At 41.2% G+C, this 97,560-nt stretch carries 63 protein-coding genes and 1 tRNA gene; 31 read left to right on the top strand and 33 right to left on the bottom strand.

Going from position 1 to position 97,560, the window contains the following annotated elements:
* Positions 1-637: 637 nt before the first annotated feature.
* From psbV2 to tnpA, 4 genes are all read right to left on the bottom strand, one after another.
* The gene (gene psbV2, locus M595_RS09795; RefSeq protein WP_023066069.1) at positions 638-1,165 is read right to left on the bottom strand and encodes a photosystem II cytochrome PsbV2; all 528 of its coding nucleotides are present in this window, start codon (positions 1,163-1,165) and stop codon (positions 638-640) included.
* A 164-nt stretch (positions 1,166-1,329) separates the two neighbouring features.
* The gene (gene psbV / locus M595_RS09800; protein ID WP_023066089.1) at positions 1,330-1,821 is read right to left on the bottom strand and encodes a photosystem II cytochrome c-550; all 492 of its coding nucleotides are present in this window, start codon (positions 1,819-1,821) and stop codon (positions 1,330-1,332) included.
* A gap of 261 nt (positions 1,822-2,082) precedes the next feature.
* A complete protein-coding gene (locus tag M595_RS09805) occupies positions 2,083-2,280 on the bottom strand; it encodes a hypothetical protein (RefSeq protein WP_023066045.1) in 198 nt (65 codons plus the stop codon).
* 255 nt (positions 2,281-2,535) lie between these two features.
* The gene (gene tnpA, locus M595_RS09810; RefSeq protein WP_040483881.1) at positions 2,536-2,928 is read right to left on the bottom strand and encodes an IS200/IS605 family transposase; all 393 of its coding nucleotides are present in this window, start codon (positions 2,926-2,928) and stop codon (positions 2,536-2,538) included.
* Between the two features lie 49 nt (positions 2,929-2,977).
* Here tnpA and M595_RS09815 point away from each other — a divergent pair, with 49 nt between their 5' ends.
* Positions 2,978-4,294, top strand: a complete 1,317-nt coding sequence (locus M595_RS09815) for an RNA-guided endonuclease InsQ/TnpB family protein (RefSeq protein WP_023066068.1) — start codon at positions 2,978-2,980, stop codon at positions 4,292-4,294.
* A gap of 74 nt (positions 4,295-4,368) precedes the next feature.
* On the opposite strand, the gene accD is transcribed toward M595_RS09815, so the two are convergent.
* The 4 genes from accD to M595_RS09835 all read right to left on the bottom strand — a co-directional run bounded on the left by accD (position 4,369) and on the right by M595_RS09835 (position 6,982).
* Complete coding sequence (accD, locus tag M595_RS09820) at positions 4,369-5,319, bottom strand: acetyl-CoA carboxylase, carboxyltransferase subunit beta (RefSeq protein ID WP_023066087.1); 951 nt, start codon at positions 5,317-5,319, stop codon at positions 4,369-4,371.
* A gap of 134 nt (positions 5,320-5,453) precedes the next feature.
* The gene (locus M595_RS09825) at positions 5,454-5,675 is read right to left on the bottom strand and encodes a putative signal transducing protein (RefSeq protein WP_023066075.1); all 222 of its coding nucleotides are present in this window, start codon (positions 5,673-5,675) and stop codon (positions 5,454-5,456) included.
* Positions 5,676-5,886: 211 nt separating this feature from the next.
* Positions 5,887-6,708 carry a prepilin peptidase gene (locus tag M595_RS09830; RefSeq protein WP_023066091.1) on the bottom strand — a complete coding sequence of 274 codons (822 nt, stop codon included), beginning with the start codon at positions 6,706-6,708 and terminating at the stop codon, positions 5,887-5,889.
* Positions 6,709-6,724: 16 nt separating this feature from the next.
* Positions 6,725-6,982 carry a hypothetical protein gene (locus tag M595_RS09835; RefSeq protein WP_023066080.1) on the bottom strand — a complete coding sequence of 86 codons (258 nt, stop codon included), beginning with the start codon at positions 6,980-6,982 and terminating at the stop codon, positions 6,725-6,727.
* Between the two features lie 173 nt (positions 6,983-7,155).
* Here M595_RS09835 and M595_RS09840 point away from each other — a divergent pair, with 173 nt between their 5' ends.
* A complete protein-coding gene (locus tag M595_RS09840) occupies positions 7,156-7,734 on the top strand; it encodes a DUF3611 family protein (RefSeq protein WP_040483882.1) in 579 nt (192 codons plus the stop codon).
* Between the two features lie 267 nt (positions 7,735-8,001).
* A complete protein-coding gene (locus M595_RS09845) occupies positions 8,002-9,234 on the top strand; it encodes a helix-turn-helix domain-containing protein (protein ID WP_052001737.1) in 1,233 nt (410 codons plus the stop codon).
* A 382-nt stretch (positions 9,235-9,616) separates the two neighbouring features.
* Here the strand turns inward: M595_RS09845 and M595_RS09850 are convergent, their stop codons facing one another.
* The 3 genes from M595_RS09850 to M595_RS09865 all read right to left on the bottom strand — a co-directional run bounded on the left by M595_RS09850 (position 9,617) and on the right by M595_RS09865 (position 14,393).
* Positions 9,617-11,278: a glycine/sarcosine N-methyltransferase gene (locus tag M595_RS09850; RefSeq protein ID WP_023066062.1), complete on the bottom strand. Its 1,662-nt coding sequence runs from the start codon at positions 11,276-11,278 to the stop codon at positions 9,617-9,619.
* A gap of 981 nt (positions 11,279-12,259) precedes the next feature.
* The gene (locus tag M595_RS09860; protein WP_040483884.1) at positions 12,260-12,952 is read right to left on the bottom strand and encodes a DUF533 domain-containing protein; all 693 of its coding nucleotides are present in this window, start codon (positions 12,950-12,952) and stop codon (positions 12,260-12,262) included.
* A 142-nt stretch (positions 12,953-13,094) separates the two neighbouring features.
* Positions 13,095-14,393, bottom strand: a complete 1,299-nt coding sequence (locus M595_RS09865) for a M16 family metallopeptidase (protein ID WP_040483885.1) — start codon at positions 14,391-14,393, stop codon at positions 13,095-13,097.
* On the opposite strand from M595_RS09865, the gene M595_RS09870 reads away from it, so the two are divergent.
* Positions 14,393-14,785 carry a hypothetical protein gene (locus M595_RS09870; protein ID WP_152983554.1) on the top strand — a complete coding sequence of 131 codons (393 nt, stop codon included), beginning with the start codon at positions 14,393-14,395 and terminating at the stop codon, positions 14,783-14,785. The two genes, M595_RS09865 and M595_RS09870, sit on opposite strands and share 1 nt — an antisense overlap.
* 27 nt (positions 14,786-14,812) lie before the next feature.
* Here the strand turns inward: M595_RS09870 and M595_RS09875 are convergent, their stop codons facing one another.
* Positions 14,813-15,538: a Uma2 family endonuclease gene (locus M595_RS09875; RefSeq protein ID WP_023066039.1), complete on the bottom strand. Its 726-nt coding sequence runs from the start codon at positions 15,536-15,538 to the stop codon at positions 14,813-14,815.
* Positions 15,539-15,668: 130 nt separating this feature from the next.
* Between M595_RS09875 and crtD the strand changes: the two genes are divergently transcribed.
* The 4 genes from crtD to M595_RS09895 all read left to right on the top strand — a co-directional run bounded on the left by crtD (position 15,669) and on the right by M595_RS09895 (position 24,500).
* Entirely contained in the window at positions 15,669-17,216 is a 1,548-nt protein-coding gene (gene crtD, locus M595_RS09880) for a C-3',4' desaturase CrtD (protein WP_023066058.1), read from the top strand.
* Positions 17,217-17,931: 715 nt separating this feature from the next.
* On the top strand, positions 17,932-22,245 hold the full coding sequence (locus tag M595_RS09885) for a cadherin domain-containing protein (protein WP_023066054.1): 4,314 nt from the start codon (positions 17,932-17,934) through the stop codon (positions 22,243-22,245).
* 140 nt (positions 22,246-22,385) lie between these two features.
* Complete coding sequence (gene dapF, locus M595_RS09890) at positions 22,386-23,240, top strand: diaminopimelate epimerase (RefSeq protein ID WP_023066047.1); 855 nt, start codon at positions 22,386-22,388, stop codon at positions 23,238-23,240.
* A 117-nt stretch (positions 23,241-23,357) separates the two neighbouring features.
* On the top strand, positions 23,358-24,500 hold the full coding sequence (locus M595_RS09895) for a hypothetical protein (RefSeq protein WP_023066095.1): 1,143 nt from the start codon (positions 23,358-23,360) through the stop codon (positions 24,498-24,500).
* A 100-nt stretch (positions 24,501-24,600) separates the two neighbouring features.
* Here M595_RS09895 and M595_RS09900 read toward each other — a convergent pair whose 3' ends face one another.
* Positions 24,601-25,866, bottom strand: a complete 1,266-nt coding sequence (locus M595_RS09900; RefSeq protein WP_023066050.1) for an HhoA/HhoB/HtrA family serine endopeptidase — start codon at positions 25,864-25,866, stop codon at positions 24,601-24,603.
* 420 nt (positions 25,867-26,286) lie between these two features.
* On the opposite strand from M595_RS09900, the gene M595_RS09905 reads away from it, so the two are divergent.
* Together M595_RS09905 and M595_RS09910 are read left to right on the top strand one after the other, a co-directional pair.
* Positions 26,287-28,677 carry an ATP-binding cassette domain-containing protein gene (locus M595_RS09905; protein ID WP_023066092.1) on the top strand — a complete coding sequence of 797 codons (2,391 nt, stop codon included), beginning with the start codon at positions 26,287-26,289 and terminating at the stop codon, positions 28,675-28,677.
* 34 nt (positions 28,678-28,711) lie between these two features.
* The gene (locus M595_RS09910; RefSeq protein ID WP_023066035.1) at positions 28,712-29,173 is read left to right on the top strand and encodes an EVE domain-containing protein; all 462 of its coding nucleotides are present in this window, start codon (positions 28,712-28,714) and stop codon (positions 29,171-29,173) included.
* A gap of 57 nt (positions 29,174-29,230) precedes the next feature.
* On the opposite strand, the gene M595_RS09915 is transcribed toward M595_RS09910, so the two are convergent.
* On the bottom strand, positions 29,231-29,488 hold the full coding sequence (locus tag M595_RS09915; RefSeq protein ID WP_040483886.1) for a hypothetical protein: 258 nt from the start codon (positions 29,486-29,488) through the stop codon (positions 29,231-29,233).
* Positions 29,489-29,743: 255 nt separating this feature from the next.
* Between M595_RS09915 and M595_RS09920 the strand changes: the two genes are divergently transcribed.
* Positions 29,744-32,386: an endonuclease MutS2 gene (locus M595_RS09920; RefSeq protein ID WP_023066041.1), complete on the top strand. Its 2,643-nt coding sequence runs from the start codon at positions 29,744-29,746 to the stop codon at positions 32,384-32,386.
* Between the two features lie 78 nt (positions 32,387-32,464).
* Here M595_RS09920 and M595_RS09925 read toward each other — a convergent pair whose 3' ends face one another.
* From M595_RS09925 to M595_RS09960, 8 genes are all read right to left on the bottom strand, one after another.
* A complete protein-coding gene (locus tag M595_RS09925) occupies positions 32,465-32,806 on the bottom strand; it encodes a hypothetical protein (protein ID WP_152983555.1) in 342 nt (113 codons plus the stop codon).
* Between the two features lie 340 nt (positions 32,807-33,146).
* Complete coding sequence (locus M595_RS09930) at positions 33,147-33,704, bottom strand: hypothetical protein (RefSeq protein ID WP_023066090.1); 558 nt, start codon at positions 33,702-33,704, stop codon at positions 33,147-33,149.
* A gap of 92 nt (positions 33,705-33,796) precedes the next feature.
* Positions 33,797-36,679: a hybrid sensor histidine kinase/response regulator gene (locus M595_RS09935; RefSeq protein ID WP_023066036.1), complete on the bottom strand. Its 2,883-nt coding sequence runs from the start codon at positions 36,677-36,679 to the stop codon at positions 33,797-33,799.
* A gap of 106 nt (positions 36,680-36,785) precedes the next feature.
* The gene (locus M595_RS09940) at positions 36,786-40,721 is read right to left on the bottom strand and encodes a GAF domain-containing protein (protein WP_023066044.1); all 3,936 of its coding nucleotides are present in this window, start codon (positions 40,719-40,721) and stop codon (positions 36,786-36,788) included.
* Positions 40,722-40,803: 82 nt separating this feature from the next.
* The gene (locus M595_RS09945; RefSeq protein ID WP_023066055.1) at positions 40,804-41,334 is read right to left on the bottom strand and encodes a chemotaxis protein CheW; all 531 of its coding nucleotides are present in this window, start codon (positions 41,332-41,334) and stop codon (positions 40,804-40,806) included.
* A gap of 197 nt (positions 41,335-41,531) precedes the next feature.
* Complete coding sequence (locus tag M595_RS09950; protein WP_052001738.1) at positions 41,532-42,773, bottom strand: response regulator; 1,242 nt, start codon at positions 42,771-42,773, stop codon at positions 41,532-41,534.
* A gap of 507 nt (positions 42,774-43,280) precedes the next feature.
* The gene (locus M595_RS09955) at positions 43,281-43,667 is read right to left on the bottom strand and encodes a response regulator transcription factor (RefSeq protein WP_023066037.1); all 387 of its coding nucleotides are present in this window, start codon (positions 43,665-43,667) and stop codon (positions 43,281-43,283) included.
* An 86-nt stretch (positions 43,668-43,753) separates the two neighbouring features.
* Positions 43,754-44,917: a response regulator gene (locus M595_RS09960; RefSeq protein WP_023066094.1), complete on the bottom strand. Its 1,164-nt coding sequence runs from the start codon at positions 44,915-44,917 to the stop codon at positions 43,754-43,756.
* A 644-nt stretch (positions 44,918-45,561) separates the two neighbouring features.
* Here M595_RS09960 and M595_RS09965 point away from each other — a divergent pair.
* From M595_RS09965 to M595_RS10000, 8 genes are all read left to right on the top strand, one after another.
* Entirely contained in the window at positions 45,562-47,367 is a 1,806-nt protein-coding gene (locus M595_RS09965) for a two-component system response regulator (protein WP_023066065.1), read from the top strand.
* 58 nt (positions 47,368-47,425) lie between these two features.
* A complete protein-coding gene (locus M595_RS09970) occupies positions 47,426-48,748 on the top strand; it encodes a hybrid sensor histidine kinase/response regulator (protein ID WP_152983556.1) in 1,323 nt (440 codons plus the stop codon).
* A gap of 53 nt (positions 48,749-48,801) precedes the next feature.
* Positions 48,802-49,680 carry a YihY/virulence factor BrkB family protein gene (locus tag M595_RS09975; protein ID WP_023066033.1) on the top strand — a complete coding sequence of 293 codons (879 nt, stop codon included), beginning with the start codon at positions 48,802-48,804 and terminating at the stop codon, positions 49,678-49,680.
* Between the two features lie 136 nt (positions 49,681-49,816).
* Entirely contained in the window at positions 49,817-50,293 is a 477-nt protein-coding gene (locus M595_RS09980; protein WP_023066048.1) for a DUF4079 domain-containing protein, read from the top strand.
* 25 nt (positions 50,294-50,318) lie between these two features.
* Entirely contained in the window at positions 50,319-52,817 is a 2,499-nt protein-coding gene (locus M595_RS09985) for a ComEC/Rec2 family competence protein (RefSeq protein ID WP_023066042.1), read from the top strand.
* A 46-nt stretch (positions 52,818-52,863) separates the two neighbouring features.
* Positions 52,864-52,954 (top strand) — tRNA-Ser (locus M595_RS09990).
* 484 nt (positions 52,955-53,438) lie between these two features.
* Entirely contained in the window at positions 53,439-53,684 is a 246-nt protein-coding gene (locus M595_RS09995) for a ChaB family protein (protein ID WP_023066043.1), read from the top strand.
* Between the two features lie 491 nt (positions 53,685-54,175).
* The gene (locus tag M595_RS10000) at positions 54,176-56,575 is read left to right on the top strand and encodes a GH116 family glycosyl hydrolase (RefSeq protein WP_023066034.1); all 2,400 of its coding nucleotides are present in this window, start codon (positions 54,176-54,178) and stop codon (positions 56,573-56,575) included.
* Positions 56,576-56,614: 39 nt separating this feature from the next.
* On the opposite strand, the gene M595_RS10005 is transcribed toward M595_RS10000, so the two are convergent.
* Both M595_RS10005 and M595_RS10010 read right to left on the bottom strand, forming a co-directional pair.
* Complete coding sequence (locus M595_RS10005) at positions 56,615-60,031, bottom strand: CHAT domain-containing protein (protein WP_023066038.1); 3,417 nt, start codon at positions 60,029-60,031, stop codon at positions 56,615-56,617.
* Positions 60,032-60,101: 70 nt separating this feature from the next.
* Positions 60,102-60,989 (bottom strand): hypothetical protein, encoded by an 888-nt coding sequence (locus tag M595_RS10010; RefSeq protein WP_023066066.1) that lies wholly within the window; start codon positions 60,987-60,989, stop codon positions 60,102-60,104.
* A 319-nt stretch (positions 60,990-61,308) separates the two neighbouring features.
* On the opposite strand from M595_RS10010, the gene M595_RS10015 reads away from it, so the two are divergent.
* The 4 genes from M595_RS10015 to M595_RS10030 all read left to right on the top strand — a co-directional run bounded on the left by M595_RS10015 (position 61,309) and on the right by M595_RS10030 (position 69,412).
* The gene (locus M595_RS10015) at positions 61,309-61,878 is read left to right on the top strand and encodes a hypothetical protein (RefSeq protein ID WP_023066088.1); all 570 of its coding nucleotides are present in this window, start codon (positions 61,309-61,311) and stop codon (positions 61,876-61,878) included.
* A 163-nt stretch (positions 61,879-62,041) separates the two neighbouring features.
* Positions 62,042-63,208: a hypothetical protein gene (locus M595_RS10020; RefSeq protein WP_023066067.1), complete on the top strand. Its 1,167-nt coding sequence runs from the start codon at positions 62,042-62,044 to the stop codon at positions 63,206-63,208.
* A 290-nt stretch (positions 63,209-63,498) separates the two neighbouring features.
* Positions 63,499-64,449: a hypothetical protein gene (locus M595_RS10025; RefSeq protein WP_023066081.1), complete on the top strand. Its 951-nt coding sequence runs from the start codon at positions 63,499-63,501 to the stop codon at positions 64,447-64,449.
* Between the two features lie 73 nt (positions 64,450-64,522).
* Entirely contained in the window at positions 64,523-69,412 is a 4,890-nt protein-coding gene (locus M595_RS10030; protein WP_023066093.1) for a tetratricopeptide repeat protein, read from the top strand.
* Positions 69,413-69,501: 89 nt separating this feature from the next.
* Here the strand turns inward: M595_RS10030 and M595_RS10035 are convergent, their stop codons facing one another.
* Positions 69,502-70,743, bottom strand: a complete 1,242-nt coding sequence (locus M595_RS10035; protein ID WP_023066031.1) for a methionine gamma-lyase family protein — start codon at positions 70,741-70,743, stop codon at positions 69,502-69,504.
* A 79-nt stretch (positions 70,744-70,822) separates the two neighbouring features.
* Here M595_RS10035 and M595_RS10040 point away from each other — a divergent pair, with 79 nt between their 5' ends.
* Complete coding sequence (locus tag M595_RS10040) at positions 70,823-71,641, top strand: acyl-CoA desaturase (RefSeq protein ID WP_023066084.1); 819 nt, start codon at positions 70,823-70,825, stop codon at positions 71,639-71,641.
* Positions 71,642-71,768: 127 nt separating this feature from the next.
* On the opposite strand, the gene M595_RS10045 is transcribed toward M595_RS10040, so the two are convergent.
* Both M595_RS10045 and M595_RS10050 read right to left on the bottom strand, forming a co-directional pair.
* Complete coding sequence (locus tag M595_RS10045; RefSeq protein ID WP_023066076.1) at positions 71,769-73,034, bottom strand: glutamate-5-semialdehyde dehydrogenase; 1,266 nt, start codon at positions 73,032-73,034, stop codon at positions 71,769-71,771.
* 6 nt (positions 73,035-73,040) lie between these two features.
* Positions 73,041-73,445 carry a hypothetical protein gene (locus tag M595_RS10050; protein ID WP_023066051.1) on the bottom strand — a complete coding sequence of 135 codons (405 nt, stop codon included), beginning with the start codon at positions 73,443-73,445 and terminating at the stop codon, positions 73,041-73,043.
* A gap of 1,285 nt (positions 73,446-74,730) precedes the next feature.
* Between M595_RS10050 and ccsB the strand changes: the two genes are divergently transcribed.
* The 3 genes from ccsB (at position 74,731) to leuD (ending at position 76,955) form a co-directional block, all read left to right on the top strand.
* Positions 74,731-75,783 (top strand): c-type cytochrome biogenesis protein CcsB, encoded by a 1,053-nt coding sequence (gene ccsB / locus M595_RS10055; protein WP_023066079.1) that lies wholly within the window; start codon positions 74,731-74,733, stop codon positions 75,781-75,783.
* Between the two features lie 86 nt (positions 75,784-75,869).
* Positions 75,870-76,244: a KGK domain protein gene (locus tag M595_RS29190; RefSeq protein WP_023066072.1), complete on the top strand. Its 375-nt coding sequence runs from the start codon at positions 75,870-75,872 to the stop codon at positions 76,242-76,244.
* Positions 76,245-76,346: 102 nt separating this feature from the next.
* A complete protein-coding gene (gene leuD, locus M595_RS10065; RefSeq protein WP_023066074.1) occupies positions 76,347-76,955 on the top strand; it encodes a 3-isopropylmalate dehydratase small subunit in 609 nt (202 codons plus the stop codon).
* A gap of 129 nt (positions 76,956-77,084) precedes the next feature.
* Here the strand turns inward: leuD and M595_RS10070 are convergent, their stop codons facing one another.
* Positions 77,085-78,683 (bottom strand): helix-turn-helix domain-containing protein, encoded by a 1,599-nt coding sequence (locus M595_RS10070; protein ID WP_023066078.1) that lies wholly within the window; start codon positions 78,681-78,683, stop codon positions 77,085-77,087.
* Positions 78,684-79,611: 928 nt separating this feature from the next.
* On the opposite strand from M595_RS10070, the gene M595_RS10075 reads away from it, so the two are divergent.
* Genes M595_RS10075 through M595_RS10085 form a run of 3 tightly spaced genes read left to right on the top strand, consistent with a single transcriptional unit; the run spans position 79,612 to position 84,051 of the window.
* The gene (locus M595_RS10075; RefSeq protein WP_023066083.1) at positions 79,612-81,135 is read left to right on the top strand and encodes a hybrid sensor histidine kinase/response regulator; all 1,524 of its coding nucleotides are present in this window, start codon (positions 79,612-79,614) and stop codon (positions 81,133-81,135) included.
* A gap of 21 nt (positions 81,136-81,156) precedes the next feature.
* On the top strand, positions 81,157-81,546 hold the full coding sequence (locus M595_RS10080; protein WP_023066061.1) for a response regulator: 390 nt from the start codon (positions 81,157-81,159) through the stop codon (positions 81,544-81,546).
* Between the two features lie 3 nt (positions 81,547-81,549).
* Positions 81,550-84,051, top strand: coding sequence for an adenylate/guanylate cyclase domain-containing protein (locus tag M595_RS10085; RefSeq protein ID WP_023066032.1), 2,502 nt, complete (start codon positions 81,550-81,552; stop codon positions 84,049-84,051).
* A 33-nt stretch (positions 84,052-84,084) separates the two neighbouring features.
* On the opposite strand, the gene M595_RS10090 is transcribed toward M595_RS10085, so the two are convergent.
* The gene (locus M595_RS10090) at positions 84,085-84,867 is read right to left on the bottom strand and encodes an ABC transporter permease (RefSeq protein ID WP_023066085.1); all 783 of its coding nucleotides are present in this window, start codon (positions 84,865-84,867) and stop codon (positions 84,085-84,087) included.
* 18 nt (positions 84,868-84,885) lie between these two features.
* Positions 84,886-86,595, bottom strand: coding sequence for a flavin monoamine oxidase family protein (locus tag M595_RS10095; RefSeq protein WP_023066053.1), 1,710 nt, complete (start codon positions 86,593-86,595; stop codon positions 84,886-84,888).
* Positions 86,596-86,787: 192 nt separating this feature from the next.
* Here M595_RS10095 and M595_RS10100 point away from each other — a divergent pair, with 192 nt between their 5' ends.
* Positions 86,788-87,687, top strand: coding sequence for a PPC domain-containing protein (locus M595_RS10100; RefSeq protein WP_023066064.1), 900 nt, complete (start codon positions 86,788-86,790; stop codon positions 87,685-87,687).
* Here the strand turns inward: M595_RS10100 and M595_RS10105 are convergent.
* Genes M595_RS10105 through M595_RS10115 form a run of 3 tightly spaced genes read right to left on the bottom strand, consistent with a single transcriptional unit; the run spans position 87,671 to position 96,699 of the window.
* Entirely contained in the window at positions 87,671-89,764 is a 2,094-nt protein-coding gene (locus M595_RS10105; protein WP_023066060.1) for a diguanylate cyclase, read from the bottom strand. The two genes, M595_RS10100 and M595_RS10105, sit on opposite strands and share 17 nt — an antisense overlap.
* Before the next feature lie 10 nt (positions 89,765-89,774).
* Positions 89,775-91,700 carry an EAL domain-containing protein gene (locus tag M595_RS10110; protein WP_023066077.1) on the bottom strand — a complete coding sequence of 642 codons (1,926 nt, stop codon included), beginning with the start codon at positions 91,698-91,700 and terminating at the stop codon, positions 89,775-89,777.
* Positions 91,693-96,699 (bottom strand): PAS domain S-box protein, encoded by a 5,007-nt coding sequence (locus M595_RS10115; protein WP_023066071.1) that lies wholly within the window; start codon positions 96,697-96,699, stop codon positions 91,693-91,695. The genes M595_RS10110 and M595_RS10115 overlap by 8 nt, the downstream gene beginning before the upstream one ends.
* Positions 96,700-97,560: the final 861 nt, after the last annotated feature.

A 97,560-nucleotide genomic window follows, 5' to 3' on the forward strand; every position in this document is an offset into this window, starting at 1 on the left:
CTAGGAGGGATTCCAGTTTAGGCTACCAGTTACCTCCATTTAACCCATGCACAGCAGGATATAGGTTGTCATGCTATGTCCTGTGGGTTATGCTGTCCTCTGAAGCCTTCAGAGGGAGAGAATTGGATTAATCCTCACTCTCACGAATTACTGAGTTGTCAAGGTTCAGTGTTGAGAAGATTAAGGCACTTCTCCTGATTCCTTGCCTCTAATCCACCATGAAATCCTGGTTTCTAGAGAACGAATCGCACTCGGTATGCCCTACCGTACTTGAGAAAAAAATGCTTGATTCTCTGTACTTGGTGCTTTAAGGTTTTATATGGCCAAAGCATTCCTGGCAAGAACCCCGTACCTTAAGTTTTCAAGGTTCATTGCATCGATTAGATGCTGGGTTTTTAAACTGGTTGAATACCCTGCCAGTAGAGTTATTATAGCATTAGAAAGAGCCTTATATCCCCATACCTGAAGGTAGGGGCTTTACGGCAATTTTTGGTAAAATGCTTAAGATCGTTAACATTCACTGACACATTTTTACTGGTGTAGGTGCGTAATTTGTCTGTTTTCTAAGGTTTTTGGGGATCATTTCAGGTCAAGACGAGAATCAGCCACCCAGAGATTAAAACTCTATCGTCTAAATCTACATTCTAAATTCAGGCGGGAGTTCGTTAGCCTCTTGTGTTTGTCCCCAACCCGGTGCCGCTTGCGCCGAACGAATAATATAAGCGGCTAAGTTCTCAGCTTGCACTTGAGACATCCAATTTTCTGAAATTTGACGACACCAATAGTTGGTATCACTGCCATCAAAGCTGAGTGGATATCGAAAATAACTCACGAGATTTTTAATATTATCACGAGCCGGAGTCGCGGCTTTCAGGTCTTCGAGAGATAAAGAGACAGTCGGGTAAGGAATGTTAACGCCTCCGGCGTGACAGTTGAGACAACTCGCCTCAAACAGCATTTTACCTGTATTAATATCTTCCGGCGAAAATTGCTGAGTATGACCTTGATTATCGGCAGGTATTTCGACAGGTTGACTCGCTAAATAGCGACGGACATAGGGATCAACGCCATCAGCTAAAACCGGGGAATGAACAGCAAAAACCCCGAGTCCAATCCATAAAAAAACGACTAAGAAGTTGAAAAAATTTTGAATTATCAATCGCATTGAGTGTTAATTAAATTTAGTTTTCCCTAAAAAATCAGGTCGTTCAGACTTCAGACTTCAGACCTTAGATCAGCCAACCTTTCCCCAAAATCATGCAATCCTCTGTAGAAAAGCAAGCTACCTCTAAAACCCAAAATCCGAAGTCCAAAACCCGGTTATGTTATTTAACGCAGGTATTTACCACCGCCCCACTGTTCCCCACGAATTTTGGGTTCAAGCAGAATATAACCCGCAATCGAGTACAGATCATCCTCCGTGAGATTTCTCATCTTCGGATAAAGATCTGAACTCTTGGTACTCGGATGTAGTTCTGAAATTTCGTAAAACCCATCATAGGTCGTGGGATTTTGCATATAGTCTATCAAAGCCCCAATATTATTACGAGAAGGAACAGCACCTCCCAGGGATTGGGGACTTAAGTTGACATCAGGATTCGTTTTAGTTACACCTAACGCATGACATTGAGCGCAAGCATAGTTAAACAGTTGTTTACCCTGTTTAATCTCTTTTAAACTTAGAACAGTTGGTTCCCCTTGTTCGTTGAGGGGAAATGTCCGTAGGTCTTCTGTTAGTTCGATAGCGTTGGCACTATTGACAAACATTTGAAACGTGAAAAATACAGTGGCTACAGCCAGCCAAATGTATCTTTTGAGCATAATTCTCCTTAACCTTGTGCTAGTTATGGAACCTTGTAATACAAATCGACTCATCTGAAAGTGTTGGTGTCCTCTCAATCGTTTGATCAGAGACACCCAACAATCGAATGTCATGGATCAATCATCCTCTAGGATGTCTCTTTGGTCAAAAGTTTGCTCACAGTTCGTTTATTGGCTCTAGGATGGCCTGTTGATCCGATTTTCTCCCCCCAAGTTACCATCGCTGGCTTTCTCCCCAAAATTTGTGAGTTTAGCTGCGTGTTAATCTGGCGTTGTCGAATCTTCTTGTTGACGAGAGGCGATAATTTTTGACATGATCGCCTTAGCATCCTCCAAAGCCAAACGGGTCTGAGGATGTTTATAAGCAATTCCCAACTGATCACAAAGATTGAGTACCGCTTCTACCGGGAGATTGTAATCCTCGGCAATTTCTGTGATGGACAGGTCTGCAAAACCCATGAGATTTGCTTCCAACAGATTTTAATCAAACTAATTATAGGAAGTCTTGGTAACTCTGAAAACCTACTCGGCTGCTTAAACTGAGACTTTACTCCTTTGAGCGTTCAATTTCAGCGGTCATTTCCTAGATATATTTACTCAATACCTAGTCCAAATTCTCGGATCAATTCCTCTTTTTGACCAGAAAGCGCGGCAAGCCCCTGCCTTCAGGCATGGGGAAGGATAGCGATGCGACCGACCAACAGGAGGAAGCAACTATACCAATTGTTGGTCTTTAATGTATTGCTTGATCACTGCCAACGGCGCACCTCCCACCGTCGCCACAAAGTATGAATTTGTCCAAAGGGTAGGGATTCGAGATTTTAGCGCGGGGAATTCATCGCGTAATAGCTTGGAACTCCGACCTTTCATCCTTTTTACTACTCTGTGAATACCAAACTGTGGGTCGCAACTAATCAATAAGTGAACGTGGTCTTTGTCTGTCTCCATCTCATCAAGCTCACACCTCACATCAACGACTACTTGAGCCAAGATTTCTTTCAGTCTAGCCTCGACGTCTCCTATCAGGACTTTGCGACGGTATTTAACGCACCAAACAACGTGGTACTGGCAGTTGTAAATAATATTTTTGTTTGATTTTAATTCCATATTGAGTTAGACAACTGTAAGCTGTATAGTATCACAAGGAGGTAAAATAATGTTTGGATGTCAGCAAATCCTAATCAATGCAGACCCATCACTACGGGGAATTCTTGAATTCCTCTGCGGTGAATCAAATAAATTGCATAACTGCGGCACCTATCTTTCTCGCCAGTTGTATTTCAAGACTGGCAAGATTCCTAGCAAGTTTGATTTGCATCGGGAATTGAAGGATAACTCGCATTTTCAGGCGATGTATTCTCATGTGTCGCAGCAATGCCTAACCACTGTAGCGGAATCGTTTAAGTCCTATTTGGGGCTTTTAAAGGGTATCAAAAAAGGCACTGTCAATCAGCGACCAAAGTTGCCAAACTATCGCAAGCCAGGATTGAACTTGGTCACATTTCCTAGTGCCGATGTGAAACTGAAGCCGAATGGGTTGCGATTTCCACTTGGGAGACAGGTTAAAGCATGGTTTGGTTTGGATGCTTTCTATTTACCAATGCCGTCAAACCTAGAATTCAAGACAATTCGTGAGTATCGAATCCTGCCTCGAAACGGCGCGTTTTACCTTGAATTGATCTACAAGGTTGAATCTGTGCAAACTGATGTTGATGCCGCTAATGTTTTAGGAATCGATCCAGGATTGAATAATTGGATCACCTGCGTGAGTAACGTTGGAACATCATTTATAGTTGATGGATTGCATCTCAAATCCTTGAATCAGTGGTACAACAAGCGATTATCTGTACTAAAAGAAAGCCAGCCTCAAGGGTTTTGGTCAAAGCAGCTATCCGGGATAACGGAGAAGCGAAATAGGCAGGTGCGAGATGCCGTTAACAAAGCGGCTAGGATTGTACTGAATCACTGCATTGAAAATAGAATCGGAACTGTAGTATTTGGTTGGAACAAAGAGCAACGGCAAGAAATCAATCTTGGTAGTAAAACAAATCAAAAGTTTGTTCAGATCCCGACTGGTAGGCTGAAAGATCGTATCGCTCAACTCTGTGAACGGTACAACATTCAGTTCGTTGAAACCGAAGAATCCTATACCTCTAAAGCTAGTTTTCTAGACCTTGATGAACTACCTACATTTGGTGAAAAACTCGGTGCTGGTACTCGGACGCAGGTTCCGAGTAAGGAAGCACCGACCCGAAGGGCTGAAGGGTGGAAAGAGTCTGGGAAACGTGTTAAGCGTGGGCTATATAGGTCTAAGGATGGCTTCAAAATTAATGCCGACTGCAATGGTGCGGCGAATATTTTGAGAAAAGTAGCGGCGAAATTGGGTTTCAATCTCAATGGAGTCAGTAGGGGTGCTTTGATCGCGCCTTTGAAAGTCCGAATTTGGGCTGTTCAAGAATCCCCGTCCCTTTAGGGCTGGGGAGTATCAAGACAATCTAATTCTGAGTCAATCAACCTCAATCGACTGTCACGGCTGAACAGAGAGACTTAAGCATCGGTACTGATAGAATTGACTTCACGATGGCGGGAACTTACAGGTGTCGTTTCTACATGACTCGCTACAAAATGAGAGGATTTTTGAGGAAGACGGTGAAGACGAATTAATTGAGCTAGCGTTTTTTTCAGCTGAGGACGAGGAACAATCTGATCAACAAAGCCATGAGCAAGCAGATACTCAGAGGTTTGAAAATTATCAGGAAGCTTTTCTCTGAGGGTTTGTTCGATCACCCGTCGTCCCGCAAAACCAATCGTCGCCTTGGGTTCAGCGAGAATAATATCCCCGAGCATCGCAAAACTCGCCGTGACTCCTCCGGTTGTCGGATGAGTTAAAACAGGAATATAGAGTTGTTTGGCTAATCGGTGATGCTCTAAGGCTCCCGAAATTTTTGCCATCTGCATCAAACTCAACATCCCCTCTTGCATTCTTGCTCCTCCCGAAGCACAAATAATAACCACGGGATATCGCTCTTGGGTGGCGTGTTCGATCAAACGGGTGAGTTTTTCTCCCACCACTGACCCCATACTTCCCCCCATAAACTGGAAGTCCATCACCCCTAAAGCTACAGGTTCACCTTCAATTAAACCCATCCCCGTTTGTACCGCATCGGTTTGGCCCGTTTTTTCACGATAATCTCGCAGGCGATCGCTATAAGATTTGCGATCATAGAATTTTAGGGCATCAATCGCGTACAATCGAGCATTGAGCGGCACCCAAGTCTGAGGATCAACGATCTGTTGAATACGTTCGCTGCTGTTAACGGGCATATGATGACCGCATTCTAAGCAAACCTGTAGATTTACTTGTAGATCTTTGGTATAGGTCAATGCACCACAGTGAGAACATTTTACCCAAAGTCCATCCGCTATTTCCCGCTCTTGTCGATCTGGGCTAATCGGAACAGACTTTTGTCGATTTGCAAACCAATCAAATAGAGACATTAATTAAAAGAGTATTTTCGGTTAGATGTTTGATCTCAAGCCTGAGGCTTTCTGAATTTGTCAGTTTACCTCATTATTCTGTCTAAAATATCATTTATAATATAACGATCTGTTTCATTAAAATGTTTCTTGATTCAATCTGCTGATTCTAATTCCTCCTCAATTGGACTGAGCAGCAAACGAGCCGCCCACTGATGCGCCGACTGAACTTGCAGTGCTGCCGGACTCCCCATACCCATATAAGAAGTCAAGCCCAAGTCTACAATCCGAGCCGGAATGCCGTGAGCGGCTAACACTTGTTCCATCAACTCAGCTTCCCATCGCATTGCTGTTGTTCTCAGGGTAATCCAAGACATAAAAAAGTTTACTCCCTTACAAGACCCAGGGCGGTTTCAGAAGTCGTGAGGTCAGAAGTTAGAACTGTTTCCCGATCTCCCCCAACACCGATAGCCACTCCCGATCTCCCCCAACACCGATAGCCACTCCCGATCTCCCCACCTCCCGATCTCCCCACCTCCGGATCTCCTCACTCATCAAATTTTAGAGCGAGAATGAAATAGCTCTCCCTTACAAGACTGGGAAAAACAGGTTTAGGTAGGCTGATAGTATTGTCTCACCCCAAAGGGCGGTTAGACCAGCAGCGATCGCCAAAAAAGGGCCAAATGGCATCGGTTGTCGTCGATCTAACCAACCCAGTGCGATCGCCCCACCGCCAACAAACGCACCAAGCGCACAAGCAATAAATCCCGCCAGTAGCAAATATTTCCAACCGAGCCAAGCTCCCATCAAAGCGGCTAATTTACTATCTCCAGCCCCCATCGCCGTTTGTCCTAAAGCCAGCGATCCCAATAAAGCAATGATATCTAATAACCATAACCCCAAAACCGCTCCGACTATCCCACCCATCAGAGAACGACTCACCGCCGCCGAGTTCCATCCTTGTCCCCAAGCTTGAGCGATCTGAAAACCGAGTCCAACCACTAAGCCTGATTGGGTTAGACCATTGGGTAAGGTCAGAGTATCGAGATCGATCAACGCCAAAGCCACTAACCAACTCAATAATGCCCAGTATCCGACCATTTCCACAGGTGTTGAAGCATTCCACAAGACCCCTAAGAACAGTAAGCCTGTGGCGGCTTCTACAAGGGGATAGCGCATAGAAATCGGAGCATGACAATGTTTACAGCGCCCTCGTAGCCATAACCAACCCGAAAGCGGAACATTTTCAAACGGACCCAGGCGTGTCAAACAATGCGGACAGCGCGAAGGGGGATAAAGCAGGGACAAACCCGCCGGAATTCGATAAATCACAACATTGAGGAAGCTGCCAATCGAAGCTCCCAAAACAAATACAATTAAGTTAATCAGCCCCGTCAGTAGAATATCCATGTTCGATCAATGCGTTCTAAGACAGTTCAGAGTCGATGTTCTCAACCGGAATAAACTGTTCTCCGGGTAACAAAATCGGTCGGGAGGAGAAAATTAACCAACTCTGATGAGTCAGGGAGTTAACAATCACGCCCGCAGGTCGTCGCATTTGTCTGGCGTGAACCCGAAGATAAACCCGGTAAACTTGTCGAGCAGCCTGTAATACATCAGGATTTAGCCAGTTTTGATCAGATTGAGGCGTCTCCTGACGCTCAGGTTCTCGCTCTCGAAGCATAGACCACAGAATACTATTCCCAGTGTTAATCTGTTAGACAAGAGTTACAAGTTTTATAATTAGCAATTATCATAGGACTATTTTCAATTATCCTGATCAAGAGTGTTTGACTGCATTGGGATCTTTATTTTTCCCCAGAGTTCAATTCGTTTATATTCCATTTTTCTAAGCCAATGTCCAATCAATCTGACTCTTCACCGCAACCCCCAGCCGTGCGCCGAGTCGCCTTTTCACTACGTCGAGCGGGTTGGATTAGTTTTTGGATTCAATTAGTGCTAGCTGTTGTTTCTGGCATCATTCTGTTATTTGCAATTTTAGTCGCGAATCAAAGTCCGACTCAAGGTGGAAGTTCAGGAGTAGAAGGAGGATTACTTTTTGCTTTTGCAGGTCTGGGGGTATTAGGATTTAGTACCTATCGCGCTTTTTATCATACCCGCTTGAGTCAACAACTGCGTGGCCCTCATCCGGGGCGGCCAAGTCGCGGCGAAACCATGAAGCAAATGCGGGTGAGTTTAATTGCCAATATGGTGGGAATGCTCCTGACTTTATTAGGAGCCGAAGCAATTAATGGGATTTTGTTGGCAAAAGCAGTGTCTCAACCCCGGGGGATTTTAGAAGCTTCTGTAAATGTGCGGGATTTTGTTCAACCCCTGGATATTTTTATTGTTCTGGCCAATACCCATACGATTGTGGCTCATTTTGTCGGAATTCTCTGTGCAATCTGGTTAATTGAACAAATCTACAAAGACTGATGGAGTGTTCATCAACCCCGGTTCTATTAGGCTGATTAATCCACAGGGACGATTGAGCAGCCTAAACTTGCTCAGGCTCACAAACATCAAAGAAGTCTCAAGTCAACGTGAAAAATCCTGATCCAACCGTCCCTATTTTTTTTAGTTCTCTGTCTCCGGGACTCTCGATTTCTTCTATAATGGTGGTGTCCTCATCCGGAATTAAGAGCAAGTAATAGAAGATGTGACTCAGATGGTATTGTACTGAGTAACAACAAACTATTCAATATGGAACTAAACTCCTTAGTTGGCGTCGGCCTCGTAGAGCCGAACATTGTTGAAGTATCACCAGAACGTTTGAGATCACTTTTAGGTCAAATCGAGACTGAACTGCACCACAGTCAAGTCTACCAGATTGCCCTTGCTAATCTGCAAAAGGTTCTAGGAGATGCAGCCCCAAAGGGCGAGATCCTGATCAAGGCTGTCGGTCGGGAAGCGATTCAACTGGCTCTTAAGCAAATATTAATTCACCAGTCTCAAACTATAGTACAAACTGTTCCAAAAGACAACTCTAGTTCCAATGGTTCTAGTTCCAATGGTTCTAGTTCCAATGGTTCTAGTTCCAATGGTTCTAGTTCCAATGGTTCTCATGAAGTCAATTCTTCCTCGGACACTGAGGAACAAGCCTCCTCAATGCTAGAAGTTGCGACTGTCTCTCCGGGCGAAGCGGTTAATGATGCGGCTTCTCCAGAAGTACAATTATTGTCTGTAACTACTCAATTGGATGAAACTTCATCTGAGGCGCAAACCTTTGACTCAGACTCAGTAGAGGATTCATCAACTCAGAAGCCGAAAAAACGCAAAAAAAGACTCACAAAAGCAGAGTTAGTCGCCCAATCCATCCAAAAACGGGAAGCCAGTCTGCGTCAGGTGGGTCAAGAGTTGCGACAAGCCCGTGAAGCTCTTTCGGTGTCTTTAACTCAGCTTCACCGTCAAACCCTGGTTCCTCTGTCTCATCTGCGGGCGTTGGAAACGGGTGAAATTGACCAACTCCCAGAAGATGTTTACCTGCGGGGATTTATTTGTCGTTTAGGGAATGCTCTGGGACTCAATGGAACGGCAATGGCAGCCTCAATTCCTACCCCTGATCCCTTACAACATCTGGTTCCTACTTGGTCAAAGGCTGAACTTGATTCTAATTTTTATCTCAATTCGGTTCATCTTTATCTGGGTTATGCCGCAATTTTAGCGGGGTCATTGGGAGGAATTGCTTGGCTGTCTCAACAGTCTGCACCGGAAACGAGTATTCCCCCAGAAATGCAAAAACTGCTGCAAGAAAATGGGCCTCAGTCTCGTCAACACCAGTCGGAAACTGATGCGGCATCGACACCCGGTTTAGAGTCTAGTGAGATGGGTGTGGTTTTGGGAGCCGATATTGCACCTCCAGAAGCGATGGATACGGACTGGGTACCCCAGGAAATGACCAGTATAGGGTTTGGGAGTTATCAACCTGAAGGATAAGGGGGAGTATGGGGAAGTTTCTTCTCCCCCTATTTTTTGAGACTATTTAAGCAATTAATTCAAGTGTTATATTCTCAAAACTAAAACGATAAATTATTGTCATTAACCAGAACGTAGAGTTTATAAACTAAACCGTTTTTGAGCGGTTTTATCGGATTCAACTTAACTGAATTTATTCGAGTGCAAATAACCAATTACAAAAAGGAGGGAGAGTCACAGATTACTCCGCCCTCCGGGTATCTCCTGCGGAGACGCTTCGCGAAAGTCACGTGACTGCTGTGACCGTTGGTCAATACCTAAATAGATAAAAACTGTAGGAGAAAGTTCTCCCACAGAAGTCTAATCTAATATTCAGTTCAACACCGAGTGAAATTGTGAAAGACTATTTTTTGCTAAAATGCAAAATTCCCCAACTGAGATAGCCTTTCTTTCCAGATTCAATCCAATGATTCAAACCCAGTTTCATACGTTCAATATAATCTTCACCACAGCTTTCTAAGGCTTCTTGATAATTTTCATCAACCGCTTTGAGAACTCGACTGTAATGATTGACTAATTGTTCAGAAAGATCGATCACTTCGATTTCCTCAAGCCCTGTGGATTTTGCGACTTGCCGATAGAATTCAATTGAACCCAAAGAATCTAAATGAATCCGATCATAAACCGGTTGCAGTACACCTTCAGGACAGTCATCACTTTGCATCGGATCAGTGAAAATAAACTCTCCACCGGATTTGAGAACTCGATAAACTTCTTTAAAAACTAAAGACCGATTTCCACTGTGTAGAATGGCATCTTGTGACCAGACAACATCAAAGCTAATATCATCTAAGGGAAGATCTTCAAAACTCGCATCAACAACATCAATTTTTGAACTCACATTCTGTTCCTGGTTTAACAGACGATTGCGTTCGTTTTGAACTTCACTTAGATTCACACAAGTCACATGACAGCCAAACTTTTCGACGAGATAACGAGCGGCACCGCCATAACCTGCGCCAATATCTAAAACTCGGCTATTTTCATTAAGTTTGAGATGAGAAGCAATCTCTTCTACCGTGCGGCGACTGGCATCAAAGACAGGTTCATCTTCGCTTTTGTAAATCCCAACATGGATATCTTCTCCCCCCCAAATGCTGGCATAAAAAGCATCTGCACTGTCACTGTTGTAGTAGTTGCGAGCCGTGTCAACTGTGTTTGAATAGGTTGTTTTTCGGGTTCCTTGTTCTTCAGTTTCGTATTGCTTCTCAGCAACATGAATAAAGAAGTCTGGATCATCTTGGTGATGGGTTTCTTGGAAGTCACCATAGGTTTTGATGCGTTGAAAACCGACATCCTGCATCAGCTTACGGGTGTAATCTTTCCGCAAGGGATACATATTCAGGTGAAACACAGATTTGTCGGGAAACTCATAACGAAAACGAGCTAAACCGTCATCCATGTGTTCGGGTTCTGCTTTAACATTTTCTCCGCAGTAGTAATAAATATGCTTAGAAGAAAAGCCGCTATCGAGGATTCCATCATAGTTGCGTTGATCCAAAATCAGCAGACCATCATGGCGTAACGCCGCATAAAATTCTGCTAGGGCTTTACGGCGATCGCGTTCAGAAAACAGATGAGTAAAAGAGTTTCCTAAACAAATAACTGCATCAAATTTACCATGAATATCACGGTTGAGCCAACGCCAGTCCGCTTGAACGGTGCGTAAAATTAGTCCATGATCGCGACCATTTTCAAAAGCCCTTGACAGCATTTCAGGACTGCCATCTGCGCTGACGACTTCAAAGCCAGCTTCCCGTAAACGAATGGAATGAAATCCGGTTCCGGTGGCGACATCTAGGATTTTACGAGCGCCATGTTCTTTGAGAATATCAATAAAGAAGTTTCCTTCACTTTTGGCTCGGGCTTCCCAACTGATTAGTTGATCCCATTTGCCAACAAAATCCTGAATATATTCACGCTGATAGTTAGCAGTGTCCCGAACCGCAATGGGGTCAGAACCGTAGTCTTGTTGTTGAGAAGGCGTTTTGTATTCAGTTTGCATTGCTATTTCTGTAATTATACTTTCTTTCTTTCACGGAAGAAGCCTCACTCGTCCAAATTCTTACTTAATGAAGAATATTTAAGGTTCTAGTTGTATGCTACTGCCATCTGGTTAATGGTGTTGGTCTGAGCTTGGCTTCACTCCAGGTTTTTAGAAGTGAGTTGACAGCAGCAAACCCGAAGACATCTTTCATTCAACCACAGAACTTGAAAACAATCAAAATATACATTTTTGATCGCCTTGCTAATCTTAAACTGTTTGATGACCAATCTAACACTAGAACCAAAAAATGTTGAATCCCTCTCCCCATATAGGGTAAAGGTCTTTTCGGCTTTGCTGTTGATCTCAGAAAAGTTAGCGATTATTAACTTTGTACTATTTAAAATTTTAATAAAAAATTAAGATTTGCTGATCTAAACTTGAAATTCATATAAATAAACTATAATTTAATAAAAAATGTTTTAAATATTTAATCATTTAAGTGTGGATTTTGAGTTACAAAGGCTTGACAAATCAAGGCGAGTTCAGAAAATCAACCCTGAAAGATTAAGCCGAGTGATGTGAGTCTTAAAAAAAATTAATCTTTCTAGGCGACTGATATTGGTTATAATATAAGTTGTGGCTTAATTAAATATTTCGTTAAATCCAAAAATTATGCGACTCATCTTTAAACTCTAAATGGGTTAAGACTGATTAAAGATTAGATAAAAATCAAGTGTAAAATGTCCCAAAAGTTACTTATTTTGAAGTGATAATTGTGGGACTAAGGCTGTAGGCTTTATTTTTTTTAAGAAGAATAAAAAACAATAATTAGCCCAGAAAATTGAGGCATTGATCTCAACGCTCTTGAAATCCCCTACCGACAAAAAATCAAATTCTCTGATCGCTTGAGTAGATCTCGATTGAGAAAACGCCTCAAAATTCCTAAAATTCCAGGTTGTTAACATTCTCGGACATCAATACAGAAGCTTAATTTTGCTTCTAAATATACTTCGAGACATCTTCCTCGCAATCATCGGCCAAATAGGAAAGCGCCCGAAAACGCAAACCGACAAGCTGTTCATAGAGAGGGTTAACTTTGCACATGGGCGGAATATGAACAATCTTGCGACCAAACAAAGTCACATCCCGTTCAAAGGGACATTGAGGAGGAATCATCTTGCAGATAAAACGAGCCACCTTGGGATCGTGAACCTTCCAGTCATCCAACCAATGTTTAACCGGATGCAAAACATCAAGCTGATGTGCTTCTCCCCCTGGTTTGAGAGTTCCACCCTGAGCGCTTTGAGCTTGTTTAGCCTCAAGATCTTCTAAAGTATGCCGTAGAGACGTCAAAACCTGATCATCGAGATCTAGAGCCTGACAAAACTGGTGCATGAGGTCATCCTCACACACGGAATAAATCCCATCGGCTAAAGCAACCATTACGGCAGTTCTTAGGAAGTTTTCTGCCATCTCAGTTCCTTTTCCTAAGTGAGTGGCTAACTCCTGGGGTGAAATGGGTTCGAGAGTAGATACATCTGTATCTGTCCCCAACTGTTCATGGGTGAGAGAAACAATCAGCTCTTGTTCTTCTGCATCAAATTGTCCATCTGCCAAAGCCAGAGTCAATAATCCACGTAACCATGCAGTGGTTTGTTCGTTGGTGTAGGGTGATTGAGCTGTCCTAGTCATGAGTTGCGATCTCTTATCGGGAGATTAATTTAGGATCTGGAGAAAAACTGTTCTCCAGTTTTTACAATAACTGGGCTACGATGTCTCGATCAACTTTAATTGTCTCGACAACGGGAGTCAATTTTGACTCCAATTTCTAAAATTAGGCTGTGAGCGGTTTAAGATGGGTGACACCATAAGCTTTTGTTGATAGGTATTTTTGAGCAGCAGAGCGTAGATCTTCAGCATTGATCGCTTGAATACGAGCCGGATAGTTAAAGGCGACCGTCAAATCTCCGACTACAGATTGATAATAACCATATAATCCAGCGCGATCGCTAGGTGTCTCATTCCCAAAGATATAACGATTTGCGACTTGAGTGCGAATGCGGGCAATTTCCGCCTCTGAGATTAACTCAGTTTGTACCCGTTCCATGTGTTGAACAATAGCAGCTTCTACCTCAGCTAAATTTTCCACTGGAAGCCGAGCGGAAATATAAAAGACTCCCTGTAGGCGTTGAGTCATGTTACTGATGGAAATCGAGGAAACCAAACCTCGGTTTTCCCGCAAATCTTGAACTAAACGAGCAGTTCGTCCTTGACCTAAAATGGTGGCGAGGATATCCAGCGCATAGGTTTCATCGAGTTGATTCAATCCAGGAGTTCGCCAAATCATCACCAGCCTTGCTTGTTGTAAGCTTTCATCAACCATCTCCTGTCGGACAATGGTATCAAAACCGTCTTCTGGAGTTAAATTAGCGATCAAGGGTTCAACGGTTGTTTCCCCGGGTTGAGGATTGATGTCATTAATTGAATTTTCAACAATTTCAATCAACGTCTGGGCAGGTAAATTTCCCACAACGGCGACGGTTGTCGAACTCGGTTGGTAATGGGTGCGATGAAACTCTTGCATTTGTTGAGAAGTGACTTGTTCAATCACCTCAGATGGCCCTAATACGGGACGTCGGTAGGGAAGCCGTTCAAAAGCCATTTCCATCGAACGTCGAAAAGAACGACGACTGGGATTATCCTCAGAACGACGAATTTCTTCAAGTACGACAAACCGTTCTCGTTCAAAGGCATCATGGGGAATACTCGCATTAAATACAACATCGAGTTGTAGCGGGGCTAACTCGGCAAAGTCGTGAGGTGCGGTTGTGATGTAATAGTGAGTGTAATCTTGGCTGGTTGCTGCGTTGGTGACAGCCCCCCGTTGTTCGATCAGTCGCTCAAACTCTCCCATTTCGAGTTGGGGTGTGCCTTTAAACACCATATGTTCGAGAAAGTGAGCCATTCCGTTAATATTATCCGGTTCATTCGCCGAACCAACATTCAACCACACATTTAGGTTCACCGCCTCCACTGGTAACTGTTCTGCGACAATCGTGAGACCGTTGGGGAGCCGATGTACCGTTGGTGCATTGATCGGACGAGAAGAGGGTTTTATTAAAATTGAGGTCATTGGCTGCCATCCCACGTTGTTTTGTCACTTTCCATCTTAAGATGCTTGCCTTTAATCTTCAGCACAGTTTGAGACATTATTCAAAATTAACCGCACAATCTGATCAAATCATCTTTGTACTCTGCGATCGCGATTATCGCTTTCGACTAGATTCATTGATGCTTAGTGTAATGTTGTTGAATCCAGCGTTGTTAAATCAATTAGCTCATATATTAGTATACTTTGTGGACGGTAAGATCGATCTTAATTTAATTTTTATTAAACTTTTTGGCTCTCAAACCGGTGGGAATGTTTATTCAGGAAACAATGCTTATCAATATTTGCAGGAATTAACACCGTTTGATTTACAAAGCTGGCTTCAGGCTAGAAAAAGTCGTTTTTCCCTTGACTGAACCTGAAGTTATAGTCAAAAGGAATTACTATAGACTCTCGGGGTCGATATTTAACTCCCGCAGTTTTGCGGCTAATTTTTCATTTTTTTGTCGTTCCATTTCCAATTGTTCTCGTTCCACTTCCAATTGTTCTTGATTGGATTTGGCGGTTTCTTCGGGAGTTAAAATCAATTCCCCTTCGGGCGTAAAAAACCTTAACTGTTCCTGATAAACTCCTAAACACAATTGCAGTTGCTGACTCCAAAGCAAACCTTTTTCATTCGGTTGCAACTCTTGATATTCTCCATCAACCAAATGAAACCCTCTAAACTCCAACGTATGGGGATCAAACCAAAAATAGTCCGGTGTCCGAAAGGTATTTTGATAAATTAACTTTTTCTCCCCTCTATCTGTCTTGGCTGTTGAGTCGGAAAGTAATTCAATAATAATATTAGGATACTTCCCCTCTTCGTCCCAAACCACCCAACTTTTGCGGGGTTTACGTTCGGTTCCCAAGACTACAAAAAAATCAGGCCCTCTAAAATCTTGAGTTTTAATCTGACGGGGACTATAATAAATTGTTAGATTTCCGGCTGCAAAAAAATCATCTCTATCTCGCCAAAACCATTCCAAACCCGATAAGAGTAACAAAATTTGTTTGAGATGCAGATAACTTTCCAAGGGCGGTTCCTCACTGTACAAATCACTCGGAGGAACTTCAATTTCCTCAAAGTTTTGAGTTTGCCAAGCTTCTAAATCTTTCGCGACAGACATAAAAAATAGGGGTTATAAAAACACCGAATAACGATTAGTTTAACACCTCATGCGCCGTCGGGTGGGGATGTCTGCGCGATCGCCAAAGATGAATTATGATAAAAGACGTTAAGAAATATTAAGCTAATCCATGTCAACGCTTCACAAAAATTGCTCAAAACCGCGAGTTATCGTTGTTGGTGCGGGAATAGGGGGACTCACCGCAGGCGCGTTACTGGCCCATCGGGGGTATGATGTTCTCATCTTCGATCAGGCGATTGTCCCCGGAGGATGCGCCTCTACCTTCAAACGACGGGGGTTTACGTTTGATGTGGGGGCTACCCAGGTCGCCGGACTCGAACCTGGGGGAATTCATCATCGGATTTTTTCTGAACTTAATATTGAACTTCCTTTATCGACGCCTTGTGATCCCGCTTGTGCGGTATTTCTCCCCAATGAAACCGAACCAATTAATATTTGGCGAGATCCACAAAAATGGCAAAATGAACGTCAAAAACAGTTTCCCGGTAGCGAACCTTTTTGGTTATTAATGAATCGATTATTTCAAGCCAGTTGGCGATTTCAAGGGCGCGATCCGGTGTTACCGCCTCGAAATCTTTGGGATATTTGGCAACTGATAAAAGCGCTTCGTCCTGATACGGCGATCACTTTTCCCTTTACTTTTATGACCGTAGCAGATGCGTTGCGTTTGTTCAAGTTGGATGACCATTTACGGTTAAAAACGTTTTTAGATTTACAGCTAAAACTCTATTCACAAGTAGATACCGAAGAAACGGCGTTATTGTACGCAGCAACAGCTTTGGGGGTTTCAAACGCACCTCAAGGGTTGTATCATTTACAAGGCAGTATGCAGGTGTTGAGCGATCGCTTAGTTGCAGCTTTAGAACGAGATGGTGGTAAACTGTTTATGCGGCATACTGTCGAAGCGATAGAAACCGACAACGGAAAAGCAACCGCAGTCCGCGTAAAAAATCAAAAAACAGGCGAAGTTTGGCGAGAAACGGCTGATTTTGTCGTTGCAAATGTGACAACTCAGAATTTAGTTAAACTGACGGGAATGGGGAACAGTCAACCTCAAACGCCCTCTAGCTTTCTCCAACACGGTTATCAGCGCCGAGTCGATAAATTGCCTCCCGCTTCTGGCGCCTTCGTTGTCTATTTAGGTGTAGATCAATCTGCAATTCCGGCTGGATGTCCGCCTCATCTGCAATTTCTCTATGATTACGATCAGTTAATTGGTGAGAATAATTCTCTGTTTGTTTCGGTGAGTCATCCCGGTGATGGACGCGCCCCCGAGGGGAAAGCCACGATTACTGCTTCTAGTTTTACTGATACTCGTCAATGGTGGAATTGTCAAGACTATCCAGCCTTAAAACAACAGTATACAGAAGATGCGATCGCTCGGTTGAGTTCCTATTTTCATCTCACTCCCGAAACTCTCATTTACCAAGAAGCGGCTACACCTCGTACTTTCGCACATTTTACCGCTCGGGATCAAGGGGTAGTTGGGGGTGTGGGTCAACGAATTCCTACCTTTGGCCCGTTTGGGTTTGCGAACCGAACCCCTTTTAAACAGTTGTGGTTAGTTGGAGACTGTACCCATCCAGGTGAAGGAACTGCGGGGGTGTCTTATTCGGCGTTAACGGTAGTACGACAAGTAGAAGCGAGTCGTCGGTAGAATTTTGTAGAGATTGTCAATCAAATAATCCTGACTATTTAGCCGTCATGGTTTGTATTGGAACCGTTGACGGTATATTTTTGGGAATTTGGGGCTAAGTCTCATTGAGTTCAACTCGGATTCAACTTCTCCTTTACCTTGAACCCTCTCATCCGATCAAAAATTAAATTGATTTAAACTCATCTCTATTTGAGGGAAAAAGAACAAGTTTTCAAGATTGCCAAAATTTCAGTGTTTTTACGGATAGCATTGAGTTAAAAAAATACAGAGATACTGAAAAAAATAATCTCAAAGTTTGAGTTTAGAGACAAACCCACTGCGATAGGACTCAAAATAGATAACTTTAGCTACAACTCCTAGTTTACAAGCACTTTCAAGAAAATAAATGTACCAAGAAGTATAACATATTATATAAATTTCAATCTGTTTTTTCTTCTATCCTATCTAATATTTATCCAATCATTAAGTTTGTAAAAATTCTGTAAAGTTACCGAGAAAATACGGACATTTAGTTTTCTATAAATTACACTGGAAGTATAGCTGAAGTCCGCAAAAACACGTAGAGGTGAATAAACGAATTGAAGCATCCCTCGACAAAATTACCTTTTCTGTAAATTGTGTAGTCTTAATTTATCCCAGAAAAATCATTAATTAAACTGTTCAGATTTGTTAAAAATCTAATTAAAACCTTAGAATAAAATCGGAGTGCAAATTTATGACTATCCCTATTAAAGATCTAATTGCTGTCTACGATAATCTGACTGAAAATACTGACGATCAATATACTGTCCAAGAGGTTAACTCTCCCCACAATACATTTAAACATGACTTTCAAGTTGGGGAAAACAATAACCTCAAGATTACGGGTTTTACCAGTAACGCTAGTGAAAACTATGATTTACTGTCATTTGTTGATCGAATTAACATCAACCGCGTTGATAATGATATTGTTAAAGGTAAAAGACAAATTATTTGGTTTGAACAACAAGAGAGAACCAAAACTGATCTCTTATTAAAACCCTCTCTAGTCACCACAATGGAGGAGAGTTTACTGAGTAATGTGGTGAATAGAGGAACAGATAATATTTTTACGAATCAAGGAAATAAAGACGGAAATAATAATAATATTGAAAGAGTAGACTTGGTTTCAATTAATGGGTTGTCAAGTCCACAAGAATTTCTAGGAAAAATCGGTTTTTTAATTGTAGAAAGAAATGGGAATGATCCGTTTAAAATTTCACCCATAACAGCCATTGATGAACAGGGAAATCCGACAGAATTTGGAACCCTTAAAAGTATTGGTATAGACAGTTGGGGGAAATCATCATCTTCTATTCTCGCTGAAGTGATGCGAAAAGATGAGAATGAACAGAATTTACGTTCAACGAGAGGTTTAAGAGATTCACAGGCTGTCGCTGGTGTTTTTATTAGCTACGCCGATCTCGATATTACTGACGATCAAACTTTCTATGGTTTCTCTATTTTCCCCCCAGATATTGATGAAAACAATGATTTAGTGGGTTTAAGTGATTTTCCAAAAAACACTCCAGAGAATGATTCAAAAGGAAAATCTTTCGGAAGTTTAGACTTGATTTCTGTGGGTCGGATTTTTGTTAAACAAGATATAAAAATCCCTCCTAAAATTACTAGCGATGGAGAGGGTAAGGAAGCGGATATTTCAATCGCTGAAAACACAATATTAGTCACCGACGTTAACGCAACCGATGAAAAAAATAGCGAAGGAAATGGTTTAACCTATAGTATTAGTGGGGGAGACGATCAGGATTTATTGACAATTGATCAGACAACTGGAGAAGTGAGTTTTAAAGCATCTCCCGACTTTGAAAATCCCACAGATCTTGATGGAGATAATATCTATCAAGTGGAAGTGACTGTGACTGACTCGGAAGGGTTAACCGATGTTAAAGTTATTAATATTACCGTTAGTGACGAAGACGAAAATACCAAACCTCAACTGTCAAGTAACCCAGAAGTTGACTCTCCTGAAATCATCATTCCTGAAAACACAACATTAGTCACCGATATTAATACAACAGATGACAACGATAGTGAAGGAAATGGTTTAACCTATAGTATTAGTGGGGGAGACGATCAGGATTTATTGACAATTGATCAGACAACTGGAGAAGTGATTTTTAAAGCATCTCCCGACTTTGAAAATCCCACAGATCTTGATGGAGATAATATCTATCAAGTGGAAGTGACTGTGACTGACTCGGAAGGGTTAACCGATGTTAAAGTTATTAATATTACCGTTAGTGACGAAGACGAAAATACGAATCCTATTGATAATGGAAATAACGAAGAAACTGAAACTCCTATAGATAACGGAGAAACTGAAACTCCCGTTGAGAATGGAAATAATGGAGAAACTGAAACTCCCGTTGAGAATGGAAATAATGGAGGAAATGAAACTCCTGTTGATAACGGAAACAACGAAGAAACTGAAACTCCTGTAAATAACGGAGGAAATGAAACTCCTGTTGATAATGGAAACAACGGAGGAAATGAAACTCCCGTTGAGAATGGAAATAATGGAGGAAATGAAACTCCTGTAAATAACGGAGGAAATGAAACTCCTGTTGATAACGGAAACAACGAAGAAACTGAAACTCCCGTTAATAACGAAGAAACTGAAACTCCCGTTGATAACGGAGAAACTGAAACTCCCATTGATAATGGAAATAATGGAGAAACTGAAACTCCCGTTGATAATGGAGGAAATGAAACTCCTGTTGATAACGGAAATAACGAAGAAACTGAAACTCCTATAGATAATGGAAATAATGGAGAAACTGAAACTCCTGTTGATAACGGTGGAAACAACGAAGAAACTGAAACTCCCGTTAATAACGAAGAAACTGAAACTCCCGTTGATAACGGAGAAACTGAAACTCCCATTGATAATGGAAATAATGGAGAAACTGAAACTCCTGTAAATAATGGAGGAAATGAAACTCCTGTTGATAACGGAAACAACGAAGAAACTGAAACTCCCATTGATAATGGAAATAATGGAGAAACTGAAACTCCTGTTGATAACGGTGGAAACAACGAAGAAACTGAAACTCCCGTTAATAACGAAGAAACTGAAACTCCTATAGATAATGGAAATAATGGAGAAACTGAAACTCCTGTAAATAATGGAGGAAATGAAACTCCTGTTGATAACGGAAATAACGAAGAAACTGAAACTCCCATTGATAATGGAAATAATGGAGAAACTGAAACTCCTGTAAATAATGGAGGAAATGAAACTCCTGTTGATAACGGAAACAACGAAGAAACTGAAACTCCCATTGATAATGGAAATAATGGAGAAACTGAAACTCCTGTAAATAATGGAGGAAATGAAACTCCTGTTGATAATGGAAACAACGGAGGAAATGAAACTCCCGTTGAGAATGGAAATAATGGAGAAAATGAAACTCCTGTTGATAATGGAAATAACGGAGGAAATGAAACACCTAACTCACCTTCTATTCCTCCAAGCGAAGACACAGATGATACAAGTATTCCACGAAGCGATGATGGAGGAAACGAAGAAAACTCACCGATACCTATTCCAGCAGGAAATAACTCGAATTGTGGATGTTCAATAATTCCTGAAATAGAAGCAGTTTCTTTCCCCAATCGTCCAACTTTAAATGCTAATATTATCACAGCATTGGAAACATCCATGAGTGGAAGCGAGGCGGATGATAATGTCAGCGGAACCTCAAATAATGAAGCAGTTTTCAGCTTTGGGGGAAATGATATTCTCAACGGAGTTGAAGGTCAAGACTGGCTTGAAGGGGGTAAAGGTGACGATCATATTCGCGGCGATGTTGGTCACGATAGCGTTATTGGAGACAGTGGAAATGACACTCTTTTAGGAGGTCGAGATGATGAATTTTCTTCAACTCGCGATACCAACGGAAACGACTGGATGAGTGGCGGTTTTGGAAATGATTTCATCTCCGGAAATGAGAGTGAAGATATGCTAATGGGAGATGAAGGCGATGATTTTGCTTACGGAGGTCAAGGTCACGATCAACTATTCGGTGATCAGGGAAATGATACCCTCTGTGGCGATCGCGGAAATGATACAATTGTGGGTTCAAATGGGAGTGAAAAAGCGGTTGGTAACACCGAAGAAAAAGACGTCTTATTTGGTTATCAAGACAATGATTTAATGCAAGGCGGTCAAGGAGAAGATATTATCTATGCGGGTAAGGGAAATGATATTTCATTCGCCGGAAAAGACAATGATTTAGTGTGGGGAGATGAGGGAGATGATACCCTCTCAGGTGATGATGGTGATGACACCTTATTCGGTGATACAAATGACCCCAACACAACTGAAATCCAGGGAAAAGATATGGCTACTGGAGGTTATGGAAATGATTTTATCGGCGGAAATCGTAATAATGATACCCTGATGGGAGGTGAAGGCGAGGACACAATTCGCGGAGGAAAAGAAGACGATTTTCTATATGGTGAAACTGGAGATGATCTCCTCTTTGGTGATTTAGGAAATGACAAACTCTGCGGAAATGATGGCAATGATGTTCTGTTTGGAGATACAGAAAATGAACTGGCTGCTGGCGGAAATGATACTTTAATTGGGGGAAATGGAGATGATTTTCTCTGTGGAAACCAAGCCGCAGATATTCTATGTGGTGGTGAAGGTCAAGACAGTCTTCACGGTGGAAAAGATAACGATATCTTGAAAGGAAAAGCAGGAATTGATTGGCTATGTGGTGATGAAGGAAACGATACCTTAACGGGTGGAGAAGATCGGGATTATTTCGTTTTCTCTAGCAATAGTGGAACAGATATCGTGGAAGATTTTCAAGTCGGTGAAGATTTAATTGTTCTCGATAACGAGATTACCTTTGCTGACTTAGCGATTTTTCAACGGGATACTTCCACCGTTATTGGTCTATTGGAACTCAATCAACCCATCGCTATTTTAAACAATGTGACTGCATTTTCCATCACTGAAGATAGTTTTGTGAATGTTTAACGCTTAGAATAACAGAGAACCCCAGAAAATCATCTATCTTTAGATAGAGTTTTCAAGACCCATTGATAATTTTCGCCTCTAAAGCGGTAAAGCCCTCTACCCTCTGCTAGACTTATTTTTGTGAGCCGTAGAGAGATGCAATGGTAATTGAGTTTACAAAATACCAGGGTTTGGGTAATGACTTTATCTTGATTGACAATCGTCATCAGTCAGAACCCCTCATTACTCCAGAACAAGCGATGCAGATGTGCGATCGCAATTTTGGCATCGGTGCTGACGGGGTAATTTTTGCCTTGCCCGACACCTCCAACACTGACTATACCATGCGGATTTTTAACTCTGATAGTTCAGAACCGCAAATGTGTGGGAATGGGATTCGCTGTCTAGCCAAATTTATCGCCGATTTAGAACACCGTGACGGTAAAATCAAAGAGATTCCGTCTTCTGTTCGCTACAAAATTGACACATTGGCAGGGGTGATTACTCCCGAGATTTTAGCAGACGGACTGGTAAAAGTTGATATGGGTCAACCTCGACTGCTGGCTAAAGAAATTCCGACAACTCTCGCCAAAGCCGATGAAAAAGTCGTCAATGTTCCTCTATCTGTCGCGGAACAGTCCTGGCTAGTCACTTGTGTCAGCATGGGCAATCCTCACTGTATCACCTTTGTTGAAGATGTGGCGGCGATTCCCCTGGCTGAAATTGGCCCCCAATTTGAACATCATCCGGCGTTTCCCGAACGCACCAATACCGAATTTATCCAAGTAATCAAACCGGATTATCTCAAAATGCGGGTTTGGGAACGAGGTGCAGGTGCTACACTAGCTTGTGGAACTGGAGCTTGTGCAGTGGTGGTGGCAGGTGTATTAACCGGAAACTGCGATCGCTCGGTTACGATAGAATTACCCGGAGGAAATCTGATGATTGAATGGTCAGCCTCGGAACGGCTTTATATGAGTGGGCCTGCTGAACGTGTATTTACAGGTCAGTGGTAATTTGATCATTGAGAATTGATCAATCAGTCTTCAAAATTATTGATAGGTTGGTGGGATGAATCTCAACTCTAGAATTTCTACTACAATTTTAAACTTACAAAAATTGGCATAATAGCTATGGGTGGAGGTATATATCTGATCCAAGATGACGATCAGCTTGTGGAAATGATGGAACAAGCTTATGACTCAGAAGATCAGCTTCAGGAATTGTTAGAAACTTATCCAAATTTATTAGCTGGAGATGAAATTGATCGGGCGACACCGAGACGATGGTTAGTCATTTCTCGGGAAGTGATGATTCCGGCTGAAGAAGAAGCAAGCGGACGTTGGTCACTGGATCATTTATTTCTTGATCAAGATGCGATTCCCACTTTGGTGGAAATTAAACGCTCTCACAATGCCGAGACTCGCCAAAAAATGCTCGGTCAAATGCTTGACTATGTAGCAAATGTAGGAATTTATTGGCCAGTCGAATCAACCATTGCTCAATTTGAATCCAACTGTCGCGATCAAGGTCGTGATCCGGAACAAGTTTTTGAGGAATTTTTAGGTTCAGAATCCGATGAAGAACGGTTTTGGCAAAAGGTAAAAACAAACATTCAAGCCGGAAAGATTCGTCTGATTTTTGTTGCTGATGAAATTCCCGCCCCCTTACGACGTATCGTTGAATTTCTCAATGAACAAACTGATCCGGTTGAAGTTTGGGCTTTAGAAATCAAGCAATATGTTTCTCAAGATGGCTTAAAAACATTGGTTCCGCGTGTGATTGGTCAAACCGCAGAAGCGCAGCAGAAAAAATCCAGTGCAACCGGGGAAAGACGACGCTGGGATGAGAATTCTTTCTTTGAAGAACTGAAGATTAGACGCGGAATTGATGAAGCGGAAATGGCACAAAAAATTCACGCTTGGACGCGGAAACAAGCCGAAACAGATGTGCAATGGGGAACCGGAGATATTTATGGAGGTTTTGCCGCAATTTTGCATCAAAAAGGTAGAAAACCTCATAAGTTATTTAGTGTTGATATTTCCGGTCGCTTAGAAATTTCTTCGATTAAATATGGTTCTCAACCGCCTTTTGATCGCGAAGAAAAATGGGTGGAACTCCGAAGCAGATTTAGTTCAATTGGGGTATCGCTTCCTGTTGATAAAACAGAGTTTAGATCACCTGCTATTCGTTTATCTACCGTTCCAGATGAAGCCGAACTCACAAAAATTTTGGAAACATTTGATTGGGTAGTAACGGAGATCAAAAACTCATAATTCCTTAACTCATAATTCTTTGCTCAAAAAAACCCTCCCGTTTTTGAATTCAGGAGGATAAGGGTGATCATAAACAGTACAATTTTTAGATTAAAAGGGGTTAAGATTGGGCTTGAGGAAATGCTCCCGCTCGGACATTAAGATCAAGAAATTGATCGTCACGAAGTAACCCTATTTTTAACTGATTACCAACCTTTTCTTGGTTAACGGCTTGTTGCACTTGATCAGCATCTTTAACCATTTCATTGTTGATTTTTTCAATCACATCTCCCGCCCGTAAACCTGCACGATCAGCCGGAGAATCGGGAACAACACGAACAATTAAAACGCCTTGATCTTGGTTGACAATAATTCCACTATTGGGATCGCTATTTAATTTTTTCTGTAATTCTGGCGTTAATGTTAACATTTGAATCCCTAAAAATGGATGTTCAACTTTTCCATTTGCCACTAATTCATCGGCAATTTCTTGTACAGTATTAATCGGAATAGCAAACCCTAATCCTTGAGCGCCTTGTAAAATCGCAGTATTCACCCCAATCACTTCACCGTTTTGATTGAGCAGTGGGCCGCCTGAATTTCCGGGATTAATCGCCGCATCAGTTTGAATAAATTCAACTCGTTTATCAGGAACCCCAACTTGAGCGCTAGACCGTCCAATTGCACTAACAATTCCCGTGGTAACAGTATTATCTAATCCTAACGGATTTCCAATCGCGATCGCCCAATCTCCGGGTTGCAATTGTTCAGAATTTCCGAGTTTAATCGTTGGTAAATTATCCGCTTCAATATGAATCACTGCAACATCTGTTACCGGATCGGTTCCAACCACTTTCCCTTCAAATTCACGACCATCTTTGAGGGTAACAGTAACTTTACTCGCTCCATCGACAACATGAGCATTGGTGATCATCTCACCTTTAGAATCAATAATAAAGCCCGAACCTGTACCAGATTGTATTTGTTTTTCGGGAATATTGGGGATTTGATCGCCGAAGAAACGACGGAAAAAAGGATCGTTAAAAGCTTCAGGAACTTGATTTTTAACTGTGCGTTGAGCATCAATTCTCACCACTGCTGATCCGACTTCTTGAACAACAGCCGCGACAAAATTAGAGGGCATTTGAATCGCATTATTCGGCTCTGGAATCGTCTCAGTAGCGGGAATAATAGAAGATTTTAAGAGCGTCTCAGCCCCCGATTGAGCATTAATTAAATTGGTTCCGCCAATCGCTAATCCGGCTCCTAATGCGATGAATGCCGTTGAACTGATGAATTTCTGCACGATTGAATTCGATGATTTACGAGTGTGAGATTGACTGTTAAAATCTGACGAAAGCTCAAAGTCTTTGATGTCTGTGGTCATGGTTACTTACTTTATATAATGGGATTCTTTGCTTTAATAAAAGTTTGAGGAAAAGTCAGCCCGGGGGTGAGGAGCTTGTCGAGGAACGTTCTGTGTTTTGGGCTGACAATTCTTAAGATAGAGGAGTGATGTGACAGGGGTATGACAGCGAGTTAACAATGTTGTGACATCTGGCTTTCTACTCATCTAAGCCTTGTAGAATCGGCTTTTGCGGTAGGCAGATGGATCAAATCGTGTCTATTGTTTCTCAGTTTAACGAAATCGAGCGTTTGACGCACTTGAAATGACAAAGGGATAGTCAGTCTCGCCCCGATATTGGGATCAAATGGATCTTAAAATCAAAAACTTTATAACAATTCTCCCGAAAGCGGTTGGTCAGTCTGCTATGCTAAACCATTAGCTCAACGTGAAAATACAGCAATGACGATCGCGCCTGGGAAGCAGATTACCTTCAAAACCTCCCCCTATTTAGAGTTAAATAATCAAGGGGAAATCATCCATTTTGAACTGACTCAAGATCGCCATTTCCTCGGACGCGATACTCGATTGGTTGATCTGGTTGTTCCTCCCCAATGGCAAGTGATTTCAAGTTGTCACGCAGTTTTTCGCAGGGTGGGAGAGTCTTACTGGATCTATGACGGAGACGGGCAGGAACCCAGTACCAATGGATTATTTATTAATCATACTCGTATTACTCCGTTTGAGGGCTATTTGCTGAATAATGGCATTGAAATTAAAATCGGTCAAAATCCTCAAAATTTAATTCGACTGCGTTATTTCAATCCAAATACTTTAGCTTCTCTGACTCAATTTAGCAGTGAATATATTGCTTTAGAAAATCGCTCTGTTTTATTGGGTCGAGATCCGGCTGCTACTCTGCATTTAGATTCGCCTGTTGTCTCTCGTCGTCATGCTATTCTTGAACCCGATGGTCGCGGAGATTATTTACTACGAGACTATAGCAAACAAGGGGTATTTGTCAATGGTAAACGGGTTAAACAATCGATCAAAATCAGTGATCGCGATACCATTCGGATCGGGCCGTTTACACTGATTCGACAGGGAGATACTCTCGAATTATGCGATACAGGAACTCAAATTCGTTTAGATGCACAGCGCCTTTTACGTCTCGTTAAAGACCGTTCTAATAACGCGAGAGTGTTGCTCAATGACCTTTCTTTTGCCATTGAACCGGGTCAATTTGTGGCTTTAGTGGGCGGAAGTGGGGCCGGAAAATCAACTCTAATGCGAACCCTTTTAGGCATTAGTCCGACAACAAAAGGAAAAGTTTATATTAATGGAGAAAGTTTACGCAAAAATTTCTCGCTGTATCGCACTCAAATTGGTTATGTTCCTCAAGATGATATTATTCATCAAAATCTCACCGTTAAAGAAGTCTTAGAATACGCCGCAAAATTACGACTTCCCCCGGATACTGAGGTGAATGAAATTGTCCAGAAAACTCTCTATGAAATTGAAATGTTGGATCGGGGTCAGGTGTTAGTTAGTCAACTGAGTGGCGGTCAACGGAAACGGGGTAGTATTGGGGTTGAACTGTTAACAAATCCTGTACTTTTCTTTTTAGATGAACCGACATCAGGACTTGATCCGGGTTTAGATAAAAAGATGATGTTATTGTTGCGAAAGCTGGCAAGTCAAGGACGAACGATTATTTTAGTGACTCACGCTACTGCTAATATTAAACTTTGCGATCGCATTATCTTTTTAGGACGAGGCGGACGTTTATGTTATTTCGGCCCACCTCAACAAGCCTTTGAGTTTTTCCAAGTTGAAAGTGATGATTTTGCAGATATTTATAATTTACTCGAAGAAGAAAATAATGCTCATGCTTGGGCGGCTCAATTTCAGCGTTCCAATGATTATAAACAATATGTTGCGAATCATTTGAGTATTGGAGAACCGCAACCGACAACCATTGCTCCTCCGCCTCCAAAACAGGCTTCAATCCCAGAACAATTATCTATTTTAACTCAACGCTATTTTCAACTGATCAAACGCGATCCGGTTAATTTATTGCTGAACTTATTAACGGCTCCTGTGGGGATTATTTTAATCCGATTAGCCATCCGAGATCAAGATCCGTTTGTGAGCGAACCGAGTCTGAAAATTGCCTCTTTAGCCCGACAAGTTTTGTTTGTTTTTACCTCAGCAGCGCTGTGGGTTGGGTTATCGAGTTCTCTACAAGAAGTGGTGAAAGAAACTGCAATTTATTTGCGGGAAAGGCTCGTTAATTTGGGTTTAGTTTCTTATCTGGGTTCTAAGTTTATTGTGCTGTCGGGTTTGGCAATATTACAAACAATTTTAATGAGTATCGTGATTTTAGTTTGCTTCCAACATCCCGCTTATGAGTTGATCTCATGGCCAATTGGCGTTAGTATCACCAGTTTTTTAACCCTAATTAGCTGTATGAGTTTGGGATTAATGGTATCAGCAATTGTCAAAAATAGTTCCCAGGCAAATAGTGCTTTACCGTTAATCTTACTCCCCCAAATTATTTTTTCTGGCGTTTTATTTAAAATGGAAGGGTTAGGGCGGGTTGTTTCTTGGTTGATGTTAAGTCGTTGGTCTATTGGGGCTTATGGTTCTTTAGTAAATGTGAATGCGTTCATTCCTGAACCCGTACAGTTACCGGATGGAACGACGGTATCTCAACCCATTGAAGCTTCTTCTGTTTATGACCCCACTTGGCAAAATTTGGGCTTAAACTGGGGAATATTAATTTTACATCTTGTGATTTATTTAGGTTTAACTTGGTTTGTACAAAAGCGGAAAGATATTTTACCGTCTTAAAATTATCTTCTGTTCTCAAAATATCCAAATTATTATGAATTATTGGTTAATTAAGTCTGAACCCAGTGTTTACAGTATTGAAAAGATGCAGCAGGAAAAAAGCTGTATTTGGGATGGTGTTCGCAACTACCAAGCTCGAAATTTTTTGCGGCACATGGTTCGGGGAGATTTAGTTTTTTTCTATCATTCTAACACTAAACACCCAGGAATTATCGGATTAGTACAGGTGATTGAAACGGAGATTATTGATCCCACTCAGTTTGATACGAACAGTCAATATTATGATCCAAAATCAACTTCTGAAAACCCCCGTTGGCAAACTGTGCGAGTCGAGTTTGTTGAACAGTTTCCGAGTGTGATTACTTTGGCTCAACTCAAACAAGAATTTACACCGGATGATTTATTGTTAGTGAGGCGAGGAAATCGTTTGTCGGTGATGCCTGTCGCCCAGGACATTGCTGAGAAAATTCTGGGCATGAAAATCCCTAAAGATTAACGGTTGGTTTCCGTTGTTAAGATCTCAATTCAATAATTATTTCGTGTAAATAGTAACTTATATTCCACAGACTACAAGTCTATTTATTAGAGAAAACATACCCCTCTCACCCCAGATATTACTAACTTTATATGGGAGATGTCCCTTCCATCGAGCTGAGAGATCAAACACCATTTCTCGTTTAATACGTTGTTTTAATTCAAATCTTATTGGCTCACTCGCAGAAATAATCAATTCTTTTTGAAATGAACCCAACTTTTCATAGAGAATATCTAAATTATCTTTTAAATCAGCTAACCGTTGGCGATCGCTCATTATTGCTTCCTAACTACTTTTTGATCTCAAGCTAAAATCTCTATTCGGCGTTGAAGCTTCTAGAGTCTGTTTTAAGTTTAGCAAGCTCTTACAACTCTTGTAATTTACTCTGACATCTCTCGGGAGAAAGAAATCTGATGGATTTTGCGATCGCTTTGTTGAACTTGGGTAAAAATCCGTACCCCGATAGACGAAAGAATCGGTAAAAATCTATTAGAATGTAGTACAGGCATTACACAGGGACTTAAAGCGGCGTTGATTCAAGCAGAAACCTTAGAACTATTAGAATGGCAGCGTTTATGTCATCATCTCGCCACCTTTGCGACAACCAAGCTAGGGGCAGTTGTGACACGTAATTTGCCAATTCCCCAAACTCCCTCGGAAACATTGGAGTTGTTGGCGCAAACCAAAGAAGCCTATCAACTCGAATTGCAGTTAAGCAGTGGACTCTCACTTCAGGGTATTCAAGATATTGGTGACGCCCTCGAACGTGTTGAACGTCATGGAATACTCTCAGGAGAGGAACTTCTTAATATTGCCACAACTCTCGCAGGTGCGCGACAGCTTCGACGCCAAGTAGACGCCCACGAAGAAGACGTTCCGGTGTTGGCGGAGTTGGTGTCTGAGTTGCGAACTTACCCCGAATTAGAACAAGAAATTCACCGATGTATTGACGATCGTGGGGATGTTACTGATCGGGCTAATCCAAAATTAACAGATATTCGGATTAAACTCAAAAGTACACGCGATCGCATTTATCAGATTCTACAAAGCATTTTACAACGTAAAGCCGGAGCCATTCAAGAACAGCTAATTACCCAAAGAGGCGATCGCTTTGTGATTCCAGTCAAAGCCCCCCAAAAAGATCAAGTTCAGGGTATTGTTCACGATACTTCAGCCAAAGGTGGAACCCTTTATATTGAACCCAAATCAACGATAGAACTCAATAATCAACTTCGACAATTACAACGACGAGAACAGATCGAAGAAGAAGCCGTTCGCCAGGTTTTAAGTGAACAAATAGCAGAAGTTCAGCCCGACTTAGAACGATTGTTAGTGATTGTCACCACGATTGATTTAGCCGTATCTAGAGCGCGTTATGGTTTATGGCTAGAAGCCAATCCACCCACATTTACAAACCTCAAAATTCAAGACGAAACGGTTGAATGTGTTCTTCCTTCCGATACCGATAAAACCCGATTTCAAAACCCAGTCACATTACGACAACTTCGCCATCCGTTGTTAGTTTGGCAACAGCAAAATGAACAAGGTACGCCTGTTGTTCCCATTGATGTGACGATTAAACCTTCTATTCGGGTTGTCGCGATTACCGGGCCGAATACGGGCGGAAAAACGGTAACGTTGAAAACGATTGGTATGGCTGCACTCATGGCGAAAGTGGGGCTATTTATTCCGGCCAGAGAACCTGTAGAATTGCCCTGGTTTGATTTGGTTTTAGCTGATATTGGAGATGAACAATCTATCGAACAAAGTTTATCGACTTTCTCGGGTCATATTCGTCGAATTAGTCGGATTTTAAACGCCATTTCTGCTGTTAATGTAGAAACGATTAATCAATCATCCATACCCGTTACCCATCAGCAGTTAGGTACAGACGATAGTGAGGTTGAACCTGTTCAAAACCAACAAGAAGAAGTAGAAATAATTGAGGAAGTTGATTCTCTAGAAACCTTAAAAGCAAAGATCAAAGATCCCGAATATCAGGTATCAAATACTCTGATTTTACTCGATGAAATTGGGGCGGGAACTGACCCCACAGAAGGGAGTGCTTTAGCAACAGCTTTGTTACAGTCTCTGGCTGATTCTGCTTTATTAACAATAGCAACGACTCACTTTGGTGAATTAAAAGCGTTAAAATATCAAGATGAACGATTTGAAAATTCTAGCGTAGAATTTGATGAAAAAACCCTACAACCCACCTATCGTTTATTGTGGGGAATTCCCGGACGTTCTAATGCGTTAAAAATTGCCCAACGGTTGGGTTTGAAGTCGGAAATTCTGGAAACTGCGGCTTCTTATTTGGGGGGAAGTTCCCAGGATGTTAATGATGTGATTGCCGGGTTAGAAGCCCAACGGAAACAACAGGAAACTAAAGCCGAAGAAGCGAGTAAGTTGCTGAAAGAAACAGAACGCTTGCATCAAGAACTGATCCGAAAAACAGCCCTTTTGAAAGAACGAGAACAGGCACTTAAACGGGAGCAAGAACAAGCGATTCAAGAAACATTAATTCAGGCTAAAGGGGAAATCGCTCAAGTGATTCGCCGTTTACAACAAGGTCAACCCAAAGCCCAAGACGCCCAAAAAGCAACAGAAACTTTAGATAAAATTGCAGAGCAACGTCTTCCTTCTCGTAAACAAAAACCTCCTGAAAAACCTAAATTTAAGCCGAAAGTTGGCGATCGCATTCGGATTCCGAGTATTGGTCAAACCGCAGAAGTGATGAACGAACCCGATGAAAATGGTCAACTTATGGTTCGTTTTGGTATAATGAAAATGAACGTTGGGTTAGCTGAAATCGAGTCTCTCGATGGTCAAAAAGCCGAGATTTCAACAAAAAGTAAAAGTTCAGACAAAGCCAAAAGTTCAAAATCAGAAGCCACTGTTTCTGAACCTGAGAAAAAAGCAACCGTTCGGACTTCTAAAAATACAATTGACTTACGGGGAAAACGAATCTCAGAAGCTGAAATTGAGATTGATCGAATGTTAGGTCAAATGGTTGATTTTGCAGCGATCTGGATTATTCATGGAAAAGGCACAGGACAACTCAGACGAGGAGTTCAAGAATTTCTCAAAAATAATCCTTTAGTTGATCGCTTTGAGTTAGCCACTCAAGCAGAAGGGGGGGCTGGCGTAACGATAGCTTATCTCAAAGAGTGATGACGACGAAGTTTAGGCTAAACTTTCTCTGCCTTTTCTGCTTGTTTATTGCTAATAATAACCTCAAGACAACAGGGCTTAGAGAATAAATAGGGCGACTACAGCCATAAAGATGAGAAAGCCGACAATACCTCCTCCAGAGTCCTCTTTTCTAGACTCGGCTTTGCTGTACCCGCCTCCATAGCTGTTGTAGCTGCTGCTGCTCTCGGTACGATATCCTCCGCTACTACCGGATTTTTGGCTGCTAGAGGAGCCTTTACTCTTGTCTCTAGACTGAGATCGAGAGAAGTCTCGCTGAAAGTCGCAGTTAAGACACTGAAAAACGTCGGGATGACGCTGAACAATGGTTCGTTTACCGCATCTTGGACATTCTACTCCATCTTGCATGAGTGAGTTCTCCTGATAGTATTGTTTGTTCACATCGAGTGAGGGGTTTGACCCCTACTTGGTTTTAACCCACACTAATTTATTCCGGCAACCTATCCTGCGAAGGATAAACAGTTTTCCACTGGCTGATATCCTGCTTTTCTGGCTTGCTGTGCGGCTTTTCGGCTCGGATAAAAAAAATTTATACTTCTTGGGTTCCGTGAACCAAAACCCTCTCAAGTCCCACTCAATCTCCTTTTTTGCCAAGACTGAGGGCTTGACGGCTGAATCTACTGTATTAAAAGATACTATTTTCAGCGTTTGACAGGAGTAACTTAACTGTAGCGATATTAAGCCTACCCTGTCGTCTGACTAAAGGAAGAAGAAGTATAGATTATCTTCGGGATTTGAAACCTTGAACAAAATTAATCCATTGCGATACTTTTGAACCCGTAATATCTAAAATCGGAATCGAACGAGTTTCGGTATACACTCCGGTATGTTCAACAAAATTTTTAACAACTGTTGGTTCGCTTTGACCTAAACCATAGGTATCAACAATCTGATTTGCTAAATTACAACTAATATAAAATTCTCCCATCTCTATACTGCCATTTCCGGCTTGATAAAACCAATTTCTACCCCCCGCATCTTGACCATACTGACGTTGCATCTGTTGGCATTCATCATAGGTCATCTCAAACATTTTAGCGATATGAACATCATACAGACGCAATTGACCCCCATAAGCCGATTGAGTTGTATCTTGATTGGGAACAATCATGGTATACATTCCTTCTCCATATTCTAGCGTCATTGGAACTTCTGTTGACTGAGCTATTGTTTGTGAAGTATTTCCGACAGATAGCGTAATTCCAGATAAATTGATTAATCCAAGTATGGGAACGGTGAAAAGCGATCGCGCCAAAATGTTATACTGTTTTTTCGTCATTTTCTTGAATCCTATTTGTTAATGATTTTGGAGCTAACTTGATCTAACTTTCTCAAGTCTGTCATCTGATTTTTCCATTGTCAATGCCTTGATTAGCACTGAGCTTGTAAGATCTCAATTAACTCTTGCTTCACCCACGGCTTTGTCATGTAACCATTTGACCCTAACTGTTGAGCTAATTGACGATAGCGATCACTTTTTCGAGACGTTAACATGAGTACAGGAAGCTTTTCTCGGGAGAATTTGCGACGACAATGACTTAGAAATTCTAACCCATTCATCTCAGGCATTTCTAAGTCACAAATCACGAATTTTATTTGAGGATATCGTTGCAATTTAGCTAATCCGTCTTTACCGTGTTGAGCAGGAATTACAGTATATCCTTCTTGCTGCAATGTTGCACACAAAGATTGACGGGTTGTGAGTGAATCATCTATCACTAAAATAGTCATCTGTTTTTTAGTTTGAGATGTTGACTTAATCTCACTCTGAATTAGCATTACTTTGTCAGTTGTTGCTTGTTGTTTTTGTTGCCATTCTTCTAACAACACCGGACTATCAATCACTGGAACTAAACGACCATCCCCTAATATTGTACAACCATAGAAATAAGACGGTGCTTTTAATACTTTTCCAAAGGGTTTAATGGTTAAATTTTGTTCCATTAAAACTTGATCAATTCTTAAGCCAATAGTTTCTAATCCTTCCGATAACAACAATACCATGACCTTTCCTGAAAATTGTGCAGTTCGGTTTTTTTCCAAAGCAGAGAGATGAGATTGTTCAGGATGAGTAGGAGTTCCCCGATAGCGATAGTTTGACAATATTGACTGAACTAAAGGAACTTTTTGTCCTAACCAGTTATAAACTTGTCCGCTTTCATGAGACTCAATTTCTTCTGGAGAAGCGGAAACAACTGCCCCCACAGTATCCATTGCAATTGCAAATAAATAATCATCAATTTGAAAGACTAAGAGTTTGGTAATGGTCAGTGACCACGGTAGACGGAGAATAAACTTTGTCCCTTCATTGACTTCAGAGACTATAGTAATATTACCTTTTAAAGCTTTGACTTGATGAGAAACGGCTTCAAGTCCAACCCCTCGCCCGGATAAGTCAGTGACGCGATTTGTTGTTGAAAAATCCGGTAAAAAGAGTAAATCATATAACTGATTTTTGGTGAGATGTTGGGCATCTGTTTTAGAGATAAGTCTTTTTTCAACTGCTTTTTTCCTAATTTTTTCTAGATTAATTCCTCGACCATCATCTTGAACTTCGAGATAAATATAGTTTCCTTGATTATAGGCTTTTATTTCTATTTTTCCTTCGATAGGTTTCTGTTTCTTTTGACGAATTTCTGGGGGTTCGATACCATGATCAAAAGCATTTCTCACGAGATGAACAAGCGGATCATAAAGTTTTTCTAAAACGGCTTTATCAATTAAAGTCTTCTGACCGATGAGGTTTAATTTAACTTTTTTACCTTTGCGAATAGATAAATCTCGCACCATTCTTGGAAATCTATTGAATAGAGATTCTATAGAAATCATCCGAGTTTCTGTGAGATTTTTTTGAACTTGTTGGAGGGTTTGTTGTCGCTTTTTGACAATTTGCTGACTTTGAAAACTAAGCAATTTCATTTCATACAAAATCTGCTCGACTTTCTCCATTTCATCTAAGGTCTTTTGAACATCAGTTTTCAGCAAACCTGCTTGATCCCAGTCTTCTAGGTTGAGATGATTATTTGGGGAACTATTAAATTCGGTGGCTTCTTGGAGTCTACCGATAAATTTATGAAACTGATTCCAACTTTTACTTAGTGTTTCTAAAGAAGATTTTAATTGCTGATTTTGGAGTAAAAAGCTATTGTCTTGAGTTGCCAACTCCCCAACTAAATTATTAATCGATTCTAAACGATTTAGATCAACTCGCACTCCTAATGTTAGTTGATTGTTCTCTCCAGAATCAGCAGCAATGATCGCAGTTGATAATGGTTTTGATGTTTCTTCAGGAGGGGTTTCTGTTACTTTTTGGGAGGATTTTTCTGGAGGTTGAGGAGAATCTTGAGTTAAGGTTAAGGTAGAAACAGACTGATCCGCAATTTTATGATTATTTTGGCGAGATTTTGGCGAGGTTTGAGATGAAGTTTTAGCAGAAGTTTTATGAACAGTTTGAGAATTTGTTTGAGAACTTGATTGAGTTTGAGATTGAGTTAACTTTAAAAGCATTTCACTGGGTTTTCCGCCAGAGGTGCGATCGCCAGATAATACCGCTTTTTGAGCTTCCCAAAAGTCAACTAACGCGAGTTTACCAATTTTTATACTTAACTTTGGATTAACTTGAATGGCTTTAATTGTCACCTCTGCAATCATCGCAAACCCGGGCAAACTGAGCATTTTCCCCAGTGTTGCAAAGACTTCTGCTTGATTTTTTAACTCCTCAGAAAGATTATAATTTTGAGGATGAATTAACATCTGTTTCCAACGTCGTAACCCAGACGGAACTTCTTCCTTAAACAGAAATATAGTCATATCTGTTTCCATCGGAACTTCAGGAAGTTCTGAAGCTTCATCTAAGGAATGTCCGAGTAAGGCTTCAATTTTTGGAAAAATCAACTGTGAACGTTTAGCAACTGCTTCTTGTTGACATTTACCCTTTTCAATTTGTTCAAGAATCGGCGATCGCAAACAGTCAAACGCCTGTAACAATAACTCCTCTAATTCTAAGCTAAAAACCGTATCCTTAGCGTACAATGCCCGAATTGCATTTTCCAAGTTGTGAGCAATATCTTGAACCCCCATCAACCCCACACAAGCCGCCCCTCCTTTGATCGAATGCGCCGCCCGCATCAGGGAGTGAAGTTTGGGCATTTCATGTTCTTGCGTCAGCGTCATTAACCCTTGTTCTAAAATTTGCAAGAGTTCTAAAGATTCTTGTACAAAAAATTCATAAGCTTGGTCATTAGTATCAATCATTTTTTGAGAGAAGATAGAGTTAAGAATCTAGAATATCATGCTCTGTAGAGACATTACAGACAACGCCTCTACATTAGAAAAACAATTAACAATTTACCGCCCTATATCAGTCATTATTAATCGTAAATTGAGCGACACCCTTTTGAAGTTCACCCGCCACACCCAACAACTGTGTAAAAGACTCAGCAACGGTGAGAGATTGTTCCGAGGTAGAATGAGCAATTGCAGCGACTTCTTGCATTGTACCGGACAATTGACTGGAAGTTTGGGCTTGAGTGGTTGCAGAATCGGCAATTTCTTCGACTAACTCCCGAATTGAACGACTCACCTCCACTAAATCCGTTAAGGTGTGACGAGTATCTTTCACCAATTTTGTTCCTAATAATACCCGTTTCATTCCCACTTGCATCGCCCGAATTACCTCTTTTGTTTCCGCTTGAATTTCTTCAACAATTTGTTCAATTTCTGCCGATGCACTTGCAGACTGTTCGGCTAAAGTTCGCACTTCTGTTGCGACTGTTGCAAACCCTTGATCATCTTGACTGGCGCGAGTGGCTTCGACAGAGGCATTCAACGCCAAAACATTAGTTTGGTTCGCAAACTCCCCAATTAAACTAACAACTCGGGAAATCTTCTTAGACGCTTCGCCCAAATTTTTCACCTTACGGGCGGTTGCATGAACCGTTTTTTGAATCACCACAATTCCCTCAACGGTGCGGTTCATTGCCTGATCTGAAGTCTGCAAAATCTGACTGGCTTGTTGAACTTTCATTTCTGCGGCTTGGGCATTTTGAGCCACCGCTTGAATCGAATTTGCCATGACTTGAATCTGAGTCAAGGCATCTGAAATTGTTTCAGCTTGTCGCAAAGCTTCATTCGATAATTGCTTAATCTCCTGTTCACTTCCTTGTGCGGTTTGAGTCACCACAGTCGCTGCTGATTGGACTTGCAAAACTAATCGTTGTAAGTTCTCAATCGTAGCATTAAAAAAGTCCGCCACTGTTCCCATTACCCCTTCACTGACTCGCGCCCGTACCGTTAAATCTCCACTAAATGAGTCTTCAATATCTTCTAAAAAGTCTTCTATTTGTTGTTGCAGCATTTCATTTTGTTGCTGCTGTTCATCGGATGCTTTTTCTGCGGCTTGACGGGCTTGTTGAACTTGTTCGAGCAGTTGGGCTTGTTCGAGGGCATAACCGACTTGCAACGCCACTTGTTTAAACACTTCGACTTCTGATGCTGCCCATTGTCGCTTACTGGAACATTGATGTACTCCCAACAAACCATAAAGTTTTTGATCGACTAAAATCGGCACAACAATATTCGCTTTCACTTGCCATTTTTGTAGTTGTTCTTGGTGACAATCACTCAACCCAGCAGTCGTAATATCTTCAGTCACCTGAATTTTACCTTTGCGGTAAGCTTCGACATATTCAGCCGGAAAACAAGGAACTTCGGTTTCCATTTCTATGATTTTTAACCAACCCGGTTTAACGGACTCAAATGAGATTTCCCCGTGCCAATTTTCATCAAACCGATAAACAACAATTCGATCCGCTTGCATCAAAGATAACGATTCTTCTACCGTCGTGTTAAAAATTTGTTCATAATTAAGAGACTGACGAATTCGAGAACTAATCTCACTCAGTTGACGCGCTTGTTGAGTCGCCGCCCGTTGTTGTTCTAGCAGAAACGCCTGATCGACCGCGTAACCGACTTGAATCGCAATTTGCCGAATAAAGTCAATTTCTGTCGATTTCCATTTGCGAGGACTCGAACATTGATGAGCAATTAATAACCCCTGTAATTTTTGATTCACCACAATCGGCGCGACTAAATTTGCCTTGACTTCAAAGGGTTCAAGCTGACGAAGATGACAGTCTGTTAACCCCGCTTCATAGATATTTTCTGTGGCTTTTACCCGACCTTTCAGGTAAGGTTTAACATAGTTTTGAGCAAAACAGGGATCGGCGATATTTGCCCCCAACGCCTCCGGAAAACCGACCGCCACCGATTCGGCAACCACAGTCCCCGCCCAATTTTCATCAAATTGATAAACAACAACCCGATCGCTTTTTATTGCCTCTTGAGTATCTTCAACCGTAGTATTAAAAATATCTTTGGAGTTGAGAGATTCGCGAATATGAGAACTAATTTGATTGAGGCGGGTTGCCCGTTCTGCGGCTTCTTGTTGTTGTTGGAGCAAAATCACCTGATCGAGTGCTAAACTCAGTTGGGTAGCGAGTTGTTTAACAAAGCTAATATCAGACTCTTTCCACGCTCTCGGCCCGGAACATTGATGGATAATTAACAATCCGTGTAAACGAGTTTCAGCAATAATTGGGGCGACAATATTGGCTTTCACTGCAAAGGGTTCGAGAAGTTTAATATGACACTCACTTAACCCGGACTCGTGTAGGTTTTCCATCGTACTGACCCGACCCCGAAAGTAGGGTTTCACATACTGACCCGCAAAGCAAGGATCAGCGATTTTTTTACCCATCGTTGTCGGCCAACGTTTATCTACCGATTCTGCAACAACGGTACCGATCCAATCTTCATCAAATTGATAAATAATTGCCCGATCTGCTTTTAAGGCGCTGCGAGTTTCTTCAACAATCGTATCAAAAACTTCATCTGCACTCCGAGAGTTTCGCAGTTGGGTAATAATGTCATTGAGAAGACGGGCTTTTTTGGCGGCCGCTTGCTGTTCTTCGAGGGCTGAGGCTTGGTCGAGGGCATAACCGACTTGGATGGCAACGTTGCGAATCAGATCGATTTCTAAGTCTGTCCACACTCTCGGCGCTGAACATTGATGAGCGATTAGTAGCCCCATCAGTTTATTATTAACTAAAATTGGAGCAACTAAATTGGCTTTAACGGCAAAGGGTTCGAGTTGACCCAGATAGCATTCAGTTAAACCCGCTTCATAGATGTTGGTTGTGGCTTTAACTCGTCCGCGTAGGTAGGGCTGTACATAGCGATCGGCAAAACAGGGATCAGCAATTTGCGCCCCTAACGCCATCGGCCATTGGTTATCGACAGACTCGGCAATGACGGTACCTTTCCAATGGGCATCAAATTCATAAACCACGACGCGATCGCTATTGATTGCCTCTCGGGTTTCTTCGACTGCCGCAGTCAGAATATCTTCAACGTTGAGGGATTTTCGCAGTCCGGTGTTGATCTGGTTGAGGCGTTGGGCGATGCGGGTGGCTTCTCGTTGTTGTTGTAATAATAAGGCTTGATCGATCGCATACCCGAGTTGAATGGCGAGTTGTCGCATAAATTCAACTTCTGCATCAACCCACTGACGGGGTTCGCTACATTGATGGGCGATCAGCAAACCATATAGATGGCCGGTGGGGTTGTCGCTGGTTTTGGCCAGGATCGGGGCAACGAGGTTTGCCATGACTGCAAAGGGTTCGAGTTGATTGAGATGACAGTCTGTTAACCCCGCCTCATAAATGTTGGCAGTGGCTTTAACTCGGCCTTTTTGGTAATATTCTACATAGCGATCGGCAAAGCAGGGATCGGCGATTTCCGCACCAAAGGCGATCGGCCAATTGAGGTCTACCGACTCAGCGACAACGGTACCTTTCCAATTCTCATCAAACTGATAAACAATCACGCGATCGCTTTGGAGGGCAGCCCGGGCGTCTTCAACGAGGGTTTTGAAGATATCTTCTAACGTTAGAGATTCCCGCATTCGGGAGGTAATTTGGTTAATCAGTTCGGCGCGTTCGGCTGCTGCCCCTTCTTTTTCAATTAAGGCTTGCAGTTGGTTAACTCGGCGATCAATATTAGACCGTAATACATTTAATTCTTTGGCTAATATTGTGGTTTTGGCTTTCAATCCGATCGGGGGAGTCGCCGAGGATTCAACAACGGTTGGGGTGATTGTTTCTAGATCTGCGGTTGATTCGGAGGAGTTAGATTTGGTGTTTTCTGTGCCTTTTTGGGGAGAAAGTGCCGCGCGACGATTAGAATTGGACGGGCGATTGTCGGGGGAGTTTGAAGGACGATAAGGTGTTTTAGTCATTGGTTTTAGTGTTAAATTATCGGGGGATATTTTTAGGCAAAAAGGGGTTGATTGATTGCAACAAAGGGATCAAACTCAATGTTTATTCCTGAACTAAATCTCGGAGGATTGCTTCGAGATCAAGAATGGGTAAAATTGTATCTTGAGAACTGACCCAACTTCCTTGAATCCAATGGGGTTGAATCGGAGTGATTGATTCTTTTTGATGGGGAGATTTTTTGAGGGATTTAAGTTGAGAATAACTGAGTTCAGGTGCTTGAATACTCGAGGATTCACAGCTTATTAATTCCCCGATTTGAGCGACCCATAAACCAATATTGCCTCGGTGAATTCTGGCTTTAATAATGCTACAATTAGACTGAATGTTTGTGGGTTTTCTCAGCGGTTCAAAACCAAACAGATAGGCAAGATCGACCAACCAAAGGACTTCCCCTTGCCAGGGACAGACTCCGATCACCGCTAAAGGCATCTCTGATATCGGTATAATTTGGGTGGGATCGAGTCGAATGATCTCTGCTAATTGGTGAGCGGACAACAGGGCTTGCAGAGTGGGGTTGAGCGAAAAACTAAAAAATTGTTCAGTGGGAGTCGAACTGGCAGATTTCCCCTTCATTTTCGGTCTAATATGATAAAATCAATAACCTAAATCGAAGATTTTGATTCGACTTTTGGTTAACTTTCTTTATTTTAACTTAACTTTTCTTAAAATCTGCTTGAGCTTAAAAAAACGTTTCAGAGTTTTTTCGGGGTGTCAATCCTGTATTTAGGGTAATTTGAATCCCTCAATTTTTTTAAAGGTTATCCTATTTTTTAAGAATTGATCATCGGTTTAACCGTATAATCAGAAGTCGGAGCGGGATCTTTTTTAGCTCCTTCTCTGAAATTGTAAGCTCTCAGCAGGGGGAATTTTTGGGCGAGGTGTTGGCGAACTACTTGCAAAGTCTCGCGAGGATTGGGCGGCTTACTCAAAAAATCCGTTGCACCTGCGATTTTGGCATAGTTTCTATCGACGACTGTATCTCGACTGGTGAGAATAATCACAGGGGTATTCTGAAAAATAGGAGCATTGCGTAAAAACTTACAAACAATATATCCATTTGCATTGGGCATGACTAAATCCAGAAAGATTAAATCAGGTTTATGTTCTGCAATTTGAGCCAGTCCTTTGACGGGATTTTGAATACTTAAAATTTGACATCCCACAGGTTCGAGAATTTGCTTGAGACTTTCTACTGCAACTGGACTATCATCAATACAGGCGATTAAAGGTTGTTTACGAGTTGATGTTTTTTCGGTTTGAACGGTTAAATTATTCGTTTGTTCGGCAACTGAATCAGTCTGTACAGCTAAATCGGGCAACATTCTAAACTTTAAAAGTCCTTTCTGAACTAAAGGAATTAAAGCACGAGCAATCGTTACAATCGGCTTTTGAATTTTCTGGGAAATATCCCATAAAGTTAACTCTCCATTGAGATATTTGACTAAACCGGAGAGGGCTTTGGGATTGACGGGTTTTGTTAAAATCGGAGCCAGATTAGGGTCAAGATGGCTTAAATGAGCCGTTTGCCATTGCGTTTGCATCTGGGTGACTTGAAGTAAAATTTTTTTCACTTCTGAGTCACAAAAAGAAAGGTGTTTGGAAAAGCCAGACTGGAGAGCAGTTTGAGCTTCCCATTGAAACTGGAAGTCAACATAGCGACTCATGGAAAACAACACTTCACTGATGACTCGTCGGATGACTGCTTTGGCTTGAGTCAGGTTGAGTTCTTGACGACGAATTCCTTGGTATAAAAGTTTATATTCCCAAAGTGAAGAATTGAGAGAGGAGGGGAGTTTAACCGTAATTTTCGGACAGTATTTGTCAACACTTCTTGACCAACGACGCACACGATGAATGTGAGAGGTTGCATACAACAGTTGACCCTGGCTGAAGTAAAGACTTCCTTCTTCAGTATGGCTACTAAGAATGAGGATACCACTTTCGTTCTGTTGACTCAATCTATCGAGTTCTTCAGCGAGCCGCTTGAGATGTACAGATTCTATTATGGTCATGGTTGGTTGGGTAGACACAGAATGAGCAATATTAGATAAATCAGGTAGATAGAAGCGATAACAAATACCAACTCTACTCCGTAAGATAGATTGACATCTTCGCAGGAAGTTGGTAATTCTACTGTATCATTAAGGCTGATCGAAAATTACACCTGAATTTCGATCAGGCGACAATTGCATCTCAAAACTAGAAATACAATCTCATTTCTTTTTTTATTTTCGTCGAACTCATTGGGTTCTGATCTCAATGAGTCTCAGAAAATTTACATCCTTCCCCAGATCTATCAGATGTCACAGGCTTCTACATCTAATTTTAAATCGTTTTTCTGATCTTGATATTAATTTTTGTTGAACAGTCTAAAAAATCTTGTTTGTGAAACAGTTTATGCTGATTGAGTCAATTTCTCTCAATGATAAATTTTGTATTGAGTTTACAAGGTAAAATTGAGTATTTATCATCAATACTTTCCCGCTCAATCAACCCCCATTATTTTCAAAAAAATGATTCTAAGCGAGTCCTGCTTTTCCAGAAGGCAAAGTCACCTTTCTAACTGTGTTGATTAATTCTTCGCGATCAATTGGTTTGGTTACATAGGCAGATGCTCCTTGTTTTAAGCCCCAATTCTTATCAATTTTGGCGGATTTACTTGAACAAATCACAATCGGAATATGAGCAGTTGTATTTTGATTTTTTAGCTCCCGACACAATCCAAATCCACTTTGACCCGGTAAAACTACATCCGTAACAATAGCATCAAAAATTTTATGTTCCAGCAAAACTTTTGCAGCTTCAGCAGTGCTAACATTATGGACATCAAAACCCGATTGACGCAAGCAACCAATCATCAGATCGGCTTCAGTCGGATTGTCTTCTATCACTAATATACTTGTCATTGAACAACCTCATCAAAAATTTAAAATGTGGACTCAAACTTCATTCAAAATTTACACTCGATTCAATCCTATATGATAACTTAGGTTTAAACCTTGGAGGATTGAGGCAGATATTTGCGAACCAGTTCCAGAGTTTCCTGTGGCTGAGGAGGCTTAACCAGAAAGTCAGAAGCACCCACAAGTTTAGCACGACTTCGATCAATCACATTATCCTGACTGGTCAAAATAATCACAGGTGTTTTTTCAAATAAAGGTGCATTTCGTAAAAATTGACAAACTGTATAACCATTAGCATTAGGCATGATTAAATCTAAAAAGATTAAATCAGGTTTTTGTTCAGCAATTTGAGCCAAGGCTTTTATGGGGTCTTGAATTCCGACAACCTTATAGCCAGCAGGTTCAAGAATTTTGCGTAAACTTTGAGCGACAACCGGACTATCATCAATACAAGCAATCAAAAACGGAGTTTTAGGGGTTGTTTGAGGTGAACGAACTGAAGCCGAAGTCGCCCCTGTTGGTGTTGGTAGAGGTGTGGATAAATCTGGAATTTGCCGCAGTTGTAAAATCCCTTTTTTGATCAAAGGAACCAAAGCACGAGTAATACTGATGACTGATTTTCCCATCCTTAAAGAAATATCCCAGAGGGTAAACCTTCCATCAAGATATTGGGCTAGACCCGAAAGACTTTGAGGATTGAGTTTCTTTTTAGAAGCCGGAGATAAATTCGGATGAATGCTGCTTAAACCTGCTGTTTGCCACTGCTGCTGCATTTGAGCGGCTCGTGTAAAAATTTGCTCAATTTCAGAAAAAGACAGGGCTAAACCGAGAGAAAGATGAGTCTTTTTTTCAGAAGAAGGTTTCCATTCAAGACTAATATCAGTATATCGAGCTAAAGAAAATAACACTTCTAAACTGACTTGACGAATCACAATTTTAGCTTGAGTCAGACTAATTTTTTCTCGGGCAACTCCTTCATAAAGCATCTGATATTCCCACGGTGTTGTACTCTGATCAAATGTCAGCAACGCCGATGAAGGTTGCCAATCTGGACAATACTTGAGAACTGCTCTTTTCCAACGTCGTACCTGATGACGCTCAGTTGTAACATAGAGTAGCCGACCATAAAACAGGTGAAACTTTCCGTCTTTGTCATGGGTAGAGAAGCACAAGTCTCCGGTTGCCATTTGTTGACATCGGTGATCGAGTTCTTGTACCAATCGCTGATAGGGAGTAGATTCGTCAGTTTTCATCCAATCCTCATTTTCTCATAATGTTTGCCGATAGAGGAAACTTGGCAATCATTAGGGAACTCAGTTGATCCTTTATTTTTTATTATCACACATATAGGTGACAACAGGACTAGAGGGCACTCATCATCTGGGTTGTTAGAAATAATATTTGATTAAGTTTTTCCGTAAAATCTACCTGTGTATAGAGAAACTCTGTATCCTCTTGATCTACACATTCCGTAATGTTATGTTCATTTAGTATTAGTGATCAGAGAATATTAACAATTGTCTACACATTTTCAGTCAATTTATAAAAAAGTTTATTCTTCATTCGCCATTCTCCTTTCCGAGAGCATCAACCCAACTTCTCTCTGTTTGCGGCTCGGTTTATGCTTAAGGTATAATCTAATCTACTGGGTTGATCTTGTCAAGGAAAACTGAACCTGTACACCCTGACCCGATCTTCTGGAACAGTCACACCGAGTTAATGCAGGTTCTTCTCTATATAATGTCCAATATTGATTGTTTTTAATCAATATTTCATCAGTTCTCAAATTCTAATCTAAAAAAATTATCAAAATCGACTTTATCGCTCCGCACTCTTGAAAATTTATGGATAGACTGAATCAGATTCAGATTGTTATGTTAGTTACTCCCCACCTGCAATGAATCAAAGCACCCCTAACTTTATAAAAGCCGATATCCTGATTGTTGATGATACACCCATGAATTTACGCCTGCTCTCAACGATGTTGAGTGACCAAGGCTATGAAGTGCGTCAAGCAATTAATGGAAAAATGGCATTGACGGCAGTACAAACTTGTCCACCGAGCTTAATATTACTTGATATAATGATGCCTGACATCGATGGATATCAAGTCTGCTATTTTCTTAAAAATGATCCTAAAACTGCTGAGATTCCGATTATTTTTTTAAGTGCTTTAGATGATGTTTTAGATAAAGTTAAAGCTTTTAAAGCGGGAGGGGTAGACTATATTACCAAACCGTTTGAATTTGAAGAAATTTTAGCGAGAGTCAAAAATCAACTCGCCTTAAAAGATGCTAAATTAAAACTTAGCACCCTAAATGCTCAACTTGAAAAACGAGTCGAACAGCGTAAAAAGCAGCTTGAAGTTGCCAATGCTAAACTCCTAGAAATGGCACTGCATGATCCGTTAACGGGATTACCCAATCGTCGATTTTTAATGGAGCAATTAGAACAATCACTCAACCGAGCTAAACAAGATTCACAGGCTCAATTTGCCGTCTTATTTTTAGATTGCGATCGCTTCAAAGTCGTCAATGATTCACTCGGTCATTTAGTCGGAGATGAACTGCTAATTGCTCTGAGCCGTCGTTTAGAAACTTTACTCAATCCCGATGATATTTTAGCACGATTGGGAGGAGACGAATTTATTATTCTTCTCCAGTCGATTCATCACTCTCAGCAAGTCACTCAAATTGCCAATTCTATTTTAGAGGCTCTTTCCCACCCCTTTCAACTCGAAGAACATGAAGTTTTTATTAATACAAGCATTGGGATTGCTCTTGGGCATCCAAACTATGAAAATCCCGAACATTTATTAAGAGATGCAGATAATGCAGTCTACAAAGCAAAAGCATTAGGTCGAGGTCGATATCACATTTTTGACTCAACTTTACACGTTGCTGCGATTAATACTTTAGAGCTAGAAACAGAACTCCATAAAGCGATTAAAGAACAAGAATTAGTCGTTTACTATCAACCCATCGTCGTTTTAAACACAGGTAAAATCGTGGGTTTTGAGGCTCTCGTTCGTTGGCAGCACCCCACCCGAGGTTTGATTTCTCCCCATTCCTTTATTCCTATTGCCGAAGAAATTGGATTAATTATTCCGTTGGGTAAGTGGGTTTTACATCAATCTTGTCAGCAACTTCAAACCTGGCAAAAACAAAATCTAGTTGACGATTCTTTCTTTATTAGTGTCAATCTTTCGGCGCGACAACTGACTCAACTCGATCTAAACGAACAGGTTGATAAAATTCTCCATGATACTCAAATTAATCCTGAATGTTTAAAACTCGAAATTACTGAAAGTTCCTTAATGGAGAATCCTCAAATTGCGATTGATATTCTTCAAAAATTCAAACAACGAGGAATTCAGTTAGGCATTGATGACTTTGGTACGGGTTATTCCTCACTCAGTTACTTACATTATTTTCCCTTAGACACCCTCAAAATCGACCAATCTTTCGTCAAACAGATTAATGAAACCTCAAAAAAATTAGGATTGGTTCCAATTATTATTAATATCGCTCAAATTTTAGAGATGAATGTGATTGCAGAAGGGATAGAAACTCAAACTCAGTTAAGACAACTGCTAAGTTTAAATTGTAAATTAGGTCAGGGGTACTTATTTTCTTGTCCCGTTAATGCAGAGGAGGCAATTCATCTCGTTTCATCTAATGAATGGCAAAATTTAATTCCCTAAAAAGAATATTGAAATTCGGTTTTTTTAAAGGTTACATCAAAAAATATGCTCGATAAATATGATGAATCCACTGGAAGATATTTCTAATAAACCGGATATTCTCGTCGTTGATGATACCCCGGCAAACTTACGTTTGCTGTCCAAAATGATGACCGAGCATGGCTATAATGTGCGACAGGCAATCAACGGAAAAATGGCACTCACTGCTATTAAAGCCGTTAAACCTGATCTGATTTTGCTCGATATTAATATGCCTGAGATGAATGGCTATGCAGTTTGTGAAACCCTTAAACAGAATGAAGAAACTTGCTCTATTCCGATCATCTTTCTAAGTGCGTTAGATGATGCCTTAGATAAAGTAAAAGCCTTTCAAGCCGGAGGATCAGACTATATAACTAAACCCTTTCAGCTCGAAGAAATTCTCATCAGAATTAAAAATCAACTTACCATTCAACAGTTACAAAATAAACTACAACATCAAAATCAGCAACTCAAAACAGCCTTAAGTGAATTACAAGTCACTCAAGCCCAACTGGTTCAACATGAAAAAATGGTAGGCTTAATGCAATTGGTTGCTGGAATTGCCCATGAAATCAATAATCCCATTAGCTTTATTTCGGGAAATATTGAACCTGCAAATCAATATATTCAAGACTTGGTGAAGTTAATTCAACTCTATCAACACGAATATCCTCACCCGCCAAAAACAATTCAAAATATGATCGAAGAAATCGATTTAGATTTTATAGTCTTCGACTTGCACAAAATAATGGGTTCGATGAAAAACGGAGTAAATCGAATCTGCACAATTATTCTCGCTTTACGGATTTTTTCTCGGTTAGATGAATCTGATATCAAATTAATTAATCTCCATGAAGGAATCAATAGCACCTTACTACTTTTAGACCATCGACTCAAACTTCCCAACAGTCCCTTAGACATTAAAATTATTAAAAATTATGATAAAATCACTAAAATCACCTGTTATGCGAGTCAACTCAATCAAGTATTTTTAAATCTATTAAGTAATGCAATTGATGCAATTGAATCGAAATTAGCTCAACATCAGGTCGAGTTTCAAAATCCCACAATTTGGATTACGACTGAATTACAAGATAAAAATACAGTCAAAATCAAGATCAAAGACAACGGAATTGGGATTTCACCTGAAGTCAAAACTCGTTTATTTGATCCTTTTTTTACCACAAAGCCCGTCGGAAAAGGAAGTGGACTAGGCTTATTAACAAGCTATCAAATTGTTGTCGAAAAACATCAGGGAAAACTTGATTTTCATTCGGTATTCGGAGAGGGAGCAGAGTTTGTGATTGAAATCCCGGTTCATCAAAATCTGATCAAGTCAGAAGCACAGAGTAGCTTTTAATTTGACTTGCTGTTAAACTCAACTATGATGTTGACCCTGTTTGCTGAAAAGTCGTGAACCTAAACACCATTTGGAGTCTGCTCAAAGAAACCTTTAACGAATGGCAACAAGATAAAGTTCCTATCCTGGCTGCTGCCCTTTCTTATTATATGATATTTTCAATTGCACCAATTTTAATTTTGGTGATTGCAGTTGTTGGTTTTATTGTCGGGGAACAAATCGCTCAAGATGAAGTTTTTGCTCAGTTAGAATCTTTTTTCGGCTCAGAGAATGCCGCTTCTATTCGTACCATTCTACAAAATCAATTTAGTCCTAGCTCCAATATTACCGCCACTATAATTGCTGTTGTCACGATTCTCTTTGGTGCGACAACAGTTTTTGCTCAACTCAAACAAGCCCTAAACCTAATTTGGGGAGTCGAACCCAAACCCGGACGAGGGGTTAAAGGCTTTATTCAAACCCGAATTTTATCAATTTTAATGGTCTTAGGGATTGGATTTATCTTACTCCTCTCCCTGATTATTAGTTCGGTTTTATCAGGAGCAACCACCTGGCTAGAACAACATTTGTTTATCCCCAGTTTTGTCTGGACATTAGTCGATTTAGTCATCTCTTTAAGCCTCACCACTCTACTATTTGGTCAAATCTATCGAGTGTTACCCGATGTGCGAATTGCCTGGAAAGATGTCGTCGTAGGAGCGGGGATAACAGCCATTTTATTTACCATTGGAAAATCCTTAATCAGCCTTTATCTCGGCAACAGTAGCATCGGATCAGCCTATGGTGCAGCCGGATCATTTGTGATTGTATTAGTGTGGATCTTCTATTCGACTCAAATTTTTCTCTTTGGTGCCGAGTTTACACAAGTCTGGTCACGGCGATATGGGTCACAAATTAGACCCAACAAAAATGCAACCTTGACTCGGGAATAGATACTCACGACAAGTATTAACCCATCAAGAAATGTTCATTTAAAAGATTAAGGTCTCGCCACCCCAGGGGATCAACAACAGCCATTAAACTGTATGATCAAAAAGATCAGAATCAATTAATTTTTGAGGGCAGAAGATGAATCTAAGTCAACTCTTGGAACCCATTGCCAGTCAGTTCCGAAGTTTAGGGATTCCAGAACCCATCACCCACTGGGGACATCCCGTGATGATGGGAATCGTGGTTTTAGCGATGGGTAGTGCTGTCGCTTACACCGGATGGCAAGGGCGAATTGCCAGTGATAAAGAAGTCTCACTGAAAAGCCGTTCATCCCATCGTCAAATTGCACCGTGGATGTTTATCTTCATGGCACTAGGCTATACAGGTGGACTCCTGTCGCTGGTGATGCAAAAACAACCCATTCTCGAAAGTCCTCACTTTTGGACGGGTACGGCATTACTCGGTGTATTGGCACTCAACGGTTTGATTGCTTTTACGGGTTTCGGTGGCAATAAAGATTCCCTGCGAATCACCCATGCCTACCTGGGAACCTTAGCCGTCGGTATGATGTTAATTCATGGCATACTGGGTCTGAAATTGGGCTTGTCCATCTAAACGAGGGTCTGTCTCCCAAGCAGCAATGAATCAAACGGTTATTATTATTTTCGGTTTAGCTTATATTCTGGGGTTGCTCTGTAGCGGTGTTGCTTGGGGAAAATCTGGGGTATTAGTCCTTGCTCTAGGGTTGGCAATTGCCACAATGGGGCGAGAATTTGTCAAACGCAAACAGCGTCAGATCCAGATGAAGCGAGGGCTAAACTCCCGAAAAACAGCCCATACCCTTGATAAAACTGGGCAAAGGGAAGAAACAGCTTTGATGCTCAGAGATCCCTCAACCTCTGTTTCTGGCTCTAGACTCCCAACTCCCCCGATCCCCGAAACCGTTTGGTTATTTGCCGGATTAATTGCCGTCGCCGCCAGTCTCTATCTACAAGTTCGCACCCCTCAACCCGCCCCCAATAACATCAGTCAACTGGTTACAGCCTCAGATTCACCTGAATTGATTATCACGGTTCGCGGTGAAGTCCAAACCCCTCCTCATCTCACCCGTTCAGGACGAGCGCAATTTTGGTTAAAGGTGGCTCAAGTTAACGAAATTATGGGCAATGATAAACCCATTGAAGTCAGTCGAGAGGTCAGCGGTAGACTCTACATTACCGTACCTCTGCTACAAGCCACAGGTCTGCATCCGGGAGCCGCAATAGCAGTCACCGGAAGCCTCTACAAACCCCAACCCCCGTCTAACCCTGGAGCTTTTGATTTTCGCGCTTATCTGGCTCGTCAGGGGGCATTTGCCGGACTCAAAGGCCGTTATTTAACCTCTCTAACCTCAACTTCCGGTCAAACTTGGGGATGGTGGGCGGTTCGACAACGGATTGTTCGTGCTCAAGTACAAGGTTTAGGCATCCCCAAAGGCGCAATTGTCAGTGCGATGGTCTTAGGGCGACGAGCGGTAGATTTACCCTACGATGTTCGCGATCAATTTGTCCAAGTCGGATTAGCTCATATTTTAGCCGCCTCTGGATTTCATGTTTCTCTGGTATTAGGGGTTGTCCTGGCTTTAAGCCGAAGTGCCTCCCCCCGCCAACGCTTAACGATTGGTATGATTGCTTTGCTGGCCTATGTGGGCCTGACGGGAGCCTCACCCTCGGTCTTACGAGCCGCATTGATGGGACTTGCTGCCTTAATTGGATTTGCCACAAATCGTCAAGTTAGGCCGCTGAGTGTGCTTGTGGCCGTAGCGGTGGGTTTGTTACTGTGGAATCCTTTATGGATTTGGGACTTGGGATTTCAGTTTAGCTTTTTAGCCACTCTGGGATTATTGGTCAGCGTTCCCCCCATTCTCAAACGTTTAGACTGGATGCCTCCGACGATTGCTTCTCTGTTGGCTGTTCCTCTGGCGGCTTCTATTTGGACGGTACCTCTACAACTCTATGTTTTTAATGTGGTTTCCCCCTACAGTATTTTGGTGAATGTGATTACGGTTCCTTTTGTGGCGGTGATTACTTTGGGGGGCTTATTTGCCGGGGTTGTCGCTCTGTTTTGGCCGACGGCAGGAAGTTCAATTTCAGCGTTATTAGAGTATCCGGTGGGCGGTTTATTGGGCCTGGTGCGGTTTTTTAGTCAACAGCCTGGAAATTCGATAGCGCTCGGTTCGATCTCTCAATTTCAACTGATCGCTCTCTACAGTCTCATCGGTTTAGTTTGGGTGATTGGGCGTCAACGAGAATCCCGAAACTTTGAGCGTCAAACATCGCCACAATCTGGGTTATTACTGTTGTTTCATCCCGTCGTGATTGCTTTTATTGCTGCTATTGCGATCGCTGTGGTTCCCATTTGGCACAGTAAAGCTTCTCAATTTCAGGCGACAGTATTGGCGACCTCTGGAGAACCCATTTTAGTGATTCAAGATCGAGGAAATATTACTTTAGTTAATAGTGGGGGTCAAGATAGCGCTCGTTACGCGGTGTTACCTTTTCTGCAAAAGCAAGGGGTGAATCAGATTGATTATTCTGTTTCGACTCATTCTCGCTTAGGATTAAGCATTGGCTGGCCGATTATTTTAGAAAAACTCCCGGTTAAAGTTTTTTATGATAATCCCGCTTCTAAACAAGCTTATTATGTCAGTTCTTTAGCGATTAAAGAAGCGATTGAATCTCGCCAGGGTCTTTATATACCGCTGACGGTTGAAGAATCTTTGGAGTTGGGTTCGACAAACATTGAACTGATTGATGCGGAAACTCCAATCGTAGAATTCTTGATTGGGGATCTCAAATGGATGTTGTTGGGTGATGTTAATCTTGATAACCAAATTAAACTCTTACAAGCTGAGATTATTACCCCGACTCAAGTGTTGTGGTGGTCAGGAAATCGTCTTGACCCCAAAATGCTGAGGGTACTTCAACCTAAAATCGCAATTGCTTCTTCTAATACTATTGACCCTGAAACCCTGAAACTCTTGCGTCAGCGACAAACTCAAGTCTTTTGGACGGGGCGTGATGGCGCTCTGCAATGGACACCCACGAAAGGATTTGAAACAAGCCTCATTTCTGATCAGACTGATGGTTCTTTCCTATGATAGAATAAGTCAGAGGCTAGGATTTAGCCTATTTTTGAGCTTGATTGGAGAGGTGGCAGAGCCTGGTTGAATGCGACAGACTCGAAATCTGTTAGGGGTTGAATTGCTCCTCGTGGGTTCGAATCCCACCCTCTCCGTTGCGGTCTGACGACAGAACAATAAAGGTTTCAAACTAACGCTAATCGGAGAGAAGTTCCGCTTTCTCTGATTTTTCCCTCACAGGAGACTATTCTCACAATACGGTAAGGTGCTGGGGTTTATCTTGATTTAATCATCAATCAGGGGATAACTTCATTTCTGTCAACACCTGCTCAAACCAATAAGTCTGAATTGTCTAAAATGCCACTCTCATAGGATTAGAAAAAATAGTCACAGAAGGGACAAACAAAATACTCAGTTGTTTGAGTTGTAGCCGCCAATTCAATTAAGTTTAATACAAGGATTTTATGGCTTCGCGATCACTATAAAATAAATCTAAATCATCCCAAAGTAATGCAACGCCCAGTAGAGAGTTTTAGGATTAATTGCTAATCTCTATCTCAAGTCAGATGTTTTTTGACGAATTAAACGGTTAAATCAAAAATAAGTTTACAAAAGTCGATTTTTGAGGAAAAAGCTAAGATGGCTTACGAAAATATTGAACAATTACCGGAAGATGTTAAATCTCAACTCCCTCGCGGCGCTCAACAGATTTTTTTAGCGGCTTTCAATAGTGCGGCTTCTGATGGTTTGACTGAAGGTAATGCGTCTCAACTCGCCTGGAATTCTGTAAAAACTCAATATAAACAAGGTTCAGAAGGTCACTGGGAAACCATTCCTGAAGGAGGGGCAGGTCGAACCACAACAGGTACAATGCCTGCGTCTTAAGTAGGATTAAAAATTCATAAAAGACTTTAGCCTTTTATTGGAAAGACAAATCAGATAGGGTAGGTTTATGGAAATTTGAGAAAATATCCCCTGTAATAAACCTGCCCTACTAACTGTTTCTAAAAACAGTTTTCTATAGATACAAATAAAATTTCTAAGTTTATACAAATTTCTCCTCTTACTTTTGATAAAATCAAAATAATTTCTACTCGTTCTACAGAAGTGGGTTCAATATTAGTCTAAAAAAATCGTAAGCGAACAGTTTGATCTTTCCAGATTCAACTCATGATGCCGCTTAAATTCTGATTCAGATTAGAGAAAAAACACTAACTTTAATCAACAAAAACAAATTACGGTTTAAATCTCATTTTGACTCTCTCCAGAAATCAGTAAGACAAAAGTTAGACGAACCTTTTCTATCTACACCAATAGAAATCCCGTTGGGCTAAACGTATGCACTCAAGAAGTCATTGTGCGATAAAATAAACCTTATGATCAATCAACCGACGAGTCACCATATACCGCCCCAGACCTGGAATCGTCCCATCGGTCTAGGTTGGGAAAAACCCTACACTGTCCGCTACAGCAGTAACCTCGATGATGGCCCCTGGCATGGGATGCCGTTAGGAGGGTTCGGGGCGGGTTGTATTGGTCGTTCATCGCGAGGAGATTTTAACCTGTGGCACCTTGATGGCGGCGAACATATTTTCCGCAATTTACCCGCTTGTCAGTTTAGTGTATTTGAGGAAGTTAACGGCAAAACTCAAGCCTATGCCTTGTGTACAGAACCCCCAGAAGATGAGAGTTTATCAGCTTGGAATTGGTATCCAGCATCGTCTAACACACAAAAAACCGGAACCTATCACGCCCTTTATCCTCGCAGTTGGTTTGTTTATGAAAATGTCTTTAAAGCCCAATTAAGTTGCGAACAATTTTCACCAGTTTGGGCAAATAACTATCAAGAAACCAGTTATCCAATCGCCGTTTTTGAATGGATTGCCCACAACCCCACAGATGAACCAATAACCCTCAGTATTCTGTTCACTTGGCAAAATACAATCGGTTGGTTTACCAATGCTTTAAAACAGCCCAAAGTGCAAGTTAGAGATGATGGCAGTCCGGTTTATGAATATCAACCCCGTTGGGGAAATAGTGTCGGAAATTATAATCATTTAGTTGAAGATTTTCATCGGGTGGGTTGTCTAATGTCTCGCCTGAGTGCCAGTGAAGATGTCCGCGAAGGAGAAGGACAAATGGCAATTGCAACTATTACAAATCCGGCGGTAGAAGTCTATTATCACACCTGTTGGAATACAGCGGGAACGGGTGAGGAAGTTTGGCGTTATTTTGCCCAAGATGGAACTTTATTAGATGAAGAAAGTGAACATCCGGCAACCGAAGGAAGACAAATTGGAGTTGCTTTAGCAGTTAAGTTTACGATTCGACCTGGAAAAACCCGCAAAATTCCGTTTTTATTGTCTTGGGATTTACCGATTACTGAGTTTGAATCTGGGGTTTGTTACTATCGTCGCTACACCGATTTTTTTGGTCGAAATGGTAAAAATGCTTGGTCGATGATTCGCACGGCGATGAAGCATTCTGATCTTTGGTTAGATAATATTAAAGCGTGGCAAAATCCGATTTTAAATCGTCAAGATTTGCCCTCCTGGTTCAAAATGGCGTTGTTTAATGAACTGTATTTGTTAACTGATGGGGGGACGCTTTGGAGTGCGGCAGATGAAAATAATCCTAAAGGTCAGTTTGCGGTTTTAGAATGTATCGATTATCGCTGGTATGAGAGTTTAGATGTACGGTTATATGGGTCGTTTGGGTTACTTTTATTATGGCCGGAGTTGGATAAATCCGTTCTATTAGCGTTTGCCCGTGCGATTTCAAAAGGAGATAAAACGCCCCGAATTATTGGTTACAATCAAGCTGAAGCAATTCGGAAAGCAACGGGCGCAACTCCTCACGATTTGGGCGCACCAAACGAACATCCTTGGGAGAAAACAAATTACACTAGCTATCAAGATTGTAATCTTTGGAAGGATTTACCTTGCGATTTTGTGTTGCAAGTTTACCGAGATTTTCTGTTAACGGGAGGCGAAGATTATGAGTTTTTACAAGACAGTTGGTTAGCGATAGTTGAAACCCTAGATTATCTCAAAAATTTTGATAAAGACCAAGACGGAATTCCCGAAAATAGTGGCGCACCTGACCAAACCTTTGATGATTGGAAATTGCAGGGAGTTAGCGCTTATTGTGGGGGGTTATGGTTGGCGGCGTTGGAGGCGGCGATAGAAATCGGAAAATGTTTGCAGAAAACAGAATTTGCAACTAATTTTTCTCCGTCTATTTCTGAGACAATTTCAACTTATGAAAGTTGGTTAGAACAAGCAAAACCGATTTATAAAAATTTGTGGAACGGTCAATATTTTCAGCTTGATAGTGAAAGTGGTTCAGATGTGGTGATGGCGGATCAACTCTGCGGTCAATTTTATGTTAAACTATTAGAATTAGAAGATATTGTCTCTCCAGAAAAAACAATTTCAGCGTTACAAACTATCTATCAATCTTGTTTTCAAAATTTCTATCAAGGTCAACTAGGTGCGGCAAATGGTGTTAGAAAAAATGGAGAACCTGTTAATCCCAATGATACTCATCCGTTGGAAGTTTGGACGGGGATTAATTTTGGGTTAGCTGCATTTTTAATTCAGATGGGAATGAGAGAAGAAGGGTTTAATTTGGCGGAAGTTGTGGTCAAACAAGTTTATGAAAATGGCTTGCAATTTAGAACCCCAGAAGCCATTACCGCAAGCGGAACGTTTCGGGCGAGTCACTATCTCAGGGCGATGGCAATTTGGGCGATTTATTATCAATGTAGGGAATAATTTTCAGTCAAAATATTAACTCTCATATGATATAATTAACTATCTCAACCCTTGAGAAACAAACGCGGCCCAATAATAAGGATGGTTTAAACTTTCAGTTTTTCGCAGTTCAAACTGGGCTTTTCTTAAGGCTTCCGGGCGAATTTCTCCCCGGTTGCGGAACTGATAATAGAGTTGACAAAACTCGGCTGTTGAGTCGTCCTGCACCGACCATAACGTACTGACAACACTTCGCGCCCCCGCAGTCAGGAAACCCCCCGCTAAGGTCAAAACATCGTCGGTCATTTCCGATAAAGAAAAATTGGTTTCGCAGCAGGATAGAAACACTTCCGAAAGTTGGGGAAAACGTTGGATGAATAGGTGGGCTAAGTCTAAAGTCCCGTCGGATAGTTGCAAGCCGGACTTCAGAGCGTTGCTGAGGTTGGAACTAGCGTGGTGACTGGAGTGGAGAAGATTAACCTCTCGGGCGAGTTCCAGGTAGTTGGCGATGGTGGCTTGTTTTTCTTTCAGGTGGCGGTCTGGGGGAACGCTGTAAAGTTCGGCGACTTTTTGACATTCTTTTGGGGTAAAATCTAAATCACCCGTGGCGTTTTCAACGATTCCCACAATGTTGGTTTTTACGGGTTTTCGCTGGTGGCAAAAGTCGAGGATTTGGCAACTCGGAACCACTCGAATTTGAAAGCGATCGCACAGATATTCTATTTTTGATAAATGGGATTGAGTTGCTGTTTTGGGTTCCTCATCCATATCCAAGTCAAAATCTCGATAACCCCGATGTTTGCCCACCGCAACGGGGGTTGAGGTTGTTCGTTTTTCTGTGTCTAATTCCGAGAGGGGAAGGGCGGCGAAAGGGATTTGGTGTAGAGCTAGGTGGGGAACAATAATTAATTCTTCGACATCTTGCAGATGGCTTTCAATCAATTGCCGAAGTTTAAAACGTTGGGAGAGTGAGGCGAGGGTGGGTTGCATTTGGTTTTTCCATTCTTCCCGGAGTTGGATGCGTTTTTGGCGAGTTTGTTTGAGGAATTCTTGGCGATCGCTTATTGTTTCTACTGAACCATCGGTTAATGTTACTAAAACGGCAGTATCAGTAATTTGTATCAACTTAATTTCATCAAATTGGCGGTTGAGGAGTTGGGCAGCGATGAAGAATTTTGCGTATTTGATATTAATGTAGGGTTGAAGCCAAGTTTGCCCAATCCAATTTTGTAGGGTTTCGTAGCTTTGTCCTTTGCAGGTGTAACAGGTGATTGATTTCTCACTATCTAAGCCCTCTCCACCTCTCCCCAACCCTCTCCTACGAGGAGAGGGAGCAATTGTATCTCCCCTTGCAGGGGAGATTATAGAGGGGTCGAGAGGGGAGTTAGCGTCGGGATGGCGGAGGATAAAAATAAAGGTATCGTTATCAGTCGTGTAGAAGTTGAGAAGGGCGGTTTTGCGATCGGGAATTAACTGCTGCATCTGCTGGAAACTGAGGGGAGTGGGTTGGAGTTGTGCGGCTAATTCGTTATTTTCACGGCGAATACTTTCCCAAACTTGCTGTTTTTGGGCTGCTAATTGTTTAATTTTTTCCAGTTTAGCTTCGCTGGAGGCGGGAGTGGATGAACGATCTCCCATGATGTCATCTGAAGGGGAGTTAAACCGGAGGCGATCAATTTGTTGTTGTAGGTCGAGATATTCTTGAACTTGGGGGGGGATGTCGCCTTTGGAGTAGAGGTCTTTATTGTGGAACAGGTCGGCGAGGAAGCGGGAACGGGAGCGATCGGCGTATTCGAGGGCTTTATCGTATTGTTTGAGATTAATATAGCATTGCACGATATTGGCATAGACGCTCAGGTTATCTTCGAGAACTTGTTGACGGCGATCGTCGGTGAGGGAGGAGTTGCGAAGGAGTTCGATGGCTTCGATAGCGGGTTTGTAACCTGTAATGGCGAGTTCCCAGTTACCTTGAGTAAAAGCAATGTTGCCTAAGTTGCGTCCAGCATAAATACAGTCCTTTGGCATGGTTTTGAGAGTGGCAATTTTTAGACTATCTTGGAAGGCTTGAATAGCTTTTTCCGTCTGACCTGAATCTTGGTAAGCCTTGCCCAAATTGCCCAGGGAAGCAGCTTCTCCGTTGCGGTTTTTGAGTTCCCTTTTGAGGGTTAAAGACTGTTGATGGTATTCAATTGCCCGCTCGTACTGCCCCAGGGAGCGGTAGGCAATGCCTAAGTTGCCCAGGGAAATCGCTTCTCCGTTGCGGTTTTTGAGTTCCCTTTTGAGGGTTAAAGACTGTTGATGGTATTCAATTGCCCGCTCGTACTGCCCCAGGGAGCGGTAGGCAATGCCTAAGTTGCCCAGGGAAATCGCTTCTCCGTTGCGGTTTTTGAGTTCCCTTTTGAGGGTTAAAGACTGTTGATGGTATTCAATTGCCCGCTCGTACTGCCCCAGGGAGTCGTAGGCAATGCCTAAGTTGCCCAGGGAAATCGCTTCTCCGTTGCGGTTTTTGAGTTCCCTATTGAGGGTTAAAGACTGTTGCAGGTATTCAATTGCCCGCTCGTACTGCCCCAGGGAGCGGTAGGCAATGCCTAAGTTGCCCAGGGAAATCGCTTCTCCGTTGCGGTTTTTGAGTTCCCTATTGAGGGTTAAAGACTGTTGCAGGTATTCAATTGCCCGCTCGTACTGCCCCAGGGAGTCGTAGGCAATGCCTAAGTTGCCCAGGGAAGACGCTTCTCCTTGGCGGTTTTTGAGTTCCCTTTTGAGGGTTAAAGACTGTTGATGGTATTCAATTGCCCGCTCGTACTGCCCCAGGGAGTCGTAGGCAATGCCTAAGTTGCCCAGGGAAATCGCTTCTCCGTTGCGGTTTTTGAGTTCCCTATTGAGGGTTAAAGACTGTTGCAGGTATTCAATTGCCCGCTCGTACTGCCCCAGGGAGTCGTAGGCACTGCCCAAATTGTCCAGGGAAATCGCTTCTCCGTTGCGGTTTTTGAGTTCCCTATTGAGGGTTAAAGACTGTTGCAGGTATTCAATTGCCCGCTCGTACTGCCCCAGGGAGTCGTAGGCATTGCCTAAGTTGCCCAGGGAAGCAGCTTCTCCCTTGCGGTCTTTGATTTCCTGATAGATGGTGAGGGTATTTTGCCAAACTTGGAGAGCAAGGGTAAATTGACTGGTTTGATACCACCGAATGCCAAGGTTAAATAATGTATCTGCGGTTTCTTGGCGGATAGTTTGGGGCTGTTGGGAACTGCCGAGATATTCGCCTAGTTCTAGGAGAAGGTTAATTAAAAAACTGGCTTCGTTAGCTCTACCATTGTTAGCAAACAAGGCAAACAATTCTGCAACCTCTGCCATTACCTGCAACAACTCTGGCTCGACTAACTCCCAGTTATTACTCAAAACTTGATTTCCTTCCCCACTCTCACAGGTGAGAAGCTCTTGGATAAGTTTGATATAGGCTTGTAAACGTTCTTCGTTCATAGTAGATTCTTGGGGGTTGGTTGTTATTATCTTCGGAAAATAGGGTGTTGGGGGTGGGGCGCGGAGATTTTTAACTTTTCACAACTTTAAACTCTTGATAACAACCTTGCCAACTCGACGGATTATCGCTCAACCACCCCCAAAGCTGATTCATGCGATCGCTTGTCCAGTTGGGAATAAATTCTTGTTTCGTCGGTTTCAACCAATCAAAATCGAGAGCTTCTTTGAGTGCGATCGCAATATATTCATCTGTTCCGGGTGTTGTTAGCCTGATTCCCATTTTCTTCTGCTGATACCAATAAGACTCAGTTTGTGGCAGTCGAATGACGTTTTCATCCGCCCGATATTGGGGAGCAAAAACCATTGATGGACACAAAAAACAACGTTGGGTTAGTCCCCTATGCAATAACAGCAAATAACGGGATTCTGGGGGTAGTTTAATCGTGATAAACAACGGTTCACCAACGGGTAACGGTTCGGGTTCGGGAAGTTCGGGGAGTTCCCAATTTCTCACAGTTTCCGGTTTAATCTTAATCCAATTTTCATCATCCATTTGCTGTTTCAACGGTTCCCAAAATAAATGATCTAATTCCCAACGAGGATATTTATCATCCCACAACCATTGATAAACTTCCCTCCAAATTCCTCTTTGACCCTGCTTTCTATTGTTCCAATTCTGACTTTCTTGTTGATCGCTATTGAGTTCGAGTTGGTATTGGTTTACCAGTTCTCTAATTACCTCAGCCAGCTTCCTCTGAATATCTGTTGGTAAACAATTTAATTCCTGTTTTATCAAGCTGGCAATAGTCTGATCATCATTGTTGTTTGGATTGTTTTTTAATTGATAATTTTCAGGATGAAAACGCAGCCGAAATAAGCATCGATGTTCCTTGGCTGCTGCTGGTGTTTGGTCGGGAAATAGAGAATGAGCTATCTCTTTGAGAAATTTGTCGTTCATGCTTCACAGCCTCCCGTTCGGGTTGGGATGGTTTTATATGATTTAGTTTAGCAATCTTTTCAGCAAACAACTACTAAATTTTGTTGTTATGAGGGATTTTGCGATTTGCTGCCATTTGAAAATATTTGACTGTTATTTGCTAATATTTCGATTAATTTCAGGTGTAAAAATTGAGATTTAAAAGCATTAAATTAGAGGTGATTTTCATAAAAAGCAAGCCATAATAAAAGGGTCATTCTTTCGATTATCGGTGATGAAACAGAAACAATTTATCCTTGTTTTTATTCTAGGATGCCTGGGGTTCTTAGGATTCCAATCGATGCAAAACTCGACATCCGAACCCGCCACCGTGCAACTCGTCCTGCAACCGAATACAGCCGAACTGATATCAACAACCGAAGACCTTCTCCACGTTTTTTCCCGTCGCGTCAGACCCCATCATTGGGTTGAAATTAGCATGATTTCCCAACAGGAAAACCCCGAAATTTTACTCTCCAAACAAGCCAATCGTCGGAGTATTCAACAACTGCGATCGCAACTCGATCCCAACCCTCAAACCCCGGAATTAGAACCCATTCCCTCATCAGATACAGCCATCGTCGCCGCCCTCCAACGGTTTAGCGATCGCGTGGTAGCAACCAACGGTAAACACCCCATCTATTTTTATGTTGTCACCGATGGAACCTCGGACCCGCAAGCGATCGCCCAACTCCGGGAAATCAGCAAAACTCTGACCCAATACAACCTGGAAACCGCCCATCTTTTCGTCCTGGGTTTGAACCCCAAACACCGCCTATCAATGGCCGGGGGGTTTGCACCCATAGGCGATCAGGTCGAGTTTGCCAGCAACAATTACGACGAGTGGGTACAACTGCTGAGAAAATTCTAGCGCCCAAATTGCCAGCCGCCACTGCCATAGCAATGTTACCTGATTTGTAAAAAATTAATCAATCTCAGCCCCCAATTTTTGGGGGTTTGGGGGCAATATCGTTGACAACATTTCAGCATAATTCACCCGGCAAAATATCTACTTTATTAAGGAGAATAATCCAATGTCTATCAGATCGTTCAAACAATTTATTGCGACTTTTTTCGGTGGATTTTTCTGGGATACGCCGTTAATATCCTGGTCAGACGGTACATTTGAATTCCAATCTCTCCTGGAAGAATGTCATACAAATCGCCTCGCCAAAATCTTGGAATATTACAAACCCGAACTCTTTCAACGGTGGTATTGGGTGGTACTCGCCGCCGCTTACAAAGCCAAAAACGCACAACAGTCTTTATCGACATTAGAAAAAGAACAGGAAGAACTCAGCAGTAAAGTCAGTTTCATGGAAGCCGTGTTAGACATCGAACTTCCACCCCCACCCCAACCGGAACCTTGGCAAATACTGCTAACTATCGGTTTATCGATCATGTTGTTATTGGGAATTGCGGAATTTTTCGGCTTGGAAGTTCAAAGCATTACCAACAACCAGTTCATACAATTTTTCTTGGTATTTTCGGGAGCAGTTTGTATGAATTTGGGAGAATATATCGGCATTTTGCAAATCGTGAAAGCGGTACGCCGCTACGACCCCAAACGCAGTTTTTCCGACGATAACCGCTACGCCAATAGTATTCCATTTTGGGAAAGAATCAAGAGTGGGGATGCTGCAATTTGGTTATCTTTTGCAATTGTCCTGATGGAAACAGCTTTTGCGGCTCCGGGTTTGATTGGTTTATTGCCGCCAAAATTGTCTGTAGAACCGCTTTTTCAACTCACAGTTTTTGCCGCAGCAGGGCTGGCTGCAACCATCAATATTATGATTGCTTGGGGAAATGCTTTGTTAGAAATTCAGTGGGAACAGGAGGTGCAGGAAATTCGCCAACGTCATCGCCAAGCTTTTGTTTCTTCGGAGTCGGACTCCAACTTGATTGACGAAGTTGTTATCGAGCGAGAAATGAACAATTACCGTCGGGAGTTGGCAGAAGCAAAGGCGCGTTTGGAGTTAAAAAATCGGTCGCTTGAGAAGCAAAAGCGGGAAGTTGATGACTCTAAAGAACGGGCAAGACGGGAGTTTGAACGCTGGGAATTTTCGGTGCGAAAGTGGCTGAAAGAGAATCCTGAAGTTGTCAAAAACTTCGTTGAGTCGGAATCAAAGCCGTCTAACAATGGGTATCATTCGGTTAAAAATGGCTTGGATATTTTCTCAGAGGAAATGAAAGAATCCTAGAGCAAAAACTTGGCCCGGTTGTTATCAGTCTCCGAAAAAAATAAATCCTTAGAAGGAGTCCTGTATTCTGCCCTTCTAAGGTTTTGATTGCGGTAATATTGCATATTTTTTAAGGGTTTAAATAGCTAAATCATCGGTGAATACGTCCAAATCAAATTAAATATTTGGTTCGATAAATAGCCGGAAATTGCTGCAAGTGACAGCCGGGTGTTCAAAAATTGAAAAATTAAAATCACGGTGCTATAATCGGCACACTGCTAAAATAATTTAATCCGAATTGAGGAAAACCAATGCCTTTGACCGCAACACAACAGCAGTTTCTCAGTGAAATTACGGATGATATATTTATGGAGGAGAAAGATTCGGAAAAACTTCGAGATTTTTTCAGTTTGCGATACAATCCCGATTACTATAATTATCAAAATAAAAAGAAAAGTTCTCAGGAAGATGGAGAAAAAAAGACGATTTCTGAACTATTGAATGAAAAATGGACAGGGATAGGCAGTACCATTCAAAGAACATCGAAGCAGGTCAGAGATTGTCTGGTGAATAAATATTCGGAGGAAATACTGAACGATTTGGGAGAGGAGGAATTTAATTTTATCAAAAACCCAGGAACGGGCGGACGTCTTGGGAAAACTCTTTACAATTGGTTGTGGGAGCAAAAATTTCCTCGGTGGGTTGATGATAATTTTTTCCCATTTTTAGAAAAGGAGGCCGTTCCTAATCAAGATTGGATTAATTTTCGGGATTATGAGGAAATGCAAAACGGAGAAGTTAATAGATTATATATTCCCAAACCACCTAAAAAAGATGATCAACCCCTAAAGCTGAGTTTAAATAAACCTTATTTTGCGTTGATGAACGTGCAAGAATCTCTGGGGTATTTATTGTTATTAAATCGCGGGGTTGCGGGTCAGTTTGTGGTTTGTCCATCTCAGGCTTTTGCCGTCAATTATCAATTGCAAGAAGTTGGGCTTTTACCCCAACCCCAAAGTTTGGCTGGCGAGGAGGAATGTGGGTTTACTTTTGAGGAAGTGGGAGTAGAAAAATTTGTGGCGATCGCCCTCCAACAGCCTCTAGATTTAGAATGGTTAAAACCGAATGAGGAAGAAGTCGCGCCGGAGTTAACATGGAAAAGAATGCAGGAGTTATGGCAAGAATTGGAAAATCAAGGTAACTGGCGGGTTTATTCTCGACAAGTTGAAGTGGTGGAAGAAGACGATCTCAAAACTGCTTAAATTCCAACCGAATTGACTATCATTTCACAACGAACAGAAGCCAATCAATCGATTAAAAACAGGGGGCAACACGATGGATGAAGCTTATACTCAAAAGATAAAGGAGTTGTTGGAAATCGGACGGGATAAATATAACGAAGGAGATTGGGAAAATTCCATCGCTTCTTTTTCCGAGCTTTACCAACTGTCTAATCGTGCTAAAGATTGGGTTTACGTTAGTTTTGCTGCGGCTTGGTTGGGGTGTGCCTATTGGAAAAAAGGAGATTTTGATTCGGCTCAAAACTATTTTCAAGAACGTTTTAACTGGGCGCAGGTTTTAGATGATTTTTCGGCAAAATGGGAAGTGCTGAACTGGATGGCGGAGCTTGCAGAAAAGCAGGAAAATTTGGAAGAGGCTATCGATTATTATCAGGGTCAATTAATCCTGGTTAGGCTCCAGAACATTTCGGCGGATTTTGAAATTAAAATAGTGGATCGGATTGGCCGTTTATATTTTTCCCGAAAAAATTACGCTTTGGCTATAGATTATCTCCGGCGATCGCTTATTTTAGCTGAGGAATTATCCTGGGAGAAGTGGCGGGCAAGTAATTTATATATTTTGGCGGATTGTTATCGATTTTTGGAGAATTGGGCGGGAGCGGCAGATTATTATCGGGAAGCGGCAACGGTTTATAGAACAGCAGAAGAAACTGAACAGTGGGCGCTCAAAGCTTGGGAAAATGTCAAGCAGGTTTGTCGTGAGATGGGGGATCTAACCGGGGCGATCGCTGCTGAAGAAAACAGGTTAGAAGTGTTTCGCCAGAGGGAAGATCGCAGCAACCAGTTTTTCAGTCTTTATGGTTTGGGGAGTTTGTTTTGGGAGAGTCGGGAGTATTCTCGCGCCAGGGAGTATTTTTTGTTGGCGTTGAAGATGGGGAAACAGTTGCACGCAGAGGCGACGGAAGAAGCGCAACAGTTAATATGGGCAAAAAACCAAATGGGAAATGCTGAGTATATGTTGGGTAGGGTTGAGGAGGCGATGGGGCGAGTTGAGGAGGCGGTTGGTTCTTATGGGCGGGCGATGGAGTTTTACCAGCAAGCAAACAATCAGGAGTGGGTGGGTTTTAGTCAGCAAAAGTGGGAACAGTTAAAGGGGAGATGGCTTGCTTCTCAAGGGCAAGGTTATTTAGACTTTTTGGTGGAGGTGTTGGAAGCAGTTCGCAATAGTAAAGGCAATGCTGAAACGGTTTACTCCCTACTGGAAGCGAATTTAGACAAGCTTGATGATGGGTTTATCCTAGCTTTACGGACTTACATTGAAGGGACGCTTTCTAAACTGGAATCAGCACAAAAGGGGTTTATTTCCCAAGTTATTTTTGATTTTATTAGCCTCATTCAAGATTTTCCCCAAGGTAGTAAAGTAACTAATATAGAAATAGCGATCGCGGGTTACGAGGCGATGGAAACAATTTTTACTCGCGAGTCCGATCCTAAAAATTGGGCAGCTATTCAAAACAATCTGGGTTTGGCTTACCGTAACAGAATCCGTGATGACAAAGCTGAGAATATCGAAAAAGCCATAGCAGCTTACAATTTAGCATTGGAAGTTTACACAAAAAAAGACTTTCCTTTGTGGTGGGCAGCAACTCAATATAATCTCGGCGGTGCCTACCGTAATAGAATCCGCGATGACAAAGCTGAGAATATCGAAAAAGCCATAGCAGCTTACAATTTAGCATTGGAAGTTTACACAAAAAAAGACTTTCCTAAAAATTGGGCAACAACTCAAAACAACCTGGGCATTGCCTACTCTGAAAGAATCCGTGACAACAAAGCTGAGAATATCGAAAAAGCGATTCATGCTTATCAACTAGCATTGTCAGTTCGCACTCGTGAAGATTTCCCCATTGAGTGGGCAGAGACTCAAAACAATTTGGGCAATGCTTACCTTGATAGAATCCGTGACGACAAAGCTGAGAATATAGAAAATGCTATTGCTGCTCATCAGCAGGCATTGTCAGTCTACACCAAAAAAGACTTCCCTACCCAATGGGCAACAACTCAAAACAACCTGGGCAATGCCTACCTTTATAGAATCCGCGACGACAAAGCTAAGAATATAGAAAATGCTATTGCTGCATACAAACTAGCATTGGAAATTCGCACTCGTGAAGCATTCCCCGTCGATTGGGCAATGACTCAAAACAATCTCGGCCTTGCTTACTGTGATAGAATCCTTGGTGACAAAGCTGAAAATATAGAAAATGCTATTGCAACTTACAATTTAGCATTGGAAGTTTACACCAAAGAAGACTTCCCCATGAATTGGGCGGGAACTAAAAGCAATCTCGGCGGTGCCTACCTTTATAGAATCCGTGACGACAAAGCTAAGAATATAGAAAAAGCTATTGCAACTTACAATTTAGCACTGGAAGTTTACACTAAAGAAGACTTCCCTATAGAGTGGGCAATGACTCAAAACAATCTCGGCACTGCTTACGGTGATAGAATCCGCAATGACAAAGCTGAGAATATAGAAAAAGCTATTGCAGCATACAAACTAGCATTGTCAGTTAGCACTCGTGAAGATTACCCTGTCGATTGGGCAGCAACTCAAAACAACCTGGGCAATGCCTACAGTTATAGAATCCTTGGTGACAAAGCTGAGAATATAGAAAAAGCTATTGCAACTTACAATTTAGCACTGGAAGTTTACACTAAAGAAGACTTCCCTATAGAGTGGGCAATGACTCAAAACAATCTCGGCACTGCTTACGGTGATAGAATCCGCAATGACAAAGCTGAGAATATAGAAAAAGCTATTGCAACTTACAATTTAGCACTGGAAGTTTACACTCGTGAAGATTACCCTGTCGATTGGGCAGCAACTCAAAACAACCTGGGCAATGCTTACCTTTATAGAATCCGTGACAACAAAGCTGAGAATATAGAAGAAGCTATTCATGCTTATCAGCAGGCTTTGTTAGTTTACACCCTGGAAGCCGATCCGATTCAATGTCTGAGAACTTCCAGCAACTTAGGCTACCTTCACTTTACTCAAGGCAAATGGCAACCTGCGATCGCTGTTTACCAACAAGCCATCACCGCAGTTGAACTCATTCGCAGTTTATCGCAAGACGACGATCGCCGCCAAAAAATCATAGAAGAAGCCATCGATGTCTATATGAACATCGTTCAATGTTTCGTTAATCTTCAGCAATACGAGAAAGCAGTAGAATATGCCGAGCGTTCCCGTTCCCGCATGATAGCAGAATTAATGGCAAGTAAAGACCTCTACCCAAATGCCGAAATACCTGCACAACTCCTAGAGAAATATTATGGCTTGCAACAACGTTTATCACACCTCCGTCGCTCCAACTCTGATGACAGCAACAAACAGCTTGCAACCGCAAAAAATTGGGTTGACCGTCGCGACAGTGGGGAAGTGGAAAAGCAAAATTTGGCAGAAATTGAACAAGTAGAAAAAGAACGGCAACGGCTTTGGCGAGAGATTCGTAAATCCGATCCGATTTTGGCGGGTCAGTTGCAGGTAGACCCCCTCAGTATTGACCAGATGCGGGCATTAATTAAGGATGAGGAAACCGCGATATTGAGTTTTTACACCACTAATGATGATACCTATATATTTATAGTGGGTCGGCAGAACGTTCAACTTTTCACTTGCGAAGGTCAGGGTATTAAGGCGCTGCACTATTGGATATTTGATAACTGGTTAGAACCCTACATTGACTACAGAAATAAAGAAAATCTAGAATGGCGTAACAACATGGGAGAATTTCTCCAACAACTCGCCCAACGCTTGCAACTGAATCAACTCATTAACCAACACCTGAGCGGTATCAAAGAATTAATCATCGTTCCCCATCTATTTTTACATCAAATTCCGTTTGCTGCTTTGCCTGTGAATATCTCCCCACCCCCGCTTAATAAGGGGGGCTATGAAGATTCAGTCTTTCCGCTTAATAAGGGGGGCAATTTAGATCCGGTTTCCCCCTTTTTAAGGGGGACGGAAGGGGGATCTACAAGGGCGACGGAAGGGGGATCGACAAGGGGGACGGAAGGGGGATCGACAAGGGGATTTGAAGAGAGTCGGCTCTCTATCCCTAGTAAGAAAAAAACGACCCCATCACCTGCTACCAAAAAACCCCAAACCCCTCAAACTCAACCCACCTACCTCAGCGATATATTCCGCCTGCGAGTTGTGCCGAGTTGTCAAATACTCAACTATTGCGACAGCCGCAACAAAAACACCAATTCCCCACAAATGGGTATTGTGGAAAATGCTACGGGCGACCTGATTTTTACCGGGTACGAATGCCAAAACCTCGCCCAAATGTTCCAAGTCCCGAAAGACTTCCGCCTCCAATACCAACAAGCAACGGTTAGCAATTACCACGAACTTACAAAACAAGTACAGTTTCTCCATTCCAGTCACCACGCCAGCGCCAATTTAATCAACCCAATGGAATCAAAACTACATTTATTTGATGGGGAAGTCACCCTTGGGGATGTGTTTACCTGGCGTTTACCAAAATTAACCGATGTCTTCCTCTCCTGTTGCGAAACTAATCTCACTGTCAGCAAACTTAACGATGATATTTTAACTATTGCAGCAGGTTTCCTGAGTGCGGGCGCTCAGAGTGTAGTCAGTACGTTGTGGGCGGTTAATGATTTTGCGACGGCTCTATTTTGTTTGTTTTATTATCAACATCGCCAAAACCCAAACTACACCCGCCCGCAAGCATTATACCAAGCTCAAATTGATTTGCGAAACTTGACAGGACGGGGACTTAATGATAAATATAAAAGCCAATTATCAGCGCATTTGCAGAAGATTAAAACAGAAGAAAATCAAAGCCAGATACAGGAAATGAGCGTTCACCTTGCCTGGTTATGTCAGCAAGATTATCCGTTTATCAATCCCTATTATTGGGCTGGTTTTGTTTCCCAAGGTTTGCAGTAAAATTGCGAGAATGAAATCCACAACCATTGAAAAACTTCTTTCCAATTTCATTGTTTGTCCATCGCTCAATATTAAATCCCAACTTCCCTTCAAGAATTATCCGCAAACTCAACCGCTTCTATGGCAGCTTCCAAAGCAATTTCTAAATGGGTCCAATGGGTACCACCCTGACAAAACACAATATAAGGTTCTCTCAACGGTCCGTCGGCCGACAATTCCGAAGTGCTACCATCAATAAACGTGCCGCCAGCCATCACTAATTGACTCTCATACCCCGGCATTTCCGCAGGAACGGGGTCGAGATAAGAACCGACCGGAGAATACTTCTGCAAGGCGCGACAGAAGGCGATTAATTTTTTCGGCGTTCCCAACTCAATGGCTTGAATTACATCCCGGCGAGGTTCTAAAGGTAAGGGGTTGACCCGATAACCCAATTGGTCAAAAACATGGGCAAGTAAATGGTTTCCTTTTATTGCTTCTCCGACCATTTGCGGGGCCAAAAATAAGCCTTGAAATAATAAGCGATTTTGATCAAAAGTAGCCCCCCCGCTACTGCCAATTCCGGGGGCTGTTAGCCGACAAGTGGCCGCTTCTACCAACTCAGCCCGTCCCGCGACATATCCCCCCGCAGGTGCGATAGTCCCACCAGGATTTTTAATTAACGAACCCGCGATTAAATCAGCGCCCACCGCAGTGGGTTCTTGGGTTTCGATAAATTCCCCATAACAGTTATCGACAAAACAAACGGTATTGGGATTTTGCTGTTTGACGATGTGGACAATTTTTTCAATTTCAGCAATCGATAAACTTGAACGCCAGGAGTAGCCGCAAGATCGCTGAATCAGGACTAAGCGAGTTTTATGGGTAATACCAATTTTCAAACTTTCCCAATCAATTTTTCCATCAAATTGCAGATCTATTTGACGGTAAGAAATGCCATACTCTATAAGGGAACCTTGGCTTTTGCCTCGTAAACCGATGACTTCTTCTAGAGTGTCATACGGAGCGCCTGCAACAGCTAACATTTCGTCCCCCGGACGCAAAACCCCAAACAAGGCACAGGCGATCGCATGAGTTCCAGAAACAAACTGGACTCGGACAGCAGAAGTTTCAGATCCCATGATTTCTGCAAACACCCGGTCTAGAGTTTGACGGCCTAAGTCATCGTGACCATAGCCTGTCACTCCAGCAAAATGGTGGGTTCCCACTCGATGTTGTCGAAAAGCATCCAAAACTCGTTTGAGATTTTGCTTGACCTGAGCGTCGATTCCGGAAAAAATCGAAATTAGTGCCTGTTTTGCTACTTCTAGCTGTAGAATACTACTGCTCATCACTGAACTCGCTGTTGGGGTGAGTGGTGACTAATTATGACGCAAATAGGACAGACTCGTAAAGAATAACCACATTTTCATGACGATTGCAACTTCACAAAAATTAAATCCCGAATGGAAAGTTATCATTTTCATGGTAATTCTCCACGGCGGCGCACTTTTTGCACTACTTCCAAGTAATTTTAGTTGGACTGCCATTGGCATCGCTTTTTTGCTGCATTGGGTAACAGGGGGTTTGGGTATTACTCTGGGCTACCATCGTCTCGTGACTCATCGCAGTTTTGAAACACCCAAATGGCTTGAGTATTTTTTCATATTTTGTGGAACTTTATCTTGTGAAGGTGGGCCAATTGATTGGATCGGTTTACACCGTTTCCATCATCTCCACTCTGACCATGAATTAGATCCCCATGACTCAAACAAAGGGTTTTGGTGGAGTCACATGGGTTGGATGCTTTGCGATCATCCCGCAAAAGCTGAAGTTCCTCGTATGACCAAAGATATCGGCGAAGATCCGGTTTATCTATTTTTTCAAAACTATTTCATTCTGATGCAGGTTGCTTTAGGGATTCTGCTCTATCTCTTAGGTGGCTGGCCCTTTGTGGTTTGGGGAATCTTTGTGCGAATTGTCGCTGTATTCCACTGCACTTGGTTAGTGAACAGTGCAACTCATAAGTTTGGATATCGCACGTTTGATTGTGATGATGCTTCCACAAACTGTTGGTGGGTCGCTGTACTCACTTATGGCGAAGGTTGGCACAATAACCATCACGCTTATCAGTATTCCGCTCGTCATGGTTTGCAATGGTGGGAAATTGATCAAACTTGGATGACCATTCAGTTTTTACAAACTTTGGGTTTAGCGAAGAAGGTTAAGTTAGCCTCGAAGTCAAGCTAACCGATCCGGCTAAGTTTACCAGTAACCTTTGGGGGGCTGGGGACAATTTGAATATTAAACCCTGAATACAAATTGCTAGTTTCCCCTCCTCCTTTAGGGGTTTTTTTTTGGTTTTTTTGAGTTTTTGCTAGAAGAGAGGATTTCCCTGCACAATGTATTTGAGGGTAGTGAGACTGTCTAAACCAATTAATCCGCGCCGATAGCCCACTTGATTGGACATTCCGAGAAAGATCGCGTCGCCTCGATTTTGATGGCGGGAAAAGCGTGGAGAGGCGTTGATAAACGTTAAGGCACTGTTAACATCTAGGGCAAATTGACGGCTCTCGCTGTAAGATTCCGTGGCTAAACAGTTGCTATGACCACTACTATATTCGTTCATCCAGGCGATTCCTTCGTCTAGGCTGTCTACTCCTCGAAACGCGATGGTTTTATTGAGATAGGGTTGTGACCATTCTGACGGTTCAGCCAGTATTAATTCTGGAAATTGTTTCACCAGGAGTTCATCTCCTTTGAGTGAAAATCCTTCTTCTCGCAGGTTGTTCCACAGTCTGACTAAGGATGAACCCTTTTGGTTGGGATCGATCAACACTTTCTCAATGGCGTTTACAGGATCGGGTTTACTTTGATGACTATCAAAAATCATCCATCGAACCATATCCACGTTAGCGGTTGCTGACCAATACAGATAGCAGTTCCCCATCGCTGATCGCAACACGGGAACCGTTGACTGAGTGACGACTTGATGGACTAGATGGGGCCGACCATAGGGAATAATCAGGTTAATATATTGATCTTGAGTCACTAAGTCTTGAATGGGGGCTTCTTGTTCGTTGGGAAAGACTTCTAAAGAACCAATTGGCATTCCTTCTTCTTCGATCGCCGACTGTAAAGCATCAGCAATCACTTGGTTAGAATAGTTCGCCTCACTTCCCCCAAGCAAGATTAAACTATTAGCCGTTTTCATACACAATCCAGCAGCGATCGCCCCGAACTCCGGAAAGGCTTCATAAATTAGACCCACCACCCCAATCGGAATCAGTTGATAATAGGTTTGACCTTGTTCGAGTTGATAGGAAGCCCCAATCACTCGTCCGATGGGATCGGGAAGTTCTCCCAACCGCTTCAAAATTTGTACGGTTGTATCTAGCCTTTCGGGAGTCAGCTTTAACCACTCACTGACACATTCAGAAACGCCCAGTTCTCGACTTGCTTCTAAGTCTAGGGTGTTTGCCTCTAGGATATCGTTTTGTCTTTTTCTAATGGCTTCTGCCATTGAGCGCAATGTACGACTGCGATGTTCTCCTTTCGTCTTGGCTAGTTGTATGCTGGCGGCATAGGCTCGACGAAGTGGGTTCGTCGGCGGAGGTGAAGCACTAAAATCATCAATTATCATCTTCGCTCACCGTCTGTAAGCTAGCCAGACCATCAGTGCTGGCAACATTGCCAACATGACGGCGACCATTGCCCAAAGTATAATATTGGGTCCGGGCGAATACAATGCTAGAGGAAGCCAAATGACTAAGGGTACTAAGAGCATTCCTAAAGCTAAAGGTAAATAATGCGCTTGTAAGCCTGGACTTGAGCGGTTCCATTGATGACCTGTCCAACGCCATGCTTGTTTATAGGGATAGTGAGTTGAGAGTTGTTCGAGGGAGTAACCACTCTCATCGACAACAAAAATTTGCTGACAGCGATTGCAACCAAAGGCTTCTGTCAGGGTAATCGGAACTAAATGACCCTTCCGACGACAGGGGCAAGGATAGTCACCGTTTAAATCGATTTTCTGGGCTTTCTGAGGTGGCACAAGCAGTTATCAAATAAAGCGTTTGAGTATAACGGACTTTCAAATACTTACTTAATGGATCATACTTACCAACTCTCGGTTGTCAATCTTGATCGATCTCTAAAATTTGAGATTCCATTGACTCTCACCCGAAGTGCGGTTATTCAACAGTTGCCTTGATCTCCTGAATTTTAACTGACAAGAAGCACTTGACTGTCAGTGAAGCCAACTCCATTTAAGCTTATTTCCTAGTTTACACGCTAACCCTGATTGATTAGTGGGTGAACGGACTAGATTTTTTGGCTGATCCTTAAAAGCGGGTGATGGGATTTGAACCCCCCATAAAACCTGCAACTCTGATTATACCGTAACCTTACATCCCGAAGATTTGAACCTTGAAAATTGAGTTAGGGAGAAATGAGCAAAAATGTGAGAAAAATTCAAGCCTCTGTTTTCAGTTTATACCACCGGGTAGTGAAAAGCGGTTCTCACGTACTGCTAAAGAGCCGTTTACCCCCTGAAGGGATGATCACAGCTTGTTGTGATATAGCTTAAAAAGTCTACGAGGCAAAGTTCGCGGTTCTCACTGGCTAGCCTTTGGGTTGGGGTACAACTCTTAAATCAAAGATAAGGATGTTAACACAAGACCTATCGGACTATCTTTGAGGGGATAGAGACACAGTATTTTCAAGGTAAGCATCAGGGGTCAGGACGGTTGAGGTCATCGGTTCCCCAACAACGATAATACCTTTGACTCAATTCACTCAACAGCCACTCGGTTATAAAACAGTAAGTATAACCCCTAAAAGTGCTAGAAATTGACGTTAATAACCCATCTGTGTCTCTCTTTCTAAATTTCGTTGATCAGCTAGAATCAACCCGCTTTCGATCACAATAATTACTGATTCTTAATTGTCAATCATCCCGCGATCATGCAATATTCTCCACTGAGTCGTAAAATTTGAATCTGGCTTGAGAAAGCAATCCAATTGGAGTTCTGTAGAAAACCTGCGATAAAATTGGCAACAGGAAGAAACAGGACGATGATTTTTCGATGATTTTTCGATCTTTGAGCGATTTTGATCTGACTGATAAAAATGAGTCTAGATTACTCTCTAAAAACAAATAAAAAGTTTGAATTCCCTGCCCTGTTATCTGTTACCTTTTAAAATTGAGAGAGTCTACCCGAAGATTTTGGTCAGGATGTTGTCCAGAAAAATTTTAGTTGGTACAGGGTTAACATAGAGTCGCTAGGATAAAAAAGAGTATGCTTTGATCTATCGTTCATTTTAGAGGAGAACACTGAATGAATTTAGTTGCCCTGCAAAATGGGTTAGATAACCTTTCGTTTGCTATCTTGTTCGCCAGTATGCTAATTTACTGGGTTGGTGGTGCATTTCCTCGGATTCCCTACCTGCAAACCTTGGGAACCGCAGCCATGACTATCGCTAACCTGTGTATCGCTGCATTACTCGCCGCCCGATGGATAGAAGCCGGTTATTTCCCGATTAGCAACCTCTACGAGTCTCTGTTTTTCCTGACTTGGGGAATTACAACGATTCACCTAATCGCAGAAAACATGAGTCGTAGTCGGCTTGTTGGCATCGTTACAGCACCCGTGGCAATGGGAATAACGGCTTTTGCCGCTTTAACGTTACCCTCTCAGATGCAAGTCTCGGAACCTTTAGTTCCCGCCCTCAAGTCCAACTGGCTAATGATGCACGTCAGCGTCATGATGCTGAGTTATGCCACTTTAATGGTGGGTTCATTACTCGCGATTGCCTTTTTGGTGATTACCCGAGGCCAAGAAATTGAACTCAGTGGGAGTTCCCTCGGAACCCGCATTTCCCGCAACAATCATCACTATCGGTTGAACGGTTCACCCGAGTTAGCGGCAACCGCCAGTCAAAGTGTTGTTAATAGCGCTAGTTCTGAACTTTCAGCCAATACAAACGGTCAAGGAACAACTGCCGTGTTAGAGTTAGTCGGAACGTCCGAGATCAACAACAACTCAACCCCATTATTGTCACCTCAACGCTTGAGTTTAGCAGAAACAATTGATAATATTAGTTATCGAATAATCGGACTCGGGTTTCCCTTGCTGACAATTGGTATTATTGCCGGGGCAGTTTGGGCAAATGAAGCTTGGGGTTCATACTGGAGTTGGGACCCGAAAGAAACCTGGGCGTTAATTACTTGGCTGGTATTTGCGGCTTATTTACACGCTCGAATTACCCGAGGATGGCAAGGACGCAAACCCGCTATTTTAGCTGCTACAGGGTTGTTAGTCGTTTGGATTTGTTACTTAGGCGTTAATCTTTTAGGTAAGGGTTTACATTCCTACGGTTGGTTCTTTTAACTTCAAATTTTAGCTCCAGGAAAACGGCATTAATTCGGTAGCCCTCCCGTTTTCCTTAGCAATAAACCTCAACGGAAAAAAGACTGATGGATAATCCTATTCATGTTATTGACAACGATGATGTTCTGCATACGGGTGCGAGTGCATTAATGTTTCAATGCACTTTTAAAGTGAGTGAATTTCTGGCGATGATGCAAGCCAAATTAGAAGAGGAATACATCTTCGGTGACGGCCTTGAATGTGACCTATTGAGTCCGGGTCAACCCTGGAAAAAAGGAAAAGTCAAAGTTCGTTTAGAGTTTAGTTCTTCAGAAAGTGTCATCCCCCAAGTCCCCCAAGAAGGGCCAATTATTGCAGTTCCTCAATTTCCAAATATACCGATACCCAACGAAACGGTAGACCCGGAAGAACTCCCACCCCCATTAAGGCGGCAAATTCATCCTGTGGGAATGTGGAGTTAAAACAGGACATCGGGGAGAGAGAGAGTCATCGGTCACTCGGGCTTACCATTCGTTAAGAATCCTCGTCATTAGATGGCGGGGAGTATGTCAAAGGAGAAAAAAATGAGTCAAATTCAAACCATTTCAGGACGGGGAATTCCTTTAGTTGGGAGTGATATTGATACAGATCGGATTATTCCGGCGCGGTTTTTACGCTGTGTCACATTTGACGGTTTAGGTGAACAAGTCTTTGCTGACGATCGCCAACAAACGCAAGGAAATCATCCTTTTGATTTACCGCAATATCAAGGGGCGAATATTTTGGTCGTCAATGGTAATTTTGGTTGTGGTTCATCGAGGGAACACGCACCCCAAGCTTTAGCAAAATGGGGAATTCAAGCGATTATTGGTGAAAGTTTTGCGGAGATTTTCTTCGGAAATTGTGTGGCGATTGGGGTGCCTTGTTTGACCGCAACACCGGAACAAGTTCAACAGCTACAACAAGCCCTGCAAGAATATCCTCAACTCTCGATGCAGCTTGATTTAGCAGATCAACGGGTACAATGTGGGGATTTAACTCTGGAAGTCAATATGAATACTGGATCACGGCAAATGTTCTTAAGTGGAACTTGGGATAGTTGTGGTCAATTGTTAGCAAATGTGAAGGACATTCAAACAACGGCAAGTCAACTTCCTTATATTGATTGGGCAAATTCAGCAACAGCAAGCTGACCCATTGTGGCGATCACATTTCTTGATGTTATGGATTTGAAACCTGCTTTTTCAACCAATACCCTTGATGTTATGGCGATCGCCATGCACTCACTCCTCACTCCAAACCGGAATCTAAATCGGGATTCCTCAAATTTCTAACACTTTTCGTAGTACAGCCTCGTCTTTGGGTTTTGCCGAAAAACGACCTTTCTCTAAGTCGCGAATCCAGCTTTGACTTTTTCCGGCCATTTCTGCTAAGAGTCTTTGACTGATTCCCTGGCGTTTTCGGGCGTTGGCAATTTGGTGGGCCGATAAACCAATTTTGGTCGAAGATTGGGTCTTACGAGAGATGCGCTTTGTTTTTTTCTTGTCGAGTTTGGCAAGTTGTTGTTCCCAATCGGGGGGAAGATTAAACCAAGAAATCCGGGCTTTCATCAAGCGATTCCATTTTCCTCGGGGACTAGAATCGGTTAAGCGTTGATCTTGACCCCCATCATTAATCCAAAAATCGAGGGCTTCTTCGGCATCATCAGGTAAGTCCGCGAGTTTTGCCCACAGAGGTTGAATTTCTGGGACATAGGTGGCAGGGTCAAATACGGCTTTGATGCCATAGTGGTTGAGAACTTCGAGATCGCTTTCAAAGGTGCGAATCAGGCGTTTGCGATGTTCACTGTGGAGGCCCGCCAGAGACATCTTTTCCTCTCCATAGGCGACTCGCATCAGGGTGGGAATGGTGATGCACTGTTTCCGTCCCATTTTGGCTTTGAACAACAACCACAGCATCATCCGGGCGGCGCCGGTGTGTTGTTGCCAGATACTCATTACGGTATTGAGTAGGAATTTGGGCAATGTACCGTATTGGTAAAAAGCAGTCCGTTTGCCGTAGTCGTTTTTGTTCAGGAAATATTGCGCCCAAGCCCCGGCTTTGAAGGTGAAGGTTAAACCTGTGAGATATTTGTTGCCTTCAGAATCTTGTTGAAAGTGATGTTTGATGTCAAGGAGATGCCAGAGGCGATCTTCAGCGACGGAGAACCCTCTGACTTTGCCTTGTTGGGGCCAGTCAATGGTGGTCAGTAGTTGACAGGGTTGTTGGGCGAGGGCTTTGATCAGGGTTAATTTCGTGGATTTACTGAGATCTTTGCGTTTGTCGAGTCCGAGATATTGTTCGATTTGGCGATCGTTAATCACAAACTCTTGTTCCCAAGGGCGATCTAGGGTGGTGGCATAAGCGGCATAAATTAGATGCAAACAAGCGGCGCGAATATCAATCCCTTCGATGGCTGACAATGCAGCTTCATCTGCCAGTATCTTCGGAGTCTCAGAGTCCATTTCATTCGTGAGTCGGAAGACGATTGATCCTCCCCCTTGTTTGACGGTTCGTTCATAGTAGGGTTGACCTTGATCATTGAGTTCCCAGGGGATTAAAGAGGCGCTGGTGAGTAAGTTGCAGGCTTGCCAAACCACCATTGACGAAGCAAAAGGATTATTTTTGGCGTTGAGAAAAATATCAGGACTGGTTGGCATTCGGACAGTGGCTTTGTACCGTCCTTTTTTGGGTTGGGAGGGAACAGGGCAACTAATTGGACATTGAACCACGCATTGGGGTTCGCTATAGTAGCCTTCGCAGTGGTTACAGAGGTCTGGATCGATCCAGAGTTGTCCTTCGACTTGTTTAATGGCGCCGGTCGGACAATTCGGTTTACAGGTTCCACATCCAGTACAATTTTCAGGTATTGAATAGGGCATAGTTTTAGAGGGATAAAAGAGACTGAAACAACAATTTCAACTGGAAAGAGGAATTGATACCGCTAACCGTTGTGCTGAACTTTATTCGCAAAGAGCTGCTCTGGGATGAACTGAATACTAATATTGAATATTGGTAAGTGTTCAAAAAGTGGTGAGTTCTTTTTTGAGGGATAGTTCGAGGTTTGGGCTAGAGAAAAACATATCCCGAATCTTGCATAAGTAGCATTCTAATCTTGCATATACTCTGTTTTTAGCAGCTAGGACAAGAATTTAGAATCTAGATTAGAATAAGTAGTTAAAAGTAGTATTGCAATGTAATAAATACTCTAAAGGGAGAAACTTAGAGTTGATTTGACTGCTACATATACAGAATTCACCTATTCGTTACTCGAACCCCTTTAACATTCTCTTAAGAAGATTCTTAATCATTTGCTCATTATGAACACTTTATTAATTTTTTGGTTCTGTATAAACCTTTTCTCAAAAAATAAAGAGACAACAATACTTCACAAATTTTTGTATCTAAATGACATTAGAAAATCTGATAATAATGTTTTGTTAGAGAAAAAGAAGTAATAATACTTAATCAATTTTGATGTTTAGATCGGAAAGGTTAATGAGTCAGGGTTATCTATCAGAATTGGTGTACTCCGACTCATTTCTTAAGTTTTAATTTATATTTTCAGATCCGGGTCTTGATTTTCTCGGTTCATCCAAATCCGATCATCAAATTGTCAAGAAGATCAAAGTAATCAAAAATTTTTTAGATTGAAACACAATCCCATCGTTTTTATAGTTTTGCCGTATAATAAAATACTTATAAAATTGAGCTTATTTTACTCTAGTGGAATTTAAAGAGAAGATTCCGCCGAACTGAGTCTCCGGGTTAAGCGATGAATTTCAACATGAGATTATTCTTGGGCAAAATATGAATACACCATCAGAAACCATCTCCTGTTCCGCCGAGATTTTAGTCATTGATGATACTCCAGAAAACTTACAACTCATGGTACAATTATTAAAGAGAGCAGGCTATAAAGTCCGAGCAGCCACAAGTGGAAAGATAGCCCTGCAAGGAATCAAGACATCTCCCCCCGATCTGATTTTGCTCGATATTATGATGGCAGAAATCAGCGGCTATGAGGTGTGTCAAAAACTCAAGTCTAATCCGGAAACCCAAGATATTCCGGTGATTTTTATCAGTGCGATGAATACAGCAATTGATAAAGTCAAAGCCTTTCAAGTCGGGGGAGTCGATTATATTACCAAGCCTTTTTATTTCGAAGAAGTCTTAGCCCGAGTTCAGATTCAGTTAGACAATCGTTGTTTGCGTCAAAATCTTCAAGCTAAAAATCAGGAGTTATCTGAAGCATTATTACAAGTGCAAGAAACTCAAAAACATTTATTGCAATCGGAGAAAATGGCAGCGTTAGGACAGTTACTTGCCAGTATAGCCCATGAAATTAATACTCCTTTAGGGGCAATCTTAGCCTCAAGCAATAATTCCCAAACCGCTTTATATGAATTTTTAGAGAAACTGCCCCAACTGGTTAATGAAACTTCTCTAGAACAGAAGCAACAATTTTTTAGTTTATTGGATTGTTCACTCAAAACAGAAAAACGAAAACTCAATAGTAGAGAAAAGCGTCAGTTTAAGCGAGAAATTGCCCAGCAACTCGAAGAACAGGGAATTTCTCAAGCGAGACGAATTGCAGATACTTTAATCGATTTAGAAATTTATGACGGAATTGAAGTCTTTTTTCCACTATTTAAAAGTCTTGATGTTGATTGGATTTTACAACAGGCTTACAACCTCATTTGCTTAAAAACTAATAGTCAAAATATTATTATGGCTGTCGAACGAGCGGCAAAAATTGTATTTGCACTTAAAAGCTATGCTCGTTATGATAATAGTGGTCAAAAACAGTGGGTTGAAGTTACTGAGGGTTTAGAAACGGTTTTAGAACTCTATCGCAATCAAATCTCCTCGGGAATTGAACTCATTCGAGATTATCAACCTAATACTCCCGTCTGGTGTTATCCTGATGAATTAAACCAGGTTTGGACGAATCTGATTCACAATGCTATTCATGCGATGCAGGGTAAGGGTTCCTTACAAATCAGTGTGTCTAAACGTCAAGGTTATTTGGTGGTTGCGATTACGGACTCGGGACAAGGTATTCCTCCCCAAGTTCAGCAGAGAATCTTTGAACCCTTCTTCACCACAAAATCTATTGGAGAAGGCAGTGGTTTGGGATTGGATATTTCTCGTAAAATAATTGAAAAACATGAGGGTAAAATTGAGTTTGAAAGCCAACCCGGACAGACCACATTTGAAGTCTGGTTGCCGATGGATAAAACCCCAGCCTCTGCCGTCAGTCATTCATTCATAGAGGAGGATAAAATCTCTCCCCAAAACATGAGTGAGAGCAGCGATCATTCTAATTCGTAATCAAGTCAAAAGATTATTATTATGACAGAGAAAGCGATTGTATGCGTTGATGATGAGGCGATCATTTTAGAAAGTCTTAAAGAACAACTCAAAAGACGGTTTGGCAATCAATATCTGTATGAGATGGCTGATAGTGTAGAAGAAGCTTGGGAAATTATTGAAGAACTTCAGGAGGAAGATATTGAGATTTTAATGATTATTTCGGATTGGTTGATGCCCGAAATGAAAGGAGATGAATTTTTAATTAAAGTGCATGAGAAATATCCTCAAATTGTGACGGTAATGCTGACAGGTCAAGCAGATAGTTTGGCTGTAAAACGCGCTCAAGATAGTGCAAACTTGTACTCTTGCTTGTATAAACCTTGGAGTGAAAAAGATTTAGTTGATATTATTTCCTTGGCTTTAAAATAATCTATGAGTAATCTGGCGATTTTATGTGTTGATGATCAATGGTCTATTTTAGTGAGTCTCAAAGCGTTACTTGAGAAATCTCTTGGTGATCAGTATGAAATTATTGCGGCTCAAAGTGGAGAAGCTGCATTAGGAATTTTAGAGAATTATCAAGAAGAAAGACTTGAAATTGCTCTCTTAATTGTCGATCAAATCATGCCAGGAATGACTGGAGATGAACTGCTAGTTAGGGTTCATGCTCAATATCCAAGAATCTTAAAAATTATGCTCACTGGAAGGGTAGAAACAAATGCTGTTATTCGAGTGATTAATCAAGCGAACTTGTATCGTTATATCACTAAACCTTGGGATGAAACAGATTTAGTTTTAACGGTTAGAGAAGCTCTAAGATGTTATCTTCAAGAAAAAACATTAGCCTTACAAAATCAGGCTCTTAAACGGTTAAATGCGTCTTTAGAACAGAAAGTAACAGAACGAACTTTAGAATTAATTTCAGCGAATAAAAAACTCAAGCAAGAAGTTCAAGAACGTCAACAAGCCGAAGAAGAATTACAACTGCTTTTAACCTTAAGTCAAGCTATTAGTTCTGCCCCAGATTTGGAAACCGCTTTAGAAATTGCATTACAGACGCTTTGTGAAACCACAAGCTGGATTTATGGAGAAGTTTGGATTCCGACAACCGATCAAACGGTTCTAGAATGTAGTCCGATTTGGTCTTATTATTGTCCTCAAGAAAATTCTCAAATCATTGCTGATCTGACATCCTTTCGCTCTCATTTAGAAGGAGTCACATTTCAACCCGGAGAAGGAATAGCAGGACGAGTTTGGCAATCAAAACAACCGGAATGGATTGATAATATTGAAGCTCAAAATAAACCCGTTCATTTTTCTCCCGTTCGTCATCAGTCATTAAGTCAAAATCCAGCGAAAAACTATGGTTTAAAAGCTCATTTTAGCGTTCCAATTCTGGGAAACTCTAATTGGAAAACAGGAGAGGCTTCAACGGCTCCAGTCTTGGCGGTATTGGTTTTCTTTATGAGGGAGTATCGTCCTCAAGATCAACGATTTGTTGAGTTAGTTTATGCGGCAAGTAATCAACTCGGAGCTACTCTGCAACAAAAGAAATCTGAAGTAGAAATGAAGGCATTATTTGCCGCCATGACTGAAGTTGTTATGGTTTTGGATGCTTCTGGAAAGGGGCTAAAGCTAGAACCAACTCATCAATCTTTTTGTACTCCTGAAGCGATAGTTGGACAAAAATTATCAGATTATTTTCCGGCTGACGAAGCGGAACGATTATTAGAATTTATTCAAACCGCTTTGAGAACAAAACAGACGGTTCAAGTCGAATATAATCTGACTATTAACAAACAGTTAGTCTGGTTTTTGGGAAGTATTTCACCGCTAACCCCAAACACCGTAATTTGGGTTTCTAGAGATATTAGTCAACGCAAAATTATAGAAGAAGCATTGAAAACTAATGAAGAAAAACTGCGTCATGTCGTTCATAATGTTAGTTCTGCGATTGTACAATGGGATCGCTCAGGACGAATTTTGTTTATTAATGAATATGGCTTGAAGTTTTTTGGCTATCAAGAAGCAGAAATTTTAGGACAACCGTTACTGGGAAATGTGATTCCTGAAATTGAGACATCCGGACGAGATTTGCGAAATTTAATAGATAGTATTTGTCAAAATCCCGATCAGTATGTTATTCATGAAAATGAGAATATTCGTAGCGATGGCGAACGGGTTTGGGTGACTTGGATCAATCAACCGATCTTTGATAAAGATGGTAATTTAGTTGAAGTTTTATCTGTCGCCACTGATACAACAGAACGCCGACTTGCTGAAGAAGAACTTCGTCTAGAACGAGAAAAATCTGAGCGATTATTACTCAATATTTTACCCCAAAAAATCGTTGAAACACTCAAACAAGAAAAGCAAGGGTTAATTGCTGAAAAATATGATGAAGTCTGTATTTTATTTGCAGATTTAGTTAATTTTACGGCTCTTTCTGAACGGTTAACACCTATTCAACTGGTTAAATTACTTAATGAAATTTTCTCAACCTTTGATCAATTAGCAGAAGGCTTAGACTTAGAAAAAATCAAAACAATTGGAGATGCTTACATGATGGCGGCAGGTTTACCTTTACCTCGTGAAGATCATGCGGAAGCGATTGCGGATATGGCTCTTTCCATGCAATTGGTGATTGATCATTTTCCTTTTGATTATGGTGAAACTCTACAAATTCGGATTGGAATTCATACCGGAACTGTGGTAGCTGGAGTGATTGGAACTCATAAGTTTATTTATGATCTCTGGGGAGATACTGTTAATATTGCATATCGCATGGAATCTTCAGGTAAACCCGGAAAAATTCAAGTGACAGCAGCGGTTTATGAACGACTTAAAAATGAATATCGATTTGAAAAACGGGGAGAAATTCCCATCAAAGGAAAAGGAAAAATGATGACTTATTGGTTGATTGGTCGCAAGTAAAGTTTACACGAATTCAACCTAAAAATCAATCAATTAACTGGATGCACTGGTATAAAACCGCAACGCAAACCGCCAAAATCCGGCGGAAAAACAGAATAATATTAAGGCTAAAATTCCTGAACTAATTACCCCTGTTGCTTCAGTTCGACCTAATAGCGTTTCTGCTGGAATTGTGGTTAAAAAAGCGACAGGAATAATAAAAGTAAAGAAAAATCGATAAACTGTAGGATAAGCCACCATTGGAAATCGACCCGCTTCTAATAACCCTCTCAATACTTCCGTGACATTATAGACTTTCACAAACCAAATACTCATCGATCCTAACATAAACCACAAACTGTATAAACTTATTATTCCAAAAAAAAGCGGAATTAAACTCAACAAATAATCAGTTATTTCTAACTGTAATTGCTGACCTGCATAATAAATAACAAGACACCCAAAAACTAAATCAGGTAAACCCCAAGGAGAAACAGTGCGCGTAGAAAGCCAAAACTGACTGCTAATTGGTTTTAATAAGATAAAGTCAAGAGTTCCTTCTTGAACATGAGTGACAATACGATTCAAATTAGGAACTAAAAGCGTTGCTGAAAATCCTTGTAAAAGTGTAAAAATCCCTAAGACCACTAACGCTTCTTGCCAACTCCAACCTTCAAATTCATATCCAGTACGATAAAATAAAAATAATCCAAAAACACTACCTACCAAGCTCCCTAAACTACTAATTGTTGCTAAAATAAAGTTAAGTCTATACTCTAATTCAGCCGCAATTGCTGTCCTCCAAAATAGTTGTAAAATTTGCAAGTAACGTGTCATTTTTTATGATTGATAGAATTATCTCTGCTGAAGTCGTCTTTGCATTCTACGACCACCCGGACGGCGATTTTGACGAATACGGGAACGACGATTAAATCTAAGTTTAGCGCGAATTGCCTCAGCAATTTCTGTTAAACCAACATCTTCTAAAATATCACTGGCAACTAATTCTCCCGTTTCACAACCTCCTTCCATAAAGCCTTGATATTCTAAAGAAGTGTGTTCCCCTGCAAAAAATAAATTCCCCACTCGTTCGCCTTCAACGCCATAAAATCGGGTAAATTCTCCGGGTCGATAACACAAATATGATCCTAAACTAAACGGGCTTCCCGTCCAAAATGCACGGTTTGCTTGATTGCGAATTGCCACGGAATTAATACCGGGAAATACTGCTTCTAAGTTGGTATTCAACTGTTGGGCTTGGTCTTCAACTGTTCCCGCCCCGACCGCCACACCTTGAGTTCCTCCGGTATAGTTTGTGATTAAACCAATTGTACTCGAAGCATAACGACTATTGCTACTTTCCCAAGTATTTTGAAATCCTAAATCGGTAAAAACATTCCCTCTTGAATTAAAACGAGTTCGCCAGATTTTATCAGTATAGCCTGTAATTAATTTCGAGTTTGTTCCATAACCGACTGTATCAATTGCCTCTCGTTTAACTTCAGGTAATTCTACATCAATTTCAATGGTTCTGAGAACACTAAAAGGAATCGTTAATACAACTCGTTCATAAGTTCGTTCTAAACTATTGATTCCTGAACGTAAACTAACCAGAAAACGACCCCCGGACTGTTCTCGAATAGACTCTAAAACTGTGGTTGTAGTGATTGAACCTTCTAAAATTTGGGCTAGTCTTTGGGTAATTTGTTCACTCCCGCCATCAAGATAAAAGCGTTCGTCACTCTCTCCAAAAACTTCAAACGTTCCCGGTTCAGTGCCAATATAATAAATCAAGTTTAACGGTGATTGTTCTTCAGTATTTAAACCAAACTCAATTGTGTAAGCAATTCTTAAAAGTTGACGAATAATCGGTGTTGTGGGAATTTGATTCAAATATTGGGCGAGGGAAATATTATCAAGGGCGATTGTTATTTCATCTTCGGTGGTATAATCTTCAAAGTTATCAATCGCTTCTAAATCCGCTTCGACTTGCACGGCTACGGGAACAAAATCATTAATAATTTCTGCTAATGAAACTCGTCGTCCTTCAAAAAAATAAGTATCGGGAATTAATCCCGCATCAACGGCTAATAAATCAATTAAAGGTAAGCCTAATTCTTCGGCTAAACTGCGAATACAAATATGATCGGTATTAATAAATTCTCCGCCTAATTCGGCAATTAAAGGGGTTCCTGCGGCTTTTTTGAGGGTGTTAATTCGTCCTCCTACACGGTTTCGGGCTTCGATAATATCAACTGGAACTCCCGCTTGAGTTAACCGATAAGCAGCCGCTAATCCCGCAATTCCCGCCCCAACAATTAACACGGGAGAAATACTAGACTGAGCATTCGCCTGATGTCGATATTGTCCAATCATTGCAGTTGTCATCGCACTGGCGCTGGCGAGTCCAATTTGGAGCAAACGGCGACGAGTTAAAAGTGCATGAGATTGGCGATATTCATGGCGTATTCCTAACAGTTCATCAGTGGGAATTCCTGTTTTTCTTGAGGTTTTGGCAATACGATAAGCCTGACGCAAGACCCGCATTAATGCAGATTTAGCCATTGTTTAATCTCACTTTTTCAGTTTTATTGATGAATTCGGATCTATTGTTATTCATTGTCGTTAACATCGGTTATAAATTTCACAAAAATATACATTAAGTTTTGGTTTGGTAAATTGTCTAATCATGGTATGATCATTTTCTAGCATAAAAACAGAAAGTTTAACATCAAAATTAGAAGGAATTAACTCTCTATGCTGACGTTTGAAGACTTTTTAGATCAAGATTTTTATTTAGCCCAATATCCCGCAGTTTCAGAAGCGATTGATGCGGGAGAATATGAAAGCGGACTCGATCATTTTTTACAAGTCGGACAGTTTGAAAGTTTACAACCCAATCCTTTATTTGATCCAGCTTATTATCGTTCGATTTATACAGATGTTTCCGCCGCAATTGAACGAGAAGCGATTACAGCAGCCGAACATTTTATCTTATTTGGTCAGTTTGAACAAAGAAACCCTAATCCCTTATTTGATACTACTTATTACTTAGAACAATATCCCGATGTTGAAACCGCTTTTGAAGCAGAACAACTCACCCCGTTTGAACATTTTTTTAGATTTGGTCAGTTTGAAGGGCGCAATCCCAGTGTATTTTTTGATAGTTTATATTATCAAGAGACTAATCCAGATGCCATTACCGCCATTGAAGATGGCGTTGTAGACAGCTTATTTGAACATTTTATTCGCTTCGGACTCAAGCGTGGAAAATTAGGCGTTTCTCCCGAACCTGAGAATGATTTATCAGGAGTATTTCAACTCGATACTCTACTCGGAAGTCGTACTGTTATTGAGTCTGTGAGTACAGAAAATCCAGTTGATATTTATCGTTTTGTTGTACCCAATGAAATTAGTCAAGTCAGTATTCGTTTAAGTGAATTAATGGCTGATGCTGATTTAGAGATTTTACAAGATATTAACGCCAATGAAGTGATCGAGTTTGATGAAATTTTCGCAACATCAAAGAATTTGGGGATAGCTTCAGAATCTCTGATTTTTGATCAACTAACAACCGGAACTTATTTTATCCGAGTCTCGCAGTTTGAAGGAGAAACCGATTATAATTTAAGCTTTGATGTCACTCCGATTGTTTAGTTTCATCTGCTATCATAACTCGATCTCGTCCTTCATTTTTAGCACGATAAAGAGCAGTATCAGCAGCCCGTACAACCGCTTCTCTTGTCAGTCCATGTTCGGGAAATATTGCTACTCCCACAGAAATTGAAATCCTTTCTAATGGCTGACGATGATAGTATAGGTTGATTGTTTTGACTCCTTCTCGTAATATTTCTGCTCTTTGTTGAGTCGTTTCTAAATTCGTTTCGGGAAGCATCAGTAGAAACTCCTCTCCACCATAGCGACAAGCAATATCGGATTTACGGATTGAACTTTGAAGGAAATTCCCGAGTTCTTGAAGAAGTAAATCACCCGCTTCGTGACCATAATTATCATTAAATTTCTTAAAATGATCTACATCTAACATCACAATTCCTAAGCATTTCTGTTTACGTTCAGCGTAATAAATTTCACGGGCGAGAGATTCTTCTAAATAGCGTCGATTAAACAAACCTGTCAAAGGATCACGAATATTTTGGGTTTGAAGTTTTTCTCGCAATTTTAAATTACCAAGCGCTAAAGCAATATGTTCAGCAACGGTTTCTGCGAGTGCTTTATGAGTCTGAACTAATTGTCCTTTTCTGTGAGAACTTAAGTGTAAAATTCCAATCGCTTCTCCTTGCGCCATCATCGGAATACACGCATATTCAACCGGGAGAAAACTAGAAGCTGAGGTGAGATGTTGACAGAGTAAATCAGTGTTTATATCGACAACTAAATGTCGCTTTCCACGCCGCAACGCCCAACATTCATGGGCTGTAAATAACCTTTGACTTTCTGGGTTTTCCCAAATGACAACAGCTTCCACTAAATGTCGAGATTCATTCATCATAAATACCCCTCCCGATGTATTTGGAAATAGACGTTTGAGTGAACCTGTAATCACTTGATAAGCTTCTTCTACGGTGACACAAGCTTGTAATAAATCACTCATTACACTAATTTGTTTTAAGTCTCGGTTATATCGTTCTAGTTCTCCCACCCATCCTGAAAGTTTTTGATTGGTTTCTTCTAATGCTTTTTCGGCTTGTTTTTTGTGGCTAATATCACGTAACATCACCGTAAAGACTTGTTGATGATTCACTTCCAGTTTAGAAATAGAAGCTTCTGCGGGAAATTCAGTGCCATTTTTACGAAATCCTTCAATCTCTCCCCATTCTTTTCCAGTGCGATGAGTTGCTTTTGTTGAGTCTGCAAAATCTGTAATATTTTGATGATAAATCTTTTGATAAGATGGAGGAAGTAACATTTCAAAAGGTTGTCCAATTACTTCCTCTGCAAAATAACCAAATAAATGTTCAGCACCTCGGTTAAACAGAATAATTTCTTGTTGTTGATTAAAAGAAATAATCGCATCTTGAGCGAGATCAACAATTCCTGAAAACTGGGCTTCGCTGGTTCTTAGTTTTTCCTCAATATCTCGACGTTTTTTGACATCTTGATACAGCATAAATCCAGCTAAAGAAACTAATCCAACTGCTAAAATACTACTCATAATAATTGCAGAGATTATCTTTTTTGTAGTCGAAATAGTTGCGTTAGTTCGTTGTTTTAATAATTGGTTTTCTTCTGCTTGTAATTGATTGATCAGTTGGCTAATTTTCTCATTAACGACCTGATTTTCACCCGTTTGTATAAATCTAAAAGCAGGTTCTAATCCATCTGTTATGCGGATATTCATGCTTGTTTCTATGAGGTTAATCTGGTCATCAATCAGAGATTTTAAAATCGAAATTCGGTTTTGATGACTCGGATTATCTTGGGTGATTTTTTGAATATAATCAAGCTGTTTTTGAATTAAAATATACTTTTCTTGATAACCATAAAAATAATTTTTATCGGCGGTAACAATATATCGTTCTTGTTGATTTTTAATCAACTCTATTAAAGCAATAAGTTCCTGAATTTCGGAGATAACCTTATGCTTTTCTACAAGGTCTTGAGAAGTCTCAACCAATCGAATTGTATTCCAATAAGACAATCCACTAACTGTTGCTAAGATTGTAATCGCTAAGGTGCATCCCGTTAAAACTGTTGTTTTTAATGACCATTTCATAATGCTTGAATTAATTTGCAACCCGATCATTGAAGATGGATAAACTATCTATAAATGTTGTTGTTCCTTGTTGGAGAGATTGAATTGCATTTTCTGCGTGTTGAACAGTCATTGGTTTAGCAAACAAATATCCCTGTCCCCATTCACAACCTAATAATTTTAAATGTTGCCATTGTTCAAAGGTTTCAATACCTTCTGCAACCACCTCCATTCCTAAATTGTGGGCTAAGGCAATAATTGCCCGTACCACTGTAGCATCATGATCTTTGTCCTCAAGATTCATCACAAAAGATTGATCTATTTTTAAGCTATCAAGCGGTAATTCTCGCAGATGACTTAAACAAGAATAACCGGTTCCAAAATCATCAATACATAATTGCAAACCCATTTTTTTAGCCCGATCTAGTAAACGAGATGTTTTGACTTGCTTAGAAATCAAGCAACTTTCAGTTATTTCTAACTTCAAACCCGAACGTTCTACATTTTTCTCGATTAACATTTTTTCAAGATCAGCAAAGAACTTATACTGGGATAATTGAACCGCAGATATATTAATATGAAGCACTAAATCAAGACAACAGGAGAATTTTTGTTGCCACTCTTTCCACTGACTTATTGCTGAGTTTAAAATCCAATCTCCCAGTTGATCAATCAAACCTGTTTCTTCTGCTATCGGGATAAAAAGTCCGGGTGAAATGATTCCATCTTCTGGATGTTGCCAACGCACTAAAGCTTCAAATCCGGCTAATTCTCCGGTTGTCAAAGAAATAATAGGTTGATAGTACAAACAAAATTCTTGCTTTTCAATTCCGATTCTAAGTTTCTGTTCAAGCTGTAACCGTAACGCGGCTTGCTTTTGGAGATTGGTCGTTAGAACCCGATAACAGCCTCGTCCGGCTCGTTTGGCGCTATACATCGCTAAATCTGCATCTCGCAATACGTCTGCGACATCTTGATACCCAAAAGAACTATGAGTAATCCCAATACTCGCATTAATATAATACTGATAATCTTCCCATACTAAAGGTGATTTTAACTGATTTAAAATGGTTTGAGCTAAATAACTTACTTGCTCAATGTGGCAAACATTTTCTAATAAAATTACAAATTCATCTCCTCCCAAACGCACAACTGACCCCCGCCCATTTGCACAAGTTTTGAGCAGGAGTTGAGCAACTTGGTTGAGTAAACCGTCGCCCACAATATGTCCCATACTCTCGTTGATTACTTTGAAATGATCGAGATCTATATACATTAAGCTAAAATGAAAGCCAGAATCAACTTTCATGCGGTTAATAAAATTCTCTAATCTAGACATTAACCAATCCCTATTTGGGAGTCTCGTTAAGCTATCATGGCTTGCCATAAACTCTAACTCTTGCTTGCGAACCAATAACTCTCTATGGGTTTTTTGAAGTTGTTCTAGGGTAATTTCTAGATCCTGTGTACGCTTGAGAACTTGCTGTTCTAAATCTTGATTGAGTCCAGCAAGAGCGGTTTCTGCTTTGGTACGTTCAATCACTTCTTGTTGAAGTTGTTGAGTTGTTTTATAGAGTTGTAAATGAAGTTGAATCCGTGCAATTACTTCATCGTTACTAAAAGGTTTGGTAATATAATCAACGGCACCGAGTTGTAACCCTTTTAGTTTGTCTATTGTCTCCGATAATGCGGTCATAAAAATAATCGGAATTTTGGCTAAACTGGGATCAGATTTTAAACGAGAACAGGTTTCAAATCCATCAATTCCCGGCATCATCACATCGAGTAAAATTAAATCGGCTGGATCACGTTTAATTTTGACGAGCGCACTTTCTCCATCTTGAGCCACTCGTACATCATAACCCAGACCATCAAGTATATTAAAAAGTACACCTAGATTTTGAGAATTATCATCAACAATAATGATTTTACCTTTAATCGATAAAGAATCATTCATGGTTTTTACTCCGATATTTTTCGAGCAGATTACAAATTTCTTTTTCTTGAAAGTTATTCGCAAGTTCTAGCAAAATTTCTGCAAAAGGAGCATGACTGGGGTCAACTTGCTTGAGGTTTAAAGCTTGTTGTTTAATTTGTTTAATTTTTCCGTCTAAGGCTAACTCATATAAATTTTCGAGTAACAGATCATCGATATTCACGGAAAGTTCACCGCTGGACTGAATTGATTCTGTCAAGACGGATAGAGAATCATCTTCCTCTGCATAAATCCATTGTATTGTCAGTAGTTCATCTAATTTTTTTAACAAGTCACTACTATTAATCGGTTTGATCAGAAACGCATCTCCTCCCGCATCAAAACACAGGGCTTGATCGGCAACAAATACACTGGCAGAGGCGACAATAATTTTCAGGTTTTTATAGACAGGATTTTCACGAATCTTAGCGATCATCTCTAGCCCTCCCATCTCTGGCATGACCAGATCAGTAATAATTAAATCTAAATCTCGATAGAGTAACTCGACTTTCTCTAAACCCACTTTACCATTATTGGCTGTCTCTACTCTAAATCCAATGGAGGAAAGAAAATCCTGTAAAAATAGACAATTTTCTAATCGATCATCTATGACTAGAACTTGAGGAGACTCCCCTACAATTCCAACAATCTTTTTAGATTGTTCACGAGCTACGCTGTTCGGTAAATCAACCCCTTCTACAATCGGTAACTGAAGCTCAAAGCTAAACAAACTACCTTGATTGTATTGGCTTTCAACTTCTAGTTTCGTACCCATCATTTCTAAAAGTTTTTGAGTAATAGTTAAACCCAAACCCGTTCCTTCTGATTGTTTGTACGCTTCCGCACCTTGTTCAAAGGGCTGAAACAAACTTTCAATTTGGTCAGAGGGAATACCAATTCCTGTGTCTTGAACTTTAAACCTGAGTGTAACATAAGGATTGGAATTCGTAAAAGGGGAAATTACCTCGACTTCAAACATGACCCCACCTGTGTCCGTAAATTTAACCGCATTACTTAAGAGATTCAGTAAAATTTGTCGGAGTCTTTTTTGATCAACTAAACAAGATAAATTAGAAAGCTGAGGATCACTGAAATATGTCCAAGTTAATCCTTTTCCTTTGGCTCTCGGAGCCATAATCACAGCAATCTCATCCAAAAACGCTTGCAGCTTAATTTCATTCGGATATAAATCCATCTTTTGAGCTTCAATTTTTGCCAAGTCTAAAATATCATTAATTAAATCCAACAGATGAGTCCCACATTTATAAATAATCTCTACACTTTGTTGCTGTTGTTCGGTTAATGTTTGATCCCGTTGCAGAATTTGAGTATAGCCCAAAATCCCATTCAAAGGTGTTCGCAATTCGTGACTCATCTGGGCGAGAAATTTACTTTTAGCAACGTTTGCTGCATCAGCATTCGCTTTAGATTGTTTAAGGGCTTGGTTGGTGAGTTCGAGAGCCGCAGTGCGGACTTTTACCCGTTTTTCAAGGTGTTGGTTAACCTCTCGTACTTCTTGTTCAATCCGTCGTCGCTGAAGCGTCAAAGCCAGTTGATCTCCTAAAGAACAAATTAACTCAATGAGATGTTGATCTTGCTCCCGAAATTCTCGACAATAGAAAATAAAAATAGCCACAACCTGAGTCTCTAACTGAATCGGAATAGCTAAAGCAGTTTCCAGTTTAACTAACTTCGCTAAATCTTTTCGTAAATAAACCGAATCTAGCTGTTGAGAAATCGGAGTTAACCATTCTGGTTTCTGAGTCATAAAAACTCGCCCCGGCACTCCTTCATTGGGGCTATATTTTGTCTTAATACTTCCCAAGAAAAAGTCTTCAAAATTCAAACTGTTGCTGTAAAAATGAGAACAAAGTTCTAGAGATTGCTGTTCGATATCCGGTATCCAAGCTTCCGCAAAATCCCAATCTATCGATTCACAGATAAATGATAAGGCAATTTCTAGGGCTGAATCCAAATCCTCTGCCCCGGTCATCGCTTGATTGATTTCATATAAAAGACGTTGTTTTTCTTCCTGATGTTTACGCTCAGTCACATCTATTCCGATGCCCCAAGTTGCCCAACCTGGAACGGGATACACATCAGAAACATTCGTCCAGCTAATGGTTTTAAAACTTCCATCTTTCGCCGTTAAATTCCATTCCCAGTCATAATAATCATTCCCTCTTTCCTGCCAACTATCGATCATGTTTTGACGATACTCAGGATCAGGATATAACCAAACTAAAGCCTCGGGATTATTAATCATTTCAGCCGCTGTATATCCCGTCACCTGTTCACACGCTTTGTTCCAAACAATAATATTCCCCTGCTCATCAAACGCATCCAACATCACCGTCATATTTTCTAATACTTTTCGCAACCGTTCTTCGCTTTCACGGAGCTTTTGATTGTCTCGTTTTCGTTCTGTAATATCCTGACCAATGGCAATAATTTGCCCATCTGAAAGCAAAATATTGATCCATGATTGTTCGGTGAGCCGTCCATCTCGTACCTGAATTTTCATATCAACCCAATTCCCAATATCGGTTTGAAGTTTTTCGAGAATAAATTGACGGTATTCAGGATCAGGAAACGCATCTTCCCAGATGTCAAACTGATCAATTTCTTCAAACTTATAGCCGGAAACTTTTTCCCATTCTGGGTTAACCCAAAGAAAATTTCTCTGACTATCCATCAGAGCGATCATCACCGGAATATTATCAACAATTTTTTGTAGAAATTCTTTTTGAGTCTTGAGACTAATTTCTGCTTGTTTGCGATCAGTAATATCATAGTTGATTCCTACCATTCCTATGGGTTCACCTGCTTCATTGCGTTGAACAATAGCATCAGCTTTCAGATAGTGAATCGAACCATCAGGATGTACAACTCGAAGCTCTGTATTATATTCCCTTTTCCCTTGCAAAGCTTGTTGACAAATCCACTCGGAGTGTTCTCGATCTTCTGGGTGTAATCCTTGTTGCCAGGCTTGATAAACCCCTTCAAAATCTGACAGTTTAACGCCATAGAGTTCATACATTCGCTCATCCCAAGTCAAGATATTATTAACAATATCCCATTCCCAAATGCCGATTTTTCCCGATTTTAGTGCCAATTTCAAGCGTTCTGAAAGCTTACTCAATTGTTCTTCTGCTTGTTTGCGATTCGTGATATCACTGGCAATCTCAATAGTTCGATAAACCTCATTTTGTTCATTGCAAAGGGGAAACGCTTTTGACAAAATCCAACGAATATCACCTGTTGATTGAATAATCCGATATTCTACAGCCAATTCACCGGAATTTAGAGCAGGATTGAGTTGTTCTAAAAGGAATTCACGATCATCAGGATGTACCGCATCAAGCCAAGCATCATGTTTTTGGTAGAGTTCCTGACAACTCTGTTCCCAAATTTTTTCGTATATAGGGTTAACATAAAGGACTTGCAGGGGATGTAGAGAACGCACAAAAAAGACATCCCCAATATTTTCAGCAATTTGACGAAACTTTTCTTCACTTTCTTGTCTCGCACGACGGATTTGTAGAGTGTTAATTCCATAAGCAAGATCGGAGGCGAGTTCTTGAAGTAAGGGAATTTCTGCTTCGTTAAACGCTTCTTGTTGAGTTGATTCGAGTACCAACACCCCCAAAATATCTCTATGTATTGATGAGGAATGGTTTTCTCTTAAAATAGAATGATCATTTTCATTCAGCTTGAACAGGGGAAAGTTAGCAATATAAGTCTTTTTCGGCTCAGTTGAATCTTCTTTGCTAGAGTTAAGCAGGGCAACATTATAGACTCCAGTTTGGAGAACAGTTGTGGTTGATGTCTCGGTATCATTTAGTAAGGTTTGACAACAACTCCCAACAAGCTTAGAGAACTCCTCTACACCCTCCTCAGCCACCCAAGACAGAGTATTACAATCAGCTTGTAAAAACCCGACTCGTACTCGTTGAAAGCCACCAATTTTAACGAGAATCTGACAAATTTCTTTCAAGAGTTCTTGTTTTGTCGTCGCCCGCACTAAGGCTTGATTGCACTCGCTCAAAGTCTGTAGTGATCGGTTAAGCTGTTGGATATGCTCAAGCTGTCGGGTTCTACCTTGCAGCAAGTACACCATAAATCCTAACAATCCCGAAATCAATAATCCCCCGTAAATAATTACGGTTGGTAGGTTAGACTCATATTGTGATAGGAGTTTTGAAGTCGGTATGATTTGGAGTTGCCACGATGCTCCAGCGATTTCAACGGGAATTGTTTGGCTGTAGGCGACTTGTTCGGGAGAAATAGACTGATTGGCTTCGAGTGAATAGGTTTGGTATATTTTATCTTGTCCTTCGAGCAGAAAAATCTGATAATCATGGACAGTGGCGAGTTCTTGGAGTAAGGTTTCAAATAAAGTATTCACATGAATCAAAGCGACTAACCAACCTTGAAATTCTTGATCTTTGATCAAAGGAACATAGATTAGTAATCCATCATTTAATTTGGGGTTAAAGTAGTTGAGTTCAATCAGATCACTAATTTGAGTTTGATTAAAAACTTGAGACTGAGTAATCACCCGTTTTTGAGAACGTTTGATCTCCTGATGTGAACGTGTGATATTTTGAGTTTCTATCGTGGGAATCACCCATTGCACCTGAGAGTTTGGATTAATCCGTCCAAGAGCGAGGATATAAGGATTAGAATCTAAATAACTGTAAGTGTCTGTTTGCCATAGATTTTTTTTTTTTTCTCCCCAAAGTATCCAGCGATTTCCCATGCGGTTGAGGGAAGATATTTTATGGTTAAACTGATTGGTAAAAGCGGCTTCTATCCCCTGAAAATCTGATTGAATGAATTTCTGAAGATAGTTGTGTTCACGCATCTGAACTTGTCGCCCCAGAAAAATTGCGATGACGCTAAAGTTCAATCCCACTAATATTGATAACCAATGGGAATTTAACCAAGTTCGTTTAAGACGCTGAAATAAAAAAAACATACTTTTAGTCAAAAATGATGTATCAAAAAAAATGATGTATTTTTTCGGTTTTTATTTTTAAACTTTATCAATTTATTATCAATTAAAAGTTGAGATTCAAACTTTGATTGATTCAATTATTAAATCTGGCAGTCAATTTAATCTTATTCTAAATTTATATATCTATCTTACTCAATTTTTCTTGACTTAAGGTTAAGAGAAAGCTTTAATTCATAAATCTAAATAGTCAAAATGTGTAATTTTATACAAAATCAACCTGATACCGATCCGGTATACTGCATCCTCCTCAATCGAATTTAGGATGAAATACTTATTATTAAATCAAAATTTGAATCAACTCCTTGAGTTTATCAATGAAAATCTAATAAATCAAGACTGTTATTTCCCCTCTCTATCAACCGTTGAAATGTGAAAAAGTTGGGTCAAGTTTCAGAATTTAGACGTGGAGAAATTGAGGAGTTAGGTTTTTAGGGCCAAAAGTCTCTCGGACACGGAAGTTGTATCTGGAGTACCGATGACTAATTTCTGCGGTAATTGCATAAGTCCCGCTTGTTGAGACATATGTAAGAGTGGATGGATCTAAATGCTCCGAAGTGCAAGGCTTCGATACACTCTACGATTAACGTTAGGGTGTATTTTTTTGCTGAGAAATACCCTGTACACCATCACTTCGCGTACAGGAGTTCAGGAGTGGGGAGACAGTTTACAGTGGACCCGTTATCCGTTCTTTTGACTGTCCCCTATCCTCTGTTCCCTATTTTCTGTTCTCTGATTTACCCTCTCGTCGCCCCCGAATACACCGAACCCCGTTGCATATCCAACGTTAAAATTGTGCCATTGCGAATCACCTCTGTTGCATTC

It is taken from the genome of Lyngbya aestuarii BL J (assembly GCF_000478195.2).
Lineage (GTDB): Bacteria > Cyanobacteriota > Cyanobacteriia > Cyanobacteriales > Microcoleaceae > Capilliphycus > Capilliphycus aestuarii.

Bases quoted from the DNA above. Each gene is read 5' to 3' on its own strand.
- psbV2 (WP_023066069.1), bottom strand. From the start codon at position 1,165: ATGCGATTGATAATTCAAAATTTTTTCAACTTCTTAGTCGTTTTTTTA.
- psbV (WP_023066089.1), bottom strand. From the start codon at position 1,821: ATGCTCAAAAGATACATTTGGCTGGCTGTAGCCACTGTATTTTTCACG.
- M595_RS09805 (WP_023066045.1), bottom strand. From the start codon at position 2,280: ATGGGTTTTGCAGACCTGTCCATCACAGAAATTGCCGAGGATTACAAT.
- tnpA (WP_040483881.1), bottom strand. From the start codon at position 2,928: ATGGAATTAAAATCAAACAAAAATATTATTTACAACTGCCAGTACCAC.
- M595_RS09815 (WP_023066068.1), top strand. From the start codon at position 2,978: ATGTTTGGATGTCAGCAAATCCTAATCAATGCAGACCCATCACTACGG.
- accD (WP_023066087.1), bottom strand. From the start codon at position 5,319: ATGTCTCTATTTGATTGGTTTGCAAATCGACAAAAGTCTGTTCCGATT.
- M595_RS09825 (WP_023066075.1), bottom strand. From the start codon at position 5,675: ATGTCTTGGATTACCCTGAGAACAACAGCAATGCGATGGGAAGCTGAG.
- M595_RS09830 (WP_023066091.1), bottom strand. From the start codon at position 6,708: ATGGATATTCTACTGACGGGGCTGATTAACTTAATTGTATTTGTTTTG.
- M595_RS09835 (WP_023066080.1), bottom strand. From the start codon at position 6,982: ATGCTTCGAGAGCGAGAACCTGAGCGTCAGGAGACGCCTCAATCTGAT.
- M595_RS09840 (WP_040483882.1), top strand. From the start codon at position 7,156: ATGTCCAATCAATCTGACTCTTCACCGCAACCCCCAGCCGTGCGCCGA.
- M595_RS09845 (WP_052001737.1), top strand. From the start codon at position 8,002: ATGGAACTAAACTCCTTAGTTGGCGTCGGCCTCGTAGAGCCGAACATT.
- M595_RS09850 (WP_023066062.1), bottom strand. From the start codon at position 11,278: ATGCAAACTGAATACAAAACGCCTTCTCAACAACAAGACTACGGTTCT.
- M595_RS09860 (WP_040483884.1), bottom strand. From the start codon at position 12,952: ATGACTAGGACAGCTCAATCACCCTACACCAACGAACAAACCACTGCA.
- M595_RS09865 (WP_040483885.1), bottom strand. From the start codon at position 14,393: ATGACCTCAATTTTAATAAAACCCTCTTCTCGTCCGATCAATGCACCA.
- M595_RS09875 (WP_023066039.1), bottom strand. From the start codon at position 15,538: ATGTCTGTCGCGAAAGATTTAGAAGCTTGGCAAACTCAAAACTTTGAG.
- crtD (WP_023066058.1), top strand. From the start codon at position 15,669: ATGTCAACGCTTCACAAAAATTGCTCAAAACCGCGAGTTATCGTTGTT.
- M595_RS09885 (WP_023066054.1), top strand. From the start codon at position 17,932: ATGACTATCCCTATTAAAGATCTAATTGCTGTCTACGATAATCTGACT.
- dapF (WP_023066047.1), top strand. From the start codon at position 22,386: ATGGTAATTGAGTTTACAAAATACCAGGGTTTGGGTAATGACTTTATC.
- M595_RS09895 (WP_023066095.1), top strand. From the start codon at position 23,358: ATGGGTGGAGGTATATATCTGATCCAAGATGACGATCAGCTTGTGGAA.
- M595_RS09900 (WP_023066050.1), bottom strand. From the start codon at position 25,866: ATGACCACAGACATCAAAGACTTTGAGCTTTCGTCAGATTTTAACAGT.
- M595_RS09905 (WP_023066092.1), top strand. From the start codon at position 26,287: ATGACGATCGCGCCTGGGAAGCAGATTACCTTCAAAACCTCCCCCTAT.
- M595_RS09910 (WP_023066035.1), top strand. From the start codon at position 28,712: ATGAATTATTGGTTAATTAAGTCTGAACCCAGTGTTTACAGTATTGAA.
- M595_RS09915 (WP_040483886.1), bottom strand. From the start codon at position 29,488: ATGAGCGATCGCCAACGGTTAGCTGATTTAAAAGATAATTTAGATATT.
- M595_RS09930 (WP_023066090.1), bottom strand. From the start codon at position 33,704: ATGACGAAAAAACAGTATAACATTTTGGCGCGATCGCTTTTCACCGTT.
- M595_RS09935 (WP_023066036.1), bottom strand. From the start codon at position 36,679: ATGATTGATACTAATGACCAAGCTTATGAATTTTTTGTACAAGAATCT.
- M595_RS09940 (WP_023066044.1), bottom strand. From the start codon at position 40,721: ATGACTAAAACACCTTATCGTCCTTCAAACTCCCCCGACAATCGCCCG.
- M595_RS09945 (WP_023066055.1), bottom strand. From the start codon at position 41,334: ATGAAGGGGAAATCTGCCAGTTCGACTCCCACTGAACAATTTTTTAGT.
- M595_RS09950 (WP_052001738.1), bottom strand. From the start codon at position 42,773: ATGACCATAATAGAATCTGTACATCTCAAGCGGCTCGCTGAAGAACTC.
- M595_RS09955 (WP_023066037.1), bottom strand. From the start codon at position 43,667: ATGACAAGTATATTAGTGATAGAAGACAATCCGACTGAAGCCGATCTG.
- M595_RS09960 (WP_023066094.1), bottom strand. From the start codon at position 44,917: ATGAAAACTGACGAATCTACTCCCTATCAGCGATTGGTACAAGAACTC.
- M595_RS09965 (WP_023066065.1), top strand. From the start codon at position 45,562: ATGAATCAAAGCACCCCTAACTTTATAAAAGCCGATATCCTGATTGTT.
- M595_RS09970 (WP_152983556.1), top strand. From the start codon at position 47,426: ATGATGAATCCACTGGAAGATATTTCTAATAAACCGGATATTCTCGTC.
- M595_RS09980 (WP_023066048.1), top strand. From the start codon at position 49,817: ATGAATCTAAGTCAACTCTTGGAACCCATTGCCAGTCAGTTCCGAAGT.
- M595_RS09985 (WP_023066042.1), top strand. From the start codon at position 50,319: ATGAATCAAACGGTTATTATTATTTTCGGTTTAGCTTATATTCTGGGG.
- M595_RS09995 (WP_023066043.1), top strand. From the start codon at position 53,439: ATGGCTTACGAAAATATTGAACAATTACCGGAAGATGTTAAATCTCAA.
- M595_RS10000 (WP_023066034.1), top strand. From the start codon at position 54,176: ATGATCAATCAACCGACGAGTCACCATATACCGCCCCAGACCTGGAAT.
- M595_RS10005 (WP_023066038.1), bottom strand. From the start codon at position 60,031: ATGAACGAAGAACGTTTACAAGCCTATATCAAACTTATCCAAGAGCTT.
- M595_RS10010 (WP_023066066.1), bottom strand. From the start codon at position 60,989: ATGAACGACAAATTTCTCAAAGAGATAGCTCATTCTCTATTTCCCGAC.
- M595_RS10015 (WP_023066088.1), top strand. From the start codon at position 61,309: ATGCAAAACTCGACATCCGAACCCGCCACCGTGCAACTCGTCCTGCAA.
- M595_RS10020 (WP_023066067.1), top strand. From the start codon at position 62,042: ATGTCTATCAGATCGTTCAAACAATTTATTGCGACTTTTTTCGGTGGA.
- M595_RS10025 (WP_023066081.1), top strand. From the start codon at position 63,499: ATGCCTTTGACCGCAACACAACAGCAGTTTCTCAGTGAAATTACGGAT.
- M595_RS10030 (WP_023066093.1), top strand. From the start codon at position 64,523: ATGGATGAAGCTTATACTCAAAAGATAAAGGAGTTGTTGGAAATCGGA.
- M595_RS10035 (WP_023066031.1), bottom strand. From the start codon at position 70,743: ATGAGCAGTAGTATTCTACAGCTAGAAGTAGCAAAACAGGCACTAATT.
- M595_RS10040 (WP_023066084.1), top strand. From the start codon at position 70,823: ATGACGATTGCAACTTCACAAAAATTAAATCCCGAATGGAAAGTTATC.
- M595_RS10045 (WP_023066076.1), bottom strand. From the start codon at position 73,034: ATGATAATTGATGATTTTAGTGCTTCACCTCCGCCGACGAACCCACTT.
- ccsB (WP_023066079.1), top strand. From the start codon at position 74,731: ATGAATTTAGTTGCCCTGCAAAATGGGTTAGATAACCTTTCGTTTGCT.
- M595_RS29190 (WP_023066072.1), top strand. From the start codon at position 75,870: ATGGATAATCCTATTCATGTTATTGACAACGATGATGTTCTGCATACG.
- leuD (WP_023066074.1), top strand. From the start codon at position 76,347: ATGAGTCAAATTCAAACCATTTCAGGACGGGGAATTCCTTTAGTTGGG.
- M595_RS10070 (WP_023066078.1), bottom strand. From the start codon at position 78,683: ATGCCCTATTCAATACCTGAAAATTGTACTGGATGTGGAACCTGTAAA.
- M595_RS10075 (WP_023066083.1), top strand. From the start codon at position 79,612: ATGAATACACCATCAGAAACCATCTCCTGTTCCGCCGAGATTTTAGTC.
- M595_RS10080 (WP_023066061.1), top strand. From the start codon at position 81,157: ATGACAGAGAAAGCGATTGTATGCGTTGATGATGAGGCGATCATTTTA.
- M595_RS10085 (WP_023066032.1), top strand. From the start codon at position 81,550: ATGAGTAATCTGGCGATTTTATGTGTTGATGATCAATGGTCTATTTTA.
- M595_RS10090 (WP_023066085.1), bottom strand. From the start codon at position 84,867: ATGACACGTTACTTGCAAATTTTACAACTATTTTGGAGGACAGCAATT.
- M595_RS10095 (WP_023066053.1), bottom strand. From the start codon at position 86,595: ATGGCTAAATCTGCATTAATGCGGGTCTTGCGTCAGGCTTATCGTATT.
- M595_RS10100 (WP_023066064.1), top strand. From the start codon at position 86,788: ATGCTGACGTTTGAAGACTTTTTAGATCAAGATTTTTATTTAGCCCAA.
- M595_RS10105 (WP_023066060.1), bottom strand. From the start codon at position 89,764: ATGAAATGGTCATTAAAAACAACAGTTTTAACGGGATGCACCTTAGCG.
- M595_RS10110 (WP_023066077.1), bottom strand. From the start codon at position 91,700: ATGAATGATTCTTTATCGATTAAAGGTAAAATCATTATTGTTGATGAT.
- M595_RS10115 (WP_023066071.1), bottom strand. From the start codon at position 96,699: ATGTTTTTTTTATTTCAGCGTCTTAAACGAACTTGGTTAAATTCCCAT.